This is a genomic window from Candidatus Binatia bacterium (assembly GCA_029243485.1).
Classification (GTDB): domain Bacteria; phylum Desulfobacterota; class Binatia; order UBA12015; family UBA12015; genus VGTG01.
On the sequence record JAQWRY010000086.1, the window covers coordinates 1 to 114,031 of the forward strand.

The window sequence follows — 114,031 nt, forward strand, 5'->3', positions numbered from 1 at the left end:
CAAAATGTTTAGTCGTCGTGCCAAGGTGGAGACCACTGGCGGCGCGACGACTAAACATTTTGGCCGAGACTAACCAACGTCCCCTATCTAACGCTATCTAACGATTGAAGCCGCTCATGATCATCGAGACTACTAGGGTCAGCACGATACTCCCGACGATGGAGATGTGCAGGCCGTAGTTCATCTCGCCGAGCAACCAGTTCAGCCCGAGAAGCACCAACACGAAGACGATCAAGCTCTGTAGGGAACGACCCATCGGAGCATTGTGCCGGGCTCGCGGCGCCGACGGAAGGACCTAGCCCCGAGGGGTGTATATCTCGCAGGCGGCCTGGTGCCGCCCTAGCATGACCAGGAGCCGGCCGAACGCGAGGTATTGGCCAATCATCATGCCGAGTTCGACGAACTCCGCCTCGGTGAAATGCTTCCGCAGTTCGGACCGGAAGTGGTCGTCCACGGTCCGGAAGTCCGTGGCGAGCTTCTCCGCCCAGCGCACCGCCAATGCCTCGCGCGGTTCCAGGCGACGATCGGCCTCGGGCTTTCGAATCTCTGCAATGATCTCTTCGGTCAGGCCATCACGCGCCGCCGGCGCGTAGCGAGCGAACAGTCAAGTGTCGCATTCGTTCAGTTCGGCGACCTTGAGGCGCGCGAGCTCCTTCAGGCGACACGGAACGACGCCTTCCTGGTGACCCGGGCGAAAGAACGAGAAGTACCGCTCGAAAAAGTCGGGAAGGAGTTCGAGGGGACTCGACGCGTCGGACATGCGTACGTTCTACCTCACCCAATCCACGAAAGGGAACATTTCAGAACGCCGCGCCCTCGGGCACAACGAGACTCAGACGGTGCGGTGCGCGAAGGCCGACGGCAGAGACTTGTCCGATCCGAGCGAGAACACCACCCGGTCCGGTCGGAGCAGCGCCACGTCGCCGGCGCCCAAGAGCCATTCGGCTCCAGGGTCATCGAGCTCGAGGAACGCCGCCCCGAGACTTTCCCAGGCGCGCTTCTGCCCTTGGGTCAGGATATCCCTCGGCGGGTCCTTGGAGAGAACGACCCACCGCGGACCGGCGAGATCATCGAGAGAACCGACCTTCGTACCGTCCTTGACCTTACACTGCGGCATCAACCGGCCGACCCAATCACTGCCGCCATCGGCGAGGAGACCGGTCGACAGGTTCGGAAGCTCCTTGCTGCCGCCGTACCCGTACCCGATCAAATCCGCGGGTGGCGGTTCCCCAGTCACCGTCATGTCGGCGTAGGCGTCGATCAGACGGCCCGTGTTAGTCGAGTGCAGCACCATCGCCACAGCCATCGGGTGCCGCTCTTCGGTGTAGGTGTCGAGTAGGGCGTCGGTCGCGTGCCCTCGCTTCACGGCGGCGAGCTTCCAGATCAGATTCTCGGCATCGCGCACGCCGGTGCACAGCCCCTGGCCCATGAAGGGCGGCGTCTGATGCGCGGCATCCCCGGCGAGAAACACGCGCCCGCGGCGGAACGTGTCGGCAACCGTTGCGTGGAACCGGTAGACGACCGCGCGCAGAATGCGCGCGTCTTCACGCGAAACCCACGGAGCGAGAAGCTCCCACACCCGGTCGCGGTCCTCCATCTCGGCCCGCGTCTCTCCGGCGCGCAGCTGGAACTCCCACCGATAGAGGCGACCCGGCATCGGGATGAGAGTCGTCGGCCGCGCCGGATCACAGATCTGCTGCGCGAGCCGCGGTAGCTCCGCCGACAGCTCGCGCTCCACATCGATCACCAACCATTCGCGATCATACCCCAGGCTGTCCCAGGAAATCCCGCAGCCCTTCCGGACGGCACTGCTTGCCCCGTCCGCTCCGATCACCCAACGGGCTCGGACCGGACGGCCCTCGCCGTGAGCGAGATCGTGCACCCGAAGCTCCACGTGATCGTCGTGCTCGGCGATCTCACGCACCTCGTGCGAGACGCACAGCTCGACGTCGTCATGGCGGGCGAGGCAACCACGCAACCCCTTCTCGATGATCGGCTGGGCGATCGAAAGAACGGGCGGGAAGCCGTTGAGCGTCTTCAGCCCCGGGAACTCGATCCCGATGAGGCGCTTGCCTTCGGGGTCGAGAAACTCGGCTCCTACGTGCTCCTGCGTCCCCGGAAGGATCGCTTCGAGGAGGCCCGCGTTCTGCAGGATCCGCTGGACGTCATCGTGCATCCCCGCAGCGCGCGGTAGATCGTAGACCTCGGGCTCGCGATCGAAAGCGACCGCGGACAGCCCGTATTGCCCACAGAGATTGGCGGCGACGACGCCGGCCGGGCCGGCACCGACGATGGCGACGTCGATCATTTATCCGTTCTTCGCGACGCAACGGTTGGTCATGCTGCCGAGGCCTTCGATCGTGGTCGTGAGAACATCGCCCGGCTTGAGGAACGTTCCTTCCATGAACCCGACGCCTGAGGGCGTCCCGGTGAAGATCAGATCGCCCGGCTCGAAGGTGCAGATTCCCGAGATGTACGACACGAGCTTCTCGATCCCGAAGATGAGATCGTCCGTCTGGGTCTCCTGCTTCCGAACGCCGTTTAGCTCGCAGCTGAGCGCCAGGTTGGAGCGGTCCGCCAGCTGATCGTGCGACACCACGCACGGGCCGATCGGCCCGAAGGTGTCGAAGGACTTCCCGAGATCGAAGTGGGGCGGCTTGCTCGCGAACTGCGTTCCGCGCTCCGACACGTCCTGGCCGATCGTGAGGCCGGCGATGTGATCCCACACCCGATCCTCGGGGATGTCCCGCGCACGGGAGCCCATGACCAGGACGAGCTCCGCCTCGTAGTCGGTCGTGGGCCCGAAGACGATGATGTCGGCCGTGCTCGAGGCGATGCAGTTGGTGAACTTCGCGAAGACGAGCGGGTTCGGCGGGATCTCCATCTTCGACTCTTCGGCGTGGGCCCGGTAGTTCAACCCGATCCCGAAGATCTTCTGCGGGCGCGGCACGCAGATGCCGAGCTCATTTTCGTCGAGGGGCGCATCGGGCGCGCTCCCGAGACTCTTCGCAACCTCGTGGAGATCGCCGTGGCGCGCGATCGCTTCCATCGGGTCAGACGTGAACTTGCCACCACTGTGCTTCTCGAGGTCGTAGACGCCGTTGTTGGCGACGAGTACCGCGCGGTCGTCCTTGGTCGCGAGTCGAAATGCCATGGTCTGTCTCCCTGTCTTCTATCGTCAGGCGGCGGCCGTGTCGGCCGGCAGTAGGGTCAATGGAATGTGAGCGATGCGCTTGGCCTCGGAACGTTCGACGCCAAACATGCGCAGGAGGTGCTCGACGGCATCGTCCAAGTCGTGGTCGTCGAACCGACCCTCGACCCGCGCCGTGATCGTAGCGATGAAGACACCAGGTAAGAGCTGCTGCATGACCTTCTTGTTTTCTACGTAAAAGCGGCCGGCGTCGGTCGCCCGCATCACATCGCGAAGCGCGCTCTCCCCAAATCCCTCGTGCAGTCGCTTGACCGGCAGCCCCGAGTGCAGGGCGAACCAGCAGCAGAGCGGGTCGGACGGAATCTGGCGGAGGCCGTGGCGCATCGCCGTAGCCATGCCCTCGGCGGGATCCTCGATCGTCTGAACGAGCCGGTCGAGCCGCCGGTTCAGCGCCTCGCTGCGCGCCCGCGCGATCGGAATCAGAACTTCGTGTTTGCTCTCGAAGTGGTGATAGAAGCTGCGCCGCGAGATGTTCGCCGCCTCCGTGATCGCCTCGATGGTGACGCCATCGACCCCACGCTCGAGCATGAGCTCCTCGGCCACTCGGAGGAGACGCTCTCGGACCTCCGCCCGCCGGCGAGCAACCCTGCCCTCGGGGGCCGTATCTGCGGTTACCGTCATGATCGAAGACGCCCCTACACTTAATTTGCACTAAGTGCAAGTGTGCGCTAGGTGCAATATATCAATCAAGGAGGCAGAAAATGCAGCTGCGCTGGTCCCATTGCGTGATGTACGTCCGCGACATCGAGAAGATGGTCGCTTTCTATTCAGAAGTCCTGGGCTTCCAGGTCTCCGACCGCGGCCCGATGGACCCAGGCAATCCCGAGGGCATCCAGGTCGTCTTCATGACCCAGGTCGGGTCGGACCACCATCAGATCGCGTTTGCGAACGTCCGCGGCGACGGCCCGTCGACGACGCTCGATCACATCGCGTTCCGGGTCGACAACCTGAGCGAGGTGAAGGAGATGGCCGAACGCCTCCGAGCAGACGGCCGCGCCACCGGAATCGGCGCGGTAAACCATGGCAACGCGTGGTCCTGCTACTTCCAGGACCCCGAGGAGAACCGCCTCGAAGTCTTCTGCGACTCGCCCTTCCACGTAAACCAGCCGCAGATCGACAGGTGGGACTTTGCCATGTCCGAGGGCGACCTCAAGAAGGCCACCAAAGAGCACTATGGCCCTCAGGCCGGCTTCCAGCCCATGGACGACTTCAAGGCCGCCCAGCGTCGCAAGCACGACGGCTGACCGTTCAGCGGGAATCCCGTAGCCCCGCCGTCTCCGCGGGGCTATTCTTCGCGGGATGAGGATTCTCGCCTGTCTGGCTCTCGCGTTCGCCCTCGGTTGCGGCTCTTCCACCACCGGCCCCGCCACTGATGATGGGGGCCCGGTTTCATACCCGGCAGCGCCAGCCACGGAAATCGGCGGAGATCGTCCCGCCGTGGTCTACAGTCCGAGCGATTACGATGCGGGGAACCCCTACCCGCTCGTGATCCTTCTGCACGGGTTCAACACCCCCGGATTCGTACAGAACGCCTACCTACAGACGTCGAACTCCGTAGACGAGAAACAGTTCGTCTTCCTCCTCCCCGAAGGCCTCACGAACCCCAACGGCGCGCAGTTCTGGAACGGGACCCCGGCGTGCTGCGACGGCTTCGGAAGCGGCGTCGACGACGTCGGGTACCTCCGCGGTCTCATCGCCGAGGCGAGCGAGCAGTACAACATCGACGCTCGGCGCGTGTACGTCATGGGCCACTCCAACGGCGGCTTCATGTCCTACCGAATGGCCTGCGAGGCCTCTGACGTCGTGACGGCAATCGCCTCGCTCGCCGGTGCAACGTTCGCCACCGAGGCGGAATGTACTCCCGACGAGCCCGTGAGCGTCCTGCAGATCCACGGCACCGACGACAGCACCATCCTGTACGACGGCGGCGCCAACGGTGGCGGCCGCTACCCGAGTGCCCTCGACAGCGTGCGACGTCATGCGCAGGTCGCCGGATGCAACCTCGATGCTCCGTCGCTCTTGCCGGGCCTCGACATCCTCCTCGCCGACGGGAACGACACCGAAGCCCTGCGATTCGAAGACGGTTGTGCGAACGGAATCGAGGCCGAGCTCTGGACCCTTCCCGGGGCACCTCACATTCCCGGGGTCAGCCCGGACTTCAGTCCGGCGATCCTCGATTGGCTCTTCCGCCAAAGCAAATGAGATTTCCGGCCCAAGGAGAAAAGCCATAAACAAGAACGCAGACAAACTCGCTTCGATCCTCGCCGCCCTGACTCTCGTCGGCGCGCTCGGCGCCTGCGGCAGCAGCAGCACCGACGGCAGTGGAGGCACGGGTGCACCCCAAGAGGTGGCCCTCCCCGCGACGCAGCCGGTTCCGCCTCCGGAGGCCGACAGCTGTATCAGGGACACCAGCGCGGGCCGGCAGTCGCTCGAGTGCGAGGGGCTCTCGTTCGAGCTCAGCGTTCCCGAGGCGTGCCAGGACACGGCCTGTGGCCTCATCGTCGATGTCCATGGCTTCGGAATGAACGGTCCGACCGAGGACCTCCACACGCAATTGAGCGAGATCGCCACGCGCGAGGGCTTCATCGTGATGCAGCCCTCGGCCCCGGTCGACGGAGACAGCGGCTTCGCTTCCTGGTCCTCGTCCGGTTCGAATGACGGTCAGGTGCTCGCAATCCTCAATCGCATCAAGAACGTCTTCCACGTGATGGACGAACGCGTGCACATGACCGGGTACTCGCAGGGCGGGTTCATGACGTGGCGCTTCCTCTGCGCCCAAACCGAGTTGTTCGGCTCAGTCGCGCCACTCTCGGCGGGATCCGGCAATTGCTTCGGTGACGATCTTCCCTCCGAAGAGGTCGACATCCTCTACGGCCACGGCACGTCCGACGGACTCGTTCCCTTCGCGGGCGCGACCACGACGATCGAGCGGATCAACGACCGCTGGAACATGACGTCCGGCGAGACGCTCTCACAGGACGCCGACCACGAGTGGACCCGCTACACCAACGACCGGGGGACCCGGTTCGAGTTCATTCAGTGGGAGTGGGAGACGAGCCTGGTTCTCGGGACGAGCCCACTTCTCGGCCACTGCTTCCCCGGAAGCGACGGGTTCGTCGGCTGCGGGCTCGACAATGCGTTCCACTGGGGCGAAGAGCTCACCAAATTCTTCCTCGAGCATCCCCGCGGCTGATCAGAGCAGAACCACCAACACGCCGAGCCCGGCCACTGCGACGTGGAGGCCGAGCCAGATCAAATTCGTGCGCGCCGTTTTCTCGCTCAAGACGGGGAAGCGGCGTGCGTGCTTCTGGTTCGCTTCCGCGTAGAGATCCAGCACGGGGAAGCTGCGAGAAATCTCGTCGCGCACGGCGTGCACCCGCTCCACATGAAGACGACCGCGCTCGTAGTGCCGCAGGCACGCGAGAAAGCCATGCCCGCCGAGGACGACCAGGAACAACCCGGCCGGGATTCTCGAAGCCGCATCCGGAGCGAGGGCCGCGAAGCCAAGAAGAATCGCGGCGGCGATCGCGACCGTGGTCGTCACCGTCTGCCGCTGCTGCTCGTAGCTGCGCGACTGAAGCGCGTTCTCTTTATAGAACGTGAGCAGGATCTCGCGTGCAGCCACCGGATCGTTTGCGGGTGATTCGTCCATGGGTCGTCCTCAGTGCTGGGGCGTGCAGACGTAGCACGGCGGCTCGGTGCCGGGTGCACAATTTGTCTGCTGACAGACGCCGATCGGACCGTCGCTGCGCTGGCACCGCGCACCGATCGACGTGCATTCGACGGAGACCGGAGCCCCCGCAACTCCACCGAGATCACAGCCGTACCAGCCGACGCACAACCCGCAGAGCACCAGCAAGCGAAGACGGCGCACGGCGCGCCCAGTGGGTTCAACATCGGTCATGGCTCCTCCAGGAGGGACGTTGGTTAGTCGTGCAAGAAAAGTTTAGTCGTGCAATCCCACTTGGGCCACCCCTTTCGTTGGGCTAGAGCATAGCGCTGTGAGCATGCTCCAAAACTTCGCGACCACAATTCTATGCATCACTCTCCTCGGCTGCACCGCCAGCACTCAGGACGGCATCATTCGAGACATGCTCTCTGAGCGGATAGCGAATTCGCCGACCTGGATCGATCAACCGGGCCTGCAAGTCCTCATCTGCGGATCCGGTGGGCCTCTCGTCGCGACGGATCGGGCGGCCGCCTGCGTCGCCGTCGTCGCCGGCGGAAAGATGTACATCGTCGACGTCGGCGCCGGCAGTGCGGAGAACCTCGGAGCGTGGCAAGCACCGATGGCGAAGATCGCCGGAGTGTTCCTCACGCACTTCCATTCCGACCACATCATGGAACTCGGGGAGTTCAATCTTCAGTCCTGGGCGGCCGGACGAGAGGCTCCGCTTCCGGTATACGGCCCCACGGGCGTCGAGCAGGTCGTCACTGGATTCAATACCGCCTACGCGCAGTCTCGTTCGTATCGCACCGCGCACCACGGGGCCGACTTCCTGAAACCTGAAACCGGGCTTCTGAAAGCGCATCCGTTCACAGTCGCGACCGGGGCCTCACCGAACGACACGACGGTCGTACTCGAGAGCGATGGGCTCGTCGTCCGCGCCTTCTCGGTCGCCCACCCGCCGGTGTCACCCGCCGTCGGGTACCGCTTCGACTACGCGGGCCGCTCGGTCGTGATCACCGGCGACACTGGACCGTCCGAGGCCGTCGTGAGCGCTGCTAAGGACGTCGACGTGTTGGTCCACGACGCAATGGCTCACCACATGATGAACATCGTCTCGGAGGTCGCGGCAGAGGCGGGGCTCGATCGCAACGCCAAGATCGCCCACGACGTCCCCGAGTACCACGCCTCCGTCACCGAAGCGGCCAAAGCCGCGAACGACGCGGGCGCGAAGCTCCTCGTGATGTACCACCTCGTACCCCCGCCTCAGAACTTTGTCTTGGAACGAATCTTCCTGCGCGGGGTCGACGACGTCCGGTCGGAAGATGTCGTCCTGGCGGAAGATGGGATGTGGATTGATCTACCGCCCGACTCGGATGAGATTCTTCAGGACAGCGTCCGCTGAGCCGTCAGAACCGATAGCTCAGTTCGCCGCCGAACGTACGTGGCGGCGCGTACGTCCGAAGCACGTGCCCGAACGTCGAGGCGAGCGGCTGACCGTTGATGAACACGATCTCGTGCGCGAGGTTCTTGCCCCACAACGCAACCTGCGCGTGGTCAGGTGCCCGGAAAGCCATTCCGGCACGACCAGGTTCGTCTGAAGCTCCAATGAGTTGTTGAAGGATTCTCGGGCTCGAACGGCGTGAGGGTACCCAGGCTCGGGTTCAGCACGGCGTTGAACCCACCGCCGCGAAACCCGCGTGAGAACGTAAAGTAGCCCATAAGGTGATCGAGCGGCGCACCGCTCATCATGTCTTCGGGCGGGGTGAGCGCGAGAGTGGCCATGGGCGTCCAGGCTGTGTGGATCGCGCTCGCCGGCTGGGTCATCGACTCGCCCTCGACGGGAAGGATCGCCTGCACCGAGAAATCGGCGCCCTTCTTCTCTTCGGTGTAGCCCAGACCCGCGATCAGGCTCAGCCACTCGAGGATGTCGACGGTCCCCTGCGAGTAGATCGCCCAGTCCCAGTTCCGGGTGCCATTCGTTGTGAGGTTCGCCTGAGTAACGTCGCCACCGAGGCGCAGAGTCGTCGTGATCGGTGTCGTGGCGCGTTCCCAGCATCCTAGTTCCCGACGCCCCAGACCCCATGGCTCTCCTGCCCGACGATCTGAAGAACGTCCGATTGATAGTCCAACGGCCCAGAGCGGGTACACGCGTCCCGCCATTCGGTTCCCGGGGGTGCGAGCGGCCCTTGCTGCACTGAGAAGCAACTACTCCCCGGGCCGTGCGTGTCGTACCGGTTCCAACTACCGCTCACATCGATCGTGAGATCCTCGATCGGAATCCAGCGCACCGAGCCGATGGTCGCGACCGACTGACGGCCGGAGGTCTACTCGTCCGTCGTCGTATTGAACGTGAAGCCGTCGAAGTTGTTCGTCGAGATCGAGAAACGAGTGAGCAGCTTGTCCAGAATCGGAAGGTTCACCATCGCGCGCGTATCGACCGACCCTAAATTTCCAGGGCGCACCTGCGCGAGACTCTCGAGTTCCTCGTGCGGCTTCACCGTCGTCAGACTGATCGCGCCCCCAATAGAGTTCTTACCGAAGAGAGTTCCCTGCAGACCGCGAAGAACCTCGATCCGTTGGATGTCGATGACGCTCGTGACCGCGCGGACGGAACGCGAAAAGTAGACACCATCTACGTAGACACCGACGCCCGGATCGAACGCCGCCGCGATGCGCGTGGTTCCGATTCCCCGAATGCGAAACTGGGCGGACTGATTCAGCCCTACCGGGGTCTGCTGCCAATTCAGGTTTGGAACGAGATTCTTGATCTCGTTGAGCCGCGTGATGTCGTGATCGCGGAGTGCCTCGACGCCGATGGCCGTCACCGCGAGTGGCGTGTCCTCCAGCATCTCCGCCCGCTTCCTCCTGAACCACCTCGAGCTCGCCTGCCGTATCCGCCGGCGGCCCGTAGGCGACCGGCACCGAAAGTCACCCCAGAAGAACGGTGGCAAGAATCCCAAGCATCCAATGCACGAGCTGTATTCATTTTATTGGCATAGCTACTGCAAAAAGGGCAACTCGGACCCGCGCGTCAGTCTCCCGAAATAGGCCGGTACGGCTTCTTCAGCCGAGGCTCGACCCCCGCGTCGAGGTAGGCCTCCAGCCAGCCATGCCCAGCATCGGGCCACGAATCGACCATCGGGAGATAGGGCTTGATGTCGAGGATCGGGGTCTCGTCGAGAAGATCGATGCCCTGCACCCGCAGAAGACCCTCCGCCACGGCGACGGACTTCACCACGACGTTCGTGAGGCCGATGCCCGAAGGTCGATCGGGGGCCCTCGTCGCGAAGATGCCGCGCTTCGGACCGCCACGAGGCGGCTTCACCTTCGAAGTCCAGCCGCGGTTCCGGTCGAACACGAACACCAGCCAAATGCGCTCGAAACTCGCGACATCCGCGAGCGCGGGCGCGAACTGCGGCTCGACCTCGATCGTTCCTTCGGTCTCCGGAGAAGCGACTGGCTGATGAGGCGTATCCTCACGTCGCCGCCACGGCGTACGTGCTCGGCCGATCACCGGGATCTCGATGCACTTGCTCATCTCCGCTCACCGCGGAGTCCCCGGAGAAGCCAGACGGCGACGAACACTCCGATGCCGAGCAACGGGAGCCCACTCGCACCCTCCGCGCCGGTCGCGAACGACCAGAACTCGAACCCAATCACAGAGAGCGCCGTCGCGAGGTAGAGCAGCGGAAGCCACGGGTAGGCGCTCGCCCGATACGGTCGCTCTGTACCCGGCTCGCGGCGGCGCAGTACGAACAACGCGCCCACCGTGAGGGACCCCAACAGGAACATCGCGACGCTCGTCAGCTGCACCAACTCTTCGAAGGTCCCACTCGCGACGAGAAACACCGAGAAGGCGGCCTGGGCCCACAGTGCCCGCGCCGGCACCTGACCATGCTCCGAGAGGGCCCCGAACGAGCGCGGCAACGCGCCATCCCGACCCATCGCGTATCCGATCCGCGCGCCGCCGAGCACCGTCGCATTGATCGACCCCACGAGCGCGAGCGCGATGATGACGGCGACGACGCCCTCCGCACTCTCACCCAGAAGAACACGGGCCGCCGCCGTGCCCGACTCAAACGCTTCGGCGATGCCGCCCATTCCCAGAACCGAGATCCATGCGGCACACAGGAGCAGGTACAATCCGGTCACCAGCGTCGTGCCGAGCAGCAGCGCCCGCGGAATCGTGCGCCCCGGATCGGCGACCTCACCCCCCACGTAGGCCACCGCGTTCCAACCGGCGTAGGCAAAGTAGACGTTCAGAACAGCCGCGCTGATCGAACCGACCCCGCCCGCGGACGCCGCCGCGGGCACCGCCGAGGCATGCGGAGCAGTCGCCAACGCCCCTGCGGCGAAGACCGTCAGGAGACCGACCGGAACGAGCGTAAGAAGGGTCTGCGTCAACGAAGAGAGCCGAACGCCCGCGATGTTCAAGACGGTCAACAGGAGAATGAGGAGGATCGCGACGAGCTCGCCGCCACTCAGCTGGAGGCCCACCACGGAAAGATCAATCCAGGATGCCGAGAGATCCACGCCCACGAGCGCGGCGAGCAAGCTCAGTTGGTACTGGCTCACGGCCGCCGACATGCTCGCGATCGAGCCCGCAAACACCCCCGCGAAGAGTACGACGCCCGCCGCGAAGCCCAGGGTCGGTCCGAAGGCCCGCCGCAGATATACGTAATCGCCGCCCGCGTCGGGTATCATCGCGCCGAGCTCGGCGTACGTGACGGCTCCGGCGATCGCGATCACCCCGCCGAGCGCCCAGAGCAGAAGGAACGGTCCGGGCGACGTGACGCTCTGCGCCACGAGATGCGGCGTCAAGAAGATGCCGACACCCACCATCGAACCGGCGACGATCGTCGTGGCGCCGAGCATTCCGATCGCCCGCGGGGCACTGGACCTCGTCACGAGATCCCCCGAACATCGAGACACGACACTGCTTCAGCCATCGACCCGAGTCCCGTTGGTCCGCCTCTCCAACCATTGTAGACTCGACGCGTGCCTCTGCACTTCGTGATCGACGAGACAATCAGCCTCGTCTCGACCACGGCCGTCGGAGACGTGGCGGAAGCGGACTTGCTCGCGCACGCGATGAAGCTCGCTGCGGTGCCCGATCGCCCGCGCCGCGAGTTCGTCGACTTCACGGACCGAACGGGCGCCACGCGGAATTGGGTAGGAGCGAACGACGCGGCGACAAGGCAAGGGCAGAGTTCCTCATAGGCGCACTGGTACCACGGCCGGTTCTGGACGAGGAACCCACAGCGGACGACCCTCTCCACGCCACATGGATCCCCCCGCTGCGCCACGTTAGACCTAAGGCATGGGCATCACTTCTCGGACCCTCCCGTTCTTACTGGGCCTTTTGATTCTGCCGAGCCTCGCGGGCGCCGACGATGCACGTCCCAACGTGGTCATCTTTCTCGCAGACGACCTCGGCTGGTCCGACGTCGGCTTCCACGGCGAAGAGGTCATCGAGACGCCGGCCATCGACCGGATCGCCCGCGAGGGTGTGGAACTCCACCGCTTCTACTCGACGCCCATCTGTTCACCGACCCGCGCCGCGCTCATGACCGGCCGGGACCCGATGCGACTCGGCGTCGCGTACGGCGTGATCATGCCCTGGATGACCAACGGCGTTCATCCCTCCGAACACTTCATGCCCCAGAGCTTCCATGCAGCCGGGTACCAGACCGCCATGGTCGGCAAGTGGCACCTCGGACACGCGCAAGAGACGTATCACCCCAACAAGCGCGGCTTCGATCATTTCTACGGGCACCTGCACACCGAGGTCGGCTACTTCCCGCCCTTCGCCAACCAAGGCGGGCGCGACTTCCAGGTCAACGGCCGTTCCACCGAGGGCGAGGGCTACGAAACGTTCGTGCTCGCCGACGAAGCCACTCGCTGGATCAAAGACCGGGACCCGGACCGACCGTTCTTTCTTTATATGCCGTTCATCGCGCCCCACACTCCGCTCGAGGCGCCCGACGACCTCCTCGCCAAGTACGCCGACATGGACGACGATCGCGAGAAGGCCCGCAGCCCGCAGACCGATCAGTCGCGCTTGATAAGCAAACTGATGCTGCGACCGAGCGCACGACCGGTGTACGCCGCCGTCGTCGACGCGATGGACCAGGCCATCGGCCGCGTGCTCGACACGCTCGACGAACAAGGGATCGCCGACAACACGATCGTCTTGTTCTTCAGTGACAACGGCGGCGCCGCGTACGCAACGGGTGGCGCGGACAACGTGCCTCTCCGAGGCGGCAAGGGCGACGTGTTCGAGGGCGGCATCCGCGTGGTCTCGGTCATGCGCTACCCGGCGAAGATCGAGGCCGGCACTCGTTTCGACAGCATCATGTCGGCGATGGACGTCTTCCCGACGATTGCCGCCGGGGCCGGAGTTCCCAGGCGCAACACGGCCGATCTCGATGGGCGCAACCTCTGGAACGCCATCCAGGAGAAGCGACACGTGCCGCGCGACGAGTACATGTTCTTCGCCTCTGAGACGCCCATCAGCGGCTGGTTCAACTTGACGGCCTTCAACGACGAGTGGAAGTTGGTCCAGCAGGTCCAGCAGGGTCTTCTCTCCGCCGATGTCACCGACTACCTGTTCCACACGACCGAGGATCCGTACGAGTACGAGAACCTCGCCGAGGCGCACCCCGACGTCGTCGCGAAGATGGCCAAGGCGATTCACGTGTGGCGACAGCGCTACCCGATCTCCGGAACGCGGCATCAGCTGGTGCCGCCGCCCGGCTGGCGCGCACCCAAGGACTGGGCCGGGTACCCGATCCCGCTGGATCAACTCCAGGACGAGCCCGCCATCGGCATGCCGCCGCCGTTCGCAATCCCCGCCCTCGATTGGCAGCACGGCGAGGTCGGCCGACTGATCTACGATTGCGAACCGTACGAGTTCCTCGGCGGCGGACTCTGCAAGTAGCTGGAGCTACTCTTCGAGAAGCGCGAGAATCTCGTCGCGTGTGACGCCGCCCGCCACGAGTGCCTCACCGGAGAGTGCGGTCTCGGCGATCTGCTTCTTGCGCTTCTGAAGATCCAAGACCCGCTCTTCCACGGTGTCCTTCGCGACGAGTCGGTACACCATGACGGGGCGATCCTGCCCGATCCGGTGCGCGCGATCGGCAGCCTGCTCCTCTACCGCCGGGTTCCACCACGGGTCGAGGAGAAAGACGTGGTCGGCGGCCGTGAGGTTCAACCCCGTGCCCCCCGCGGTCAGCGAGATGAGCAGTACCGGCGGGCCGTCCGGATCCTGGAACCCGTCGACGACGGCTCCGCGGTCCCGCGTCGATCCGTCGAGCCGAGCGTGCGGAATCGAACGTGAGGCGAGATGCGGTTCGACGAGGTCGAGCATGCTCGTCCACTGGGAGAACACGAGAGCCTTGTGTCCATCGGCCACCGCATCCTCGAGCGCTTCACACAGTGCTTCGACTTTCGAGGAGGTCGCGGCCTCGCGACCCGGGAGCAACCCGCGATGACATGCCGCTTGTCTCAACCGCAGAAGCGCTTCGAGCGCCGCCATCACGTTCGATCCCTCGCCGAGCTTCTTCACGACATCCGCGCGCGAAGAGAGGCGCACACTGTCGTAGAGGGTCCGCTCTTCGTCATCGAGCTCGCAATACAGAACGGACTCCGTGCGTGGCGGCAACTCCGTCGCAACCTCACGCTTCAGCCGACGCAGCAGGAAAGGTCGGAGTCGCGAACGCAGGCGCTTCGTCACCGCACCGTCGCCGGCCAAGATCGGTTTCTCGTACCGCTCGGCGAAATCGCGACGACCACCGAGAAGGCCGCGATTCACGAAGTGCATCTGGCTCCAGAGCTCGTCGAGTCGATTCTCGATGGGCGTGCCCGACAGTGACAGCCGGAAGCCTGCCCGGAGATCGAACGCCGCTCGCGCAGACTGACTGTCGGGATTCTTGATCGCTTGCGCTTCGTCGAGCACGACTACGTTCCAGTCGACCTCACCGAGAACATCGATGTCGTTCCGAAGCGTCGCGTAAGTCGTGAGCGTCACATCGGCGTCGGTGAGGGCACGGGTCGGGCCATGATAGAGCGCAACGGAGAGTTCGGGACGAAAGCGATCGGTCTCCTTAGTCCAGTTGTGGATCACGCTGCGCGGGCACACGACCAGCGTGCGCCCCTCGATCGCGCACAACGCCTGCACCGTCTTCCCGAGACCCATGTCGTCCGCAAGGATCGCACCGAGGCCCGCATCGCGCAGCCGGGTGAGCCACGCCACGCCGTCCGCCTGATACCCCCGGAGATCTCCGCGAAAGTCGTGGGGCAACTTCACGGCTCCGGCCGGCGCGTCGTCGAGAAGAGGGCGAAGGCGCTCGAGTTCGAACGGCGCCGGCGCGTCCATTGCGGCACACAGTTCCCCGAGAACCGGCAGAGCGGCCGCAGGGGTACTTCCCCCATTCGACTCGCGCGCAGCAAGAAGGTCCGTGACGAGAAGACCGTGCTTTTCGAGCCAGCCCTCGGGAACATTCGCGAAGCCGCCGCCAGACAACGGTACGAGGCCGAGGCCCTGGCGCCATGCTGCGACGACGGCACTCGCCGACACCGAACCGATGTCCTTCGCTCCACCACCGACCGCGTCGAAGACCAGATCGATCCCAGCCGCCCCTTCGGTGAGACGTGGCGTCAGCTCCGCGCGCTCGTCCACCTCGCGTCGCCCGCGTGCGCCCTTGGGTCGTCCGTCGGCGAACGAGCGAATATCCGAAAGAAAACGTGCCGCGTCCTGCGACGCGAAGCGAACCCGGCGGTCGAGAGCGAGATTCAGCTCGTCACGAAGACGAAGCGTGAGCTTCTTCTCTTCCCCGACGTCCCGCTTCGGAACCGCTCCGCCGAGATGAACGAGCCGATCCCCCTCGATACGCGCGACCGGCGGATCCCCGTAGACGAGCTTTGCGAGGACGTCGACGCCGTCTTCCGCGGTATCGATCTCGAAATCGAGCCAGGGAGCCACGCGAGCCTGCCGCGCTTGGCGACCGGGGAGACGCGTCGATTGCACATCCACCGAGATTGACCGCTCCAACTCCGGGATGAGAGTGCCGACGAGCTCTCCCACGTCATCAGGACGGAAGGTGCGACGAAACGGGAGACGTTCCCAGGCGCGACCAAAATGCGCACCCGCGCCGAAGGGATGCAATCGATCCCCCGCGCGCAGCACGCCCGGTGCCACGACTTCCGACACCGACGGATCCGCTTCGATCACCAACTCGACGCCTCCCCCCTTCGCGTCGAGGACCCGCGCACACGGGAAGAGCGGCTGCGCCGAAGCCCGCACCTCCATCTCTTCGAGCCGAAGGTCCTTCACGCCCACGAGAGCGGACAGGACCGTCTTCGCGCGCTCGAATTCGATCGGTACCTCCCTCCGCGCAAGCAGCAGATCGACGTCGAGATCCTCGACGCTCGGCTCGAAGTTCAACTCGGCCCCCTCACTCTCGATGAGGTCGTAGAGGGACTGCTCGAGCCGCCGCGGTTCGTCGTCGCCGCAGAGCAGGAACCGGTCGACGATGAGTCCCCCGTCGGTTCGCCGGAGCACGTACCGGATCGTGCCGATCCGGCCTGCCCCGTGAAAGAGCGCCTCGAGTTCGCCTCCCATCTGCACCGCGGCGATCGCGCAGGCCGCGACGTGCTCGCAGGGGTCACACGGCCCCTCGCAATCGCAATCCCACTCTTGATCGCCCGGGAAGAGAATGACGGTCGGTGCGACCTCGTCGCCAGAGAGCCGCACCCGAAAGGTCCATTCGTCCGCGGTGTGCGAATCCCCTGCCACCGAATCGGTGCGCCCGAGTGCCACCCCTTTGGACCACAGGCCGGGGAGGCAATCCTCCTTCACTGCGTCGAGCATCAGCTTCCAGTTCGGCACTGCTAGTGAGGCGTAACGGCGGAACCGGGCTCTTTCTACTCCGCCGCTTCGTGACGGTCAGCGGAGCTCGAAGTCGTCGAGGTCCGGCTCGCGGGTCCAGCCCCAATAGTCGACGAGCAGCCAGGGGGAGACGGTCGTCACGCGGCCGGCTTCGTTCTTGTACCAGCTCCGAGTTCCCGTGTGCGCCCACACGGTGCGCTGTGTCGCCCCGAGATGCCGTTGCTCGTAGGCGGCAGCCACGTCCTCACGACACTCGATCGTACGATGGCCTCCCTTCAGCAACGCTGAAAGGCACCCCATAATGTAGCGGACCTGGCACTCGGAGTGAAAAATGATGCTCCCGGCGTGCGCGAGATTCGTGCCCGGACCGTAGAGACAAAACAGATTTGGAAAGCTTGGCACGGTGATCCCCAGATACGCGCTCGGCTCCTCGCCCCATCTCTCGCGCAGAGTCGAGCCTTTCTTCCCCGTGATCTCCATCGGCCAGAGGAACTTGTTCGCGTGAAAGCCGGTCGCGAACACGATGACGTCGACCTCGATCTCCGTACCGCTCTCGAGCTCCAAACCCGTAGGCGTGATCTTCGCGATCCGATCTGTCACGAGGTCCACGTCGTCCTGCTGCAACGTGCTGAGCCAGGACCCATTGTCCTGCAGCATGCGCTTCACGAAGGGCGGATACTTTGGGACGACCTTCTCCAGCAACGCAGCATCTTCGCCCACCTGGAACTTCACGTACTCCGTGAAGCCGATGCGCGTCTGCTCGTTCAGCTCGTTCACGGACCGCTCCTGGTGCGGCCAGTCCGGGTCGACGATCAGCGACGGCATGAGGCCGTCGGATGCGGGCCAGAAGAGCAGGAACCGGTACCAGCGCGCATAGTAGGGCACGTGCCGCAGGAGCCACTTCTTTCCTGCCGGAACGGTGCGGTGGTAGGCGGGATTCGGGCTCATCCAAGCGGCCGAACGCTGCATCACGTAGAGATGCTCCGCCTCTTTCGCGACCTCGGGGACGAGCTGCAGAGCGCTCGCGCCGGTTCCAACGACCGCGACTCGCTTGCCTCGCAGATCGACATCGTGATCCCAGCGGGCCGAATGAAACGCCGGTCCCCGGAAGGAGTCGCGTCCCGCGATGTCTGGGACGCGCGGACGATTCAGCTGCCCTACGCCGCTGATGATCGCGTCGTATCGATCGCTCGACTCCGTACCGTCGGCCGAGCGAGTGACCACATCCCAGGAGGCGGATCCCTCGTCCCACCGCGCGGAGACAACTTCCGTGCGAAAGCGAATCTGCGGGCGCACGCCGTACTTGATCGCACAGGTTTCGAAGTACTCGCGCAACTCGGGCCGCTTGGAGAAGTACTCACTCCAATCCGGATTGGGTTCGAACGAGTAGCAGTAGAAGTGGTTCGCGACGTCGACCCGACAGCCGGGGTAGCTGTTCTCGAGCCAGGTGCCTCCGACACCGTCGTTCTTCTCGACGATCTCGTACGGCACGCCGTACTCCTGCAGGCGGATCGCCGCGAGAAGGCCGGACATGCCCGCGCCGATCACCAGTACGCGCAGGTTCGCCCTTGTGTCTGCGGGAACGTCGTCCCACGAGACGTCGCGAGCATCGCGGCCGTCGAGGGCCATCTCCTCCTGCATCATCGGGACGTACGATTCCGGAACAGGCTCCCCCGTGGCGAAACTCATCATCTCCCGAATCGTCTCTGCCGTCGGGGGCGGCGGCAGGGTGCATCCGCGATCGCGGTAGTCCGCAAGCGCACGCAGAACCTGCGCACGGACCGCAGCCTTCTCCTCCTTCGCCAGCCCCTTCCCGATTCGCCCCACGACCTTGGGAGGTCGAATCGGCCCGCGCAGCACGTCGGTTCGTCCCGTGAGATGGACGAGACTCATCAGGAGCGCCGGAATGTTCGCGCTCTCGAGCGCTTCAGCGATCGTCTCGTCGTCGTCCTCGAAGGGCTCCCCGGAGGGGCGAAGTGTGTCCGTCATCGCATCGACTGATGTCGCACAACGCCGGCCCGTGCAACGTCGGGCCCGCTGGACCCCTCCCGGCAACAAGCTATGCATTACGTGCGATCTCTCGAGCACTCGCGGAGGCTTCTTGATGCCCGTATTCCAATCCAGCATCGCCCCGTCCTCGGAGGCGTTCCAAAAGAACCGCACGGACATGCTGTCTAAGATCGACGAGCTGCGCGCACTCGAGGCGCGTGCCGTCACGGCATCCAACAAGCGGCGGCCGGTTTTCGAGAAACGCGGACAGATCGTACCGCACGAGCGTATTGCCCGACTACTCGATCCAGGGATGCCCTTTCTGCGTCTCCACACTCTTGCGAACTACCTCGTCGATGATCCGAATCCCGAGACGAGTGTTCCGGGAGCAAGCCTCTTGTGTGGCATCGGATTCGTGCGCGGCGTGCGTTGCATGATCTGGGCGGACGATAGTGGGATCCGCGCCGGGTCGGTGACCCGGAACACGCTACCGACGGTCTTGAGCCTCGAGGATATCGCGCTCCGCCAAAAGCTCCCTCTCATCCATCTCGTCGAGAGCGCCGGCGCCGACCTCATGAGCTTTCTCGTGGAGAGCTGGGCGGGCTTCGGGGCCGCATTTCGAAATCTCGCGCTGCTCAGCTCCGCCGGGATCCCGACGACGGTCGTCTTGCATGGCCCGTCGACGGCGGGCGGTGCTTACATGCCCGGCATGTCGGACTATGTAATTGGGGTGAAAGAGAACGGCCTCGCGGCACTCGGTGGCGCCGCACTCGTCCGCGCCGCCACCGGCGAGATCGCGGACGAACGCGAGCTCGGCGGCAGTGAGATGCACGCGACGGTCTCGGGCCTCGTCGAGTACCTCGCCGACGACGATGCGCAGGGCCTCGCGATGGCTCGCGACGTGATGGGACGGCTCGATTGGAACAAGACCACGGATCTCCCGAAGCGCCGAGAGTACGCACCGCCCCTCTGCGACGCCGACGAACTCGCCGGCGTCGTCCCGGTCGATTACCGAACCCCCTACGACGTTCGTGAAGTGCTCGCACGGATCGTCGACGGCTCGGACTTCGAGGAGTTCAAGCCGCGCTACGGCGTCTCCACCTTCTGCGCGCAGACGAGCATCATGGGGTACGCCTGCGCGATAATCGGGAACAATGGCCCGATCGACCCCGACGGCGCGACCAAGGCGGCCCAGTTCATCCAGCTCTGCGATTCGTCCGGAACCCCGCTCATCTTTCTGCAGAACACGACCGGCTACATGGTGGGCACGGAGTACGAGCAGGCCGGCATGATCAAGCACGGCTCCAAGATGATCCAGGCAGTGAGCACCGTCCGGGTGCCGAAGATCACGATGTACATCGGCGCCAGCTACGGTGCCGGCAACTACGGGATGTGCGGCTACGCCTACAAGCCCGACTTCCTCTTCTCTTGGCCGAACTCGTCGAGCAACGTGATGGGCGGCGAGCAGGCCGCGAAGACGATGCGGCAGGTGATCGAGTCGGCCGCCGAGCGTCGCGGAACCGAAGTAGACCCCGCGCAACTCCAGGGCCAGGAAGACGCCATCATCGCGCACTTCTCCAAGCAGGAGAGCGCCTTCTACACGTCGGGACGAGTTCTGGACCACGGCGTGATTGATCCTCGCGACACCCGTCGCGTTCTGGGCTTCACGTTGGAAACCTGCCTGGAGGCTCGCGCCCGAACGTGCAACCCGAACACGTTCGGCGTAGCGCGGATGTAGAGGAACCATGCCGAGCTTTTCGACACTGCTGGTCGCCAACCGTGGGGAGATCGCTCTTCGGATCATGCGTACCGCGCACGCCCAGGGCCTCCGCACCGTCGCCGTGTATTCGGACGCCGACGCGGATGCCCCCCACGTGAAGTACGCCGACGACGCCGTACACATCGGCCCGTCACCGGTCGGCGAGTCCTACCTCGTCGCCGAGAAGATCCTCAACGCCGCCAAGGCGAGTGGCGCCGAAGCGATCCACCCCGGGTACGGATTCTTGTCAGAGAACGCAGCGTTCGCCCGAGCCGTCGAGGCGGCGGGACTGACATTCGTCGGGCCGCCGGCAAACGCCATCGACGTCATGGGGGACAAGGCGCGTGCGAAGCGCGCGATGATCGAGGCCGGGGTCCCCTGCGTCCCAGGTTACCAGGGCGAGGATCAGTCCGACGAACGCCTGATTGTCGAGGCAGACGGGATCGGCTTTCCCGTCATGGTCAAAGCCGCGGCCGGCGGTGGCGGACGCGGCATGCGGCTCGTTCCGAGTGCCGACAGGCTCGGCTCCGCTCTCAAGCGCGCGCGCTCCGAAGCCGAGCGCGCCTTCGGTTCCGGCGAGCTGATCCTCGAGAAGGCGATCGTCCGGCCCCGCCACGTCGAGGTTCAAGTGTTCGCCGACGGCCACGGGAACACGATCCACCTCGGCGAACGCGACTGCTCTGTCCAACGACGCCACCAGAAGGTCATCGAAGAAGCCCCGTGTCCGGTAATGACGCCCGCACTGCGCGACGCCATGGGCTCGGCGGCCACCCACGCGGCGCGTGCCGTCGACTACCGCGGCGCCGGCACCGTCGAGTTCCTCCTTGACGAGGGCGGTGGGTTCTACTTCCTGGAGATGAATACGAGGCTCCAAGTGGAGCACCCGGTGACCGAGATGGTGACCGGGCTCGATCTGGTCGCAATGCAGCTTCAGGTCGCGCGAGGCGCAGCGCTGGACGTCACCCAAGAGGAGGTCCGTCTCGACGGGCACGCAATCGAGGTCCGGTTCTACACCGAGGACCCCGAGGCAAGCTTCCTCCCGAGCACGGGGCCGATCCTCCTGTGGCACCCGCCCGGCGGCGACGGCATCCGCGTCGATGGAGGCATCAAAACCGGCGGAGAGGTTTCTCCGTTCTACGATGCCATGGTCGCAAAGATCGTCGCCCACGGCGCGACGCGCGAAGATGCGCGCCGGCGGCTCATTCGCGCATTGGAACGAACTAGTTTGTTCGGCCCGAAGACCAACCGAGACTTCTTGATCGATGCGCTCGGCCAACCTGCATTCGCCGCGGGCGACGCGACGACGGCCTTCATCGAAGAGACCTACGGCAAGAGCGGCTTCGAGAGCGGAGAGATCCCCGCGTCGGCACACGCCGCCGCCGCCGCGATCCAGCGGAACCTCGCGCGCGAACGCGCACGGGCGGAAGCACTGGCCATCAGCCCGGAGCTTCTCGAGTGGTCGAGCGCCGGTGTCCTCGAATCCGTCGTGCAGTACGAGATCGGCGAGAACCGCGTGACGATCCCAGTCGAATCGTACGCCGACGGCGCCTACGACGTCCGCGTAGCCGATTCCGCCTTCCGGATCGCGATCACCACGCTGCGGTCGGAGACCGCCCACGTCATCATCGACGGCCGTGGCGTCGACGCGATCTTCCACGAGGACCGACAGCGAACCCTGCACGTCTCGTTCGGTCCCCGAAGCTACGTATTCACAGACCTCTCGGCCGCCACCAGCACCGGCGAGGATACCGCCGCGAGTGGACGGGTAGTCGCCCCGATGCATGGGCGTCTCCTGCAGATCCTCGTGTCGGAGGGCCAAGCGGTGAAGAAGGGCGATCGCCTCGCGATCCTCGAAGCAATGAAGATGCAGCACGAGATTCTTGCAGAGGTGGACGGGAGCGTGACGACCATTTCCGCCAAGGCGGAGACACAGATCGGTGCGGGGGACCTCCTCCTGGAGATCGAGCCCGCCTGATTGGCAATGTCGGGACCTTCGCGTAGCGTCGAGCCATGCTGAGATCGATCGCCTCGACCTTCACTGTCCTACTCCTCCTGGCTGCACCCGCGACCGCACGCGCTGCGGACCCCGAGCACGTCGACGTCGCCGGGGCCGAGGCGCTTCTGGGGACAAAGACCGAGATCGTCGTCCTCGATGTCCGCACGCCGGGCGAGTTCGAGGCAATCCACCTGGCCGGCGCGAAGAACATCGACATCGACGGCGCTTCCTTCCGCGAAGACGCGGCCAAGCTCGACCGGGACCAAGCCTATCTCGTGCACTGTGCCGCCGGAATCCCCGGCGGCCGCAGCGCCCGCTCCGTCGAGATTCTCGAAGAACTCGGGTTCACGAGAGTCTACCACCTCGACGGCGGGATCAACGCGTGGAAAGCCGCGGGGAAGGGCGTCGAAGGAACAGCGGCCGGCTCCGTCGCGAGCGACTAGTTCCGCCGATCACGACTTCGGCATGGCACCACGTAACGCCATGTCGCGAGACGGCAAGCGGCGACTCGGCGACCGTCAGCGCGTCTCCAAGACCTCACGCATCTTCGGCGCGAGAGCCGCTGCGAGCAACGCCGAACCCTCGTGTGTGTAGTGGCCGGACTCGTCGCGATAGTGCTCCTTCTTGAGAACGCGGTGCCCGTCGAAGAAGTGGCCTCCGTTCTCCTCGACCACCTGACGGAGCACGTCGATCGTCTGCGGCTCGTACCAACCTTGCGCTTCGAGCTTCTCGTAGGGAATCGGGCTCACGACGACCAGAACTTCTGCGCCGCTGCGGCGCGCCATCCCGACGGTCGCGCCCATCATCTCGACGACGGGATGATCCGCTGCGAGATCGAGGCCGTAGGACCGGAGATACTCCAGCGCGGGCCGACGGCCACCCTTTGCCAGCGTCTCGAAGTACGTCGGGCTACGCGCGACGAGCCCCGTCGGGTCCTTGTCCTGGATCAGACGCTGGGTTCCCTCGTAGGCCAGGAAAGCCGACTCCGCGCCCGGCAGGCGCAGGAGTTGGTAGCCCAGCAAGTCGAGAGGGCCGACGTCGCGCTCGCGGAACGGGAGCATCACCGCCCGCGGCAGCTCCCCCGGCGGAATGAAGCTGCAGAGGTCCATGAACTCAGGCGCGCCGTCTACGAACATCCGTAGATGCGCGACCAGCACGACGAAGTCCGGCTTCTCTTCGAGGATTCGGCCGAGCATGCAGTAGTAGTGGAAGAAATCGAGACCGACCATGGCCACGGTCCCGTGCGGAGGGATGATGCCGCCCTCCGCACGAATCTCGTCGGCGAGCAGGTCCGCGTACGAGGGGATCTTGATCGAATCGAGAAGGGTCGAATCCCCGAGCCACATCACCTTCGGGTCCTTCGGCGCAAGCCTTGCCATCGTCTTCTCGAATTCGACGCGATTCGGCCGAATGAAGACACCGGTTTCCATCACCTCGTCGCCGGCACGCCAGAACAGGACGCCGACGAACACCACGAGGCAAGCAACGAACACGACGGCGATGAGAACGAGACGATTCACGGGTTCACGTTTCAGAACTGGAAATAGATGAACTGACTGGTCGTGGGAGAAAAGAGATACACGAGGATCGCCACGACCGCGTACGCGGCCCCTTGCGCAACGGGGCTCCTTCGAGCCAGGCCCTGCTGCCACTGCTGCGGCAGCCCGATGCCATGGATGAGAGCCGCGACCACCAGAACCACCAGGGTGCGCAGCATGTCGGGAGTGAACTCGAACGACATCCGGCCGAGCCCACTGAGGATCTCGCCCGCACTCGCGAGATCCGGCGAACGGAAGAAGACCCAGCCGAGCACGACGAGATGGAACGTGATGCCGATCCGCACCCAGGCCGGGAGCGCAGCCAGCGCGGGGAAGCGGGGAGTCGCCCACCGCTGCACGACGAGGAGGACCCCGTGGAAACCGCCCCAGAAGACGAACGACCACCCCGCTCCGTGCCAAAGGCCGCCGAGAAGCATCGTGAGGAAGAGGTTGAACCGCGTTCGCCCCTCGGACGCGCGGTTGCCGCCGAGCGAAATGTAGAGATAGTCGCGCAGCCACGTGGAAAGGGTGATGTGCCAGCGCCGCCAGAACTCCCGGGGGCTGGTCGACAGATACGGACGCAGGAAGTTCTCCGGGAGCCGGAATCCGAACAGCCGCGCGAGGCCGATCGCCATGTCCGAGTACCCGGAGAAATCGAAGTAAATCTGGAAGGCAAAGGCGTACGCCGCGAGTAGGAGAGCGGGGCCGCCGAAGTCGCCTGGTGCGTCCCAAACCCGGTCGACATAGAGCGCGAGCGTATCGGCGAACACGACCTTCTTGATGAGGCCACCCGCGATGCGTGCAAGGCTCTCTTCGATGTCCGCCCCGTCGACGGTTCGATCGCCATCGAGCTGCGGCAGGAATTCGCGTGCTCGAACGATCGGTCCGGCAACGAGCTGCGGGAAGAACGAGACGTACAACGCCAGATCCCAGAAGCTCCGAACCGGCTGCAACCGCCCGCGATAGACATCCATGGAGTAGCTGAGGCTCTGGAACGTATAGAACGAGATCCCCACCGGAAGGATCACATCGATCACCGGCCCACCCTCTGCCGCCGGCCCCAGTCCTGCGAGCGTCAAGTACGTGTCCGCGAAGAAGTTCCCGTATTTGAAGAACGCGAGTACGCCAAGATTGCCGAAAAGGCTGACCGCAAGCAGCGCTCGCCGTGCCGCCTGCCCGGTCGTGCGAACCAGCCGAAGGGCGACGACATAGTCCAGACAGGTCGAGTACAGGAGAAGAAGAACGAACGGTGCGTTCCAGGAGCCGTAGAACAGGTAGCTCGCTCCGAGCAGGAAGAGACGTCGCGCCCTCTCCTGCTTGGCCGGGATCACCCAGTAGTGAACGGTCAGAACAAGGAGGAGAAAGGCAACGAACTGGAGGCTGTTGAAGAGCATGGCGGAGCGGCCCGGATCGCCGAATCCTACCGCTTGTCTGCGATCGAGGACAGCAGACGCTGGAACTCGGGCGAGGAACGCAGGACCTCCCGACTCGTCTCGAGCAACGTGTCTACTTCCTCGCCACTCAGGTCGAAGTTGGTTCCGATCTCGTTGAGCATGGCTCGCCTCTGGTCATCGGCCACGCGGTCGAAGCTGACCTCGACGAAGACGAACTCCACTGGCCGGCCCGGCTTCGAGCGCTCCCGGGTCCATTCCCCGAGCCGCGCCTGAACGAGCTCGATCGTCTCGAAATTGTAGTGATCGATCTGCGCCGACGCGACGCTCCCGACGAGTTCCGCCATGGTCGGCGAAGCGGCGGTCAGCGCGAACGTCGGCTCTGGGTGCGTCTCCGCGTCCACCAGGAGGACGACGATCCAGCCCGGGTTCGGGTGCCCCATCTCGGCGAGGCCCGCCTCGGCACTCCCTGCAAGGGTCATCAACTCCAGGGCGCCCCGGAGGCCCAGGTTGTCCGAGATCCCTCCGTCGACCAGGTGGACGTACCGGCGCAGCTTCGAGTCGAGGTACGAAGCACGCACTTTCGCCTCTGCGCGACGCCGCGCGTTCGTATTGTCTTGCAGTGCCGCCGTCATCCACGTCGGCTCTTTGTAACCGCAGGCCGGCTCGTAGTTCTTGAGGGTGATGGGCGACAGAAGAATCGGAACGGCCGAGGAAGCGGCGACCGCTTCTGCAACCGAGTACGCCGGGAGATCGGAACAAAGCGCGTCGAAGAATTCACGCGTGAACCCGAATCGACTGCCCGTCGCGAGATCCGTCACGTTGATCAAGATGAACGGCGTGCCGGGACGCTCAAGATCGGCGAAGGTGGCCTCGTGGAAAAGCTCCTCGTCGTAATACCGCGCCGCGAGGTCACTTTGACCGTAGGCACCCGAACCGAGCCGAAACCAGTTCGGCGGCCAGAAGAGGCTCGCGATGAGGGAGCCTTCGACGTTCTTGCGAAGGAACTTCTCCTCGTACCCGTCAAAGATTTCGTCGCCGTACAGGCCATAGTACGCCGAGGTGAAACTGCCGCCAGAGACCGACGAAATCACGTCGACCTCGTCCAGGAAACGTCGCTCCCGGCCGTCCACTTCGACCTTCGTCTCCGCCAATTCTTGGAGAACGCCGCACGCGAACGCCGAGGCGCGCGTCCCGCCGCCCGAAAAAGCGAGCATGACGAGGAGCTCCTCCGAGCCGCCCGACATCTCCTTCGTCAACGCGGCCTCGTCAGCTGGGCTCCATTTGGGAAGCCCCTTGTTCAGCACGGCCCACGCGCAGCCCTGGAGCAGAACAAGGGCTAGTAGGAGAACGCAGGAGAGCCGCTGCATCGTGACGGAGCGTAGCCAGCAGAGAGCGAGTGGGGAAGAGCCTCGGCCGGCTCTATGGTAGGAGTCGGCCGTGCTTCTGGAGAACAAAGTCGTCCTCGTATCGGGCATCGGGCCCGGTCTCGGTCGGGCCACGGCACTCGCCGCCGCTCGTCACGGGGCCGATGTCGTACTGGCCGCCCGGACCGAGTCCCGCCTGACCCAGGTCGCCACCGAAGTGGAAGCGGTCGGACGCCGCGCCCTTCCCGTGGTCACGGACATCAGCTTGCAGGAAGACTGCACGGCTCTCGTCGCGCGCACAATGGAGGAGTTCGGCCGCATCGATGTCCTCGTGAACAACGCGTTCAAGATGCCACCGTTCGAGCCGCTGACCGAACAGGCCGTCGCGACCATCCAGGACACGTTCGAAGTGAACGTCTTCGCTCCGATGCGACTCTCACAGGCCGTGGTGCCCCACATGAGCGCCGCAGGAGGCGGGTCAATTGTCATGATCAACTCCGTCATCCTTCGACAGCAGAAGCCGGCCTACGGCGCATACAAGATGGCGAAGCACTCCCTCCTCGGTCTCGCGCGCAGCCTCGCGGTCGAGGTCGGGCCGATGAACATCCGCGTGAACTCGGTCGCACCCGGCTTCATCGGAGCGGCGGTCGTCGACCTCGTCGCGCAGATCGAGGCGACCGAGCGAGGCGTCTCACCCGAGAAGGCGAAAGAGCAGATCCTCGAGTCGCTTATGCTCCGGCGCGCACCCGAACCGGGAGAGATCGCGGAAGCCGTTGTGTTCTTCGCGTCTGACATGTCCCGATCGATCACGGGACAGTGCTTGGATGTGAACTCCGGCCAGTTCACGCACTGAGGACCTCACGTCCGCCCCGGTCATTCTCATCGCCGGCGGGAGTCCCGGCATCGGCGCAGCGACCGCGCGACTCGCGGCCGAGACCGGCTGAAGTCGGGCATCCCGATGCAACGAGGCGGCAAGCCCGAGGAAGTCGCGCGAGCCATTCTGTGGCTCGTCGGGTCCGAGTCGAGCTACACGACCGGAAGCTTCGTCGACGTGTCCGGCGGCCGCTAACGTCCAACCTACTCGGACCGAATCGACAACTCCTTCGGGCCGATGACCTGGACAACGATCTTGGTGCCGACCGTAGCCGTGCGATACGACGAAGGTCTCGAGCACGCCTCCACGCGGCGCTCGCCCGGCGTCCGCCAGATGCCAGCGCCGATCGAGAAAAGGGCGGCCGTCGCTTCCTCCGCGGAGGTGAGCGACGGCCGGCCGGCCGAAAACTCTACGAGAACCCCGCTCACGAGATCCCTATTTCAGATCCTCACGCGTGTAATCGAACAGACCGCGAGCGATGATGAGCCGCTGGATCTGGCCCGTTCCCTCGTAAATATCGATGATGCGCGAATCCCGCATCCACTTCTCGACGAGGTTGTCGCGAGACACACCGAGCGGCCCGAGGATGTCGATGCAGCCCTGGGTGATCGCCCGGACGGCCGTGCCCGCGTGCGCCTTGCAGACGGACGACTCCATGTTGTTCGGCTGGCCTTGATCGGCGAGCCACGCGGCCCGAAGGACTGTGAGCTTGCTCGCCTCGTGCAGGGTCTCGAGCTTCATGAACTTCTCGGCCACGGCCGAGCGGCTACCGATGCCCGTGCCGTAGTCGAATTCGACGCCGGCCTTCTCGAGCTCGTCGCGGGTGAAATCGAGGGCCGCTTCGGAGATACCGATTCCGAAGGCCGCCACCGCCGGCCGGGTCATGTTGAAGGTCTTCATGACGCCGCGGAAGCCGCCCGAGCCCTTCTTGCTCACCTCTTCGTTTCCACCGAGGAGCTGATCACGGGGGATCCGGCAATCGCTGAAAACGTACGTCGCCGTGTCCTCGCCGCGGATTCCGAGCTTCCGCTCCTTGTGCGCCACCTCGAAACCGGGAGCGCCCTTCATCACGATGAACGACTTGATACCGGCGCGACCGGCCGACTTGTCGAGCGTGGCCCACATGACGACACCGCTCGCGCGCACGCCACCGGTGACGAAGATCTTCTCACCGTTCAGGACCCACTCATTGGTCTTCTCGTCGAGCACCGCGGACGCGGTCACACGCGACGGATCCGAGCCGCAACCCGGCTCCGTGATCGCCATCGAGAGGAAATTGTTCATCCATTGCCGCTTCTGCTCGTCGGTTCCCGCGGCCATGAGCGCCGCGTTGCCGAGACCACCCATCTTCGGCTGCCGCAACTTCACCGCGTAATCGCCCCAGCAGCGGTAGATCGTGTAGAGCATCGCCATCACGGAAGGACCGCTGTCCTCTTCGCTCTGGGTCGACGCCAGATTCGGCGTGGGCTTGAAGTCCTTCGCCTCGGGAAGTTCGTCGGGCGGGATTTCGCTGTCTTCGTTTTCGTCGTAGTACCGCGCGTACTTGCGGCAGATGAGGCCCTCTTCCTTGATGACGTCGATCTTAGCCCGGTCGTACTCGCTCAGTTCGAAATTGATCATGGCAATCTCCCTTAGATGGACACGGTGCCTTCGAGCACGCCCAGGGTCCGCGCATTGCGGAACCACAATTCGACCGGATGCTCACGAATGAACCCGTGGCCGCCGAGCACCTGGATACCGTTGTCGGCAACCCAGAGTCCCTTCTCACCGGCATAGCTCCAGGCCTGAAAGCTAGCCTTGGTCGCGTCGAGCCCTTTTTCGAGCTTCGACGCCCCCTGCCACACGAGCCATCGCATCGCCTCGACCTCCGTGTGGGACTCGGAGAGCATGAAGGCGATCGCCTGCTTCTTTGCGATCTCCTCGCCGAAAGCGACGCGCTCCTTCGCATAGGGAACGCAGTAGTCGACCATCGCCTTACCGATGCCGACGAGGCACGCCGCGATGCCGACCCGGCTCGCGTCGAGCAGAGCACGCACGTTACATCCGCTCGGCCCGCCGAGACGATCGCCTTCGGCTACTTCCACCCCATCGAGTTCGAGGACGTGAACCGGGACGGCGCGCAGGCCGAGGTTTTTCTCGGCCTCCTCGCTGATCGTGAGGCCGGCGGCATCCCTCGCAACGAGGAAGGCGCCGAGGCCACCATCGGCTGCAGCGACGACCAGGAAGTGCGAGGCACGATCCCCGAACGGCACGAAGCGCTTGGTTCCGCTCAGCACGTACCCGCCGCTCTTGGCGGTCGCGCTCGTCTTGGGCTCGGCCGCGTTCATCATGGCGCCCGGCTCGACGACGGCGAGGGATCCCAGCGCGAAGCTGGTACCGCAGAGTCCGGGCAGCAAACGCTGCTTCTGCTCTTCGGTGCCGTGATCGAGAAGCGCGTTCACGAAGAGTGACGGGGCGAGCGCGGCGACCGCGAGGCCCGCATCTCCCCACGCCAGTTCTTCGAGCGCGATGGCATTCGTGGTGTGCGCCCGATCGGCGCCCATACCCCCGAACGTTTCGGGAACCTGCGTCGTCGTGAGGCCCAACTCCCAGACCTGCTGAAGGAAGTCGTCGGAGACCGTCGACTCCTCATCACATATGCGCGCAAGGGGTCGTACGACTCCTTCGGCGAACTCGTGAATCGCGCCGCGAATGGCGTCTTGCTCTTCGGTAAGACCGAACGAGATCATGATGGTTTCCTCCTGTCGGGTCCGACTTGCTGTTCGCGGCCCGGGCCACCACTGCCGAGTGTCGACACGCGGTGAAAGTAATGGTCGAGAGCCTGCGAGCCCCCGTCCTTCGTCATGAGACCTCGCCTCACGACGTCTCGTGCATCGAGAAGACCGAGTGCGACGCCACACCAGGCGCTCGTGTCGGCGGTGTATCGAACGTCGGCGTGCTCAGCGAAACCGCGAGCGACTTCACAACGTCCGTCGTGAATGGAAATGCACCAAACCCCGCCGCCCTCGCCTTCGAGTCGAATCTCGAACACGACGTTCTCGCCGTGAGCGCGCTCTTCGCGCAGCAAGAAAGGAAGGGCCTCGAGGATCGACTGCGGGGACGTCTCGTTGAAATCAGCGACGTTGATCGAGAGTTCCTGGATCCCGTGGTGAATCCACCACTGGGCGAGCGACGATATGATCGGCTCGAGAGAACGACCTCGGTCTGTCGCGGCGTACGCCGAGCGGGTTCCGTTCTCGACTTGCTCGACGAACCCGTCCGCCGCCAGTTGGCGAAGGCGACTCGAGAGAACGCGCGGTGCGATTCCCGTGCGCTGCCGCAGCTCCGTGAAGCCCTTGAGGCCGACGATCAGTTGGCGAACCAGGACGAGGGTCCAGCGATCGCCAATGACGTCGAGAGCGCGCGCGACCGGATCGAAGATCTGACCCGGCCGCGGCACCCCGGCGGTCTTGGCTGCCTGAGAAGGTCTCGGTGCCATGCCTGAATATCTACATGAATCCGCACCTAGTATTCAATAGATACCACCTATGGACTTTTACATATAGTGAGAGGTCGGAATCAGCGGCTCTTGAGCGCGTCCCGGATCTCGCCCAGCAGCACTTCTTCCTTGCTGGGCTCCGGTGGGGCCGAAGGCTCCTCCTCTTCCTTGCGCTTCATCGAGTTCAGCCCCTTCACGACCATGAAGATGCAGAACGCGATGATCACGAAGTTGATGATGTTGTTGATGAAGAGGCCGTAGTTGATCGCGACGGCCTCGACTCCCTCCGTCGCGGGCACCAACACCACGGCCAGCTCCGAAAAGTCGACCTTCCCGAGCAGCATCCCGATCGGCGGCATGATCACGTCGTTCACCAGCGACGTGGTGATCTTTCCGAAGGCCGCACCGACCACGACGCCGACCGCCATGTCGACGACGTTTCCGCGCATCGCGAACTCTTTGAACTCCTGCCCCATGCTCATTCTCGTTCTCCTTGTTCAGACAACTATTGGCTTTTCATGCGGATAGTCCCGTGCCGCGCACACCCGACGCGAGAGTGGATTTCCCCGTAGCGCTCCCCGGAAAATCCCTATCCTCCGCGTCTCTCCATTTCCGAGGATACCCACGCCCGCCGCTCTGCGGTTAGGCCGATGCAACGCTTCACGAATGACGGACCATAACGGAGGGGTACGCATGAAAACCAACGGGAGAACGGCTCTGGCGGCACGGGTTGCAGCATGCGTTCTGGCCTCGTGGATGGTACCGACCCTCGCCGACCGGCGAAGCCGATCTCGCCACGGCACAGCGCCCCCTCGGCACGCGAGTTCGGAACACGGGTACCATCGTGTTTCTGGATGCGGTTCCCCCGAGCCGCATCGGTACAAACTTCGTCGAACACGTGATCCCGCTTCCGAGTGAGGTCCCGGTCGTCGATCCGTCGACGCTCGACTGCGTCCCCGACGGTGATCGTGATCGACGATACGGTGCGCTTCTCGCATCCGGACGATCCGCTGTAGACGGGGCCATGTCCGACCGCGGCGTCGTCAAGCTCCCGACGCTCGACGCGCGTCGATCGCGACCGCGTCGTGGTCCGCGGCTCCTTTGACAAGCCCGGCGTGTCCCGCGGGGAATACGCTGCGAGTGGGCCGGGAGAGTAGAGAGCCGGACCGTCGGCTCGCTCACGTACCCGTGCCGACCTGTCCTTGACACTCCAGCCGGTTCCGCCAAGCTATTCGAGTACGTTCGCGCAGAATCCGAACGCACACGCGGGCAACCGCGCAAGACCGAGGAGGGGTGGGGCCATGAGGAGAGGGGTAGGAATCCTGGTTGTGTGTTCGTTGGCGCTGGGCGTCGCGACCGATGCAAGCGCCGATGGCTTCGAGTTCGGCGTCGAAACTGGTGCGACGTTCCCGCTTTCGAAAACCAAGCGTAGCATGGGTGACGTCGGCGGCTCGATCGGCCTGCCCGGAGGCTACCGATTCAACATGGGCCAGAACTTCGCGCTGTCGATCATCGGACAGCCGAACTTCTTCGCCTTCCCGACGGAGACGGGGTTCCCCGGCAGCAACATGTCGAGCAACTTCTCCTACACGGTCGGCCCCAAGTTCACCCTCCTCACGAAGTGGGTCACGGCCCACGCCGGGGCTCAGGGCGGCTACTACCAAGATCTGACCGGACCGATGGACGACGGTGGCGCCGGCTTCAACGGCAATGCCGGGGTCAGCTACCGGTTAGACCAGTATCAGAGCCTCGGGGTGTTCGGTCGCTACGACTACTCGACCCAGGACGCCGCGCCGAGTTCCACCGACTCACGGCAGATGGTCACCGGCGGCCTGCAATACCTTTACTCCTGGGCCCAACCCGAACCGCCGCCGCCCGCGCCGGAGCCGCCGCCACCGGCCGCGCCCGCGAAGCGCAAGATCATCCTTCGCGGTGTGAATTTCGACTTCGACAAGTCGAACATCCGAGCCGACGCACAGCCGATTCTGAACGCGGCCATCGACGTGCTGAAGGCTGAGCCCGGCATCAACGTCTCGGTCCAGGGCTACACTGACAGCATCGGGAGCGATGCCTACAACCTGAAGCTGTCCCAGCGACGCGCTGAGTCCGTGACCCGCTACATGGTCACCGGCGGCGTTTCGGCGACTCGACTCACGGCCGTCGGTTTCGGCGAATCGGACCCCGTTGCGACCAACGAGACCGAGGACGGACGCGCGCAGAATCGCCGTGTCGAACTCCGCGTTCTCGGTGAGTAGACCAGATGCCACGGCCCGCCGGGCGGCACGCCGCACTCCGTGACAAGATACCCGCCTTCGCCGAGGATCGCGCCGACCCGAAAGCGACTCCCACTCCCGGCCGAAATCGTTAGAAGCCCTCGTACCCACCTGAGATCAGGACGAACCACTGAAGGCCCCCCCGCGGGCCGGACCGGACTTCCGAGGTTAAGCTGGCCGGACGGAGGAAGGACGACCCATGCGGAATTTCAAAGGTAAGGTCGCGGTGGTCACCGGCGCGGGTTCGGGAATCGGACGCGCGCTGGCTCTCGCGCTGGCCCGCAACGGCGCCGAGCTCGCGCTTTCCGACATCGACGAAGCGAGTCTGGAAGAAACCCGAGCGCAGGCCGCTCCCACCTCGCCGCGGGTGACCACCCGACGGATCGACGTCTCCGACCGGGGCGCCATCGAGGCCTGGGCGACGGACGTCGCCGCGGAGCACGGCCGGGTGAACCTCGTGTTCAACAATGCAGGCGTCGCCCTCTCCTCCGCGATCGTCGACATGTCCCACGAAGATCTCGAGTGGCTCATGGGCATCAACTTTTGGGGCGTCGTGTACGGAACCAAGTCGTTTCTTCCGCACCTCCTCGAATCGGGCGACGGCCACGTGATCAACATCTCGAGCGTCTTCGGAATGATCGCGGTCCCCGGCCAGAGCGCGTACAACGCCGCCAAGTTCGCCGTTCGCGGGTACACCGAGTGCCTGCGGGAAGAACTCGACATCATGGAAGCTGGCGTCTCGGCGACCTGCGTTCACCCGGGCGGGATCAAGACGAACATCGCACGGAGCGCCCGCATGTCCGGCACGACTCTCGGCGACTTCCCTCCCGATGCCTCCATCCAACGGTTTGACGAGCTCGCCCGCACCACCCCGGCGAATGCCGCAGAGACGATCCTGAAAGGCGTGCAGAAAGACGCTCGGCGTGTCCTCATCGGCTTCGATGCCCGCATCATCGACACGGTACAGCGCCTCCTCCCGACGACGTACCAACGCATCCTCGTGAACCGATCCAAGGCGGAGCGAGCGAAGCTTCTCTAGGAAGCCCTTGAACGGCTCCGGGCCGAGCCATTTGCGTCGATCAAGTCTCCCAGGTGAACAGCCTGCACTCGAGATCACCGTTGTAGAGCGTGTGCTCGCGGGTCGCCTTGGCCCCGACATGTTCGGGAAGGCTCCGGTCCGGGGTGATGGCGACGACCGTACTCCCCTGCAGGCGCGCGAGGGCATCCCGGAAATCGTCCAGCCACTCCTGGTCGCGTTCGAGCCGTACGCCGTAAGGCGGATTGGTCAAGACGAGGGTGCCCTTCGGGGGCACTGTCATGCCTGCAAGGTCTTCCCGATCGAACCGAACATCGACACCGGCGCGCTTCGCATTCCCGCGCGCGGACTTGAGAGCCCGCGGATCGCGATCACTGCCACGGATCTCCGTCTCGATGGGTTCAGCAAAGTCTACGGCCCGCTGCCGTTCGAGCGCCCAATCGCTCTGTGCCGCATCGTCGAAACAGCGCCAACGCTCGAACCCGAAAGGCCGAAGGCCCCCGGCCGGTCGCCCCTCTGCCCACACGGCCGCCTCGATCGGTAAAGTTCCCGAGCCGCACATCGGATCGAAGAGCGGCGTGCCCGGGCGGAAACCCCCGAGACGCAGCATCGCCGCAGCAAGATGCTCGCGCAGCGGCGCTTCACCGCTCTGCGTCCGATAGCCGCGCTTGGAAAGAGGGGTTCCGGCGAGGTCGACGAAGATCTGCGCGCGATTCCGTTCGACGTGCGCGACGATTCGCACATCGGGATCACCAGGGGCAACGTCGGGCCGCTCACCGTCGCGCTCACGAAGCTGATCGACGACGGCATCCTTGATCTTCTGCGCGACGAAGCCCGTATGCGTGAGCGTGCTGTTCTTCACGGTCGCGTAGACGGCGAGAGTACGATCCTGATCGAGCCAACGAGACCAGTCGATTCCCCGCGTGCCTTCGTACAACGCTTCGGGATCACGCGCCTGAAACTCGGCTTGTCGCCAGAGGATCCGGAGTCCGATGCGACTGCGCAGGCAGGCACGCATCGCGTGCGCGAACCCGCCTCCGAAGTGAACCCCGCCCCGATCAGCGCGGACCTTCGGCAGGCGCAGTTCGCGAAGCTCGTCACGCAACGCACCTTCCGTCCCGCGGGCCGCCGTCGCAAAAAAGGAGCGCTCTTCGTCGGTGCTCACGATACGCCCGCTCTACTCGGCTTCTTGCAAGAGCAAGCGACCCGACCAGATCGCGGTTGCGAACTCGAAGACAAGGGCGAGGCTCGTGTACGCGCCCATCCCCCCGTCGAGCCCCAGCCCAATCACTCGGGCCGTACCGATTCCGCTGGTTAGCAGGAACAGCATCCAGACGGCGCTCCGCTCCAGATCCTCGGAGACCGCTCCCCAGATGCACCCGGCGCCAATTGCGAACTGGAGCCCGCCGTACATGGCTCGCAGTTCCGTAACCCCGGTCGCGCTCGTCGCAGTGACAGTGGCACCGTCGGCCAGAACCCCCGGGACCAGCAGGCAATAGATCCCGTAGGGAACCCAAAGCAGTGCTTCGAGCAGTAAGAAGATCTGGATTCCGCTCATCACATGCTCCCTCTCATCCCACCGGACGCTGAAGCTCTTCGGGCGAGATCTCGAACTTCGTAAGGCAGAACTCACACGTGGTCTCGATCGGCGTGCCCTCCTCAACCATCTCTCTCACCTCATTCTCCGGCAGTCCCTTCAGAACGGCGACGAGGCGCTCGCGCGAACAGCGGCACACGAACGAAACGTCTTCACGCGCGGACTGGTCCCACTTGTACCCCTCGAAAAGACGATCACCGAAGGCGCGCGCGTCGGGATCCGCATCCGTCATCAGATCCGCCAGCGGCGGCACCTCCTCGAGGTTCTCAAGCAGCCGCTCGATGTCCTCGCGGCCGCCTTCCGGCGTGATCTGAACGAGAAAGCCACAGGCCTGAATGAGGTCGTCACCGGCGTACCGAACATCGAGCTGAAGAACAGCGCGAATCTGGTCACTGTCGAGCAAGTGCGCCATGAACGCGTCCGACAACGACTCGGTATCGAGAACCCGCGCGGATCGATGCGGGGTCCCACCGGCCCGGCTACGGAGCAAATCGAACTCGCCGCCCAGGAACAGCGGGGCTTCGGCGCTTTCGCGGACTTCCGGGTGCTGCATCGACGCGCGAAACCCGGCACCCGAAGCCCACACGTCGAGGTACAGGCTACCCGCGGCACCCGGGTTGCGAATCGTGAGCTGTACCTGTGCATCGGGATCCATCGCGGAACGCACGAGCAGCCCACCCGCGGTCAACTCCGCGACGAGCCGCCCGGTGTCACCGTTTGTCGCGAGCGTTTGGGAGACCTCGCGCACCGAGGCGGTCGCGCGCACGACGAGAAGACGGAGCTCTCCGCCACGCGTCATCCCACGCCACAACGTATCCTCAGCGAGCGGCGGCGCGAATGGAAGATGGACCGAGTCCGCTTCCTTCCGCGCCAGCTTGCGAGCGAAATAGCGTGCTTTCGCCTGGCTCATGGCCGCCCTTTAGCCAGCAATCCCGAGGGGGTCCAGCCGGCATTGGATCCGGCGCTTCTTATATGTAACTATCCTGTTACTCATTGAACCTTCGACCAGGAGACGAGTGATGGGCATCCAACTCAGCCACCTGAAAGTTTCCCGGAATCTTCTTATCCGCGCGACGCCGGAGAAGGTCTCCGAAGAGTTCGAGCGCTTCGCCGCCTGGTTCAGGCGAGCCCACACCTTCGAGAAGTTCGAACCCCGGATCGGAGCGAGGGTGAAGCTCAGCATCGAGATGGACGGAGGGCCAATCGTGGTGCTCGAGCCCGCGCGCGCGATCACGTGGGAGAACAACTGGGAGGAGGCCAACCTCCAGGGCTACGAGGAGGGCTGGGACGTGAAGCACCTGAGTGCGCTTTGAGAGATCATTGAAGCGTAGAGACACCTTCACCGCCCTCGCGGACCCCACGCGACGAAGGATCCTCGAACTCCTACGCGACCGCGGACCGCTCCCGGCCGGGCAGATTGCGTCGCGCTTCCGCGGCGCGGCGCGCCCCGGGATCTCCCGTCATCTTCGCGTCCTGCGGGAGTCCGGTCTCGTCCGGGTCGAAAGTCTCGGCCGCTCGCGACGTTACGAGTTGAACGCGAAGCCACTCGTCGACCTCCACCGAGGATGGCTCGAGAGCTTCGCCAAGTCCCATACCAACAGCCTGGCCGAGCTCAGGCGACACGTGGAAAAACCTTAGGACTGCGCGTACTTCGCAGGGTCGAGCGAGAACGCCATCCCCCGCATCGGCTCGCCACGGCTTCGACGCTCCGCATTGGCGCGGCACGTCGCGCGATAGCACTCGTACGCGGCCCGGTCCTCCAAACGCGCGGTATTGACGTCCAAGTGCTCCTCCAGCAGGGCGCATCGCAAAGCCCGCACCGTCGGGGCGTGCCAGACCGATGCGTTCAACTCGGTGTCGCCGTAGAACGAGCGATTGGCGATGTTCGTCGACCCAATTGTGCACCAAACGTCGTCGATCAGACAGATCTTCGCGTGCACGTAGACGTGCTGGTACACCCCGGACCCTGCCGGGGAGGCGATCCCGGCGAGCGTAAAACGCTCGTACGTTCCGAGGCGGGCCAGGGCTTCCCAAAATCGGCTGTGTCCATCATCTTTGCGCCCCTCCACCATGTCGGTGTTCGCATCCGCGGGGACCAGGAAGACGACTTCGACGTCGCGATCGAGTGCCGTGAGAAGATGCTCGACCACCTCCGGAGATCCAATCGCCTGATCCTCGAGGTAGATCGTGCGATGCGCGGCGTCGATCGCGCGGAGGTACTGGTCGGCGATACTGTAGTCCCCGTCTTCGATGCAGAAGGACTCTCCGCCCGGCGTCGCGACGGCATTGCGGTACGTGCCTCGACGCACCGTCCTTTGGATCTGCACGACCGCGTCGCCGGTCGGCGCAGAGGCCACTTCGGGGAACTCGAGATCATCGCCGGCCGACTCCGAGAACCAGGTGCCATCGGCGGCATTCCGCTCGCTCGCTTCGTTCCAGCGCTGAACGAAGTTGTGGTGAACGTCGGTCGCGGACGGACCGCGGATCTCGGAGTACACGTCGTGCACATTTGCGTAGTGGGCGTCTACCTCGGGCCCCGTCCGGACGGGGTGTCCGCAGGGCACGACGGAGCCGTGATCGAGATTGATGCCGCCGACGAACGCGACCTCGCTCGGCTCGCCGGCATCGACCAGCCAACTCTTCTGGTGGTGACAGTAGAGCTTTGTAGCCCTGTCCCACCGCGCGAAGAAGGTCGAACCACCTGCGCGCAGCCCGTCGCGCTGCTCATCCGTCCCCATGAAGTGAGTGGACGGTCGGACCTCCTCCAGTTCAGGGCAGCGCCAGAAGATCACCCGGACGTCGAGGCCGCGGGCCCGCGCGCGATCCAGCACATCGAAGAACGTCCCGCGGTCGTCCGGCATCTGCACGCCCGGCTCGAGGAACGCGACTGTGACCCACACACTTTTGCGCGCCTGCTCCGTCGCCTCGCAAATTCGGCGAAACGCAGGCTCGCCGTCGATTAGCGGGTCGAGCGTGTTGCCCGCTCGAATCGGATACGCGCCCGAACTCACGAAGGGGATGTGCTCTCCGTCACGTTCCATGTCGATCAACCTCCGTTGCGTCTCAACCGTCGCACGCCAGCGCGAGTCGTCCGTCGAGGGCGACAGGCAACTCGAACTCCACCGAGCGGTCCTTGGTCTGCACCGTTCCGCGCAAGGTCAAGGTCGCGTCGGCCGACGCGCGATCGTCCGCGCAGGTCGGCACGTCACACTGTCGATCAAGAGACGCATTCTCCAAGTTCGGCTCGACGGCGAGGTCGAGCACCTGCTCTCCGCCGCGAGAGACTCCAATGCGCCGCGCGACTCCGAAGATCTTCGCGCGCGGCTCGTCCCGGAACCGGCAACACCGCCGGATGTCGGGCTTCGGACCTCCACCGGCATTACACTGAACGGATTCACCGTCCGCTACCAGGCAGATCCGACTCACCCCGCGCAGGGCCTCGCCGAGGTCCTCACGCACGTCCTCCGACAACAGGTCGAGCGGGTACTCGCCGAGCAGATCCGCAATCCGGGCGCCCGAGAGAGGCGCGCAATGCCCGGGCAACGCCGCGTCGGGCGCGGACGACGAGCTACAGGCCACCATCATCGTGAGGACCAGCCCCAACGCGCCCAGCGTCGCGATCGAGCGCGTCATCGAACCGGCGCCGCCTGGGGGCCGCGCAAGAGACGTCCCGGCTGCGCGCCCGTCGGTTCACCGTTTGCCATGACTACCTCTCCCGAGACGATGTTGGCCTCGTACCCTTCCGACCGTTGCAGCAGACGACGACCTCCACCCGGGAGATCGTGTGCCATCCGCGGAGGACAGAGGCGCACGTTCTCGAGGTCGATCAGATTCAGATCCGCCTTGTAACCCGGCGCGAGAACACCCCGATCGAGCAATCCATAGAGCCGAGCCGTGTCCTGAGTCATCCGATGGATGACCCGCTCGAGCGGCACCGTAGCGCCCCGGGTTCGATCGCGAACCCAATGCGTCAGCATGAACGTCGGAATGCTCGCGTCACAGATCAGCCCGCAGTGGGCCCCGCCGTCCCCGAGACCGAGAACGACCCGGTCGTGATCCATCATCTCGCGCAGGGGTTCGCAGTCCCCGCTCGCGTAGTTGAGGATCGGCAGGAGGAGCAGCTCCCGAGCATCGTCTCCAAGGAGCAGCTCGTACGCGAACTCGTGTACGTCACGCCCTTCCCGCCTTGCGATCGCGGCGACGCTCTCCTCAGGCGCCGGCTCGTAGTTCGGGGGATCTCCCAGTGGGAACATCGTCTCGAAGATCTTCGCGCTCCCGAAGAAGTTCGCTCCGTCCGCCGGGCGCTCAGCGAGAATCTTCCGGCGCACCTCGGCGTCTCGTAGGCGGGCTGCCCGTTGCGCGAGCGGCAGTTGCGCGATCGCGTCGTACGTCGGCCTTCCCAGAAATGGATTCGCGATGGTCTGGTGGCCGGCGAGAATCCCGAACGGTCGCCCTGCCATCTGCGGCCGGACGTCGGCACCGTTCGCCACTGCGCGCTCCGCGATATCGATCAGCTGCCGCCACATCTCGGGACGCGACGTGTACGTGAGCATGGCGAAGCTGACCGGGCGACGAATCTCCGCCGACAGGCGACACATCCAATCGATCTCTTCGAGAATGGCGTCGGGCGGATCACCCGGGGCGTCCCCGCCCGCGCCCAGCGGCGCGAGTTCGAAGACGCCGAGGCCGGTGTCCGCGAGTGCCTTGCCGATTCCGAACAGCTCATCTTCCGCAGCGTACGTCCCGGGAACCGGCTCGCCGTCGACGGCGCGGTGCCCGAGGGTGCGCGACGTCGAGAAGCCAAGCGCACCGGCGAGGAGACCCTCCTTCACGATCTTCGCCATCCCGATGATGTCGTCTGCCGTCGCGGCCTCGTTCTTCGCACCTCGATCGCCCATGACGTACCCGCGCACGGCGCCATGCGGCACCTGTGTGCCGAAGTCCAGAGCGCGGGGCGCACGCTCGAGAGCGTCGAGATACTCGGGAAAGCTCTCCCAATCCCACTTGATGCCCTCGGACAGCGCCGCACCCGGGATGTCCTCGACCCCTTCCATCAGGCCGATCAACCACTCATGGCGGTCCGGTCGAGCCGGGGCGAAACCGACGCCGCAGTTTCCGCACACGGCCGTCGTGACGCCGTGCCAACACGAAGGTGTGAGAAGGGGATCCCAGGTCGCCTGGGCATCGTAATGCGTGTGGATGTCGACGAACCCGGGCGTCACCACCAGACCATCGGCATCGATCGTTCGGCGTGCGTCGCCCTCGACCTTGCCTACGGCGGTGATGCGACCGCCCTGAATGGCGACGTCGCCGTTTCGGGGCTCGGCACCCGTCCCGTCGACGACCTGCCCCCCGCGAATCACGAGATCATGCATTCACAAAGCCTATCAGAGGAATCAGGCGGCGTGGTAGCTCGTCTTCCCCTCGCAGGGTTTTGAACGCTACGCTTCGTAGATGCACGCGCGCACCGCACAGGCAGCAGCCCACGGAGCTGGTTCGTGATCGTTCTGGTCTACGGATACGGGGGCTCCGGCGAAGGCCATTGGCAGCGACTCCTCCACGAGGAACTCTCGGCTCGAGAGATTCCCTGCCTGTTTCCCGAGCTGCCCCACCCCCTCGAACCAGACAAGGATCGCTGGGTCGCGGAGTTGGCCGAGTGCGTGGCGCACGCCAACGGGCAGGCCGTCACCTTCGTCGGACACTCGCTGGGGTGCTGGGCGATCGATCACTATCTGACCGAGAAGGGAGCGGGCGGCATCCACGGCGTCCTCCTGGTGGCGCCCCCTTCCCCGTATCTGCTCTTCGAAGCCGTCCAGAGCTTCATGCCGCCCCCCATGTCCAAGGAGGCCTGGGCGCCCGTCGCCGACCGATCCGTCCTCATGGCGGCGGACGACGACGACTACGCCTCGAGCGATGAACACGCCGAAATGGCCCGGACGCTGGGGGTCGAGCACCGCGTCGTGCGCGGCGGCCGGCATCTCAACACCGATGCAGGCTACGGGAAGTGGCTCCTGCCACTCGAATGGCTGGGTTCGGTGGGGGCGATTCCAAGGCCCTGAATGGATGAGATGCTCCGTTGAGCGGCCGTCCCGGGCCGTGAGACGGTGGACCGGAGACGAAAGACCGCGCTTCTCCCCTTCGGATACGTCGCGTGCGGCGTCGACGTGACCGGGATCCGCCTCGCCGGGGCAGCCCACGCGAAAGACCAGAACCGACTGGCACATTCGCTCCCTCACGCTACCCGCAGCCCCGAACAAGGACGAACGCGAAACGCCGAGCGAACGACGAACGACGACTCTGCTTAACGAACGAGCAGCTCAGGCCGTCGCGCGGCCTTCGGTCGACCGCACCACCCTTCAAGCCACGCACAGCCGTCGAGAACTCCGCGAACGCCGTGATCAAAATGGTCGGCACCAACCGGTTCTCACGTTGAAGCTTCTCAACCAACTCGAGACCGCTCACCCCGCGCAGCCGTACGTCCAGCAGCAGGCACGCGACCTAGCTCGAGTCGTAGGCCTCGAGATGTTCGGCCGCAGACGAGTAGAATCGCGTCTCCAAGCCAATGGACTCGACGAGCCACCCCACCGCCTTACGCACTGACGCGTCATCATCGACGACATACACGGCGCCATCGGAGGACATTGCCTCACGCTAGACGGGGGGGGGGGCCGTGGCAGACAACTCCCGGACTCGAATAGAGTCCGGCATCACGCCCTTGTGATCAGATGGCCCCAAATGCCAAGGGAAGCCATGACGGAATTCGGAGTCTTCGGAGATGTGCGCGTGGAACTCGGGGAGAACTACGTGGCCACGGTCGAGCTACGGCGAGGCCCCAACAACTTCTTCGACATCACCCTGATCACCTCGATTGGGGATGCCTTCGAGGCGCTCGACGGCGAGCCCGGATGCCGTGCGATCGTTCTGTGCTCTGATGGAAAGCACTTCTGTGCCGGGGCGAATTTCGGAAATGACGACCAGGGATTGGAAGACCCCTCCGGTCGGCACCTCTACGACGAAGCCGTCCGGCTCTTTTCCACAAAGACCCCCGCCGTCGCTGCGGTCCAAGGTGCCGCCATAGGTGGTGGCCTGGGCCTCGCTCTAATGCCCGACTTTCGCGTCGCCTCGCCCGAATCGAGGTTCAGCGCCAACTTCGCCCGACTGGGATTTCACCAGGGCTTCGGGCTCTCCGTCACCCTTCCCGATCTCGTCGGGCAGCAGCGCGCGATGGAGCTCCTCTATGTAGGTCGCCGTGTCCCGGGCAAGGAGGCCTTCGCGATGGGCCTCTGCGACCGGCTCGTGCCCGCCGACCAGATCCGCTCCGAAGCGACCGCGCTCGCGGCGGAGATCGCGACGTCCGGCCCTCTTGCGATCGAATCGATTCGACAGACACTCCGAGGAAGCCTCGCGCAGCGCATTCGCGTCGTCACCGATCGCGAGAAGGCCGAGCAGAATCGCCTTCAGTCGACCGAGGACTTCCGGGAGGGCATCCGAGCGATGGCCGACCGCCGGAAGCCCGACTTCAAGGGACGCTGATCGCCGTCGCTTGACTCGTCTTGCGCGGTGGCGTTCGTTCGCGGTGTGGTCACCCCGCAACCGCGCATCGGCTGGGCCGAAACGGCCCGTCTGATCGAACTCGATCTCGAGATCTACGACGTCTGGTTTCCGGGCGTCGGGAGTGACCGCCCGACGTGGTTACGCTCCGGCTTGGCCGTGTTCCGCACGGAGATGTTCGGCGCGAACCTTCTCTTTCGGCTGCAGACGTTCCTGCACGGCGCCGGTCATCCCGGGCTCGCGACGACCCTGACGCGCCTCAGCCGAATCTTCTTCGCCGTGACCATCGGACGCGACGTCCGCATCGGCGGAGGGCTCTACATCGCGCACGGGAACATCGTCGTGGAAGGCACCACCACCATCGGCAGCCGGGCGAGCATTGCCCCGTTCGTGACGGTCGGACTCGCGACGTCCGCGGGGGCCGCGTTCGACGTTCGGGGCCCGGACATGGGCGACGAGGTCATGCTGGGGACCGGCGCGAAGGTGCTGGGCGGCGTGACGATAGGGGACGGGGCGCGCATCGGAGCTAACGCGGTTGTCCTCTCGGACGTCCCCGCCGACTACACTGCCGTAGGGATCCCTGCGCGCGCCCTCGCCCCCAAGAGAAAACGGTCCGACCTCCGCGTCTTCACCGGCGGCGATCGCTCCTGACGCGCCCAACCGACGGGCGACACCGCGCTAGACGCCGGTGTACCCGAGGATCACGACGTAATGAGCCGCACTGCCGGCCATCACGAACAGGTGCCAGATCCCGTGTCCGTGGGGGATCTTCGTGTCGAAGATGAAAAAGAAGACCCCGACCGTGTAGAAGATGCCGCCCGCGAGGAGCCAGGCGAATCCGCCCGCCGGAAACGCAGCGAGAAGTGCCTCGATGCCGAACATGCACGTCCAACCCATGGCGAGGCAGATCACGACCTGCAGCCCAGTTCCGCCACCATCCGGCCGCAGGGCCGAGTGTGTGATCCCAATCGCCGCGAGCGTCCACACGGCGGCGAAGAGCTGCCCGCCGAGCTCGCCCCCGAGGAGAACGAGCGTCAGCGGCGTGTAGGTTCCGGCTATCAAGAGATAGACCGCCATGTGGTCGAAGCGTCGGAACAGCGCTTTACGCCGCCCCACGAACGAGTGGTAAAGGGTCGACATCACGTATAGCAGGAGAAGCGTGACGCCGTAGACCGTGAAGGCCGCGATCTCCCACGCGTCTCCCCGGCCGGCGGAGACCACGATCAACGGGACGAGCCCTACTAGAGCAAAGGCTGCACCCACCAGATGGGTGATGCTGTTCATCTTCTCTCCGTGACTCATCGCTAAGCCCACTGTACCCTTTCATGCTCGCGGAAGCACCCGCCTCAATCGGCCTTCGCCTTGAAGAGGCCGTTCTCGTTGTTGATGTTCGTGGAGTACTCGGCACCCCAGCAGAAGCCGAGATCGTTGATGATCTGAACGGTGGTCGTGGCGTCCTGCGAGAACGGGACGGCTGGCGTCGTGAGCCCGGCGCACGTCCCCGTCCGGCGGGATCACCGACTGCACCAGGAGCGTGGTCGGCGCTCCACCGGTGGACTCGTCCCACGCGCAGAACGTGAAGGTCGTAGAACCGGTGAGAGGGTCGCCGAAATCGGCCGGGTCGGTGTCGGTCTGCAGCGGGTTCGCCAGGTCGAGGCAGTTGTCACAGGCGTCGCCCACGAAGTCGCCGTCGAAGGCCAGCGCATCGATCACACCGCCTGTGACGAGACCGTTCGCGGCCGCCGGGACGAAGACGGCGGACGGTCCGCCTGCGCGCCCGGAACGAGGATCGCGAGCCCTGCGAAAAGGACGAAGGCGAAGGTGTAGGTCCTAACGAGAGTCCGGATCGAGGGGGGCCGTCGTCGATAAATGGAACTCTCCTGGTCGGCCTAACGCCACAAACGTTATTCCGCCGAGGCCGCGTGCGCGACAATCCATTTTGCTGCGGTGCACCGTCGCTGGCTGGCCCCCAGCCAGGCCGGGCATGGTAGTATCGCCGAAGGCGCCCGCCCAAGCGGGTTTCCGCCCAATCGCCGAATGTCGCCCCTTGCGAAAACCAGGTTCCTCAGCCTCGCCCTGGCGGCCCTTCTCCTCGGGCCCGCCGCCTCGGGAAGCGCCGCGGACGCTCCGCCATCCGACGAGGCCGTCTCCCAGGCGATCCGGGACGGCATCGCCTACCTACAGCGCGAGATCGTCGAGGAACCGTATGGACTCGCATTCGCCTACTTCGTCCACCGCCGATTCGGTCTCGACGAGTTCGCGTACGCGCCCACGAGATACCAGGAACTGCTGAAGGCCACTCCCACCGAGGAGGAGAAGTCGGACGGGGGCCGTCGCAAGAAGCGGCGCTATCGCAAAGGCGAGCTGCGCCTCTTTCAACGTCTCCTCACACCCGACAGCCAATTTACCCGCGAAGATCTCGAGGTCGCCCGGGCCGACTTCGACCAGATGACGGCACGGGCGCTCTACTGCGACCGCCACCCGCTGCCCGCCGACTTTGCCGAGACCATGGACGCCATGGCTGCAAAAGGCCGGTACCGCCTCACGCACGTCGGGCTCGCGTTGATGTGGCTCGCCGACAACGGGTGTGAATGGCCCGTAGGTGAGAAGCGCGTGAGCGAGTGGGCCGACGCGTGGGCGCAGCAACTGCGCGACCAGCCGAAGGACGATCTCTCGTACGAAGCAGCCGGCATCCTCGCCTATCTCGGCTACGCAGACCGAATTCCGCAGGACTACATCGCCACCGTCGTCGACGCGCAGGAGGCCGATGGAGGCTGGCGTCGGGATCTCGGGCGGACGAACAGCCATTGGCACCCGACGGTCCTCGCCGTCTGGTTCCTGCTCGAAACGCAGCAATCGAGGAAGAACGACACGTTTGTTCCCCAGGGCACCGCCGAGGATCATGCACGATCCCAGAAAGAGCGACGCATCGAGAACGAGTCGATGTGGAAGTCGATGGTCGCAAGTGAAGAGCGATTGCTCGCCCTCACGCCCGACCTCACTCGACTTGCAAGAGCGATCCGAAACCTGCACCTCCCGTCCGAGCGCGTGCGAAACCTGTTCGCGGAAAAGGTCGACGTTCGAGACATCGGCGCTCCCGGAACGACATTGCCGTGGCCGGGCAGCCCGGGCGCGCAGCGACTCGAGTTCACGCTCGGCTCAGATCGCACGACCGACCGAGCCGCGCTGGACCTCTGGAGGCCGCTGCTGGAATCGGTCGAGTCGTTCGACCGCGTCGATCTCCGAATGGTCCGCGGCGCCCACGAGAAGGACGGAGAGGAGTACGAAGCCACGGTCGCTCTCGACGCGACCGCCCGCCTGTCGTCCAACGAGCGCGCCTGGGTTCGCGGGAAGCTGACCCTTCGATGGCGACTGACCTCGGACGCCGAGTCGGCGCCGTGGCGAATTGTCTCCTGGCGCACGGATGCGCTCGAACTCGTAGAGGCCCCGGCGGCCCTCTTCCAGGAGGTTCTCCCCGAGGCCCTGCGCGACGACGGCCAGATCGAGGCGGCGCGGCGTTCCGGCCACGACGAGCTCGTGCGCAGTTGGCTCGCCAACCCATCGCAGAAGCCGCATCCGCACTTCTTCGCCCCCGCGATGGACCGGCATCCGGGCGTCGCCGTCGTCGACCTCGACGCCGACGGCTTCGACGACATCTATCTGCTCCCCCATTGGGGCAAGAACCTCTTCTATCGAAATCGCGGCGACGGAACGTTCGAGGAGATCGGCGCCGACCTGGGGCTCGACGTGGACGGGGATGCTTCTTCCGCCGTCTTTGCCGACTTCGACAACGACGGCGACCCCGATGTGTTCATCGGGCGAACCCTCTCGCCGAGCCTCTACCTCGAGAACCAGGACGGTAAGTTCGCGGACGCCTCCGGAGACGTCGACGGCGAACTCCCCCGACTCGTGTCCTCGGTCACCGCGGTCGACGTCGATCAGGACGGTCTTCTCGACGTCTACGCTTCCACGTACGCAGTCCGGATGCTCACACGAGAGGGCCGTGCCCGCGGCCCCCGGTTGAAGGGCTTCCTACCCGAGGAAGATGGGTTGGAACTCGCGGAACGTCTCCGCACGAAGCTCGAAGTCTACGATCTCGCCGGGCCACCCAACGTCCTCCTTCGAAACGCGGGCGACGGCAAGCTCGTCGTCGATCGCAGCTCCGACCTGCGGGTGTTCACCAATACCTACCAGTCGACCTGGGCCGACTACGACGGCGACGGCGACTCCGACGTGTACCTCGCGAACGACTTCGGACCGAACCACCTCCTACGCAACGACGGCGCGGGAGACTTCGCCGACGTCACCCAGGAGACCGGCACGGCCGACGTCGGATTCGGCATGGGCGCCACCTGGGGCGACTACGACGGGGACGGATTCGAAGACCTCTACGTTTCGAACATGTACAGCAAGGCCGGACGACGCATCACCGAACGGATGGGTGCACTCGACCCGAGATTCCCGAAGATGGCCCGCGGGAACACGCTCTTCCGACGCGAGGACAACAGATTCACCGACATCACCGCCGGACACAGCGACAAGGGCGGGAAGGCCGGCTGGTCGTGGGGCGGCCAGTTCGCGGATGTCGACAACGATGGCCACCTCGACCTGCACGTCTTGTCCGGCTACTACAGCGCGCCGCCGGAGTACGCGCTCCCCGTCGACACTTGAAGCACCTATTGGCGCGCGGTCGTGCGCCAGGACAAAGGACTCGAGTTCCGACCGGAGTTCCGACCACGCGGGAGCGGCGGGATCGGCGGGAGTGGGTTCTCCGAAGGTGCGTCGCTCAGCGGGCACGAACGAAACCATCTCTTCGTGAACGACGGGCGAGGCAATCTCGTGGACGCGTCGGGCGTTTCCGGGCTCGATGCACCCGCGGACGGCCGGGCGCTCGCCTGGACCGACCTCGACCGAGACGGCTGGCTCGACTTCGTGGTCGTCAACGCGAACGCGCCGACCCTACAACTGTTCCGAAACCAGATGGGCGACTCGCGGCCGGAGAACGGAGTCGTCGCAATCCGGCTGGTCGGCGGAAACACCTCGGCGAAGCCGAGTGAGAAGTGGAGCAACCGAGACGGAATCGGCGCCAGCCTCGAGCTGCACGTGGGCGATCGCCGGCTCGTCCGTGAGCAGCGAGCGGGCGAAGGATTCGCCGCACAGAACGGATCCACGATCGTCGTGGGGATCGGCGCCGCCGAGAAGGCGGACGGAATCTTCGTCCGCTGGCCCTCCGGCCAGACCCAGGCGACCGAGGCCGTCCCGCGCGGGAGTCTCGTAACGTTCTACGAAAACCCCACGAGAGCCGGCTCCGACAGCCCGGCGAAGATCGAACCGTACGCCGTTCCCAGCGACCGGGAAGGGACCCTCCGGACCGCGTACCAACCGAGCCGCACACCGATCGGAATCGCCGGGACGGCAGACCGAAGCGGCCGGATTCGAATCTACACGACCACCGCGACCTGGTGTGAGGTGTGTCGCTCCGAGCTCGCGGACATCGCACTCCTTCGCTCGACGTTCCCGCCCGAAGAACTGGGCCTGTACGCCGTCCCCGTCGACGAGAACGACACCCGTGAGAAACTCGAGGCCTACCTCGAAGCGAACGCGCCGGCGTACGAAATGCTCCTCGAAGTGACGCCGCCCGAAGTCGCCGACGTGAAGACTCGTATCATCGCGGCGTTGCGACAGGACGCGCTTCCCGCTTCGATCGTCACGAACGAACGGGACGAGGTGATCGACGTGTCATGGGGCGTTCCCACCGTCTCCGATGTCCGCAGCTGGCTTCGCAACGCTCGCTGATCCGAGATCGTTCTCCGCGAGCTTCTCGATCAAGTCCGGCGTGAGCTCCATGTCGGTCGCGAAGTCTCCCGCGGGGTGGTCCAGGAACCAGACGTGGAGCATCTCGGGGCTCCGCGGGGCCGCGAACCCCTTCCAGCATTCTCCGTTCTCGCTCGGCTCCCCGATCGGGAGTCCGTTCTCCCAACAGGACGGGCGCGGCCACTGGTGGTAGTGCCAGAGCGTGAGCGGTCCCCCGATCTGCTCGCCGTGGCCCTCCTGGGTATCCGCGAGATACATGATCCCCGCCAACTTCTTTCCCTTCGGCGTGTCGTAGAACATCAGGAACTCCGGACGCTCTGGATTGAGTTCCTCGTCGTCGGCGAGGAACTCGTCGTTCGCGTAGTGCAGCCGGTCGAGTTCCTGCCTGCGGCTGAAGCCGTCGGCGAGCGCCTTCTGGTAGTCGAACCAACCCTTCGCCTTCGCCGCCTCGAGCGAGCGCTTGGCGAATGCCTGCGCGGCCGCCTTCTGTTCCGTGGTCGGCTTCGCGTCGGGAAAGCGTGTGACCTCATAGATCCCCGGAGCGAGCCCACTGGAGCCCTTCGCCTTGTGGCCGGCATGCGGGTCCGCCGCCTTCGTATCCTTGGAGCTCTTGGCGTCCTTCTTCGCGCCCTTGTCTTTCGACCCCTTCGCCCCGCCGTGACCATCGTGGTCATGCATCGGAACGTAGCGGACCGACGTACCGTCCGAGTCGGGCGACACCTGCCACGGGGTCGGCTCCGCCGCGACCGGGTCGGGATCCTTCGCCAGCGCAGGCCCGATAGACAAGAGGATCCCAGCGCCCACTGCCAAGGAAACGATCGAGAGGTGCGGGTGTCGAAGAGCTTTCATGGGGTCGCACTCTGCCACCGCCCCCCGATCGAATCCAGATGAGAACCGGGCAGGTTTCGATCCTCGACCGGCTTCGGCGCAGATGATAGCAACCGCGCCTTGACCACCTTTCAGAGACGATTCCCGCGCGCGCTGGCCGCTGCAGTAGTTCTCGGGTTCGGCGCGATTGCGTGTGAGCCTGCAGCACCGCCGAAGGTGGACTTCGAGAAGATCACCGCGCAGCCCCAATTCTACGCGCAGTCGATCACCCTGGCGGAAGACCCTGCGGCCGGCGTCTGCGTCACGCAGGAACGCCCGGGCGTTCCCCTGGCGAAGGCCGGTGCGACTCCCAAACTCCACGTGATTGCAGGCGAGGCCAGCGCCATCGACGCGCAGTACGCGTCAGCCCGGTTCCTGAACTACCACCCGGGCTCGGGGAAAGATGAGAAGTACCGCCAAGAGTGGTCGCCGGAAGCGGCCGCGCTACCGACCGATCCCGGAACGTACGAGATCTCGATCGCGCCCTGTGCAGCAGCGAGCGGAAGCGAGATGAACGGCGCACAACGCCTGTGGCAGGAAAGCCTGGACGCCGCGGTTCGCAACGGCTGGTTCGACTACGACAAGGCCAAGGCCGACGGCTTCCACCTCGGCCACCCCCAAGAGGAAGTACACTACGTTCACACCGACTTCGTGGGAGACGACGACGTACTGAACCCCGACAAGCCCGAGTTCCTGATGTACTACGACTACGAGGGCACGCCGCTCCTCGCCGGCTACATGTACATGATGCCGAACGTCGAGGACCGCGGCCCGCAGGTCGGGGGCCCGCACACGCTCTGGCATTATCACGTCATGCCGGAGTTCTGTTACCGCGACGGCCTCGTGGTCGGGGCTCCGAACGACGACGGCACGTGCACCAAGGGGGATCTCACGACACGAACCCCCGAGATGCTGCACGTGTGGTTCTTCGAACGCGACGACGGGCCGTTCGCCTCATCGATGTCGCCGGCGACGGCCTCGGGCACCAAGGGCGATCAGTTCAAATCCGTAGAACACCATCACTGAGACTCGCAGGCCGCCCCGCCCGCCGGCTTCGCCGCGCACTCGAATCGGATCGCGGTGGCCGACCTCATTCCCTGCGCGTCGAGCCCGTACTTCTCGAGCGTGAATCGCACGCGGTCCGCCGGCACCGCGGATAGGAGGGCCGCCGCCTCGCCCTCGAGCGGCGCCAGGTCTCCGTAAGCCTGCCGACTACGCATCGTCGCGCCGACCGCCGCACGCGCGGCCGCCGGATCCGCCGCAGCCCGGAGCTGCAGCCGGCGAAGCGGCCCACCCGCGGAACCGACTTCGACGTTTGCCACCCGAACAGCCGGTCTCTCGATCGCGTACATCGCGAGCCCGAAGAACCGCCACGGATCGACGTCGTAACCGGCCACGAGCGCTCGATGGACGAACGGCCACAGCGTGATCAGCACGAGCACGACGAAGACGAGACTCTCTTTGCGTTGAAATCGCATCGGTTCACATGAAATCGAAGCCGCTCAAGTAGCCGAGCTTGAACGGGACCAGGACGAGGACGATGCCACCGAGAACCGCAGCGCCGATCCGCTGCGATCGGACGGGTAGCGAGCAAAAGAGAAGGTTCGCCGTGACCAGGCCGAACGTCACCTCCCGCATCAACGCCTCGATCACCAAGAGCAGGCCGAGACCGGCGATCGCGCCGTACAAACGCGTTGCAGGAATCAGCAGCAGTACGCCGATCGCGATCTCCGCGACCCAAGACGCATTGGCGACGGCGGGCAGAATCGACGATGTCGGGAGGAACGGCCCGGCGCCGATCCGCCGAGGGTCGAGTGCGGCGATGTGCCCCCACTCGTCCGCAGAAAGGATCTGAGCGAACGGTGCCGCAAAGCTCTCTCGACCCGAGGCCAGCAGAACGAACAGCCGGCCATCGAAGTACGCGCCGTACCAGATCTTGTTCAGCCCGGCCCACACGAACACCAACACCGTGAGCCAACGGACCCCCTGAAGTGCGAGCGCCCCCTCCTCCTTCCGTCGCTCATCGCCGAGAGAGAGAAGCAAGAGGAGAACGGACTCCAGATACGAGTGGTTGGAGACGTCAGGAAACGTGGAGACATGCCGGCCCGCGAGCAGGACGAACCCTACGAGACACGCCCAGCGGCCGGCTCCCGGCACGAGCGACAGAGCTGCCGCGCCGAAGAATGCGACGCCGATCATCGGAAAGCTGTTCAGCTGATGCAGGGCGATCGCGAGGAGCAGCGCGACGCGCAGAGGCTGAAGACGCATGGTGTCCTGCGCGGCGTCGCCGATCTGAAAGAAGGCGAGAGTCCCGTGCACGAGCGACGGCGCGGGCGGGCTCACCGGCGCCGGACGTCTCTCCTTCTTCTTTTGGCGGCGGCTCTTCGCCATTCTTCGGTCTCGAACCGAGTCAGCGCCCGAGCTGCTGTCGGAGCCGATCGATCTTCTGTCTTCTGGACTGTCCGGGCGGCGCGTACTGCTCGGCTTCGATGTATGACGCGAGCGCCTCTTCGGGAAGACCACGCCGGCCGAAATCCCCTCCGCTGGCACGATAGAAGTCCCAACGAAGATTCGTACTGGAGACCGCAAGCAGCATGACGACCGAGCCGACGGCCGCTGCCCCGAGCACCGCGCGGACGTGCGCGCCGTCGCCTCGTGCCGCAGAGGCGACGCTCGCCGCGACGAGGAAGACCGCAGCCGCACCGCCGAGCCACGCGGAGCCTGGAAGGTTGATGGTGTAGAAGGCGCCCCAGACGACGCCACCCGCAGCGACCGCGACGGCGGTAGTCGCGCCGACACTCGGCGACCCACCCTTCTCCTGCAGCGCCTGCCCACGCGCGACGACCCATCGGGCGGGCCACGTGACGAAGGTTGCGCCGGCAATCAGGACACGCTCCGGGAGGAAATATACCGTCGCGATGAGCAGCATGTAGTAGCTGAACCAACCGATCTGCAGCGTGAGCATCTCGGCGCCGAGATGGACCACCATCGCCGCGAACCACGCGGCCCCGCAGACCGTCGTAGGCCAACGCGCCGGGCCACGGTCGCGGAGCGGCGCGACGGCATATCCGGCCGCGATCAGAAGCTCCAGTGGAACGACCGCGCAGGCCATCAGCGGCCAGAACGTCTGCTCACTGACGCCGACCGCCGCAAAGAGCGCCTGCAGAGGCCTGGCCGCGACCTCGACGTTTCCAAGCTGCCGAAATGCGAATCCCGAGACCCACTGCGGATTCATCTTCGCGATCGCTGTGTAGAGGTACACCACGGCACAGCTCGCACCGATCAACGCGAAGCCCCACGCGGGGACCCGCGGGCCCTCCTCGACACGACTCAACCGCAGCGCAGTAGAGGCCGCGACGGCGACGGCCACGATGGCCCAGGCCATGCCTCCGGTCGGCGTACCCGGGCCCGTCCAGTAGGCGAGTGCCGCAACGACCCCAGCCACGACGATCCCGACCGAACGCCATCCCGCGCGCTCACGTTCCTGAAGCTCTTCCCGTCTGCGCTGCTTCTTTCGCTTATCGCCCGCCGGCGCCTCTTCGAGCGGATGGATGTCGGTCACGCGCACCACCGGAATGAAGACGAGCCCGACCAGGAGGATCGAGATGAAGTAGTGGTGCTGAAAGCTGTCCAGCATCGACATCAGCCAGGACCACGAGTACGCCCCGCAAAGGAGCGCGAGCAGGGTCCTGTTCGTTCCCGCCAGAACGATCACGAGCGAGAGGAGTCCGCTCGTGAGAAGCAGGCCGACATAGAGCCCCCGCGTCGGCGTCGGCTGAATCAAATCCAACAGAGGCAACTGCGCGACGTTGAAATCTGCGGAACTGAACCGCGTTCCACCGATCAACATCTGCATGCAGATGTCGAGGGCGAACAGGGTGAGGAACGCCTTCACCAGCAGGAACGGCCGCACCGCCGCAACGCCACCGAAGAGGTAGGCGTCCCATCCCTTCATGAGGCCGGCAACTCCTCGACCTGAGCGCTCCCGCAAGCGAGACGAAGCCGCTTCGGTGGACGCACGGAACCGTCGGCCTGCTGACAAGTCCGGGTGTAACGCACCTCGGCGATGCCCGGCTCCTCACATCGCCAGTGCAGGAACGAATCCACGACCGTCGGTCGGAATCGGGCGAGGATGTTGACCCACGGAGCGGGGAGCAGTTCCCACAGCGGCACCTTCCGGTCCGCGCCCTCCACCTGCTCTACGACGTCGATGGAACAGCGCTCGAGGTGGACCGGCGAGAACATCCGCCAACTGAACCGCTCATCGTACGCCTGGTCACCGAAGTAGTACGCGAGCGGCATCGCGAACTGGAACAGAAGGAACAGCCCCGCGAATACGCCGAACCAGCGGCGACCAGAGGTCACCCCCTCCGCATCCAGACGACCGCTCCGACCAGCACGACGAACCCGAGCACGATGAGCCCCCAGGGGACGGAGGAAGAGGAGTCGGTCTGCGTCGCGGGCCCTGTCGCCGTGGCGGCCTCACGTGCCTCGTTCGCCGCGATGTCCGCAGCAGCGCGCACCAGGGGCTCCAGTTGGACCTCTGTCTTCGCGGCCTCCAGATCGATCCGGGGCGCGGCGATCCGACTGCGACCCGCCTCGATCACTTCGTCGACGTTCTCGAGCGTCGCCGCCGCGAGTGAACATCCGCCGAGCGAGAGAACGTTGGAGAGCGACTCCTGATCGAACCAACCCGCCTGACCGTACTGGCCGACCCACGCGGTAAGAACGGCACGCGGCTCCATCTCCCGCGCACGGAGCGAGGGCGATGAGGACCCGCCTTCTTCGGGCGGACACTCCTCGACGAGCGCCGAAAGAGCGGCGATGCCTTCTTCTCGTTCGCCGGCGTACAACCGTGCCAACGCCGCCGCATAGCGCGCATCCGCACCGCCCGCCCCCGTTGCCATGCCGTCGTAGAGTTCAGCAGCCTCCACGTATTTTCCTTCCGCCATCAGCGCGTTGCCGAGGACAGCCTCCGCCATCAGCTGTACCGACGGCGGTAGGTGGTCGAGTTCGACGAGTTTGGAAACGGCTACGGAGGCCTCCGCCGGCGCACCCGACGCGATTGCAATCTGTGCGTCTGCAAGTCTCGCGAACTGCCCGAGCTCGGTCGGCGCTTCGGTCGCTCGCCCGAACGCGACACGAGCCTCTTCGAGTTGGCCACTAGCGGCGTGCGCCATGCCGAGGCCGAAGTAGACGTAATCGTTTAGATTCGAGTCCCCCGGTGCTGGACCTTCCGCGCCGGGAGCTTCCAGTGCTCTCTCGAACATCTTCCGAGCACTCGCGTAGTCTCCGCGCCGAAGGTGCACGTCTCCGACGAGAGCGATCGGCGGGGCGGGGAGCCCGGTCAATCCCTGTCGCGAGAGCTCGATCACGGCATCCGCGCCCGCGTCCGGATCCTTCAGGTAGTCCTGCATCGCCGTCCGCCATTCCTCGTACAGCGGGTGCTGCTCCTGCCCGAGGGCCTCCGGAGCGATCGCAACGAGAGACAGGACGACCAAGAGCGCGGCACCGGGGATCAGCCTCATGCAGCGGAAATATCGAACGACCATTGACGCAGAGTCAAATTCCATCTTTGGGGGCTCCCGGCCCCAATCATCTCGCCTGCTGAGAGGACGCCGCTACAGCCCCTCCCATGCGGCGCACCCTACTCAAACACATGTTGACCTCCCCTTCACCATGTCTGTATACATTTCGGTATCAGAATCCGTACCAAACTCTCTTCTTAACACCTCTTACTTACAGGGGATCTTCTTGGTCCGACTCCAGCCCAACTCTGACAACACACTCGGGGCTTCCACAGCCCCGACCCCGGCGACTTCCGTCGTCTCGACCCTAGCCCCGGTGCGCGTGCTCGCGGGGCCGCTACCCGCGAGAGCAAGGAGAATGCGGATGACCCTCTCGACCCTCAGGCGGGAGCCTGACCACTTTTCCTGGAAAGCAAATCTAGGCCTCACACTCCTAGGAGCGGCTATAATGCTGTTCGCTCCGTCGTATGCCGATGCGCAGTGTAACGGCGACTTCGGGACGACCTGCAATGCCAGCATCGCGAGCGCAAACAACGATGGCACGAATCACAGCCCGTCCTGCGGCAACCAGTGCGGCGGTGCCGGCCCCAGTGACGATCGTGGTTACGGCTTCACCGCTCCGGTGACGGGCGTGTACAACTTCTCGTTGGCGAACAACTACGACGCCGTTCTCCAGGTCCGTAACGGCTTCTGCTCGACGGGCGGCGGGAACCTCGGCTGCGCCGACAGCGCCGGCAGCGGCGGCACCGAGCAGCTCAACGTGGCTCTGGCCGCCGGACAAGCGGTCACGGTCTGGGCGGACGGCTTTGACGACTTCGTCTCGGGGTTCTTCGGCTTTGACGAGTGTAACCAGAGCCAGGGTAACTTCACGCTGACGATCACCGGACCGGGCACCTGCTTCGTGTGCGGCAACGGCACGATCGAAGGCCCTGAGCAGTGCGAGGGCGGTGCTTGCTGTACCGGCTCCAGCTGTCTGTTCCGGCCGTCGTCGTTCACATGCCGCAGCGGCTCGGGCGACTCCTGCGATCCGTCCGAATCCTGCTCGGGCGGAAGCGCGAGCTGCCCCAGTGACACCGTCCTAGGCGCTGGCACCCTGTGCAGGTCTGGTTCGGGCGACTCCTGTGACCCGGACGAGGCCTGCACGGGCGCCCCCGCCCAGGCGTGTCCCACCGACATCGTGCAGCCGAACACCGCGGTCTGCCGCAACGGCTCCGGCGACTCCTGTGACCCCGACGAGCTCTGCACTGGCAGCGCCGGCGTCGCCTGCCCGGGTGACACGATCACCTCGGCGGGAACGGTCTGCAACGCCGGTTCCGGAGATCTCTGCGATACCGATGAAACCTGCTCCGGCTCCGCCGGCGCCGCCTGCCCGGCCGACTCGTTCGAGCCGACTACGACACTCTGCAACCCGGGCTCCGGCGACCTCTGTGACGTCGACGAGTTCTGCCCCGGCGCCGCGGATGGCGCCTGTCCTTCCGACACCGTCGCCAGCTCGGGCACGACCTGCCGCGCCGGCTCCGGTGACATTTGTGATCCCGATGAGACCTGCAGCGGCCTCGCGGACGATCCCTGCACGGCCGACATCGTTCTGTCGGCGGGCACCGTCTGTAACGCCGGCTCCGGTGATCTCTGCGATCGCGACGAGACCTGCTCCGGCAGCGCCGGCGTCGCCTGCCCGGCCGATTCGGTCGAGCCTGCGACGACCGTCTGCCGCGCGGGTTCGGGTACGCCGAACGGCGGCCTCGAGTGTGATCCCGCCGAGCTCTGCACCGGCGTCGCCGATGCGGCTTGCCCAGGCGACGCTGTTCTGAGTTCTGGGACGGTCTGCAACGCTGGTGGCGGCGACCCGAACGGATCGGGCTTCACCTGTGACACCGACGAAGTTTGCTCGGGCACGCTCCTCGATGCCTGCCCGGTCGACTCCATTTCGGGCGCCGGCACGGTCTGTAACGCCGGTGGCGGCGATCCGAACTCCTCGGGCTTCACCTGTGATCCGGATGAAGTCTGTGACGGCGCGGCCGACACGGCCTGCCCGGCCGATTCGTTCTCTCCGGCCGCGACCGTTTGTAACGCCGGCTCCGGCGATCCGAACAGCTCCGGCTTCACCTGTGACACCGACGAGGTCTGCGACGGCTCTGCCGACACGGCCTGTCCGGCGGATGCCCTCTCGGGCGCCGGCACCCTCTGCAACGAGGGCTCGGGCGATCCGAACTTCTCCGGTGTGGTCTGTGACCCCGACGAGAGCTGCTCGGGTGTCCCCGACGATCCGTGCGCGGCGGACAACATCCTGCCCGCCGGATCGCTGTGCCGCGCCGGTTTCAGCGAGTGTGACGCCAGCGAATCTTGCAGCGGCGTCGCGGACGACCCGTGTGCTCTGACGGGTGACTACCCTGACGGCACCTCTTGCTACAGCGGCTCGGGAATCGTCGACCCGCACAACCCTCCGCCCACGACGGTGCCCCTGCCGTGTAACGACGGCGAGTGCATCTGCTTCGGCGGACGCTGCATCGGACCTGGTCAGAACGACCTGGTCATCGACAAGGCCAAGGCGAAGGTTTCCAAGTCCGGCAAGAGCACCGGCCTGGTCAAGATCGAAGGCCTGATCATGGACGAAGAGACCGAGCCCGCCGTCTTCGGTGGCGACTTCCGCTTGCAGTTGCTGGCCGGAAACGTCGACGTCTTCATCTCGGACGCTGCCGGCCTTTCGCTAACGACGACCATCGACGGCTGCACCGAGACCAGAACCGGCCAGATCATCAGGTGTAAGGACGGTGATCTCAAAGCAACGTTCCGGCTCACCAATGCCGGTCCCGTGGCCTACGACATGAAGCTGAACATCAAAGGACTCACGTCTGGTCAAACGGGCATTGGTCCTCTCACCCCGCCTGTGACCGCCAGCCTGTTCCAAGGCTCTGATCCCTTCTACCGGGTCGAGCGCGCTGGCAACATCGGAATCGTCGCCGGCGTCTGCACAGTCAGCGGTTCGGGCCAGAGCATGAAATGCAAAGAACCCAAACAGCTAAACTAGGCTGGAAGGATAACACCATGAGAATCCAGATTCTTTCCGTACTCTCCGCAGGCCTGGCCGTCGGAGCCCTGCTTCTTACGGGCGCCCCGGCGCAGGCTGAACCTCAGGGCCTCGACATCGGTAAGGTGTCGCTGAACCTCGCGTTCCAGCCGGGCCCGCGCCAACCCGGCCAGGTCAAGATCAAGGGCATCGTCGACGACAATGACACCGAGAACTTGGTGGCGGACCTCCTGACCAACACCGTCACGGTGCGGATCGTGGATGGGGACGCCTTCGACGTCACGGCGACCTTGACGAATTGCACCTTGGGGGCAACCAGCGTCGTGTGCAACGACGACAGCACCGGCTACCGGGTGAGGGCGCACGTGAAGCGCTGGAAGAACTTCAAGGACGTATGGCGCGCGAACTTTCGCGTCAAAGACCTCACCGAGGCCGACACCGGATTCGGCCCGCTCACCGAGCCGGTCACGGTCACCCTCACCCACGGCGCAAAGACGCGCGTCGACGTGGTCGCCCAGGCGGGTGGCAACGAGGGTGACTGCAAGGTCAAGAAGCGCGGAGCTCGGCTCCGCTGCAAATCCAAGTAAAGCGGTTCTGCCCGCGCGCCAGCGCTGGCAACCGACATAGCAACACGCAGCGAGCGCGGCTCGGGATTCCCGGGTCGTGCTCGCTGCGTTTTACCCCCTTGTGAGATCCCTTTTTTGTACGACGCCCCACCCCCACCCCATGATAGGATCTCGGGGATGATCCGTTTTCTCGCTGGGTCGAACCCCGCATCTGCCGCAGGCCTATGCGGCGCACTGGCCCTGCTCTTCACCGCAGCCCCCGCGGCCGCGCAGTGGATGTTCACCGACGTCACCGCGACAGCGCAGATCACGCATGTCCACGACGGGTACACCGGCGGCTCCGACATCATGGAGATGGCGTTCTGCGGCGGCGTGGCCTCGGGCGACTACGACAACGACGGCTGGATCGACCTCTACGTGATCGGGGGCTCGACGGTTCCGAACCTGCTGTACCGCAACAAGGGCGACGGCACGTTCGAAGACAAGGCGACGTTTGCCGGAGTCGACCTCACGATGGACGGCTGCGGCGCTGCGTTCGGCGACTACGACGGCGACGGGTGGTTGGATCTAATCGTCACGGGCTTCGACGGAGAGTCCAACTACCTATTGCGCAACAAGGGCGACGGCACGTTCGAAGACAAAAGCGTGAACCTACCCATGAATCGCCTCAACAACTTGAGCGCGTCCTTCGTGGATTACGACCGCGACGGCGACATCGACATCTTCGTCACCCACTGGGAAGAGGGCGAGATCACCCCGCCGCCGGCGGACGAGCATCTCTGGCAGAACAATGGGACCGGCGTGTTCACCGACGTGACGACCGCCGCCGAGATTTTAGTGGATCACGAACCCCTGAACCACGTCGATCGATCCTTTACCCCGATCTTCGCCGACTCGAACAGCGACGGATGGCTCGACATGCTGCTCGCTTCCGACTTTGGAAGAAGCCGGGTCTTCGAGAGCGACGGTGATGCGACCTTTACCGACGTCACCGACCCCGCCGTCATCACCGATGAGAACGGCATGGGGGCCGCCGTCTGCGACTACGACAACGACGGCGACCTCGATTGGTTCGTCACCAGCATCCACAACACCCTTACCGGCAAGAGTGGCAATCGCCTGTACCGCAACATCTCCGGCGCCAGCACCGCCTTCGAAGAAGTCAGCGCGGCCGCGGGCGTCCGAGTCGGCCACTGGGGCTGGGGCGCGACCTGCCAGGACATGAACCTCGACGGCTGGCCAGACCTCCTGCACGTGAACGGCTGGTTTGGCACCGTACCACACAACGTCCAGTACGAGACGGATCCGGCGCTCCTCTACGTCTCCAATGGCGACGGCACGTTCACCGACGAGGCCGCCACGCGAAACATCGACGACACCGGCCGCGGCCTTGGCGTCGTCGCGTTCGACTACGACCGAGATGGCGACCTCGACGTCTTCATAGCCAACAACGATGCTGCGCCGACACTGTACCGCAACGATGGCCTCACCGAGAACTACCTCACGGTAAAACTCGATGGGCTCGCGCCCAACACACAGAGCATCGGTTCTCGCGTTCTCGTCACCGTGAACGGGTCGACCCAGATGCGCGAGATCCGAGCCGGCAGCAACTACCTCTCCCAAGACCCGGCGGAAGCGCACTTCGGCCTCGCCGGATCCACGCAGGCCGACACGGTCGAGATCCAGTGGTTCCTCGGCGGTACGACGACGATGACCAGCGTCGCCGGCAACCAGGTTCTGACCATCACCGAGCCGGCCAACACGTGCGGCGACGGCGTCGTCGACGCGGGCGAACAGTGCGACCTCGGCGCCGCGAACGGCGCTGTCTCCTGCTGCCAGGTGAACTGCCGAAGGAGCCCTTCCGGACACACCTGCCGCGACGAGGCGGGCCTCTGTGACACGGCAGAGACGTGCGACGGCATCGCCGACACGTGTCCGGCCGACGGCGTCGTGGCCGGCGGGACCGAGTGCCGCGCCGTCGCGGACGTGTGCGACGTCGCGGAAGTGTGCGACGGCATCGCCACTACCTGTCCGACCGACGCATTCGAGCCTGTGACGACCGAGTGCCGAGGTATGGCCGGTGTCTGCGATGTCGCGGAAATGTGCACCGGCACCGAGGCCGCCTGCCCGGCGGATTTCAAGAGCACCGCCGAATGCCGCGGCCCGGCGGATGTTTGCGACGTTGCCGAGACCTGTAACGGCCTCGCCAACGATTGCCCCACCGACGGCGTGGCGCCGAACACGACCGAATGCCGGGGCACTGCCGGCGTCTGCGACATCGCGGAAACCTGCGACGGCGTCGGCATCGCGTGCCCGGCGGATTCCAAGAGCACCGCCGAATGCCGAGCCGTCGCCGACGTTTGTGACGTCGCCGAGAGCTGTGACGGCGCAGGCGATATCTGCCCGGCCGATGGCTTCTCGACCCCCGGCCTCGAGTGCCGCGCGAGTGCCGACGTTTGCGACATCGCCGAAACCTGCACCGGGTCCAGCAGCAGCTGCCCCAACGATGGATTTGCGTCGGCCGGCCTCGAATGCCGAGCGTCGGTCGCCAACTGCGACGTCGCGGAAGTCTGCACCGGAACCGGCGCGAGCTGCCCGGCCAACGGGTTCGAGACAGCCGGTACCGAGTGCCGCGCCGGTGCAGGTCTCTGCGACATCGCAGAGACCTGCACCGGATCAGCGCCGAGCTGCCCTGGGGACGCGCACAGGGCCGCCGGAATCGAGTGCCGCGCGGAAGCGGACGTTTGTGACGTCGGCGAAGCCTGTACCGGGCTCAGCCCGATGTGCCCAGCCGACGGATTCGAGAGTGCCGCGACGGAATGCCGCGGTGCTGCCGGCGCCTGCGACATGGCCGAGGTCTGCACCGGAACGGGTGTCACCTGTCCGAGCGATTCGAAGAGCACCTCAGAATGCCGCGCAGCGAGCGACCTGTGCGACGACGCCGAGGTCTGCGACGGCATCGTCGACGGCTGCCCCGTGGATGCGGTGACCGTGGTCGGAGCGGAGTGCCGCGCAGCGAGCGACGTCTGCGACGTCGCGGAAGCCTGCGACGGCGTCGCGAAGGCGTGCCCCTCCGATGGTTTCGCAAGCGGTACCTTGTGCCGCGCAGCCGCCGACGTCTGCGACGCAAATGAATTCTGCGACGGCCTCGGAACCGCCTGCCCGAGTGACGCGCTCGAGCCGGCCGGTCTCGAGTGCCGCGCCTCCATCGACCCGTGCGACATTCTCGAGGCGTGCACCGGAATGGACATCGCCTGTCCGAACGACACCGGGCTGCCCGATGGCGATAGCGATGGCACGTGCGACGCCCTCGACATCTGTCCGGAAACCAGTGACCCGCTCCAACTCGACGGGGATTCCGACGGCCTCGGCGACGAGTGCGACGCGTGCACCTCGACGCAGGCCTCTCTCGTCACCCAACCGCTCCTGAAGCTCGCCGGGCTCGCGCGGCCCGCCGGGGAGCACAAGCTCAAGATCAACGGCTACGTGGAGCTCCCGGATCCGCTGACTCCCGCTCTGGACCCTCTCGCACACGGACTCCGCCTGCTTGTCTCTCGCGTAGGCGACCCGCGCAATCCGATCATCGACGTCACGGTGCCACCCGGTCCGTACGATCCCGAGACGCGTGAGGGCTGGCTCGGCAACTCGAGCGCAACGACGTTCAAGTACAAGAGCAAGACGGGCGTGAACGGGATCCAGAAGGTGACCCTCAAGTCGCGACCGAAGGATGAAGGCAAGATCAAGGTCACGATCTCCGGGAAGGACGGCGACTATCCCGCCAGCGTGCTCGACGTCCCCCTCGCCCTCACGATCGTGATTAACGATGCCGGCGGTCAGTGCGGCGAGTACGACTTCACTGTCGACCCCGACCCGACCTGCGACGCGAACTCCAAGGGCGACAAGATCACCTGCAAGTGACCCGGGCCGAAGCGCTAGAGCTTCAGCGCCCGGCAGAGATCGACGAGTTCGAGATCTCTGCCGGGACGACCACAGACCAGCGTGCTGAGGGGTAGCCCTTCTGCGCTGACGGCGCCGGGGACGCTCACGATCGGGCTTCCAAGCGCCGTCCACGGCGCGATGAACCGGAAATCCCCTGTCGACTCGAGCCCCCTCGGCGCGGGCGCAGGCGTCGCCGGCCATACGAACGCGTCGGCGTGCCCCACCTCGTCGAAAAACGTCGCCCGCAGACCGTCGAGGTCGCGCCGTGCTGCGAGATAGCGGTCCGTTTCGATCGCGCGGCCGTGGTGGAGCGTCTCGCGGAGCCGTTCCCCCACATCCCTCTCGGGCAGCGCGAGCAGGTGCGCGAGTGCCCTCGATGCCTCGTAGGTCATGGTGAACTCGAGCAGCTGCAGGACGCGCTCGAGCGATACGGGTGCGCGACGTTCGATCAGCCGGGCCCCGGCTTGCGACGCGCGATCACAAACGGCCTCGCGCGCGGCGACCGCATCTTTCGTTGCCCACTCCATCATGGGGTCGTGAAGAACCGCGACGACCAGATCTTCGTGCTTCACCGGGTCCGCCGTCGTGCGCGAGCCAAAAGCACACGACGCGACCGACTCGAAGGCCAGCACCACGTCATCGACTCTAGACCCGAAGAACCCGGTCGTGTCGTACGAAGGAGCGAGAGGACTGATCCCGAAGCCGCTCATCGAGCCCGTCGTCGGCTTGAAACTCGCCACCCCGCAGTACGCGGCCGGCCGATTGACCGATGCCATCGTCTGAGTCCCAATCGCGAGCGGAACCGTGCCCGAAGCGACCGCTGCCGCGGACCCACTACTAGAGCCGCCCGGCGTGTGCTCGAGGTGATGCGGGTTTCGCGTCGGAGCCGGGTCGAGAAACGCGAACTCGGTAGTGTGAACCTTTCCGAGAACGATCGCCCCGACCGACCGAAGCGCCGCTACGACTTCCGCATCAGCCGCCGCCGGCGCCACACCGGCTCGGGTCGGGCTCTGGCACTGCGTCGTCAATCCTTCGACGTCGATGATGTCCTTCACACCGACCGGGATGCCGTGCAGAGGCCCTCGGAGCTCGCCCCGCGCGGCTTCCCGTTCGCGCTCGGCCGCCGTCGCGAGCGCCCGGTCCGTATCCACGTACCGCCAGGCTTCGACATCGCGGTCCACCGCCTCGATCCGCTCGAGGCATCTCTTCACGAGGTCAACCGGTGAGAGGGAGCGCTCGGAGATGGACCTCGCCATCTCCGAGACGCAGCCCGGATCGGCCACGTATCCGCTCTCGTCGCCGATCGGCTCAGACCTTCTGTCGGAGCGGGGGCAGGCCCTCGCCCTCGGCCACGAATGCGAGCGCGATGCCGTTGTTGCAGTACCGAAGCCCCGTGGGCTTGGGGCCGTCGTCGAACACGTGTCCCTGATGTCCGCCGCAACGTGCGCAATGATACTCGGTACGCGGGAAAACGAGCTCGAAGTCACGACGGGTCCCCAGGCGCCCCTCGATCGGCTCGTAGAAGCTCGGCCAGCCCGTGCCGCTATCGAACTTCGCGTTCGAACTGAAGAGCGGGAGCTTGCACGCCGCACACACGTACGTCCCGGCTTTCTTCTCGTCGTTCAGCGGGCTCGAGAACGCACGCTCGGTGCCCTCCTCGAACAAGACGTCGTACGCCTTGGCGGAAACGAGCTTCTTCCACTCGTCCTTGGAGAGAGTGAGTGGCCTCCAGTCCAGAGGATGAGCCGGCTTGGAGCCGGCCGGAGCCTCACCCTCCGCCGCGGCCGACCCCGCCGAGCCGAAGAGCCGCCACCCCGCCACGCCGGCAAAGAGGCCGCCCATGGCTCGAAGCACATTCCGTCGCGTCTGCCGTATCGTCATCTCGTAATTTTCCATCTCATCTGAGAATACCCGCCGGAGGCCCCAACGTTACCGACTGGTCGCACGAGGCCAGTCTGCGCTAGGGTTCCCTACGAATAGGGAGATCACGAAATGAGCCTTCACAACAGAGTCTGCGACATCCTGGGCATCGAGGTGCCCATCGTTCTGGCGGGAATGGGCGGCGCGAGCACTCCGCGCCTTGCCGCTGCCGTCTCCAATGCCGGTGGCCTCGGCGTCCTCGGCGCGGCGGCCTGCGGCCCCAAGGAACTCCGGTCCTGGATCGAAGAGACCCGGAGCCTCACCGACAAACCATTCGGCGTGGACACCCTCCTCCCGGCGTCAGTCCGGCGGGGGAAATCGACGAAGGCAGCCCCCGGGGGCCCGTCCCCGATGGAACAGGTGCCCACTCACCAGGAGTTCGCGAAGAAATTCCTGGAGGCCGAAGGGCTCGAGGAGCCGCCGCCGCGCGTGGTGGATCCGGGCTCCGACGAAGCGGCGATGTTCACCAAGGGCTTCTTCGAGTCCCAGATGGAAGTTGTCGTCGAAGAGAAAGTACCCGTCTACGCCGCCGGGTTGGGCAACCCTGCACCGTGGCTCGACCGGATGCGCGCGAACGGAACGAAGGTGATGGCTGTCGTGGGTGCCGTGCGACACGCGCGGCAGGTTGCCGAGACCGGGCTCGACGTCATCGTCGCGCAGGGCCACGACGCCGGCGGTCACAACTCGCCGATCGGAACGATGGCGCTCGTACCGCAAGTCGTCGATGCGGTCGGGGACATTCCAGTCCTTGCCGCCGGCGGAATCTCCGACGGTCGCGGGATCGCCGCGAGCTTCATGCTCGGAGCCGAGGGGGCCTGGATCGGAAGCGCCTTCCTCGCCACGGAGGAAGCAACGCTCTTCCCGTTCCAGAAGCAAGCGATCGTCGACGCAACCGACGAGGGAACCATGGTGTCGCGGTCCATCACCGGCAAGCCCGCCCGCCAGATCAAGAACCGCTGGGCGCAGGCGTACACGAGCGCCGAAATCGATCCTCTGCCGATGCCGTTTCAATCCTTCATCGCGAGCCCCATCATGCAAGCGGCGATGGAGTCCAAGCGCGCCGACATCTGGCCGGGCTTCGCCGGACAGGGCATCGGAATGATCAAGAAGATTGTTCCCGCCGGGCAACTGCTGAAGCGACTCGTCGAAGAGACCGAAGCCGTTCTCGCGAAACGGTAGCCGCCGACCGATGGTATGCGCCCTCCCCGAGAACGAGGCCGGACGTGCCGCGCGAACACCCGGCACTGCCATTCGCTGTCGGATCCCCGATGGTCTCGGAGTCACCGCATCCGATGGCGAAGACCGCCAATGCGCCAGGATCCGGATTCTCATGATGGAAAGCTCCAGGGAGTCTAGAGCTCGTGGCGGTAGGTCAGGGTGACGCCGGGAAACGCCTCCGCGACACCATCTCCGAGACCTACAGGTTCAGCATCGATGCCGAAGGCGGCGCGCACGGTCGCCACCGTGAAATGCGTCATGACGTTCCAGAAAGTCGCGGGCTCGAGGTTCTCGGGAAGGCACCCGTCGATCGCGAGAGCGAGCAGGTTCTCCGGAATCGGGAAGCCGGACTCGACCAACGCGTCGAGGAAGTTGTTCCCGCCGTGAATGATGGCGCACTGATCGGTGAAGCTGTTGTGACCGGCGGCATCGACGGACACGAAGCGCTTGATCGGCGAGAGGGCCTCGTAGGCCTCCTCGAGGCGAGTCGCGCCGCCATCTTCCGAACCGACGAACAGGAGGATCGACTTGTCCGTCTGAAGCCCCCCGGCACTCCCGGTTGCGTAACCGATCATCGCCTTGATCTCGGGCCGACCGGGAAGCGCGAAGGCCGCCCGACCACCGGCCGAGTGTCCGGCCGTCACGATGCGAGTGACGTCGACGCCACCGCTCAGCACCGAGGAAGCCGCGCCGCCCTCCTCACCGAGGCGTGAGATCGTCTCCAGGAGCACGTCTTCCGCCGTACGATCGACATCGTCCGCAGAGCGAAGGCCGACCTGTGCGAGGAGTCCCCACTCGAGATGATCGATCGAAACGGCGATCAGCCCGTGCGAGGCCAGCAGAGTCATGAAGCCGGAGTACGCGTGCCGGAATCCACCCGCCCCGTGACTGAATATGAAGAGCGGGAATTTCTGGCCTCCACTCACGCGCACGTCTTGATACGCGTCCAGCGGGATGACGAGGTTCAGGGCCGGCGGAAGAATCGCGACGATCGCCTCCGGCAGCACCTCAAAGGAGGCGTAGCTCGCTTTCTCTCGACCCAAGACCGCGCCCGCGTCGGCCGGGTAGTAGACCTCGACCTCGCGGTCTGCGAGCGCGACGGTGGTCACCCCGACCTCGTAGGGGCCGCGTCCGGCGTACTTCGGATCGTTTGGGTCCACCGGAGCAGGCCCGCCCGAACCGGACGTGGCCGAGTCTCCGCAGCCCGCAACGAAGGCAACTGCGAGAACCGCACAGCACAGCGAAAACCGGAATGCATGTCTCTCAAGGCTCAGCATTCTCAGGAATTATCATCCCCCACCGAAGCGGCCAACCCTGCTCTTTGAGCCATCTTGGGTCGGGCTCTTAGCGACCTCTCCCGGCCCCCTTCGATGCTCTTCCCGGCGTTGCCAGGGCCTCCTCCAAGGAGGCGATGAGCCGGGGTCGCATCTCTCGAACGGGCAAGATCTGTTGCAGCGAGCCGACGTCACGCGCGCGCTCCACCGTGTGGACGGCGTCGAACTCCGCGGCGACTTCCGCCTGGGCCGCTAGCCTCGCTTCGGACAGCGCGTCCTCGAACGCGGCACGCGACGCGACCGTGCGCGACCGTCCGACCTGGTCGCGAAGCTCTTGCACCCGAGGGTCCGCGAGCGCGCGGGATTCGACCTCACGAGAGAAGACCACCTTCGCCGCAGGCCCGCCGCCGATGACCGAGGCATAGGAACCCTCGAGCGCCAGCGCACGCAGCCCCGGATTCAACGCCTGCGAAAAGACGACGTAGGCTCCACCGTGGTAACGCGACACGACGAGGAAGAGCAGCGGCCCGTCGAAGTTCACGACGGCCCGCGCGATCTCGGCGCCATGCTCGAGTTGGAGCCGCCGCAACGACTCGGGCGAACCGTCGAAGCCCGAGAGGTTTGCGAGAATCACCGCCGGGCGATTCCCACTCGCCGCGTTGAGCGCTCTCGCGATCTTTCGCGAGGACAGCGGGTAGAGAGTTCCCCCGCTCCAGTCGGCGGGTCCATCAAACGAGCGATAGCCATGCCTCGCGAGAGTGCGACTCTCGATCCCGATCAGCGAGATCGGGAGGCCACCCAATTGCGCGTCCCACACGATCGCCGTCTCGGCACCCTGCCAGGCATGCCAGCGCTCCAGCGAACCGCCATCCTGGTCGATCAAGGACGACATGACGGGCCGCATCGCGAACGGCTTCTTGCGCCCGGGGTTGGTGTTCGGCGCGAAAATCTCCCCGACGGTCAAGAAACTCTTGTCGCCATTCGACTCGTAGCGGAACTCCGAGACATCTCGATCGAACGAATCCGACGTCACGCGACGACGTGGTGACGCCTCTCCGGCGACGACGTAGGTGTAGCGATAGTGCTGATCGAGGAGGGCACACGCCGAGGAGAGATCGTTCGCGAAAAACTGGGATTCTCCGTTTGGCCCCGCGATGCGCTCGAATCCACCGATCGCGATCTCGTCTTCGGCGGCCACCCCTCCGGAAGCCTCGAGCGCGTCACGCCCGGTGAGCACCATCGACCCGGTCGGCGTCATGACGAGCGCCCCGCGGGTATGCGGTAGCATCGTCGCGAGCGCATCCCAGTAGCTCTGCGCGCCGACGTTCACCCCGTAGACGATCACGTGAATCACGCCGCGATTCTGGGTGAACTCGACGATCCGTCGGGCGACCCGAGCGGTCGCGTCCAGGTTCTCGGTCCCGCTGTCCATGGCGATCCGCGCGCCGGCCGAGATCGGGATCCACTCCACGGGAAGACCGAGCCCTTCGGCAAGATCAATCGCGGCCACGATCCGGTCACACTCCGGCCCTGCGAGTGAGCCCATGCCGCGCGTCGGGTCGGAGAGAACGAGGACACGCTCCATCCCCTCGGGGATTCCCTCCATCGGGGTACGAATCATCCCGAACACGACGCCACTCTCGTTGTTGCCGTACGCCCGATCGGCCACGCTCACGGGGCGGCCGTCACGGATGTCGAACTCCTCGAACTCACCGCCGCGCATCCTGATGATCTCGTACGGGTACACCAGCCGCCGACGGCGCGCGTCCGCGACCTTCCGTTCGTACTCGGTGGCGGGTTGGACCGGTGCGCGATCGGGGTCGCGTACGAGGATGTTCATCCGGTTGCCGGTCACGTCCGCAACGACAACTTCCTTTTCCTGAGCCGGATCACCCGGCTTCTCCGGGTCGAGGAGATTCAGCCGCAGAACGACCTTCTCAAGTCCGAGGCGTCGGGTCGCCGGGGCGAGGCGCGTCGAGAGTTCACTCGCTAGGTCCGGCCCGATCATGATCGCCGGCTCAACAAAGAGCGTGATTCGATTCCACTGCAGTCGACGCTTCGGGTCGCGCTCAGTGAGGATCGTGCGCATCGCAGTCGTCGCGCGTTGGAACGCGATCTCGAATGCCGCGAGGTGCGCCGTCGTGAGCCGCCCCTTCGCCGCTGTCTCGCCCGGGATCTCGCCGAAGACGAATATTCGGTCGTCCCCCGCAACATCCCGGCTGCGGCCGAAGAAGCAACGCAGCCCCTCCCCGGCCTGGATCTCCTCGAGATCGAACTTCGCGAGCCGATCGATTCCGAGATCGGCCTTCTGCGGCAAGCTCTTGCGAGGGCCCACGCGCGCGAGTCGGCGTTCCAGCCGAGGCTCGTCGAACAAGGCGTGTCGCGCCTCGAGCGCCGCGTCGGCGAGAGCGTCGCTCACCAGGCCCCTCATCGAGCCGATTGTCGAAAGAGCATTGGCGAGCGCGCCTTCGCGCCGGATGCGCCGACTCGCGGCGCCGAGCGTACCCAGACGTCGGATCAGGCCCAACAGAAGGCGATGACGGAGCGCCGCGGTCTGCTGGGAGGCAAGTAGACGAAGCATGGCTCGCTCGAGCGGGTCGACGTCGGCGAAATCGGTGACGCCGTAGTGACCGAGGGCGGCCCGCATCCGGTCGAGAAAGGTCTCGTCGATGCCGGCCCCGCCCGCGTGCAGACGTCGAACGAAAGTCCGCAGACGCGAGTTGTTGGACGGACCGACTTCGCCGCCCTGGGCCGCCTGCGGCGTGCGAAGGAAGAGCTGTTCGATGTCCGAGAACTGGACGATCGCGCGACGGACGTCGCGAAGCTCGTCGCGACCCTCTCGTGACGTCCGGTCGGGGATCGGTGAGGACTGCAGGAAGCGCACGAGCTCCTCTCCACGCTCCTCATCCACGTCGTAGCCGAGCAGAACGCGGCCGATCTCTTCGCGTGCCGTCTTCTCCGGGGCGAGTTCGGTAGTATGCGGCAGGCGTACTGTGTTCGTGGCCGGGGCGCAGCTCTCGCCTTCCGCTGCGTCGAGCACGAGGAGAAGGTCTCCCGCCCCGACCTGCTGTCCTTGCTTGACGCAGACGTCGCGAACGAGGCCACTCGTCGGAGCACGGAAAGCGATCTCCATCTTCATCGCTTCGAGAACACCCAAGGTCTGGCCCGACTCGACCCGGTCCCCCACCTTCACCTGGAGCGCAACGAGCAGCGCCGGCGTCTCTGCCCGCACCTGCCCCGCGCTCTGCGTGCTGAACCGGAAGGGCCGTCCATCGATCTCGATGCGCAGCGAGCTCTCGCCCCAATCGTAAACCAAGCGCCGGGCCCGCCCACCGATATCGAGCCGCGCGGTGTGTTCATCGCGAACCCCCAGCCTCGCCTGCGCCGAATCTTCCCCCAGATGCACGCGGTAGCGCCACGCCCCGATGCCATACACCGCGAGCCGATAATCGGTGCCCGCATGGGTCAGATCGACCTGCTGGCCGACCGAAGACGGGATCCGGGACCGAACCACGTGCGTCGAGTCCGTATAAAACCGGCGACGCGCGATGTCGCGGCTCCGCTGATAGGCCAGGATCGACGCGGCGACGAGCGCGTGTTGTCGATCCTCCTCCGAGCCGGCGACGTCGGCCGAGCCGACGGCTTCCCGATCTAGCCAGGCCGTATCGACGATGCCCTTGCGGAACGGCTCGGCGGCGAGCAGGTCCAGAAGATAGCCCTTGTTGCTCGCACCGCCTTCGATGACGAGATCGAGATCCGCGAGGGCACCGGCCAATCGCGACCGCGCCTCCTCGCGCGTGCTGCCGCTCGCGATGATCTTCGCGATGAGCGAATCGAACGCGGCGGGAATCTCGCTCCCAACGACGACACCACTATCGACCCGCACAGACGGACCGAGAGCCGCATCGAACCGGCCGACCCGCCCTGGGGAGGGGAGAAAGCCGGCCGCGGGGTCTTCGGCGCACAGACGCGCTTCGATCGCGACGCCGCGCTCCACGACTTCCAGATGAGCGAGCGACTCTTCTCGAGCGATGCGGATCTGAAGCTCGACGAGATCCAGCCCGGTGATGGCCTCCGTGATCCCGTGCTCCACCTGCAGACGTGGATTGACCTCGAGGAAGTTGAACTCCTCCCCGAAGACGAGGAACTCGACGGTTCCGAGCCCGTGGTAGTCGACCGCGCGCGCGGCACGCAGCGCCGCTTCACACAGAGCATCACGCGTCGCGGAAGCGAGGTTCGGGGGCGGGGCTTCCTCCAGAACTTTCTGATGGCGACGCTGCACGGAGCAATCGCGACACCCGAGCACGATCAGATGCCCGTGAACGTCTCCCGCGATCTGCACTTCGATGTGACGTCCGCGCAAAATGCGACGCTCGAGAAACAGGCGATCATCACCGAAGGCCGTGAGCGCCTCCGCCTGCGCGCTCCGATACGCCTCCGCGAGCTGATCCGGGGCGTCAGCCGCGCGAATCCCGCGACCGCCCCCACCGGCCGACGCCTTGATCATGACCGGGTAACCGACCTGCTCGGCCGCGCGGAGAGCGGCCTGTTCGTTCGACAACTCACCGCCGCTCCACGGCGTCACGGGCACACCCGCGCCTTCAGCCAGCCGCTTGGCCGCGATCTTGTCACCCAACGCGCGCATCGTTTCGGCGGACGGACCGAGAAAACGAATCCCCTCGGCCGAAAGACGCTCTACGAAGGCAGGAGACTCGGAGACGAAACCCCAACCGGGCCACACCGCGTCGGCGTCGACCCGGCGGAGAACACGCAGCAAGAGATCCAGATCGAGATAGGACTGCACCGGCGTGTCGCGCTTGGCGAGATGCACCGCCTCGTCCGCGTGGCGCACGAAGGGGGCCTCTCGATCGACGTCGGTGTACAACGCGATCGCCGTTAGGTCCGACCCTTCACACAGGCGAAGGGACTTGACCGTGCGGATGCAACGCATCGCCGCCTCGCCACGGTTCACGATCGCAAGGCGACGGATCGGTCGCGGCGTGGAACCGCTCATGACGACCACCCTGCACCCGGAGGGAGCTCGCACGCAAACGCCACGAACCGTCCATGGTGCGACAACGAGAGGGCGCTATCGATCGGTTGATCCTTGTCGAAGAGGACCGGCGGCCGGCCCTGTTCTCGTTCGATCCGAAGCTCCTCCGGCGCTGCGCCCAAGTAGGGCGCGACGGCATCGATCGCAAGAGCTCGGACCGACCGACTCGGGTCGGCACCGTGATGCCGCGCAGTCGCCGAGACGATCCGCCGACGCCCTTCCGACCGGGCTACGGCGTGGACGGATCCGCGGCGGATCTCGAGATCGACCGAGAGGATCCGGTCGCCAAAGCGTACCGACGCGCGCGAGGGTCCCGCACGCGTGACCTCGAACCTTGGTGGCGAGAACACCGTCGTCGGGTCGGTGGCCCGCAGCAGCTTGTACGCGGCCTCCTTGGCGGCCCACAACACCCAACGCTCCCGAACCGAATCGCCACTCTGGAGAATCGCCTTCCGCTCGTCGTCCGAGAACGCGCGCTGATCGAAGCGTGGATGCGTCCCCGTAGGCTGCGCCTCGGGGTCTTCAAAGTCCACGATGTCGTTGCCGATCATGCTGCTTCCTGCAGGACCTGGCGCTCGAGCTCGGCCAGCTCACGAACGATCTGTTGAGACAGATCGAGCGAGCGACGAACGCCACGCTTCGCCGAGGTCGGTTGGAGAAGAGAGGTCTTCACGTGAAACTGTTCGCCCCGAGCCGGGATGTCGGTCATCTCGTCCTGACCTTCGCCGCGAACGTAGATACACAACACGCGGCAGCCGGGCAGCTCCCCGACCAGACGGCCGACGCCGTGAGCCGAGTTCTCGACCTCGACCCGACCGCTCCGCGCACGCCCCCCTTCGGGAAAAATCAGAACCACCTCACCCCGCTCCAGGAGGTAGTGCACCTTCCCGAGAACCTGCGCGACGTCCTGGCGATCGGAGCCGCGCACGACCGGCACGCACTTCATCAAGTAGACGAGGACGCGACGGATCGGCGAGTTCCCGAAGTTACGCCACTCCGGCATGTTCCACGGCAGCGACGAGTAGCTCGTCAAGTACCACCAGGGCGAACCCAACGCCCAGGCGATCACCCCCGAATCGAGCATCGTGAGGTGGTTCGCGCAGACGACCAGCGGAGCATCGCTTTCCGCGCGAACCTCACGGTACCTGCGTCGGACACAGGCCAACTCCACGATGCGCCAACGGAAACCGAAACGCATGAGCGCAACCGTGATGGGGACCCACACCGCGGCGAGAAGCCGGCCGATCTCCCTCTGAAGGGCGAGCGAGGCGCGCTCCCGCGGCGGGAGCGCTACTCGCTCCGCCATCGTCTCAGGAGATCTTGGCTTCGATAAGCCGGACTGCGTCGCCCACCGTGTTGACGCCGTCGATGTCCTCGTCGGCGATCTCGATGTCGAACTCATCCTCGAAGGACAGGACGGCATCGACGAGCCTTGCCGAGTTGACCTTCAGGTCGTCCAGAATCCCCGTCTCGGGATTTACGGAGGCAAGCGCCTCCTCGTTCTTCGCAAACGGTGCGAGAATCTTGACGACGCGATCTATCACCTGGGTCTCTGCTTCACTCATTGTTCTTTCCTCCTATGTGTTCGACGAGGCAGGATGCCTCGGATTCAGTCTTCCCAGCTTCCTAAGACGATGCAGGAATTAACGTCGCCGAAGCCGAAGCCGGCCTTAGCGATGATCTTCATGTCAGGCAGCGAGCGTGCAGTGTGCGGGATCGAATCGGCGTACGGCACGATCTCGTCGTGCACGTCCTCGCAATTGATCGACGGATGAATGAAGTGCTCACGCAACATAAGGATCGACGCGACACATTCGATCGCACCGGCCGCACCCAGACAGTGGCCCACCATGGACTTCGTCGACGTAATCAGGGGCAAGCCCCGACCATTGCACTCGAGCGCCTGAGCCCAGGCCTTCACCTCGCGGGGATCCGCTCCAGTTGCGGTGAGATGCCCGTTGATCGCGTCGACATCCTCGGGAGTGATGGCCGCGTCACGAAGCGCACCCTGGATACAGCGTCGAACCCCGTCCGGGTTCGGTGCCGTCATGCTGCCCCCGCCGCGATGACCACCGCAATTGAGCATGCCGCCGAGAACCTCGGCCTGGATGGTGGCGCCCCGTTCGAGTGCGCTCGGCAGGCTCTCCAGGACGAGGACGCCCGCTCCCGAACCGGGGATGAACCCACCCGCGCTCGCACTCATCGGACGCGAAGCCTTCGCCGGCGCCGCGTTCGAGCCCCGATTGAGAACGCGCATGGCATCGAACCCGGCCCAGACGTAGTGACTCGCGCCCTCGGTGCCGCCGCAGAGCATCCTCTGCGCCTGACCACTTCGAATCCGCTGCGCACCCTCGAGGATCGCTTCGGTACCGGTGCTACAGGCGCTCGAGTTCGTCGTGACCTGGTTTCCCAGAGCGAGAAGGCCCGAGACGCGCGCAGAGATCCCGCTCGCCATCACCTGCTCGACGGCTGTGCTGCCCAGTCGACGGACCTTGCCTGCGTCGGTGAACGGAACGACCTTGTCTCCGATCGTATCCATCCCTCCGATACCCGTGCCGATCACCGCGCCCGTGTCCCAATCGACTTCCGTGCTGTCGATCCCGGGGCGTTCCAGGCCCGCGTCCTCCCAGGCTTCGAGCGCAGCGAGGCAGCCGTACCGATGGCCCGTGTTCATCGCGAGCAATTCGTCTGATGCGAACTTCGTCTCGGCGAGTTCGTCGACTCCCTCCGGCACGCCGGCGACGTGGCAACCGAACTTCAGCTCTTCGAGTTTCGGAATCTTGCGAATCCCCGAGCGCCCCTCGCGAACGGCAGCGGCAAACGGCCGCGCGCCGATCGCGTTCGGTGCGACGACACCTACCCCGGTGACGACGACGCGCTCGTGGTCTGGTCGGTTTTTTCCGTATTCACTCACCTTGCGACTCCCATTCCGGAGAGCGTTCCGCGACAGACGACGGTGCCGTCCTCGCGTCGCATCTCGACCTCCGACCGCAGCTTCTTGTGGCGGAAGAAGACCTTTCGTCCTTCAATCAGGACTCGTTCGCCTGGCTGCACGACTCCGCTAAACTCAACTTCGGCGTCCGTGAAGAGCGTGAGCATGCCGTCCCCGCCGCCAGGCCCGGTTTGGTTCGCCAGCAGATAGATCCCGTGTGCGACGACGCCGGCCTGAGCCATGGCCTCGACGAGAATCACGCCCGGCGTGATCGGATTGCCGGGGAAATGCCCGCGGTAAAAGTCCGCGTCTTCCTTGAAGCGCACGGCCGCAGCGATGTGGTCCTCGTCGACTTCGAGGATCTCGTCGAGGAAGCGGAAGGGGTCTGCCTGCGGAACGCGCTCCAGGATCTCCGGCGCCGTCATCGTCTCAGCCACCGTACATCCCTCCGTTCACGTGCAGGACCGTGCCGTGCACGTAGCTCGCGCGGGTCGCGAGAAAGTCGACGACATCCGCGACATCCTGCGGTTCTCCCATTCGTCCGAGCGGAACCCGCGCGAGGATGCTCTGCTGAATCTCCTCGGGAAGCTCGCCCGTCATGTCCGTCTCTATGAATCCCGGAGCGACGGAGTTCACGAGAATCCCACGGCCCGCGAGTTCCTGGGAAAGCGACCGCGTCATCGCGTCGAGGCCCGCCTTCGCCATCGTGTACGGCACCTGCCCGGCATTTCCGGTGTGACCAACGACGCTCGAGATATTGACGATACGACCCGACTTCTGTCTCAGCATGAAGCGCCGCACGACGCACTTCGTGAGGTACCAGGTACCCCGCGAGAGCGACGCGACCGCGTCATAGTCGTCGATCTTCATCGACGGCATCGGCCCGTTGACGTTCACTCCGGCGTTGTTCACTAGAACGTCAATGCAGCCCGCCCTTTCCTTCAGCGTGGTGATGAGATCATCGATCTCTTCCGGCACCGAAAGGTCGGCACGAACGGTGAACGCGTCGTCGAGCTCCTCCGCCAACTGCTGGGCCGGTGCCTTGCTCGAGCGATAGTGGACCGCGACGCGGAACCCGCTCTCGGAGAGACGGCGACAGCACGCGGCACCAATTCCGGTGCCCGCACCCGTCACGAGAGCCACCTGCTTCTCGGCGCTCACCCCATCCTCCCACCGCGCGAAAGCTGGGAGGCCTCAGGGTAGTCCTTGTACTGGATGTTCTGGAACAACCCGACGCGGGCCTGCTTCACGGAGTAGATCGGATCCCCGTCAACCAGCACAGTCGCATCTCCGATCGCCAACGCGGCCTTCTTGGCCGGCAGATCCGCGAATCGACGAATGTCGATCTCGGTGCGAACGATGGAGTCGTGCGGCCGGATCTGCCCGCTGAACTCGACCTCGCCGCACCCGAGTGCACGCCCGGTGCCCATCGCTCCGGCCCATCCGCAGTAGAAGCCGATGAGCTGCCAGACGGCGTCCACGCCGAGACAACCGGGCTGCACGGGGTCCCCGAGGAAGTGACACTGGAAGAACCAGTCGTCCACGCGCACGTCCCGCTCTCCGACGATTCGCCCCTTCGACCCGCGGCTCGCGATCTCCACGATCCGGTCGAGCATCAGCATCGGCGGCGTCGGCAGCCGCGAGACGAACCCTTCCGGCGCGTCGCTCACGAGGCGCCCGTGGGCATGGGCAAGAAGGTCGGAGTGCGAGAAGGCGGAGCACTCGCGGAACTGCTCGTACGTCAACACGATACCGCTCCTTCCCCTGAACCGAAGCGCAGGAGGCACCCGGACCAGCTGAGTCCGGCGCCGACGCCGACCATCGCGATGTCATCCGTTTCCGACCACGACTCCCAGCTCTGAGAGACGACCGATGGCGCGCCGGCGGCGGCAGTGTTGCCGAACCACTCGACATTGCTGTGATGAAGGTCGGTGGGCATCTCGGCGAAACGGCAGACGGCTTCGAGCATCCGCAGGTTCGCCTGATGACCGACGAAGTGAATCGACCGAGCGTCGTTTGCGAACTCGTCGCGCAAGTCGCCGAGCAGGCGCGTGGTCTTCCGGATCGCGAAGGTCTGCACCGCGCGGCCGTCCTGCCGGAAATGACCCGTCCGCGGAACGACGACTTTCTCGGCACCGGCTGGGCTCGATTCGAAGGTGTTGTGAAGGATCTCACAGCGCCCGGGCACGTGCGTCGAGACGACGGCGGCGACGGCCGCATCTCCCCACAGAACGGCCGAAGACCGGTCCGTGTAGTCCACCGCTCGCGTGAACGCCTCGGGGCAGACGACCAAAACGTAGGGAGGCAGCTTTTCCGGCTGCATCAACGAGAGCATGTAGAGGTTCGCGAAGAAGCTCGTGCAGGCCGAGTTCACGTCGAGCGAGGGAACTTCCAGTTCGAGCGCGCGCGCAACGTTGCAGGCTTCCGCCGGCGCCGCGGTATCCATGACCGACGAGCCGGCCAGAACGAGTCCGATGTCCGCCTTGTCGATGCCGGCGCGCTCAATCGCCATCTCCGCGGCGCGGCGGCCCGACTCGGCGTTCGTATAGAGCGCCGCCTCGGCGGCCGCCCGTGGATCCTGGTTTTTCGTCGTGCGGATGTAGTCGAGCGGCAGCGTCGTCCGACGGGCTCGGATACCGACGCGCTCGAGGATCCACTGGTCGTTGGTCCCGATGTCGAGACCTTCGAGGAAGTCGTTCGTGATCTCGTTCTCGGGGTGGAAATGCCCGAGAGCGTGGAGGTGCAGGCTCATGAAGCCGCTCCCGAGATGTGCTCCCCGCCGTCCACCCGGATGACTTCGCCGTTGATCCAACTCGCCTCCTTCGTGGAGAGCAGACAGATGACGTTGGCCACGTCCTGGGGCGTGGTGAGCCGGTGGAACGGATTGCGCAGTCGGGCCTGCGCCTTCAAATGTCCCGATCCCGGAATCGCGCGAAGTGCGGGCGTCTCGGTGATTCCCGCCTGAATGACGTTGGACCGAATGCCGTAGGGCGCGAGCTCGACCGCCATGGTGCGCGAGACCGACTCGAGCGCGACCTTCGCAGCCGCGACGGCAGCGTACCCCTTCCAGGCGACGGTGTTGCCTTCACTCGTGAGGCCGAACACACGCGCATCCTCGGCGAACAGGCCTCGCGCGAGCACATCCTGCGTCCAGCTCAGGAGGCTTGTACCCATACTGTGGATCGTCCGTGCGAAGTCCTCGTCTTCGAGAAACGCGGAACTCGGATAGTCCGGCGGAGACGCGAGGGTATTGAACTCGTCGAGACCCCCTTCGAAGAGACGGTCGACGGCTTCGCTGAGCTTCTCGCCTTCGATTCCCAGCTCGCTCGCGAGCGCCGCGACGGCCTCGTGCGACGAACGGCGCTCGGGTGCGATGAGCTTAAGGTTGCCCAGAGCGACCGAGTGCAGCAGCACGCGAACCCTGCCGGCGGCCCCCATCTCGCCCGTGAGCTCCTGGAGGATCTCTGCACGAACAGCAGTGTCGAGGGCATCCGCGTTCTTAGTGACGAGCTTCGCGCCCGTCGCGCGAATTCCGTCGAACTCAGGCTCGATACGGGACATGGCTCCGCGCCGGTCCCGATGCACCACGCAGATGCTCATGCCGTGGCTCGCGAGCTTCTTGGCGGTCGCGAGGCCGAAGCCGCTGGACCCGCCGAGGATCAGTGCCCAATCGTCAGAAGAGAATTTCATCGTCGTTCCACCTCCGGGAGCGGGCTGGTTCTTCTGAGCTGTCGAAGCGGATAGGTAGGCTTCCAGCTCGTCGATTCCTGCTCCCACAAATAGTAGTACTGATGTATAGTTACCGTGCAACTATGGAAGATCTATCTCCTTGTAAATATAGTAAAATTAGATGTTTACCAAACTGACTAGAGTCTAAATCATGCCCAATAAGACAATCCCCAAGCCCAAGACACCCCGCGCCGAGCGCACCCGGGCCGCGATCCGCGATGCCGCCAACGAGCTGTTCCTGCGCGACGGCGTCGAGAACACGACGGTCGATGCGATCGTCGGCGCCGCCGGAATTTCGAAGGGGACCTTCTACGTGCACTTCCCCCGCAAGGAGGACCTGCTGCTCGAGTACGGCATGCGTCGACTCAGTCGCATCCGCGACATGCTGCCGGACCTGGTGCATCGCAAGACGTTTCGGGAAGCGATGAACGAGATCCTCGACGAGGTCGTGCGCGGGAAAGAGTGGGGACGCGAACTCACCGGTCGCGCCATCCTGGAGATGGGCACGAGCGCGGAGAAGCTCCCAGTCGCCAGCCTACCTAACCTGATCCTGCCGCTGGTCGAACTCGGGCAGGCTCGCGGACAGATCCGAACCGACATCCCTACCGACGCACTCGCCCACTTCATTCTGCGGTCGATCCTAGGAGCGCTGCGCGATTGGGGACTCGGCGCGGACACGCTCGATCGCGAGACTGCGCTCGACTACGCGCTCACGCTTATCTTCGACGCAATCCAACCACAGCGCGAAGCGTAGCCGGTTCGACGCCGAATCCGCCCTCGGGCTAGAGGCTACTCCAGCCCCGCGCTCTCACGATGCCGGCGGGCGAACTCCTCCTCCGGCGAGAGAATCAGTTGGTATCGCGCATGGAGCGCGAAGTACCCGAGCCCGAGCGTGTACCAGGCGGCGCAACCCCACACGCCCAATCGGTAGTCCGGATTCAGGAAGAGGAACACCAGCGTCACGAGCGCAATGACAAGCGCCGCCCACGCACCGGGCAGGCCGGTCGCGCTGACGTACGGCCGCTCCATGTTCGGAAGATCCCGGCGCAACAAGATGAACGAGACCATCTGCAGGGCGTACGCGATCATCGCTCCGAACACGGCCATGTTGAGGAGCACGCCACCGACCGGGACGTCACCGAAGATCGCATCGGAGAAGTGAATGAGAAGCGCCACCAGATAGCCGACGATGGCGCCTACGATGAGCGCGACGTGGGGGGTCTGGCGCGTACCGTGCGTCACCGAGAGAAAGGCCGGGAAGTACCCGGCCCGCGAGAGCGAATATATGTTGCGGCCGTATGCGAAAATGATCGTGTGGAAGCTTGCGACGAGCCCCGCGACCGCGATCAGCGCGAACACCTTCGAGCCGATGCCGTCACCGAAGATCGTCTGGAAGCCGAGGAAGAGCGGATCGTCCGATGTCCCGACCTCGGCGGCGCCGGGCGCAATCCCGGCGTTCAGGAACAAGGTGAGGAACGCTGCGATCACCAGGGTCAGGAGCCCGTAGAGCATCCCGCGGGGAATGTCGCGGACGGGATCGTGCGACTCCTCGGCGGCGAGAGGAAGCTCCTCGATCGCGAGGAAGAACCAGATCGCGAAAGGGAGTGCCCAGGCAATGCCCGCGACGCCCCGCGGCAACCACACGCTCCCTCCTGGATCGGGCGGGATGTTCAGCGCGTTGTCGAGCGAGAAGTGCGGCAGCGCTCCGACCCAGAAGACCACGAGAATCGAGAGGGCCACGATCGTGATCCCAACCGCGAAACGGAAGGTGACTTCCACGCCCCAAATGTTCAGACCGACGAATGCCGCGTAGGCGACGAACCACCAGACCGGTGCGAACGCGGCAGGCGTTTCGAAGATGTTCCCGAGATATCCACCGATGCCGACGACGATGACCGCCGGCGTGAGGACGTACTCGATGTTCTCCGCGAGCCCCGTCACGAAGCCGCCCCAGGGGCCCATCGCCGAGCGCGCGAAGGAGTAGGCACCGCCCGTGTGCGGCAGCGCTGGAGACATCTCGGCGATGCTGAAGCAGAGCCCGACGTACATCACGGTGATGATCAGAGTGGCGATCAGGAGACCGCCGAAGCCCCCGGCCTCGAGGCCGAAGTTCCACCCGAAGAAGTCGCCGGAGATCACGGCACCGACGCCCAGAGCCCACAGCGAGCCCACGCCGGCGTACCGGCGGAGACCGCGCTGGTCGAAAAACTCGTCGCCCGGCTTCCGATACCCCACCGAGCCCATTCCACCCCCGTCTCCCACGGCTCTCCTCTCTCACCCGCCCATGGACCGCACGCGTCCAAACAAGCGTGACGGGCGTACTTCCATCAGCTATCGATGTCTGGAACGATCCCTACAGAGATATGCTCCAACGACAACCAGACAACCGACCCGCCTCCCGAGTCCAGGAACAGGGCGCCCGCTCGCGGGAGCGGATCCTCGATGCGGCCGAAGCCCTAATGGCCGACCGCGGCTACGCCGGGGCCAGCATCTCCTCGATCTGCAAGGAGTCCGGGCTCCCCGCGAGCTCCGTGTACTGGCACTTCGAGAACAAGGAGGGGCTCCTCCAAGCCGTGATGGAGCGCGGCACGGGCCGGATGCTCGAGGAGATCTCGGCGGCCTACGAAGCCCCCGGACCCCCGCGGGAACGCCTCCACCGGATGCTCCGGCGGGCCGGGGCGGTATTCGAGGCGCAGCCGCGGGAGTTCCAGCGGCTCGAAATGATGATCACGCTCGAGCGCGGCCAATCCGACGACAGTTGGCGCGCGCCCAGCGAACGTCTGCAAACCCGGCTTCGGTCGCTTATCGAGGAGGCCCTCTTCGAGGTCTACCGCTCGATGGACGAAACATTGGCACGCAAGGTCGCCGAGGAGGGCGCCCTCCTCGCCGGAACCCTAGGAAACGGCGCCACCATCGAGGCGATCCGGAACCCCGAAGAGTTCGACCCCGCCGTGCTGATCGAGCAGCTGGAAATCGCGCTCATCGCCCTCGGTGAACATCGGCTGCGACAGAGCAAGAGAAAGAACGGCGCCACATGAATTTCCGGGCGCTCGTACTCGGCGTCGCGGCTTCCGCGACTCTCGGACTCATCACTTCGGCGTGCGACGGCAACGGCCCCGCGGGCGCCGCGCCGACCGGCCTCGGGCCCACTGCGGGCGCAGCACGAAATACACCTGCGATCCGGGTCCGCGTCGCGATGGCCGAGGTGAGGCCCCTGCAGCAAACGATCACGGTCCCGGGCGTCGTGCATCCGTTTCAAAAAGCCGCAATCGCCGCGAAGGTTCCGGGCCGTGTCGCCGAGCGACTCGCGGAACCCGGCGACACCGTGACACAGGGCGCCCCGCTGCTTCGACTCGACGAGGTCGATCTCAACCTGGCCGTCGACGAGGCGCGCATCGCGCTCCGCCTGGCGAAAGTCGATCTCGCCGATGCGAAACGCGAACTCGATCGTGGCGTCCGCTTGAGCCGTCAGAACACGATCTCCAAGAGCGAGATGGACGGCCGACAGACCGCCTTCGAGCGCGCCAAGGCGGCGGAGGCACGTGCTCAAGTCGCACTCGCGAGAGGCGAGCAGACGCTCGCGGACGCAACGATCAGAGCCCCGTTCGACGGCTCGGTCGAAGAGGTCGATGCGGACGTCGGCGAGTACCTCCAGCCCGGCGCGCCGGTGGCGACGATGGTCGACTTCTCCAAGGCCCGCGTTCGTGCCGGCGTCACCGCGACCGAAGCCGCACAACTGGCGGCCGGTCAGCCCGCCGACATCGGATTCGACACCCTCGGCGGCGCGCACGTCTCCGCCGCGATCCGAAGCGTCGCCCGGGTTTCGGACGCGGGCAGCGGAACCTACGCGGTCGAACTCTGGCTCGATCAGCCCGACTCTCGCCTGCGCGAGGGGATGATCGGAGAAGTCCATCTCCAGCGCGCGCCCGGCGAGCAGCATCCCGTCGTGCCCCGAGCGGCACTCTTGCGACGCGCGGGAAGGATGACGCTATTCGTCGTCGCCGAGTCGGACGGTGCCGCCCACGCCGAAGAGCGCGTCATTCGCAGTGGCCGCAACGACGGTGATCTCGTCGAGATCCTCGAGGGCGCCGTTGCCGGAGACCGAGTCGTCATCGATGGACACTTCGCGCTCAGCAACGGCGCCGCGGTCTCCATCGACGAAGACCAGAACTGAGGCCTGCCCGTGGAACGCCTGATTCGCTTCTTCGTTCAGCGCCACCTGTTGGTGCACGTCATCACCGCGGTCGTCGTGGTGGTCGGCTATCAGACCATGGCGAGCACGCCGCGGGAGACCTTCCCCGACGTCACGATGAACCAGTTGATCGTGAACGCGGTCCTCCCGGGCGCTTCGGTGCAGGACGTCGAGACCAAGCTCACGATTCCGATCGAAGAAGCGATCGACAAGATCGACGGCGTGAAGCGACACACGACGGTTATCACCGATCAGGTGTCGCTCACGGCGGTCGAGTTCCTCGACGACATCGACAAAGACGGGCTGGACGCCGTAGAGAGGGATCTCCGGACCGAGCTCGATGCCATCCGGGATTTCCCGCCGGAGATGGAAAACGACCCCGTCGTTCTGCGCTTCGAGGCTCAGAAGTTCCCGGTCGTCGAGATCGCCCTCTCGGGCCCCTCGGTCGCGGTCGCCGACACGGCCCGCATGCTGGAGCGAAAGCTGGAGCGCCTCGACGAGGTCTCGAGTGTCAGCCCGATCGGCCTGGAAGACTCCGAGCTGCGCGTCCTGGTCGACCCTGTCCGCGCGCGCGAGCTGGGTATCACCCTCCTCGACGTCGTCCGCGCCATCGAGGCGCGCAACGTGTCCAGCACGGGAGGCAGCCTGGAAAGCCAGGAGGAACGGCGCCAGGTCGTCCTCTGGAGCCGCTACGGCGACCCCTCCGAGGTCGGCGAGACAATCCTGCGGTTCTCCCCGGACAGCGGTGCGATCCGCGTCCGCGACGTGGCACGGCTCGAACTCGGGCGAGAAGATACCGGCCTCTTGGCCCACACCAACGGGCGTCCGGGTGTTTCACTCATCGTGCGAAAGCAAGGCAACGCCGACGTAATCCTCGCCGTCGACAGTGTCCGGGAGTTGGTGAACAGCACCCCTCTACCTGCGGGAGTCAGCGCCGTCCTCGTAAAGGACGAATCGTATTGGACCCGGAACCGAATCGACCTGATCATCACCAACGGGCTCGTCGGCGTATTCCTGATCACCGGCGCGCTGCTGTTGTTCCTCACGCCCCAGGTCGCCCTTTGGGTGATGGTCGGGATCCCGGTGGTCTTCATGTCGGTGCTCATGATGTTCCCGGTGATCGGGTTCTCCGTGAACATCGTGACGCTGACGGGACTCGTGGTCGTCCTGGGGATGGTGGTGGACGACGCCGTGGTCGTGGCCGAACGCATTGTCGCAAAGCGCCAGGAAGGTCTCGACGCGCAAGAGGCTGCCACGCAAGGCGCCCTCGAGATGGCGAGACCCGTCATTGCGTCGGCGATCACCACGATGCTCGCCTTTGCGCCACTCCTCGCCATCGGCGGCATGGCCGGGAAGATGACCCACTCGATGCCGTTTGTCGTGGTGCTGGCCCTGCTGGCATCGCTCCTCGAGTCGTTCCTGATCCTACCGGCGCACATGTCGATGGGCGGAGGCGCCAAGCCGACTCCGAAGCGCGCCTTCGTAATTCGAATGGAGGAACGCTACCGCCGGACGCTCGAAGCTACGCTCCATCACCGAACGTGGGTAATCGGGGCATTCGTCACCGGGCTCATCATCGTGATGGTGGTCCTTCTCCCGCAGCTCCGGGTGATGATCTTCCCCCAGGACGATGCGGAATCGGTCTTCGTGAAAGTCAGCACTCCTCTCGGCACGCCGATCGAACAGACCGAGGCCATCACCGCCTCGATTGAGCGCCAGATCCCCGCGATCGTCGGCGAGGACCTCAATGCGATCACGGCGCGCATCGGCCATCAGGAAGCCGGCGGAAAAGGCTTCGATCGTGAACAAGGATCGGCCGACAACGAAGCCGTCGTCGAGGTCCTGCTGCGGCGAGGCAGTATGCAGAATACACCTGCCGAGTGGATGGAGATCCTGGAGGCGAGCCTCGTCGTCGCCGACGACGTCACGCTCCTCTTCGAGCCCGCTCAGACAGGCCCCGTCATGGGCGCGCCGCTCACGATCCACGTTGCGGGCAATGACGACGCGCTGCGCCGAAGCACCGCGCTCGAGATCTCCGAGCGGCTCACGGGTGTCGACGGTGTCGTGAACATCGATATCGACGAGCGGCCGGGCACGCCGCAGGTCGAGCTAAACCTCAACTACGAGAAGCTCGCACTCCTCGGGCTCTCTCCGCAGGACGTCGCGACGACACTGAAAGGTGCGTTCCACGGAATCCCCGCGTCCGAGCATCGCGACCTCGATGAAACGACCGAGTTCCGGGTCCTGCTCGATCCCGGGGCGCGCGGATCTCTCGGATCCCTGCTCGAGCTTCCCATCCGATCCCGAAGCGGCGCCCTCGTTCGAATCCGCGACGTGGTCCGGCCCGTGGAGACCGCCTCGGTCTCGCGCATCTATCACCGAGACGGAATACGAGTCGCGACGGTCAGTGCGCACTTCGCCGTGGGCTCCGGACACACAGCGCTCTCGATGGCCGACCGACTCGACGTCGAACTCCTCCCCCTGTACGCGGGAAAGAAAGGCATCGAGGTCTACCAAGGCGGCGAAGCCGAGGAGAGCCGAAAGACCACCGCCGACGTCGGCACCGTCGCCCTCATGGCGTTCGGCGGCATTACGGTCGTCATCGCGCTGATGCTCGGGTCCTTCCTCGAAGCGTTCTTCGTGATCGCGATCATTCCGTTCTCGTTCGCAACGGTCGTGCTCACGTTCTTCATCCACCAGACCGCGTTCTCTCTGTTCGCGATGATGGGGGCGGTCGGGCTAGCCGGCGTAGTCGTGAACTCGTCGATCGTCATGGTCGATGCGATCCATCGCCGTCTCGCCGACATCCCTCCGTCCGAACGCCACCTCCACGAGTCCGACATGATCGACGCCGTCGTGGGCCGCCTCCGGCCCATCATCGTGACCTCGATCACGACCCTCGGTGGCGTCTTGCCCATGGCGTATGGCGTCGGCGGATACGACATGGTCGTCGCACCGATGTCGCTCGCTCTGGGTTGGGGACTCGCCTTCTCGACCGTGGTGACGCTCTTCCTCGTACCGGTGCTCTACTCCGTCGCCTCGGACCTCCGCCGAATCCAGGTCCTCGATCGAGCCCGCGAGCTCGTGGGGCACGCTTCGGCGAAGGCGGAGAACCCGGTCTCGGGCCCGATCGGCGAAAGCCGGCCGCTGCGCCGAAACTAACTCGGGACTTGCGCACCAGCCGCTTCATCCAGCAGAAGCACTAGATGAACGCGCTGGTCATCGGCGGCACCGGCCCCACCGGCCACTTCATCGTGAACGGCCTCCACCGGCGCGGGTTCGACGTCACGATTCTCCACACGGGGAACCACGAGCTGGCGGAGAACCCCAACGACATCGAGCACATCCACACGGACCCGTACTCGATCGACGCGCTGACGACGGCTCTCGAGGGCCGCGCGTTCGATGTCTGTATCGCCGCCTACGGGCGACTGCGTGCAACCGCCGAGCTTCTCGCAGGGCGCGTCGGGAAGTTCGTCTCGATCGGTGGGGTTCCCGCGTACCGCGGCTACATGCACCCTTCGCTGGACGCACCCGCCGGGCTCCCCGTACCGACCCGCGAAGACGCCGCGCTCGTCCGCGACCCCGAGCTCGACGACAAGGGGTTCCGGATCGTCCGCACCGAGGAGAGCCTCTTCGAGGCTCAGCCCGACGCGGCTCACTTCCGGTACCCCTACGTGTACGGCCCGTACCAACTCGTACCGCGCGAGTGGTGCATCGTGCGGCGCATTCGCGATGGCCGCGAAACGATCATCCTACCCGACGACGGCCTCACGCTGCAGAGCTTCGGCTACGCGGAGAACCTCGCGCACGCCGTCCTCCTGGGCGTAGACCACCCTGAGCGCTCCGCCGGGCAGATCTACAACTGCGCCGATGAAGAGACCCTAAGCCTGCGTCAGGTCGTCGAAATCACTGCCGCGGCGCTCGCGCATCCGCTCGAGATCATCTCGATGCCCTGGGCCCTCGCGGCCCCCGCGCGCCCCCTCGTCATGCAGCCCCTCCCGACGCACCGTGTGCTCGATATCTCGAAAGCACGTGAGCAGCTGGGCTACCGGGACGTCGTTCCCGCACGCGAAGCGATCGCCAGAACCGCCCGATGGTTGAACGAGCACCCTCCCGAGCCCGGCGCGCTCGAGGAAACCTGCCTGCAGGATCCCTTCGACTACGCGGCGGAAGACCGTCTGATTGCTTCGTGGCGCTCCGCGCTCGGCGGGTTGACCACCGTCGAGTTCAAGGAGCCGCCCGGCTACGGGCTCGCGTACAGCGGGCCCGGCGGCCGTTCCCCGTCAAAACAATTCGAATAGGAGACAAGCGTGATGAGTGGACCGATGGACGGAGTGAAGGTCGTCGACCTCTCGATTGCGCTGGCCGGGCCCTGGGCCGTGGGGATGCTCGCCGACCAGGGCGCCTCGGTCATCAAAGTCGAACCGCCCGGCCTCGGCGACATCGGTCGTTGGGTCGGTGTTGCCGTGAACGGGATCTCCGCGATGGCGGCTGTGGTGAACCGTGGCAAGCGCTCGATCGCGGTGAACCTACAAACCGAGGAAGGCCTCGCGATCGTACGAAAGCTCGCTGCAGGTGCTGATGTGTTCGTACAGAACTTTCGACCTGGTGTGATCGAGAAGCTGGGACTCTCCTACGACACGATTCGCAAGGGCAACCCAGATCTCATCTACTGTTCAATCAGTGGGTTCGGGCAGGAAGGTCCGTATGCGCGCAAGAGTGCGTACGACCCCGTCGTGCAGGCGTACGGCGGGCTCGCTTACGCGCAGGCGGGCGCCGACGGCGAGCCGCAGCTCATCCGGCATACCGCGGCCGACAAGATCACCGCCCTCACAGCCTCCCAGGCGATCTCGGCGGCCCTGTTCGCACGCGAACGCGGCCGGGGCGGGCAACACCTGCAGCTCTCTATGCTCGAGGCGGTGGTGAACTTTGTCTGGGCCGATGCGGCCGGGAACGAGGTGTTGCTCGATTCCGACGGCTCGCAACCCTCAGCCTTCTCCCGCGACCAGAAGCTCTGGCCCACGAAGGACGGGCACGTCATCGCCGCCCCGGTCTCCGACTCCGACGTGGCCGGCATCTGCCGCGGCGTCGGGGTCGACGGCTACGACGCTCCGGAAGTCGCGACGATCATGGCACGCCGGACGAACATGGAAGCGTTCAACGAGCTTCTCCGCCGCGTCCTCGATGCCGTCAGCAACCTCACCACCGAAGAGGCCATTCGTGGGATGGAAGCCGAGAAGGCGCCTTGCGGAGCCGTGCTGTCACCGGAGCAGCTACCCAACGACCCGCAGGTTCGCGCACTCGGGATGCTCGAGGACTCCACGCATCCCATCGCTGGGAGGATGCGTCAGCCGCGGCCGGCCGCGCGCTTCACGAAGACCCCGTCCGAGACAGGCGGTCCAGCGCCAGGGCTCGGCGAACACACGGATGCGATCCTCACCGAACTCGGAATGGGAGACCGCACACGGGAGTTGCGCGACGCCGGCGTGATCGCCTGACCAGGCCCGCGCCGCGAACGCTGCTCAGCTCGGCGCGGCAGCGCCCTGGAGCAAGCCGCCGATCGTATCGAGGTACGCACGATAGTCCGTGCTGATCTCCTGGGTGCTGCGCAGGATAAGCGCCTCGGGCCCACGCTTTTCGATGTGGTCCCAGTGGCGCCCCGTTGGGGTCCATCGCGGCCGACGAAGTCGCCGAGGCCCCAGCCACGGTCACCGGGAACGACGGGCAACTCGGCGGCCCACACGCCCTGATGCTTGCGGTCCTGGAGGACGCGATTCACTGCGCCGGCCTCCTCTGTCACCCCCGCCGGCCGGAGCAGGGGCGTCTGCGCCAACGCGCTCGAACCTGAATCCGCTCCACGGATCGAGCCTGGCGGTTCTCCTTCGAGAGCGTCTTCGAAGCCGAGCGGATGAGCGCCGGCGTCGGGCGCGTCTTCGGGGGAGAAATCCTTGAACAAGGCCACCGCAACCTCTGAACTTCGCGCGAACGCCTGCTAGATTGCCGCGCCATGCCACTGGATCAGCGCGCCGAAGTAACACGCACGCCACCCCGCTGGCTCATCCCCTGGATCACGACCACGCAGGTCTGGGTCTACGAGATCACGCGAGGCCGCCTCGGCGCCTCTGCGAAGAACATGCAGAACCTGCTCCTTCGCGGCATTCGAAGGAAATCGGGCAAGAAGTTCGCCGTGTGCCTTCCCTACTGGCTCGACGACGACGGCCGCCGGATCGTGGTCGCCTCCTACGCGGGGGCTCGGAAGAATCCGGCATGGTACCACAACGTGAAGGACACCCGCGCGAATCCGAAGGTGACCGTGCGCGACGGAGCGCGTGTCTTCGCAGCGCGGGTCGAGATCCTTGAGGGAGACGAGTACGAGCGGCTCTGGGAACGCATCTGCGCCGACCGACCGTTCTATGCACGCTATCAAGGAAGAACGTCGCGGCGAATCCCGTTGGTTCGGATCCTCGATACCACGGCGTAGAACGCCTCGATGAGGGCCGCATCGTTTCTCTCCGCGCACGGCCGCACCACTCGCGCAGATCGAGCGCGGAAAAGTCGTCTCGGTCGAAGCGGTCGGCTGCGCCAACGTGGAGGCGCGAAGGCGCATGACGGGAGACACGGTGCTGCAGATGGGCTCGGTCTCCGAGAGTGTCACCGCCTTTGCGGATTGACTCGGGACCCGCCCTACTTGTAGATACAAGCTTGATGGTGCCCCCTTCGATTCCGCGATCTGCCGCCCCCCCCAAGCCGCCCTCCTTGGGCGATTGTGTGTGCTTCAACGCGCGCAGCGCGGCCCGAGCGATCACCTACCTCTACGACGAGACGCTCGCCCCCTCGGGCCTGCGCATCAACCAGTTCGCCACCCTCGCCGCGATCCACCAGCGGCACGGCGGCTCGATGCAGACCATCGCCGCCGATCTCGGCCTCGATCCGAGCACCATGACGCGCGTCCTGCGCCCACTTGTCGAAGACGGCCTGGTGAGCGCCGAGCCCGGCGAGAACCGGCGCGCGAAACAACTCGCGCTCACGGACCTCGGCCAAGAGAAGCTACGCAGTACCCACGCGCTCTGGCAGCAGGCGCAAGACGATCTACGCGAAAAGCTCGATCCCGGAGTCTTCGAACGACTCGTGGGCGACCTCGCGAAACTGCACGAAGCCCTGCGACCCTGACCCATCACATACGGGTGCAACGCGGCCTTCCGCCTGCACCGGAGGTAGCGACATGAGTGCGACGCAAGAAGTCCATCCTTCCGTGTCTAAGACCCCGATCGCCGTTTCCGGATCGGACCTGCCGACCATCTGTGTTCTGTGCAGTCACAACTGCGGCGTCCGCGTCACGGTCGAAGACGGCAAGATCACGAAGGTCCGAGGAGACGCGTCGAACCCCATTACGCAGGGCTACATCTGCAACAAAGCCGTCACGATCGACAAGTACGCAAATCACAAGCAGCGCGTCGAGTACCCGATGCGCCGCCAAGCAGACGGAACGTTCGAGCGCATCTCCTGGGAGACCGCGACGACGGAGATCGGTGAGAAGCTGGCCGCGCTTCGCAACGAGCACGGACCTCGCTCGCTCGGTTTGGTGGGAATCGGCGGCCAGGGCAACCACCTCGACGCGCCGTACGCGTCTTCGTTCCTGCGCGCGACGGGTTCCCGCCGCTGGTACAACGCGTTCGCACAAGAGAAGACGCAGCACATGCTCGTCGATCAGTGGATGTTCGATGCGCCGCCGACCACGTTCTACCACCCCGATGTAGACCACGCGACGTACCTGATCGTGATGGGAACGAATCCCCGCATCTCGAACCGGGGCCACAACGCGACCGAGACGTTCCGAGACCTGAGCAAGCGCGAGAGCTGTACCGTTGTCGTTCTCGACCCGCGCGAAACGGAAACGACCCGCGGCGCCGATCAGCACGTCCGGGTGCAACCCGGCTCGGATGCCTACTTCCTCCTCGGGATGGCCGCCACACTCGTCCAGCGGGAGCTGTACGACGTGAACTTCGTCTCAGAACGCACGGCGGGCTTCAACGACATTCGCGACGAGCTCGCCCGAATCGACGTCGGCGAGATGGCCGAGCGCTGCGGCATCGCAAAGGACGAGATCACCACGATCGCGACCGACTTCGCGAAATCGGAGGCGTCGTCGATCATGTTCGATCTCGGAGTCGAACAGACGCCGTTCTCGACGCTGGTCTCGTACCTCATCCATCTCAACAGCGTGCTCACGGGACACATCGGCAAGAAGGGGACGAACGGCTTCATCGAGACGTTCCTCCCGCCAACCCTCAGCCCCGGCCGCCACAAGGAGCCAGAGCGTGCACTCGCGTCGGGCATTCAGGCCGTCCGCGCGCTCGGCAACGCTGGAATGTTCTCGCCAACACTCGTTCCCGAAGAAGTGATGATCGACCACCCGGAGCGAATCCGGGCTCTCATCGTCGAGGGATCCAACCCGATCCTCTCGTTCTCCGATGCGAACGCATGGCGCGAAGCCATCGATCGCCTCGACCTGCTCGTCGTCGTCGAGCCCGCATTCACCGAGACCTGCCGACTCGCCGACTACGTGCTCCCGACTCCGGTCGGGTACGAGAAATGGGAGACCGCACTGTTCCCGAAGCGGCATCCGGAGATCGACGTGCAGGTGCGGCCCCCGATCCTCGCGGGGCCGGTGGAAGCGCTTCCTGAAGCCGAGATCTACGCGCGAATCGGCGAAGCGATGGGCATCATCGCTCCCCTACCCGAGGAACTCGCCGAGATTGCAAAGCCCGAAACGCCCGAGGCGCGCGCGGCCTTCCTCGGTACCGCCATGGGTATGCTCGGTGACCTCGCCGCCAAGGGCCTCAACGGCGACTCCCATGTGCTGTTCTGGGGTTACCGCGCCATGGGGCACCACTTCCCCGCACCATCGCTCACCGCAATCTTCGCAAGCTCGATTGCCAACGCCATGGAACGACGGGACTCCGTCCTGCGCGCCGTAGGGCCCGAGTGGGCGGACAAGGACCCGTTCGCTCTCGGCGAAGAGATCTTCAAGAGAATCCTCGACCACCCCGAGGGCGTGACAATCGCGATCGCCGACGACACGAACAGCGTCGACCAATACATGGGGTTCGAAGACAAGAAAATCCGCGTCGCTCCGCCGGCGATGGTAAAGGAGATGAAGCGCGCGCTCGCGACGCACACCGATCACGCCGAGTACCCGTTCGTTCTGGCGAGCGGACTCCGAACCCGCTGGACTGCGAACACGATCCAGCGTGACCCGACCTGGCGCAAAGGCCAGGGCCCGCACTGTGCCCTCCATCTCCACCCCGACGACGCGGCGAAGCTGTCCGTCGAGGCGGGAGATTCGCTCCGGATCGAAACCGTACGGGGCGCGATCGTTCTTCCCGCTGCGTTCGACCCCAAGCTCCAGCCCGGGCACGTCTGGATGCCCAACGGCTTCGGCGTGGAATACTCCGAGACCATCGACGGCGAACGGGTGACTCAGGGTGCCAATTTGAACGAGATCACCGATGCAGCGGACCGCGATCCGATCACGGGGTGCCCACACCACCGCTACGTGCCTGTGAAACTGACCCGGGTCGCCCCAGAAACGAAAGCCGCATAGGATCGAATCCATGAAAACGCGTGAACTGATGCGCCTCCAGAACACGGGGCACCAGGGAATCAACTCGATCTTCAGCAAGGCCCACTCGGCTGACTGGGACATCGACCGCGACGTGGACTGGTCGACACCGGTCGAGCCGGGGGATTCCCTGGTCGACCACGAGTGGACCGCGTTCGGGCGTACCGACACGTTCAAGGCGCTGCCGGAGGAGGTCCGCAGTTACGTCACGCGCCGCGGGCTCGGGCGTGTTCTGAACATCCTGCAAGTCGGAGAGAGCGTCGCTCAGGACATCTGCGCGAAGCTCGCGCTGAAGCTGCGGCACGAAGACCACCGAAACGCCGCCGTCGCGCAGGCGATGGATGAGGCGCGCCATCACCTCGCCTATGTGCGCTTCCTCGAGAAAATGGGCGAAGAACCCGAAGACATCGATCCGTTCACAGAGGACATGTTCGACCAGCTGCTCGCGGCCGAAGACCCCCGGCGTATGATCGCGTTCGAGCAGTTCTTCCTCGAGAGCATGGCGATGAACATCTTCGAGGGCATCCACGACCACGCGACGAACCCTCTGCTGCGCGACATCCTTGCGTTCATCACGCGCGACGAAAGCCGTCACATGGGCTTCGGGGTCCTCTACCTCGCCGACTGGATGAAGGAAGCGACGCTGGACGAGCGCACCGCGTTCGCTCAGAGTTGGCTGCCGCGAATCCTGTTCACCGTGACGGACCGGCCCGGTCCTCTCATGGCGCGGCAGATCATCCGCCGGATCGAGGAAGCCGGGCACCCCGACGCGGCAAAGCTCGCTCCCGCGCTTCTGCGCGAACAAGAGCAGCTGAACGCTCAGGACCACGAGCTCCTGCTGAGCGGGCAGAAACCATCACATCTGCTCAAGAGCGCAAAGAACGTGGGCCTCCTAGCACCGGAGATCGTCGATGCCCTGGGCGTCGCCGACCACCCGCTCGTGCAGGCTGCCAACCGCAACGTGGAGCCACCCCCGCCCTCCTGATCCACACCCCGACGTTTCGAACGGTCGTTTCAAGCCCAGAAACCATCTTGCACGTCCCGAGGTGCGCGCTGAAGATTTTTTCACCGATTTCCGGCTTCGGACCTGAATCTTCTGGACCCCGCCCGACACGGAAGGACCACCCACCCATGCCCCGCGCCCTCCACAATGCTCTCTCTTGCCTGCGACTCGCCGCCATCGCACTTCCCGCGGCCACCATGCTCCTCGCGCCGATCGCTGCGAACGCGCAGTACGCGGCCCTGGCCGCGACCGTCTGAAGGGCGACGACGACGACGAGATCTACGGCGAGGAAGGCGCGACCGTCTCGTCGGCAAGGAGGGCAACGACCTGCTCGACGGCGGCATCGGCAACGACCGCCTCATGGGCCACAACGGCGACGACGACACCCAGGGCGGCGAACATCTCGGGCGGCGCCGGTTCCGACTTGTGTCAGGACAGCGACGGCGTCGGCCTCATGAAGCGCTGCGAGATCTTCTAGTCGGCCAAACCGTTCGCACCTAACCACTCCGCGATCGCAACACCGATCGCTTCGGGCTGATCTTCCTGCAGGTAGTGGAGCCCTGGGCCGACCCCTACGGCGGTGACATTCGGCATCACGCCGACGATCTCGCTCCCCTTCGACTCCGGCAGAAGCACGCCCGGCGTGCCGTAAAGCCAGAGCTTCGGCACGGCGTCGGTCCGCAGATACGCGGCATACGTCTCGAAGATCTCATGGTTGTCTGCGGGCTCGCCCGCGATCGGAATCTCGTTCGGCCAACGCCAGATGGGCTTGCGGCTGGCTGGATCGAGAAACGGCTTCCGGTAGACGTTCAGATCTTCCTCCGAGAGCCCGCTGAGCACCGACGTCGCCAGAATCTGTTCGATGAACAGGTTCTGCGTGATGAGCAGATCTCGACTGATCACCGGGTCCCGGAACTGCTCGAGTGACGGCGCGAACAACGGTGAGACGTCCGCGAGAGATTCGAACGGCCGAATCATCCCCTCCATGAAAGCGATGCCCTGCACGTTCTCTGGATGACGAGAAGCGTACGCGAAACCCAGTCCCGAGCCCCAGTCGTGGATCACGAGCACCAGGTCCTCGAGCCCGAGAACCCGGATGAACTCTTCGACGTAGGCCAGTTGGGTGGGAAAGCGATAGTCGATGTCCGGCTTGCCGGAGTCGCCGTGGCCTGGGAGATCCAACGCGATCGTTCGGCCGAGGGGACTCAAGTGCGGGGTGACGTTGCGCCAAAGGTAACTCGACGTCGGATTGCCGTGCAGGAACAAGATCGGGCGCCCCTCGCCTCGCTGAACGAAGTGCAGCTCGGTATCGAGGACCCGTACGAAGTTCGACCCTTCCCGGGTCTCCGGCGGCGTGGGCGCCGGCGCGGTCGATGCCCCATCCCCACACGCGGTGAGCAGAGCCAAGCAGAGAATGACGGCGGAGCGGCGGTAGAGCGACATCTGAGCCTCCTTCTTCACAACCCTCATTAGATCGATCCGGCGCCCCGATCGACCGACACATTCGCACGAGCAGCTTGCAAAAATGCGCACGGCACCTGTTAGGCTCACAAACCGTGAGTTGGAAGAAGGAAGTCGATCAGATCGAGCAACGACGCCGGCTGGCGAAGGAACTCGGGGGAACGGATGCCGTCGACCGTCAACACGAGCGCGGACGCCTGACCGTCCGCGAGCGCATCGACGGATTGATCGACCAGGAGTCGTTCCGCGAGGTCGGCCCTATCGCGGGCTACGCTGAGACCAACGAGGACGGGTCCCTCAAGTCCTTCCAACCCGGAAACTACGTCCTCGGAATCGCAAAAGTCGGCGGACGCCCCTGTGTAGTCGGCGGCGAGGACTTCACACAGCGCGGCGGCTCTCCCACTCCGGCCGGCCTTCGCAAGAGCGTCTACGCCGAAGAGCTCGCCTGTAAGCGCCGCCTCCCGCTCGTGCGCTTCCTCGAAGGTGGCGGCGGAAGTGTGCGCGGCTCCGGGAAACGAGGCCCGTCGCCCGACCCGGTCTATACGACCCATCGCTTCGTCTCGATCGCGCGCGTGCTCGAGACCGCGCCGGTCGTCTCCGCGGCCCTGGGCGCCGTCGCCGGCTTTCCCGCCGCGCGCCTGGTCGCTTCTCACTTCGCGATCATGACCCGCGACACGGCACAGGTTCTCATCGGCGGCCCTGCACTCGTCGAACGGGCACTCGGCGAGAAGAAGACCAAAGAAGAACTCGGCGGCGCGAAGGTGCACGAGCGCAGTAGTGTGGTCGATGCGGTCGCCGCGGATGAGAACGAAGTGTTCAATCTCATGCGTGGGTTCCTGTCCTACATGCCAACCAACGTGTCAGAACTGCCTCCCGTTCTGGATGCCGGGGACGACCCCGAGCGATGCGAGGAGGCTCTGCTGGCGATCATCCCTCGCAACCGGAGGCGGGTCTATGACGCACGCAAGCTCGTGCGCCTCGTCGTCGACAAGGACTCGTTCTTCGAGATGACGCCGCTGTTCGGCCGACCGCAGATCACCGCTCTCGCGCGCCTGAACGGGACGCCCGTCGGCGTCGTCGCGAACGACCCGTTCCATCTCGGTGGGTCGATGACGGCCCACGGGGCCCAGAAGTTCCGGCGTTTCGTGCGCCTCTGCGAGACGTTCCACCTCCCGATCCTCAGCTTCGTAGATCAGCCCGGGTTCATGATCGGATCGGAAGCCGAATCGACCGCGACGATCCGACTTGGCATGGAGGCGATCTCGGAGACGGTGCGATCGACGGTGCCGTGGGCGTCCGTGATCGTCCGGAAGTCGTACGGCGTCGCCGCAGCAGCCCACTACGGACCGGACGGAACGGTGTTCGCGTGGCCCTCCGCCGAGCGGGGCGCACTTCCGCTCGAAGGTGGCGTCGCCGTCGCGTTCCGGCGTGAGATCGCCGAAGCTCCGGATCCCGACGCGAAGCGCAAGGAACTCGAGGAGCTTCTATCGAAGGGGCGAACGCCGTTCCCTTCCGCCGATTTCTTCTCGGTGCACGATCTGATCGACCCGCGGCGCACTCGCCCGGCTCTCTGCGAGTGGCTGGAAAGCGTTCAGCCTTCGATGCGAGCGCGGGTGACGCGGCTCTAGCCGCCCCCTACCGCCCCTTCGAAAGATCGCGCAGGCTGAAGGCCCGCTCGGGAATTCCACGGTCGAACTCCAAGTCGCTTCGCACGAACGTCGTGACGCGCTTACTCGCGGGGTTCTCCACCGAGACCTTCACCGCCGCATTCCGGCCGTCCGCCTGCGCGTACGTCATCACGGTCACCCGGCGAGACACTGCGCCGCCAGGCTTGCGGGCCTCGATCTTTCGAATCAACTCGTCGTCGGTCGAGACCCAGACGCGAAACTTCTTTCCGAAGGGCCAGTCGCGGTCACCCACGTCGACGTCGATCACCGCCATGTTCATCCCGTCGACGGTCTCTTCGTCGACGACGGTAGCCTCGACGTCCTCCGCCATGCGTGGAAGGAGATCGAGGAGCTGGGCGTCGCGGTAGCTCGGCTCGTTCCCGTAGGCGGGAGCATCATCGCTCTGGCCGGTCGCGATCTTCTGGAAGCGGCGAGTACTCGGAGCCCAGACCCAGGCATCACCGCCCTCCTCGGCACCCCAGATGTCGAGGACGCGTAGCCCCAGGACGTCTGCCGGGCCGAGGAACTTCGATAGAGACGAGACCTTCAGGTCCTCCCCCAGAGACTCCTTCACTTCCGCCCGGCGCTCGCGGAACTTGTCGTCGTTGGCGAACGACTCGATGATCATCACCGATTTGCGATCGCTCCAACCGGCCGGCGCATTCATCTTCGCCGACGAGGCCAGCAGGGCTCCTCCGTCGAGCGCGAAGGTCGAGACGGGGACCAGAGCAAGGAGTGCGAAGAGACCGAGACCAGCCAGCATGGGAACCATCATTTTCGAATAGTCATCGAACGGGTACGCGCACAAGTCCCCAGATCGGGGCCCTCGGGCGTGGGAGGTGCCGTGCGATCCACATCCGCAGCGAGGAAACGTCCCCAAGAGGAAATTGTGCCTTCCCGGCGAGTCCGGGCATTGGCCCCGGAACCGCGAATCGACCCAGTGGAGGCTGGCGGCGCGGAACCGGCGCTGGGTGGTGACATTATAGTTCGCGGATGACCGACTGGGGGGGGGGGGGGGCGCGACGGAACCAGGAGGAAACTCGATGGTTCTCGGATTCCTCCGAGGCGTACGATGGCTCATGGCAGCCGCTGCAGCGGCTACCTTCACTGCACCTGCGAGTCCCAACCAAGCTCAACTCACAGACTCCACCCAGCATCCCCGGTGGCCAGATCGAGAAGTCTCTCGATGAACAGATTGGCGCCGGATACGGTGACACCTTCACCGCTGGATCCACGATCTACCTGATCAAGCGAGATCCAGCCCGTTCGATCCGGCGCGATCGACAGCTTTCCCAGCGCAAGTTCACCGCCGACCAGGGAGTCGGCCCTCGGGTGAGTGCGGACTCCTCCGGTGACATCATCGCCAATCGCGCTTTCGGTGCCGGGCTCTCCGATTCCCGTGCCGGCTGTCACGTGCAGAACGTAGAGATCGACCTCGATCGACGCGTTGCCGACGTGACCACGGAGTACGATTCCAAGCGCAGCATCTTCAACCGGCTCTTCACCGAAGCCGACACCCGGTTGTACCTGGCGGCGACCCGCAGACCGAACACGGAAACATCAATCTGGGAGCGCTCTTCCAGATCGAAGCGGAAGGAGCGGAATAGACTCAGTGGCGGCCCTGCCCACGGCTGGGCGGGGCCACTCGCCCGCGAAACTAGGTTCAGTACATCTATGCGCGCACCCTCTTCCTGGCACGGTTGCCCGAAATTCGACCATGCTGATACGCCTCGATGCATCGCATGGAAAACGTGTCATGTTCCGATTCCACATCTTAGGGCTTCTGAGAAAACGCGAACCGTTCCACGGCTACGCGCTCATGAAGGAATACAACCGGCGGACCGGGAGAAACTACGGCGCCGGATACTTCTACCGACAACTCGGTGAACTCATGACCGAGGGAATGGTGCGACAGGCCCCGAACCCACTCGGCGCCGACCCCAGACGCACGCCCTACCAGATTACCGAGGCCGGCCTCGACGCCTTCGGCGAGTGGTTCGAGGACATCCCTCGCGATCCGCTCGAAGCCAACGTCGACCAGGTTGCCCGCGCGATGTTCTTCTCCGACGTCGATCCCGACATCGGCGCTCGCGTGCTCGCCATGTGGCAACGCGACCTTCTGGAGAAGACCAAGGTTCTCGAACGGGAGCTTCAGTACGCCCACTCGAAGCGAAAAGACCTCGCCGACATGCGACCCATGCTGATCCGCCGTGACCTCTTCCGCGTCGCCGCCGACCTCGAGTTCCTCGAGGACATCGGCGAGACGCTCAACGGGCGCCGAAAGCAGTGCGAGGAAGTCGAAGCCTCGCCGGCCGTCGCCGCCAAACCACAGACCAAGCGGAAGCCGAAGGCACGCACCCGGGCGGTCGGCGGAACCTGAAGAAGCCCCTAGACCTCGAAGCTGCAGCGGGGAGACTCCGCTGCAGCGAGTCGGGTGCCTGCGCGACTCCGCGACCTAGCTGAGAGAGCATTCCTACGATGTCCGAGTCCGCAGGGAGTCGACTTCGAGCGCAATCCCTCGGATTCGTCGTTTAGAACTTCGACCTGTTGCCACGACTAAGCGTTCGCGAAAACGTGGCCGTCCGGCCGGGTCCGCTCCACCGATCGTGGCGGCCCTGCGGTACTAGTAGTCGCGCGAGCCGCCATCCCGTAGGCTCCCGGAAAGGGACCCGATTCCATGAACCTCGACAAGAAAGCTGCGCTCGTTACCGGCGGCGGCACCGGAGTTGGGCGTGCGACCTGCCTGGCTCTGGCGGACAGTGGCTGCTCCGTAATCTTCAACTACAGCCGCTCGGAGGACGCCGCAGGGACGGGGGACGACGGCGAGATCGTCAACATCTCGAGCGTCGCCGGCGGAGAGAGGGCTACGAAGTGTACTTGATCCGATTCGACATGCGCGCGCCCGAACACGGCGCACCGACGACAGAGCTCTACCCAGCTGCCCTCGAGATGTCGGCGTGGGGCGAAAAGAACGGCTGTGTGGTCGTCGTCGTTTCCGAACACCACTGCTCCCCCGACGGGTATCTCCCTTCGCCCCTGATCTTCGCAACGGCAGTCGCCGCAAAGACCGATAGCATCTTGATCAACGTAGCCGCACTCATCCTCCCCCTCTACGACCCGATTAAGGCCGCAGAGGACATGGCGGTGCTCGACATCTTGAGCAAGGGGCGCGTCTCCTACGTCCTCGGGATGGGATACCGCGACGAGGAGTACGCGATGTTCGGCGTAGACCGCCGGCGGCGCGCGAAGCAGTTGGAAGCCAATATCGAGGCACTTCAGAAGGCGTTCACCGGCGAGCCGTTCGAGTTCGAGGGGCGCCCGGTCCACGTGACGCCGAAGCCGGTGACCCCAGGTGGTCCGTCCCTGGCGCTCGGCGGCGGGAGCCTGATCGCTGCCCGACGGGCCGCGAGATTCGGGCTCGATCTCCTCGCAAGTGGTGCAACGCCGGGGCTCGAGGAGGCCTACCGAGAAGAGTCGGCTCGCGTCGGACGCGAGCCCGGCTACTGTCGAGTGCCCGACGGCGCGCCCACCACCGTCTTCGTCGCCGAAGATCTCGATCGCGCCTGGGAGCGGATCGGCCCGTATCTCCTCCACGATGCCAAGACCTACGGCGCGTGGCTGAAGGGCCAAGACACGACGACCAAGTCCGGTGCGCAGACCATCGACGACTTGCGCGCCGAGCAGGGCCCCTACCGGATCGTCACGGTCGCAGAGGCGGCCGAGTTGATCCGCAACCACGGGATCCTGAGTCTGCAACCGCTCTGCGGAGGAGCCCCGCCCGAGATCGGATGGGAGACGATGAAGCTGGTCGCGGGCAAAGTCTTGCCCTCCCTCACCTAGGAGCCTGAGTCAGCAGAGCGGCTTCAGGTACTTGCCAGTCTGCGACTTCTTCAGCCGGGCGACCTTCTCCGGGGTTCCCTCCCCAACGATCGTGCCTCCGCCGGGTCCACCATCCGGGCCGAGGTCGATGATCCAATCGGCCGTCTTGATGACATCGAGGTTGTGCTCGATCACGATGATCGTGTTGCCCGCATCCACGAGCCGATCGAGCACGCTGAGAAGCTTCTTCACGTCGTCGAAGTGCAGACCCGTCGTCGGCTCGTCCAAAAGGTAGATCGTACGACCCGTCGCGCGCTTCGAGAGTTCTCGTGCGAGCTTGATCCGTTGCGCTTCGCCGCCACTGAGCGTCGGCGAAGGCTGGCCGAGATGGAGGTAGTCGAGACCAACGTCAGCCAGCAGCCGGAGCTGAGCGCTCACCTTGGGGTGCGCCTCGAACACGTCGAGCGCTTCCGCCACCGTCAACTCGAGCACATCCGCGATCGAGTGGCCCTTGTACCGAACTTCGAGTGTCGCCTCGTTGAACCGACGGCCGGCACAATCCTCACACTTCACGTAGACATCGGACAAGAAGTGCATCTCGACCTTGAGCACGCCATCGCCCTGGCAGGCCTCACAACGACCGCCCTTCACGTTGAAACTGAACCGCCCCGGCTTGTATCCACGAACCTTCGAGCCCGGGAGCATCGCGAAGAAGCTCCGAATCTCATCGAAGACCTTGATGTACGTCACTGGGTTGGACCGCGGGGTTCGTCCGATCGGGCGCTGATCGATTCCGACCACCTTGTCGATCTGATCTACCCCTTCAATCCGAACGTGCTTTCCCGCCTTCTGCTGCGACTGATGCAGATGCCGCGACAACGCGGGGTAGAGCACGTCGTTCACGAGGGTCGACTTGCCTGCCCCTGAAACTCCCGTCACGGCGGTAAGTACGCCCAACGGGAACGAAGCGTCGACCTTCTTCAGGTTGTTCTCCGACGCGCCTACCACGCGAATCTCACCTGTAGGCTCTCGGCGCCTTTCGGGAACCGGAACCCTCTCGCGACCGGCCAGATACGCACCCGTGATCGACTTCCGGTTCTTCTCGAGGCTCTTCGGAGTTCCGGCGTGGATGATCTCTCCCCCACGCACGCCGGCCCCCGGGCCGAAGTCGATCACCCAGTCGGCTGCGCGGATCGTCTCCTCGTCATGCTCGACGACGACCACGGTGTTGCCGATGTCACGCATGCGCAGAAGCGTGGCCAACAGTTTCTTGTTGTCTCGCTGGTGCAGTCCGATACTCGGCTCGTCGAGAATGTAGATGACGCCGGTGAGTTCCGACCCAACCTGACTTGCAAGCCGAATGCGTTGCGACTCGCCGCCCGAGAGTGAAGGCCCCGCTCGATCCAGGCTCAAGTACGACAGCCCCACGGAGGATAGGAACTCGAGCCGATTCCGGATCTCCTTCAGGACTTCGCCGGAGATCTCTCCGGCGGCCCCGGTCAGTTTCAGACCGGTGAAGAAGTCACGCGCGTCGTCGATGGTCATCTGCGAGACCTCGACGATCGACTTCTTCCCGAGTTGGACAGCCGAACTCTCGCGCCGAAGGCGAGCGCCCGCGCACGTCGAGCACGCCGCGGTGGCCATGAACTGCCCGTACCAGCGCTTCATCCCATCCGAACGCGTTTGCACGAAGACGCGCGTCAAACGCGGGATACACCCCTCGAAGCGGACGCGCATGTTCCCGTTGTCCCACTTGAGCTCGAACCGACGCTCCCCCGCGCCGTAGAGCAAGATCTTCCGCTGCGCCGCCGTGAGCTTCTTCCAGGGCACATCGAGCGGGATCTTGTAGGCCGCGCAGACCTGCATCCGGACTCGGGTCCCCCAGCCCTTCTTGTCCGACGTCATCTTGCCCCAGGGCTTCACCACGCCGTCCGCGAGGGAAAGCTCTTCGTTCGGAACGAGAAGCTCCGGGTCCAACTCCATTCGCGTGCCAAGTCCGTTGCAATCCACGCACATTCCCTGCGGCGAATTGAAACTAAAGGCCTGCGGCGTCAGCTCCGGGAAGCCAATCTTGCAATTCGGGCACGAAAGGTTCTCCGAGAACACCCGGTCCGCCTTCCCGTCGATCGACGCCAGCATCGTGCCGCCGCCCATTTTGAGCGCGGTTTCCACCGACTCCGTCAGACGCGGCAAAATTCCAGCCTTCATTACGAGCCGATCCACGATCGCCTCGACGTGATGCTTCTTCTTCTTGTCGAGTGCTTCGACTTCTTCGCTGAGCACCGTCTCGCCGTCGACCCGTAGGCGCACGAAGCCCTGGGCCCGAGCATCCGCGAGGAGTTCTCGAAACTCCCCCTTTCGATTCACCAGCAGCGGCGCCATGAGGATGACCCGCGTTCCGGCCTTCTGGTCGGCGAGTTCGCGGGCAATGCGCTGCGCGGTCTGGCCTTTCACCTTCCGGCCGCATTGATGACAATGCTGCTCTCCGACGCGCGCGTAGAGAACGCGGAGATAGTCCGAGATCTCCGTAATGGTCCCGACGGTCGAGCGCGGATTCGTGCCGGTCGTCTTCTGCTCGATCGATACCGTCGGCGAAAGGCCGCGGATGTGGTCGTACTTCGGCTTCTCCATCTGGCCGAGAAACTGGCGGGCGTACGACGACAGACTCTCGACGTAACGCCGCTGCCCCTCGGCGTAGACGGTATCGAACGCGAGCGACGACTTGCCCGATCCGGATACCCCCGTGAGGACCACGAGCTTCTTCTTCGGAATGCGCAGTTCGACCGATTTCAGGTTGTGTTCACGCGCACCTTTGACCCAGATGTGATCGAGCTCGGTGGCCCCACCCTTCATGACGGCTGGTCCTCGTAGATCCTGGTTTGAAGTGAGATTCAGAAAGGGAAATCGAACACGATGTGCACGGCGTCGAGCTTCGGCACTCCCTGCCGCGCTGCCCCCTCCGGTGTCGGTGCGATCGCGGCAAACAGGGTGACCGCGGCGCGTGTCGACTTCCACATCCCGCGGAAAGGTTGCATAGTCCGAGCCGGTAGGCACGCCAGTTTCCGACCCGAAAGGACGACTTTGCGATGATTGCGGACAACCACGACCCGAGAAATCTCTTCGACATGAGCGGCAAGGTCGCTCTCGTCACCGGCGGGAGCCGGGGCCTGGGCCGCGAAATGGTGCTCGCATTCGCCCAGAACGGAGCCGACGTCGTGATCGCCAGCCGCAAGATCGAGAACTGCGAGGCGCTCGCCAAGGAAGTCGAAGAAAAGACGGGGCGCCGCGCGGTCCCGGTCGGCTGCCATGTCGGCGAGTGGCCCCAGTGCGACGCTCTCGTCGACGCGGCGTACGACGCGTTCGGGAAAGTCGACATTCTGGTCAACAACGCCGGCATGTCCCCCCTCTACCCCTCTCTGCCCGAGGTGACCGAGGATCTCTACGACAAAGTACTGGCGGTGAACTTGAAGGGGCCCTTTCGGCTGTCCTCCGTGATCGGCGCGCGAATGGCCGAAGGAGACGGCGGCTCGATCATCAACGTGAGCAGCGTTGCCGCGGTGCAGCCGTCACCGGTCGAGATTCCCTACGGAGCGGCGAAGGCCGGCCTCAACAACCTCACGCTCGGCCTGGCACGCGTCCTCGCGCCCAAGGTGAGAGTGAACTGTCTCATGCCCGGCCCCTTTCTGACCGACATCAGCAAGGCGTGGGATCTCGAGTCGTTCAAACGTGCCGCGGCGACCAGCATCCCGCTTCGGCGGGGCGGCGAGCCGGGCGAGATCGTAGGAGCGGCCCTCTACCTCGCATCCGACGCCTCGAGCTATACGACCGGCGCCGTCATCAAGATCGACGGGGGCGTCGCATACACGCCCGGGTGACCTCCGCCGGAGACGACCCTTCCCACGAGATCCAGCAGCGCGTCGATTCGAAACGGTTTCTGTAGGAAAGCTGCAAGCCCCTCGCGGCCGAGCGCACTGCGCGCTTGCTCTTCAGCTTAGCCGCTCAAGGGAATGTGCCGGGCCGGAGACTCGTGGCTCGAAAGTGTATCGAACAACTCGCCCGCGCCGATGTCGGGCATCCTCAGGTCGAGTAGTACGAGCCGAATTCAGTCTGCGTTCTTGGCGAACACCGCCTTTGCGCGTTCGTCGGTTCAGCCGACATTCTCTCGCCCCCGATGCGCGCAAAGTAGAGCTGTACTAAAGTCCTACGTCCGAGTTGGCTCTCGACCTGGATCGCACCACGATGTTGGCGAATGATCCCGATCACAGCGGCCATTCCGAGGCCGCGGCCCGTAACCTTGGTTGTAAAAAGCGGGTCGAACAACTGCTGACGCGCCGCCTCATCCATCCCCAACCCGGTATCGGACACCTCGAGATCGACCGTGAGTTGAGCCTTCTTCGAAAGAACGTTCAACGCCACCGCGCGGTCCGGGCACACGAGGACAGCGCGGCGCGGCTGACGTTGGCGGTCGGACGTCCCGCGAGGACAAAACACCCGTGCTACGTTTTTCCAATGTCCCGCGCGCGCCCCCAGCCAAACGAGCCGCCCGCGAGTACCCAGGGCACTCTCGAGGCATATCGCGAGATGTGGGGACTCGCGTGGCCCGTCAGCGTCTCAGCGTCCACGGTCATGCTTCTCATGGTCGCCAACCTGTTCTGGATCGGGCACCTCGGCACCGAAGCCGTAGCCGCGGTGTCGCTCACGAGTCAGATCCTGTTCATGGCTTACGGGCTCACGCAGATCGTCTTCAGCGGCGCAGTGGCCGTGGTCGCCCGCCGAACGGGAGAGCAGAACCATAGCGAAGCCTACGGGTCTTCGGTTCACGCAATCGTGCTCGGTGCCCTCCTTGGGATCATCGTGAGCGTCGCCGGTTACTTCGCGGCGTCGCCCCTCATCTCCTTCTTCGAGATCGAGCAGTCCGTATCCAGCATCGCGATTCCGTACCTCGAGATTACCTTCACCGGCCACGTGTTCTTCTTCGTCTCCATGGCCGTCAGCGCGAGCTATCAAGGTACGGGAAATACGCGAACGCCGATGATCCTGAACGCTGTGGTCGTTGGGCTGAATGCGGTGATCGATCCAGTCTTGATTTTCCGCCCGGGTGAGCTCGTTCTCGGCGGTCTGGACATCGGGGTCGCAGGCCTCGGCGCGGTGGGCGCCGCCGTTGCCGACGTGATCGCAAGCGCCATCGGCTGCTTCGTCTTCCTCGCGCTCTACGCTTCCAAGTACGGACCGTTCCCTGGCGAGGTGCGCAGTCGAGTCACGGTGCGAGCCAGCGGCCTGTGGCAGATCGCTCGAATCGGCATACCCGCGAGTGTCACGATGCTGGCTCGACCTCTGTCGACCTTCTTCCTTTTGAAGGTAATCGCATCCTTCGGCACGACCGCGCTAGCGGGATTCGGGATCGCGGTGCGTGCGTTCTCGCTGAACTTCATCCCCTTCGCAGGCCTGCACGCATCCGTTGCCACGCTGGTCGGACAACGCCTCGGGGCGGGCAATCCGCAGCGCGCAAGACTCGTCGTCCGGCACGGCCTCGTGATTGCGGTCCTTCTATCCATCGGCCTCTGCGTGCTCTACACGGGGATCGCGGAGCCGCTCATCGCGATCTTCGATTCGGACCCGGCGGTCATCGCCGTCGGGGTCCCGTTCCTCATGATCATCGCCTTCGGCCAGCTCTTCATCGGCCCGACGATACCGCTCGGCGCCGCGATGAACGGGGCCGGAGACACCCGGCCACCGATGTTCGTCGCCCTCGCCGCAAATTGGCCGGTCAAACTCCCGCTGGCTTACGCGCTCGCCATCCCGTTCGGGCTCGGGACGTCCGGCGTGTGGATCGGAATGTTCGTCTCGATGATTCTCGAAGCGACCCTGCTGGCGCTCTGGTTTCGACGCGGCCGCTGGATGACCAAGGCCGTCTAACAGGCTCTCACCGAACGGCTTCGACGCCGGACGCGCCCGGCGTCGAAGCCGAGGGAGAGCTCGAGGCTACCGTGGCTCGCGAGCGTCGCGCGCTGTTCGTCGTCGAAATCGACGAGTGCGAGGAGATCTTCCTGGCTGCAGCGGGTACCCGGGACCTCTTCGAGGTCCCGCTCCATGCGCATCCTCGCGCCCGTCTCCAACGAAGCTCGCGCAGGAACCGCGGGAGGCGGCGGCGGCATGGCCTCGCTCCGCCGGAGATCCATCGTCGCGCCGTCTTCGATCTAGACGGCGAAGCTCACCTCGGCGTCCTGGGCGAAGAGGAGATTCAGGAGGGCGTCGACACCGGCGATGCCACATCTTGGCAGGAGTTGAGGAGGAGTTGCCAGTTCACTCCGCGCCCAGAACCTCGGCCATGCCCTGCTCGAGGCACTCCAGGAAACGATCGGGATCGGGGACGGCCGCTCGATCTGTGTTTACGGCGATCCCGAGGTCGCGACGATAGCTGAACAACGTCATGTTCACGGCAGCCCCCGAGAGCGGCCCAAAGCCGTAGATCTGCTCGACCTTCGCACCACAGACATAGACGTCGAACGGCGGCCCTGGCACGTTGCTCGTGACGAAATCGACACCCTTCATCATAAATCCGAAAAGCGAGGTCGTCACAGCGGTCGGAAAGCGATTCAGGAGCGAGGCGAGCTCGTCGACGATCGGAAGCGCAGGCTCGTCCCGCTGCTGGTGCACGAGGTCGCGGATCGCCTTCATCCGCTCGGCCGCGTCCTTGATCTGGAGGGGCACGAGGAATCGTACCGGCACGAATTGGTTCCCGGCTTTGGTCGCGGTCTCTTTGGTCCGCATGTTGATCGGCATGCTCATGCGAAGCGCGTCGGCAGAAACACCGTGCGCCTCGTGATAGAGACGCAGGCCGCCGGTCATCGCCGCGACGAACGCATCGTTCAGACGACCGCCGGCCCGGTTGGCAGCTTCCTTTGCGGGCCGGAACGGGACTCGCAACGTGTCGAAGCGCCAACGCGAGGAGCGCCCCTGCATGAGCGGGCTCGCCGGTGCGGAAACCGGCTGGAGCAACCGGCCGACCGAGCTGACCGCACCCGATAGATCCTTCGCCGCGGTCACGGGATCACGAGCGACCTCCGCGAGGCTCTCGCCGAGCGCGTTCCACGTGCGGCGGACGCGGTTGGTCTGCTTGCGGCGCTCGTAATCGAGCGCGTCGAGAAACCGTTCGGCTTGGGTCATGAGATGGACGGGCGGCGGCTCCGGCATCGGCTCGATGTCGCCCGACTCGGGTTCGCAGCCACGTTCGATCATGCTCGTCGTAATGCGAACGAGCCCCACGCCATCGGAGACCGCGTGGTGGAGCTTCATCAAGAGCGCGGCACGCCCTCCGGACAAGCCATCCACGAGACGCATCTCCCACAGAGGGCGATCGCGATCGAAGGCCTGCATCGCGAAAAGCTGCGCGGTGTCCAGCAACTCCCGCATCGAGCCCTCACCGGCCAACCGTGTCCGGCGGATGTGATAGTCGAGTTCGAAATCCGGATCGACCTCCCAACGGGGCGGTGCCATCGAGAACTGGCTCGACGCGACTCGCTCGCGGAGTCGCGGCACGATCCGTGAAGCGCGCTCGATCTTCTCGTGAAGGCGAGCTTCATCCGGCATCCTGTCGAGAACCCAGAGCGTCGTGATCGTCGATCGAAGCTGCGGATCGCGCTCGATGTGCCACATGAGCGCATCGGCGTCGCTCATTCGATTTTCAAACTGAACTTCGTCGGCCATTCAGCAGGAGCATAGAGCGCCCGCGTGGGCGTTCCTAGGCTCGCTCTCGAAGGCGCTCTTCGATCCGGTCGCACGCGACCTTCACACCGTTGCCGCCCCGCAGGCTCTCCGCGAACTCTCGGCATCTGGGTCGCAACCCCACGTCCTCCTGGACATCGCGGAGCGCCGCCACGAGCCGACCCGCGCGGAGGCGGGCCCAGGGGACGGTACGCCCCAGCCCGAGCGCCTCGATCCGGGCTCCGTGGTACGCCTGATCGAACGCGCGCGGGACCACGACCGACGGGACTCCGGCCGTCACGACCTGCGCGACCGTCCCGAAGCCCCCCGGGTGGAGGGCCACGGCACTCCAACCCAGAACGCGAGAGAGCGGAACGTACGCGAAATGGGCGTGGCACGACGAGTGGCCGGTCGGGAGGTTCGACTCCTGTCCGACGAGGAAGAGCCCACGGAGACCGAGTTCGTCAAGGGCCGACTCGACAACAGCAACGAACGACCCGGCATCCATCGCGGCGCTCGTTCCAAGCGACACCAGAACCGGCGGCGGCCCATCGTCGAGAAACGCCTGCAGCTCGGGAGGATCTCTCCAATTTCGAGGGGTATCGAAGAGCGTATAGCCCGTACAGCGTACCGACGGCGCCCAATCGGCGGGCGGTTCGCAGTACTCGGGTGGACAAAGGACGAGCACCTGCTGCGCCGAGAGGCCGGAGAGCAGAAACAGATCGCGTCCGCGGGCGAGGCCGAACTCGTCGCGAACCCTGTTCAGATCCCGATCGAACGAGAAGCGCATCGCCGCACGCGCGGCCGCCCAGGCCACTCCGTTCGCGATCCTTCCGACGGCGCCACCCATCGCGGACAGAAGCGCCCCCTGCGGTACCGTACAACGGCTCGGGATGTTCCCCGGGAAGACGGAGAGGGTGCCCCAGCGGACTCCCGTCAGCTCTGCGACCATCGGGGCTGCGAGCTGCGCGGGGTGCGTCAGAAGAAGATCGGCTCCCTCCGCCGCCGTGCGCAGATCTCGCACGACGGTCGGCAAGTGGGGCAGGATGAAGTGCTTCATCAGCGCCTGGAGCGCCGGAAACCCTCCGCGGGTGGGCTCGAAGATCTCCGGGCGGATCGCGTACTCCTCGGGCCCCAAGTGCGGGCCCGTGGGATGGAATGGGAACGCCTCGCGCTCCACCGCGGAACGAAACCACGGGTTGGCGGCGAAGAGGACCTCGTGCCCTCGATCCCGCAGCTCTCGCCCGACCGGCAAGAGCGGAAAGAGATCCCCCGCGCTGCCGATCGTGGTGAAGACCAGTCTTGCCACGGAGCTCTACTCGGAGTCCGCCAGATACTCGTCGAGGAGCGCACGCACCTCGGGTGCCATCACATACAGGCCAACGACGTTCGGAAGCGCCACGACGAAAATCAGCGCGTCCGAGAGCCGCAGAACAGCGTCGAGTTCGAGCAAACAGCCGAGAACGATAAAGCCGCAGAAGACGAGCTGAAAGGCGCGGACGGCCCAGGGCCGCTCGCCCACGAGATAGGTCCATCCCTTCAGTCCGTAGTACGACCAGCTGATCATGGTCGTGAACGCGAACAACAGCGCCGCCAGCGCCACCAGGACCGGGGACCAAGGCAGCGTGCTCGCGAACGCCGCCGATGTGATCTCGACACCCTCGAGACCCTTCTCCGCCAGGCCCGGCTCGTAAATGGTCGTCAAGATCACCAAGGCCGTGACGGTGCAGATCACGACCGTGTCGATGAACGGTTCGAGCAACGCGACGAGGCCCTCCGTCGCCGGATGATGCGTGCGGACTGCAGAGTGGGCGATGGCAGCCGAGCCGAGCCCGGCCTCGTTCGAGAAAGCCGCCCGCTGGAACCCGAGGATCATCACACCGACGACGCCACCGGCAATGCCCTCCGGCGAGAACGCCCCCGCGAAGATCGCGACTACCGCGCCGGGCAGCGCGGAGAGATTCATCGCAATTACGAGCAAACCACCGAGGAGATAGAGCGCCGCCATGAGCGGGACGAGCCGCTCGGCCACCCGCGCGATCGACCGAATGCCACCGAGGATGACCAGCCCGACCGCCGACGCGAGCAACACGCCGAACAAGCCTGCATTGTTCTCGAAGAAGCTGCTGTCCCCTCCGGTCACCACTACGAACTGCTGGTAGGCCTGATTGGACTGGAACATGTTGCCGATGCCAAGGCAGCCGATCACCATCGCGAGCGCATAGAAGCCTCCCAATGCGCGCCCGAGACCGGCGAACCCTCGCGCACTGAATCCGCGGGCCAGCGTGTACATCGGCCCGCCGGAAACGCTCCCATCCTCGTGATGGGTACGGTACTTGACTCCCAGCGTGCACTCCGCACACTTAGTCGCCATCCCGAGGAAGCCGGCAGCGATCATCCAGAAAGTCGCTCCCGGCCCTCCGAGCGACAACGCGATGGCCACACCGCCTATGTTTCCGATCCCGACCGTTCCGGAGATGGCCGTCGACAAGGCGGCGTACGCGCTGATCTCGCCGCTCTCGGATTCCTGGGAGCCCTTCCCGGCGACGATCCGCACGGCCTCCCTGAACCCTCGAAAATTGATGGCCCGCAGGTAGACGGTGAAGAACACACCAGCCGCCACCAGCCAAAGCACGATGAGCGGGACAGCGGCTCCCCCCAACTCGAACGAAACGAAGACGGCAGCGGTCAACGCGTCCGCGACCGGCCCCAGCGCCTCATCGACCCACTCGTCCAATCCCACGGTCCCGCCTTATCGCCGATGGCGGCGCGAAGACCAAACCGCGGTCGGGGCTAGTGCGGGTCGATCATGCGGCGCGAGAAGAGCCGCGAACCCGGCGCGCGGATCGGCTGGACCCGGAAACTCCACAAGCTCGTCGGTTTTCTCCTCAATCTTTGTGGACAAGTTCGAACGTCTCAAATGTCTACTCGAGGAAGCGACCCTAAATCGACGGCTCCTGTCGCGGAACACATAGGGAACGAAACGCCAGATGCTTGGGTCTAAAGAGCGGGTACGAAAGTGCCGATGATCAGCCACGGGATGGAACCACTACCGGGACCAATTCGGGCACTCGTCGTCGACGACAACCAGATGAATCGGTTGATCGCTCAGCGGCTGCTCGAGCGGCTCGGCGTCGCCGTCGAGATCGCCTGCGATGGCCGAGAGGCGCTCGACGTCCTCGGTTCGCGGTCGTTTGACGTGGTCTTCATGGACCAACACATGCCGGAGATGGACGGCATCGAGGCCACCCGCGAGATCCGCAAGCGCGAGGGTGGGTTCTGTCACACGGTGATCGTCGCCTTCACCGCCTGCCATCTCGAAGAGGACCGCCAGCGCTGCTTCGCAGCGGGGATGGACGACTTCCTGGGCAAACCCGTCCGGGCGCAGCAGTTCTCACAGATGCTCGAGCGCTGGGTCCGGGAACCCGGCACGAGCTGATCACCGCTCGAGACGACGGCACCAAATGAGACGCCCCCCCAAGATCGAACTCGGGAGGGCGTGGACTGGCCCCCGCATCCTACAGCCGTCCGGCAAGCCGGCAGCTGTGGTCGGGGAGAGCGCTTCTAAGGCTCGTTCTTCGCCTCGGAGGCGTCTTCCGGCTCGTCTACCGTAGTTTCCCCCGGAATGACTGCGTCGACGGTATCGGCGAGAACCCCGTCCGCGGCATGGAAATCCAAACCTTCCGGCCCGTCGAGTCCTTCGTCATCCTCGGCGGCTTCCGGATCGACTTCTACTCCGTCCTTTTTGCCGGCCTTTTTCTCTTCCTTTATGCGACGCTTCTGCTGCCGCGCGAGTTCCTTCTGCCTCTTCAGGAATCCTTGCCTAGATCTCTTCAAAGCACCGTCCTAACTCCGACTTTTTGCAAAACTCTGCCGGTTCCCAGTGATCCCTACCATGCATTGGCCGCTGGTGCGCCCCCCAAAGCGGAATTCAGGCCGCCGCGGCGCACGCGCGCAGGCGACTCCGAAGGTCGTCATCCTCAAGTGAGTCGACCGCACGCTTGAGCAACGCCTCCTTTCGCGTGCCGTGCCGCTCGTGCTCCGCACGGTCGCCGCGACGAAGAGCGAGATCGGCCAGTGCGCCGTGCACCTGCCACGCGCCACGCGGATACGAAATCCTCTCGGCCAATCCGAGGCCGAGTCGGAGCGCCTCCTCGGCCTCGTCCAAGCGCTCCAGCTTCGCCAGCGCATCCAGGGGTCGCCCGTCCGACGGAGTTCGGCCTCCACAGGCTCCAGGTGGCCAATCGCGCGCTCGACATCGCCGAGTTCCAGATGGTTGCGCGACAGGTTCACGTCGTGTTCACGCGCAGGCGCCTTCGTCACGTCGATCGTGTGAATGCACGCCGCGTACTCGTGCGCCCACAAGTGCGCGAGACCGGCGAGACCGAGGACCGTGCCCCGCCCCTCGGGGAGGTCGACCGCGGCAGCCGCGGCGCCTTGGAAGGCGCGCGCAGAAATTGAAAACTCGCTCATGTAGAACGCGGTCGTTCCGAGGAGCTGGTACATCTGGATGACGGTTCCGATCGAGGCCAAGTCCCCGAGTCACTCGGCGATGCCCAGCGCCTTGCTCCACTCTGCCCTGCGGGCGAAGTGATGTGCGAGTACCTCGAAGTGTTCCGCGAGCCGATCCGCGTACAGTTCTTCGATCGCCGCCCCGATCGTTCGATGAAGCGATCGGCGACGTTCCGCGAGGAGACTCGCGGGAATCAACTCGGCAAGGAACTGGAGAAACTCCTCGGACGCGGGATCCACCCAGTGCAGGTCCTCGACGACGAAGATGAGGGGGCGCGTTTCGGCCGCACGAAGGAGAATCGCCCGGAGCGCGCGGAAGAGCTCGCTGCGCCGGAGCGCATCGCGGATCCGAGCGGGCCCCTCCGCGTCGGGCGCAGACGGAGGTTCCCACAATCAATCAACCACCCCGGCCCACCCGGAAAACGAAGGGGGAAGCACAATGGAAATCAACGAAGAGAAGGTTCACGAGTTCGGAGGCAAGGCGATGGGCGACCTGGGCGCGGCCCTGACCACGTCACTGGTTGTCATCGGCGGCAAGCTCGGCCTGTACCGGGCGATGGC

At 65.1% G+C, this 114,031-nt stretch carries 111 protein-coding genes and 2 pseudogenes (1 of these 113 cut by a window edge); 48 read left to right on the plus strand and 65 right to left on the minus strand.

The genetic code is table 11. The features are described 5' to 3' along the window. Window positions 1-97: 97 nt before the first annotated feature. The 6 genes from P8R42_24755 to P8R42_24780 form a co-directional block, all read right to left on the minus strand. The gene (locus P8R42_24755; protein ID MDG2307801.1) at window positions 98-256 is read right to left on the minus strand and encodes a hypothetical protein; all 159 of its coding nucleotides are present in this window, start codon (window positions 254-256) and stop codon (window positions 98-100) included. 39 nt (window positions 257-295) lie between these two features. Beyond that, window positions 296-493 carry a hypothetical protein gene (locus P8R42_24760; protein ID MDG2307802.1) on the minus strand — a complete coding sequence of 66 codons (198 nt, stop codon included), beginning with the start codon at window positions 491-493 and terminating at the stop codon, window positions 296-298. A gap of 111 nt (window positions 494-604) precedes the next feature. Next, a complete protein-coding gene (locus tag P8R42_24765) occupies window positions 605-760 on the minus strand; it encodes a hypothetical protein (GenBank protein ID MDG2307803.1) in 156 nt (51 codons plus the stop codon). A 72-nt stretch (window positions 761-832) separates the two neighbouring features. Then, window positions 833-2,308: a bifunctional 3-(3-hydroxy-phenyl)propionate/3-hydroxycinnamic acid hydroxylase gene (locus tag P8R42_24770; protein ID MDG2307804.1), complete on the minus strand. Its 1,476-nt coding sequence runs from the start codon at window positions 2,306-2,308 to the stop codon at window positions 833-835. Beyond that, window positions 2,309-3,154 carry a fumarylacetoacetate hydrolase family protein gene (locus P8R42_24775; GenBank protein MDG2307805.1) on the minus strand — a complete coding sequence of 282 codons (846 nt, stop codon included), beginning with the start codon at window positions 3,152-3,154 and terminating at the stop codon, window positions 2,309-2,311. A 24-nt stretch (window positions 3,155-3,178) separates the two neighbouring features. Next, the gene (locus tag P8R42_24780) at window positions 3,179-3,832 is read right to left on the minus strand and encodes a helix-turn-helix domain containing protein (protein MDG2307806.1); all 654 of its coding nucleotides are present in this window, start codon (window positions 3,830-3,832) and stop codon (window positions 3,179-3,181) included. Window positions 3,833-3,912: 80 nt separating this feature from the next. On the opposite strand from P8R42_24780, the gene P8R42_24785 reads away from it, so the two are divergent. From P8R42_24785 to P8R42_24795, 3 genes are all read left to right on the plus strand, one after another. Then, window positions 3,913-4,455 carry a VOC family protein gene (locus P8R42_24785; protein ID MDG2307807.1) on the plus strand — a complete coding sequence of 181 codons (543 nt, stop codon included), beginning with the start codon at window positions 3,913-3,915 and terminating at the stop codon, window positions 4,453-4,455. 55 nt (window positions 4,456-4,510) lie between these two features. Beyond that, complete coding sequence (locus P8R42_24790) at window positions 4,511-5,413, plus strand: PHB depolymerase family esterase (protein MDG2307808.1); 903 nt, start codon at window positions 4,511-4,513, stop codon at window positions 5,411-5,413. 145 nt (window positions 5,414-5,558) lie between these two features. Continuing rightward, window positions 5,559-6,404 carry a hypothetical protein gene (locus tag P8R42_24795; GenBank protein ID MDG2307809.1) on the plus strand — a complete coding sequence of 282 codons (846 nt, stop codon included), beginning with the start codon at window positions 5,559-5,561 and terminating at the stop codon, window positions 6,402-6,404. Here the strand turns inward: P8R42_24795 and P8R42_24800 are convergent, their stop codons facing one another. Together P8R42_24800 and P8R42_24805 are read right to left on the minus strand one after the other, a co-directional pair. Continuing rightward, window positions 6,405-6,863, minus strand: a complete 459-nt coding sequence (locus P8R42_24800; protein ID MDG2307810.1) for a hypothetical protein — start codon at window positions 6,861-6,863, stop codon at window positions 6,405-6,407. A gap of 9 nt (window positions 6,864-6,872) precedes the next feature. Next, the gene (locus tag P8R42_24805) at window positions 6,873-7,115 is read right to left on the minus strand and encodes a hypothetical protein (protein MDG2307811.1); all 243 of its coding nucleotides are present in this window, start codon (window positions 7,113-7,115) and stop codon (window positions 6,873-6,875) included. A gap of 103 nt (window positions 7,116-7,218) precedes the next feature. On the opposite strand from P8R42_24805, the gene P8R42_24810 reads away from it, so the two are divergent. Beyond that, a complete protein-coding gene (locus P8R42_24810) occupies window positions 7,219-8,283 on the plus strand; it encodes an MBL fold metallo-hydrolase (GenBank protein ID MDG2307812.1) in 1,065 nt (354 codons plus the stop codon). A 4-nt stretch (window positions 8,284-8,287) separates the two neighbouring features. Here P8R42_24810 and P8R42_24815 read toward each other — a convergent pair whose 3' ends face one another. The 5 genes from P8R42_24815 to P8R42_24835 form a co-directional block, all read right to left on the minus strand. Then, entirely contained in the window at window positions 8,288-8,455 is a 168-nt protein-coding gene (locus tag P8R42_24815; protein ID MDG2307813.1) for a hypothetical protein, read from the minus strand. Next, the gene (locus tag P8R42_24820; protein MDG2307814.1) at window positions 8,436-9,041 is read right to left on the minus strand and encodes a TonB-dependent receptor; all 606 of its coding nucleotides are present in this window, start codon (window positions 9,039-9,041) and stop codon (window positions 8,436-8,438) included. The genes P8R42_24815 and P8R42_24820 overlap by 20 nt, the downstream gene beginning before the upstream one ends. Before the next feature lie 164 nt (window positions 9,042-9,205). After that, a complete protein-coding gene (locus tag P8R42_24825; GenBank protein MDG2307815.1) occupies window positions 9,206-9,730 on the minus strand; it encodes a TonB-dependent receptor plug domain-containing protein in 525 nt (174 codons plus the stop codon). A gap of 182 nt (window positions 9,731-9,912) precedes the next feature. Further along, complete coding sequence (gene tsaA, locus P8R42_24830) at window positions 9,913-10,419, minus strand: tRNA (N6-threonylcarbamoyladenosine(37)-N6)-methyltransferase TrmO (protein ID MDG2307816.1); 507 nt, start codon at window positions 10,417-10,419, stop codon at window positions 9,913-9,915. After that, window positions 10,416-11,789 carry an amino acid permease gene (locus tag P8R42_24835; protein MDG2307817.1) on the minus strand — a complete coding sequence of 458 codons (1,374 nt, stop codon included), beginning with the start codon at window positions 11,787-11,789 and terminating at the stop codon, window positions 10,416-10,418. The genes tsaA and P8R42_24835 overlap by 4 nt, the downstream gene beginning before the upstream one ends. Window positions 11,790-11,879: 90 nt before the next feature. Here P8R42_24835 and P8R42_24840 point away from each other — a divergent pair, with 90 nt between their 5' ends. Both P8R42_24840 and P8R42_24845 read left to right on the plus strand, forming a co-directional pair. Further along, the gene (locus P8R42_24840) at window positions 11,880-12,101 is read left to right on the plus strand and encodes a hypothetical protein (GenBank protein ID MDG2307818.1); all 222 of its coding nucleotides are present in this window, start codon (window positions 11,880-11,882) and stop codon (window positions 12,099-12,101) included. A gap of 100 nt (window positions 12,102-12,201) precedes the next feature. Continuing rightward, entirely contained in the window at window positions 12,202-13,821 is a 1,620-nt protein-coding gene (locus P8R42_24845) for a sulfatase-like hydrolase/transferase (GenBank protein ID MDG2307819.1), read from the plus strand. 6 nt (window positions 13,822-13,827) lie between these two features. Here the strand turns inward: P8R42_24845 and P8R42_24850 are convergent, their stop codons facing one another. Together P8R42_24850 and P8R42_24855 are read right to left on the minus strand one after the other, a co-directional pair. Beyond that, window positions 13,828-16,752: a DEAD/DEAH box helicase gene (locus tag P8R42_24850; protein MDG2307820.1), complete on the minus strand. Its 2,925-nt coding sequence runs from the start codon at window positions 16,750-16,752 to the stop codon at window positions 13,828-13,830. A gap of 75 nt (window positions 16,753-16,827) precedes the next feature. Beyond that, the gene (locus P8R42_24855; protein ID MDG2307821.1) at window positions 16,828-18,759 is read right to left on the minus strand and encodes an NAD(P)/FAD-dependent oxidoreductase; all 1,932 of its coding nucleotides are present in this window, start codon (window positions 18,757-18,759) and stop codon (window positions 16,828-16,830) included. A gap of 115 nt (window positions 18,760-18,874) precedes the next feature. Between P8R42_24855 and P8R42_24860 the strand changes: the two genes are divergently transcribed. Genes P8R42_24860 through P8R42_24870 form a run of 3 tightly spaced genes read left to right on the plus strand, consistent with a single transcriptional unit; the run spans window position 18,875 to window position 22,957 of the window. After that, window positions 18,875-20,497, plus strand: a complete 1,623-nt coding sequence (locus P8R42_24860) for a carboxyl transferase domain-containing protein (GenBank protein ID MDG2307822.1) — start codon at window positions 18,875-18,877, stop codon at window positions 20,495-20,497. A gap of 7 nt (window positions 20,498-20,504) precedes the next feature. After that, entirely contained in the window at window positions 20,505-22,493 is a 1,989-nt protein-coding gene (locus tag P8R42_24865) for an acetyl-CoA carboxylase biotin carboxylase subunit (protein ID MDG2307823.1), read from the plus strand. 35 nt (window positions 22,494-22,528) lie between these two features. Then, the gene (locus P8R42_24870) at window positions 22,529-22,957 is read left to right on the plus strand and encodes a rhodanese-like domain-containing protein (protein MDG2307824.1); all 429 of its coding nucleotides are present in this window, start codon (window positions 22,529-22,531) and stop codon (window positions 22,955-22,957) included. Window positions 22,958-23,032: 75 nt separating this feature from the next. Here the strand turns inward: P8R42_24870 and P8R42_24875 are convergent, their stop codons facing one another. From P8R42_24875 to P8R42_24885, 3 genes are read right to left on the minus strand one after another with little or no spacing between them, the layout of a single operon-like run. Next, window positions 23,033-24,034 (minus strand): hypothetical protein, encoded by a 1,002-nt coding sequence (locus tag P8R42_24875; GenBank protein ID MDG2307825.1) that lies wholly within the window; start codon window positions 24,032-24,034, stop codon window positions 23,033-23,035. An 11-nt stretch (window positions 24,035-24,045) separates the two neighbouring features. Beyond that, a complete protein-coding gene (locus tag P8R42_24880; GenBank protein ID MDG2307826.1) occupies window positions 24,046-25,446 on the minus strand; it encodes an MBOAT family protein in 1,401 nt (466 codons plus the stop codon). A 26-nt stretch (window positions 25,447-25,472) separates the two neighbouring features. Continuing rightward, a complete protein-coding gene (locus tag P8R42_24885) occupies window positions 25,473-26,813 on the minus strand; it encodes a patatin-like phospholipase family protein (GenBank protein ID MDG2307827.1) in 1,341 nt (446 codons plus the stop codon). A 70-nt stretch (window positions 26,814-26,883) separates the two neighbouring features. On the opposite strand from P8R42_24885, the gene P8R42_24890 reads away from it, so the two are divergent. Continuing rightward, window positions 26,884-27,663, plus strand: coding sequence for an SDR family oxidoreductase (locus P8R42_24890; protein ID MDG2307828.1), 780 nt, complete (start codon window positions 26,884-26,886; stop codon window positions 27,661-27,663). Window positions 27,664-27,744: 81 nt separating this feature from the next. Further along, window positions 27,745-27,879 (plus strand): annotated as a pseudogene (locus P8R42_24895) (SDR family oxidoreductase). A gap of 8 nt (window positions 27,880-27,887) precedes the next feature. Here P8R42_24895 and P8R42_24900 read toward each other — a convergent pair. The 5 genes from P8R42_24900 to mscL form a co-directional block, all read right to left on the minus strand. Next, window positions 27,888-28,112 (minus strand): hypothetical protein, encoded by a 225-nt coding sequence (locus P8R42_24900; GenBank protein ID MDG2307829.1) that lies wholly within the window; start codon window positions 28,110-28,112, stop codon window positions 27,888-27,890. A gap of 7 nt (window positions 28,113-28,119) precedes the next feature. Then, window positions 28,120-29,304, minus strand: coding sequence for an acyl-CoA dehydrogenase (locus P8R42_24905; GenBank protein ID MDG2307830.1), 1,185 nt, complete (start codon window positions 29,302-29,304; stop codon window positions 28,120-28,122). A gap of 11 nt (window positions 29,305-29,315) precedes the next feature. Then, on the minus strand, window positions 29,316-30,413 hold the full coding sequence (locus P8R42_24910; protein MDG2307831.1) for an acyl-CoA dehydrogenase family protein: 1,098 nt from the start codon (window positions 30,411-30,413) through the stop codon (window positions 29,316-29,318). Further along, complete coding sequence (locus tag P8R42_24915; protein MDG2307832.1) at window positions 30,410-31,162, minus strand: winged helix-turn-helix transcriptional regulator; 753 nt, start codon at window positions 31,160-31,162, stop codon at window positions 30,410-30,412. The genes P8R42_24910 and P8R42_24915 overlap by 4 nt, the downstream gene beginning before the upstream one ends. A gap of 80 nt (window positions 31,163-31,242) precedes the next feature. Next, the gene (gene mscL / locus P8R42_24920) at window positions 31,243-31,644 is read right to left on the minus strand and encodes a large-conductance mechanosensitive channel protein MscL (protein ID MDG2307833.1); all 402 of its coding nucleotides are present in this window, start codon (window positions 31,642-31,644) and stop codon (window positions 31,243-31,245) included. Between the two features lie 362 nt (window positions 31,645-32,006). On the opposite strand from mscL, the gene P8R42_24925 reads away from it, so the two are divergent. The 3 genes from P8R42_24925 (at window position 32,007) to P8R42_24935 (ending at window position 34,474) form a co-directional block, all read left to right on the plus strand. After that, entirely contained in the window at window positions 32,007-32,267 is a 261-nt protein-coding gene (locus P8R42_24925; protein MDG2307834.1) for a hypothetical protein, read from the plus strand. A 196-nt stretch (window positions 32,268-32,463) separates the two neighbouring features. Beyond that, window positions 32,464-33,417 carry an OmpA family protein gene (locus P8R42_24930; GenBank protein MDG2307835.1) on the plus strand — a complete coding sequence of 318 codons (954 nt, stop codon included), beginning with the start codon at window positions 32,464-32,466 and terminating at the stop codon, window positions 33,415-33,417. Between the two features lie 217 nt (window positions 33,418-33,634). Further along, on the plus strand, window positions 33,635-34,474 hold the full coding sequence (locus tag P8R42_24935) for an SDR family NAD(P)-dependent oxidoreductase (GenBank protein ID MDG2307836.1): 840 nt from the start codon (window positions 33,635-33,637) through the stop codon (window positions 34,472-34,474). Between the two features lie 40 nt (window positions 34,475-34,514). On the opposite strand, the gene P8R42_24940 is transcribed toward P8R42_24935, so the two are convergent. The 3 genes from P8R42_24940 to P8R42_24950 are packed head-to-tail and all read right to left on the minus strand — an operon-like array spanning window position 34,515 to window position 36,978. Continuing rightward, window positions 34,515-35,636, minus strand: coding sequence for a THUMP domain-containing protein (locus P8R42_24940; protein MDG2307837.1), 1,122 nt, complete (start codon window positions 35,634-35,636; stop codon window positions 34,515-34,517). Window positions 35,637-35,648: 12 nt separating this feature from the next. Next, window positions 35,649-36,029, minus strand: a complete 381-nt coding sequence (locus tag P8R42_24945) for a DUF4345 family protein (GenBank protein ID MDG2307838.1) — start codon at window positions 36,027-36,029, stop codon at window positions 35,649-35,651. Between the two features lie 13 nt (window positions 36,030-36,042). Further along, window positions 36,043-36,978 carry an Hsp33 family molecular chaperone HslO gene (locus P8R42_24950; protein MDG2307839.1) on the minus strand — a complete coding sequence of 312 codons (936 nt, stop codon included), beginning with the start codon at window positions 36,976-36,978 and terminating at the stop codon, window positions 36,043-36,045. A 109-nt stretch (window positions 36,979-37,087) separates the two neighbouring features. Here P8R42_24950 and P8R42_24955 point away from each other — a divergent pair, with 109 nt between their 5' ends. Further along, on the plus strand, window positions 37,088-37,381 hold the full coding sequence (locus P8R42_24955) for a hypothetical protein (GenBank protein MDG2307840.1): 294 nt from the start codon (window positions 37,088-37,090) through the stop codon (window positions 37,379-37,381). Further along, on the plus strand, window positions 37,371-37,706 hold the full coding sequence (locus P8R42_24960) for a metalloregulator ArsR/SmtB family transcription factor (GenBank protein ID MDG2307841.1): 336 nt from the start codon (window positions 37,371-37,373) through the stop codon (window positions 37,704-37,706). The genes P8R42_24955 and P8R42_24960 overlap by 11 nt, the downstream gene beginning before the upstream one ends. On the opposite strand, the gene P8R42_24965 is transcribed toward P8R42_24960, so the two are convergent. The 3 genes from P8R42_24965 to P8R42_24975 are packed head-to-tail and all read right to left on the minus strand — an operon-like array spanning window position 37,703 to window position 41,443. Next, window positions 37,703-39,109, minus strand: coding sequence for a phospholipase D family protein (locus tag P8R42_24965; protein MDG2307842.1), 1,407 nt, complete (start codon window positions 39,107-39,109; stop codon window positions 37,703-37,705). The two genes, P8R42_24960 and P8R42_24965, sit on opposite strands and share 4 nt — an antisense overlap. Before the next feature lie 22 nt (window positions 39,110-39,131). Continuing rightward, window positions 39,132-39,701 carry a hypothetical protein gene (locus tag P8R42_24970; GenBank protein ID MDG2307843.1) on the minus strand — a complete coding sequence of 190 codons (570 nt, stop codon included), beginning with the start codon at window positions 39,699-39,701 and terminating at the stop codon, window positions 39,132-39,134. Further along, window positions 39,698-41,443 (minus strand): amidohydrolase family protein, encoded by a 1,746-nt coding sequence (locus P8R42_24975; GenBank protein ID MDG2307844.1) that lies wholly within the window; start codon window positions 41,441-41,443, stop codon window positions 39,698-39,700. Before P8R42_24975 ends, P8R42_24970 begins: the two co-directional genes overlap by 4 nt. Before the next feature lie 123 nt (window positions 41,444-41,566). On the opposite strand from P8R42_24975, the gene P8R42_24980 reads away from it, so the two are divergent. Continuing rightward, on the plus strand, window positions 41,567-42,127 hold the full coding sequence (locus tag P8R42_24980; protein MDG2307845.1) for an alpha/beta fold hydrolase: 561 nt from the start codon (window positions 41,567-41,569) through the stop codon (window positions 42,125-42,127). 439 nt (window positions 42,128-42,566) lie between these two features. Here P8R42_24980 and P8R42_24985 read toward each other — a convergent pair whose 3' ends face one another. Then, entirely contained in the window at window positions 42,567-42,710 is a 144-nt protein-coding gene (locus tag P8R42_24985) for a hypothetical protein (protein ID MDG2307846.1), read from the minus strand. Window positions 42,711-42,818: 108 nt separating this feature from the next. Here P8R42_24985 and P8R42_24990 point away from each other — a divergent pair, with 108 nt between their 5' ends. Next, window positions 42,819-43,601, plus strand: coding sequence for an enoyl-CoA hydratase-related protein (locus tag P8R42_24990; GenBank protein ID MDG2307847.1), 783 nt, complete (start codon window positions 42,819-42,821; stop codon window positions 43,599-43,601). A gap of 27 nt (window positions 43,602-43,628) precedes the next feature. Then, a complete protein-coding gene (locus P8R42_24995) occupies window positions 43,629-44,270 on the plus strand; it encodes a DapH/DapD/GlmU-related protein (protein MDG2307848.1) in 642 nt (213 codons plus the stop codon). A 27-nt stretch (window positions 44,271-44,297) separates the two neighbouring features. Here the strand turns inward: P8R42_24995 and P8R42_25000 are convergent, their stop codons facing one another. After that, window positions 44,298-44,921 (minus strand): hemolysin III family protein, encoded by a 624-nt coding sequence (locus P8R42_25000; protein ID MDG2307849.1) that lies wholly within the window; start codon window positions 44,919-44,921, stop codon window positions 44,298-44,300. Between the two features lie 180 nt (window positions 44,922-45,101). Here P8R42_25000 and P8R42_25005 point away from each other — a divergent pair, with 180 nt between their 5' ends. From P8R42_25005 to P8R42_25015, 3 genes are all read left to right on the plus strand, one after another. Beyond that, on the plus strand, window positions 45,102-45,446 hold the full coding sequence (locus tag P8R42_25005) for a hypothetical protein (protein ID MDG2307850.1): 345 nt from the start codon (window positions 45,102-45,104) through the stop codon (window positions 45,444-45,446). Between the two features lie 210 nt (window positions 45,447-45,656). Next, entirely contained in the window at window positions 45,657-48,290 is a 2,634-nt protein-coding gene (locus tag P8R42_25010; protein ID MDG2307851.1) for a VCBS repeat-containing protein, read from the plus strand. A 21-nt stretch (window positions 48,291-48,311) separates the two neighbouring features. After that, the gene (locus P8R42_25015) at window positions 48,312-49,415 is read left to right on the plus strand and encodes an ASPIC/UnbV domain-containing protein (GenBank protein MDG2307852.1); all 1,104 of its coding nucleotides are present in this window, start codon (window positions 48,312-48,314) and stop codon (window positions 49,413-49,415) included. Here P8R42_25015 and P8R42_25020 read toward each other — a convergent pair. After that, window positions 49,359-50,282 carry a hypothetical protein gene (locus P8R42_25020; protein ID MDG2307853.1) on the minus strand — a complete coding sequence of 308 codons (924 nt, stop codon included), beginning with the start codon at window positions 50,280-50,282 and terminating at the stop codon, window positions 49,359-49,361. The two genes, P8R42_25015 and P8R42_25020, sit on opposite strands and share 57 nt — an antisense overlap. Window positions 50,283-50,381: 99 nt before the next feature. On the opposite strand from P8R42_25020, the gene P8R42_25025 reads away from it, so the two are divergent. Then, entirely contained in the window at window positions 50,382-51,326 is a 945-nt protein-coding gene (locus P8R42_25025; GenBank protein MDG2307854.1) for a hypothetical protein, read from the plus strand. Here P8R42_25025 and P8R42_25030 read toward each other — a convergent pair. Genes P8R42_25030 through P8R42_25050 form a run of 5 tightly spaced genes read right to left on the minus strand, consistent with a single transcriptional unit; the run spans window position 51,320 to window position 55,828 of the window. Then, complete coding sequence (locus tag P8R42_25030; protein ID MDG2307855.1) at window positions 51,320-51,778, minus strand: hypothetical protein; 459 nt, start codon at window positions 51,776-51,778, stop codon at window positions 51,320-51,322. The genes P8R42_25025 and P8R42_25030 overlap by 7 nt on opposite strands. A 4-nt stretch (window positions 51,779-51,782) precedes the next feature. Further along, on the minus strand, window positions 51,783-52,691 hold the full coding sequence (locus tag P8R42_25035; GenBank protein ID MDG2307856.1) for a hypothetical protein: 909 nt from the start codon (window positions 52,689-52,691) through the stop codon (window positions 51,783-51,785). A gap of 19 nt (window positions 52,692-52,710) precedes the next feature. Further along, window positions 52,711-54,255 carry an HTTM domain-containing protein gene (locus P8R42_25040; GenBank protein MDG2307857.1) on the minus strand — a complete coding sequence of 515 codons (1,545 nt, stop codon included), beginning with the start codon at window positions 54,253-54,255 and terminating at the stop codon, window positions 52,711-52,713. Next, window positions 54,252-54,665, minus strand: coding sequence for a hypothetical protein (locus P8R42_25045; protein ID MDG2307858.1), 414 nt, complete (start codon window positions 54,663-54,665; stop codon window positions 54,252-54,254). The genes P8R42_25040 and P8R42_25045 overlap by 4 nt, the downstream gene beginning before the upstream one ends. Beyond that, on the minus strand, window positions 54,662-55,828 hold the full coding sequence (locus P8R42_25050; protein ID MDG2307859.1) for a tetratricopeptide repeat protein: 1,167 nt from the start codon (window positions 55,826-55,828) through the stop codon (window positions 54,662-54,664). The genes P8R42_25045 and P8R42_25050 overlap by 4 nt, the downstream gene beginning before the upstream one ends. A 448-nt stretch (window positions 55,829-56,276) precedes the next feature. Between P8R42_25050 and P8R42_25055 the strand changes: the two genes are divergently transcribed. The 3 genes from P8R42_25055 to P8R42_25065 all read left to right on the plus strand — a co-directional run bounded on the left by P8R42_25055 (window position 56,277) and on the right by P8R42_25065 (window position 63,340). Continuing rightward, the gene (locus tag P8R42_25055; protein ID MDG2307860.1) at window positions 56,277-58,856 is read left to right on the plus strand and encodes a hypothetical protein; all 2,580 of its coding nucleotides are present in this window, start codon (window positions 56,277-56,279) and stop codon (window positions 58,854-58,856) included. 17 nt (window positions 58,857-58,873) lie between these two features. Beyond that, complete coding sequence (locus P8R42_25060; protein MDG2307861.1) at window positions 58,874-59,443, plus strand: hypothetical protein; 570 nt, start codon at window positions 58,874-58,876, stop codon at window positions 59,441-59,443. 156 nt (window positions 59,444-59,599) lie between these two features. Further along, window positions 59,600-63,340 carry an FG-GAP-like repeat-containing protein gene (locus tag P8R42_25065; GenBank protein ID MDG2307862.1) on the plus strand — a complete coding sequence of 1,247 codons (3,741 nt, stop codon included), beginning with the start codon at window positions 59,600-59,602 and terminating at the stop codon, window positions 63,338-63,340. 14 nt (window positions 63,341-63,354) lie between these two features. Here the strand turns inward: P8R42_25065 and P8R42_25070 are convergent, their stop codons facing one another. After that, entirely contained in the window at window positions 63,355-64,572 is a 1,218-nt protein-coding gene (locus tag P8R42_25070) for an amidase (GenBank protein ID MDG2307863.1), read from the minus strand. A 97-nt stretch (window positions 64,573-64,669) separates the two neighbouring features. Next, a complete protein-coding gene (gene msrB, locus P8R42_25075; GenBank protein ID MDG2307864.1) occupies window positions 64,670-65,257 on the minus strand; it encodes a peptide-methionine (R)-S-oxide reductase MsrB in 588 nt (195 codons plus the stop codon). 96 nt (window positions 65,258-65,353) lie between these two features. Between msrB and P8R42_25080 the strand changes: the two genes are divergently transcribed. Then, entirely contained in the window at window positions 65,354-66,460 is a 1,107-nt protein-coding gene (locus tag P8R42_25080) for a nitronate monooxygenase (protein MDG2307865.1), read from the plus strand. A gap of 173 nt (window positions 66,461-66,633) precedes the next feature. On the opposite strand, the gene P8R42_25085 is transcribed toward P8R42_25080, so the two are convergent. The 11 genes from P8R42_25085 to P8R42_25135 all read right to left on the minus strand — a co-directional run bounded on the left by P8R42_25085 (window position 66,634) and on the right by P8R42_25135 (window position 79,448). Further along, window positions 66,634-67,608 (minus strand): hypothetical protein, encoded by a 975-nt coding sequence (locus tag P8R42_25085; protein ID MDG2307866.1) that lies wholly within the window; start codon window positions 67,606-67,608, stop codon window positions 66,634-66,636. A 235-nt stretch (window positions 67,609-67,843) separates the two neighbouring features. Continuing rightward, window positions 67,844-72,787, minus strand: a complete 4,944-nt coding sequence (locus P8R42_25090) for a biotin carboxylase N-terminal domain-containing protein (protein MDG2307867.1) — start codon at window positions 72,785-72,787, stop codon at window positions 67,844-67,846. Continuing rightward, window positions 72,784-73,377 carry a 4'-phosphopantetheinyl transferase superfamily protein gene (locus P8R42_25095; protein MDG2307868.1) on the minus strand — a complete coding sequence of 198 codons (594 nt, stop codon included), beginning with the start codon at window positions 73,375-73,377 and terminating at the stop codon, window positions 72,784-72,786. Before P8R42_25095 ends, P8R42_25090 begins: the two co-directional genes overlap by 4 nt. Continuing rightward, complete coding sequence (locus P8R42_25100) at window positions 73,374-74,132, minus strand: 1-acyl-sn-glycerol-3-phosphate acyltransferase (GenBank protein MDG2307869.1); 759 nt, start codon at window positions 74,130-74,132, stop codon at window positions 73,374-73,376. The genes P8R42_25095 and P8R42_25100 overlap by 4 nt, the downstream gene beginning before the upstream one ends. 4 nt (window positions 74,133-74,136) lie before the next feature. Further along, entirely contained in the window at window positions 74,137-74,391 is a 255-nt protein-coding gene (locus P8R42_25105) for a phosphopantetheine-binding protein (GenBank protein MDG2307870.1), read from the minus strand. A gap of 44 nt (window positions 74,392-74,435) precedes the next feature. Continuing rightward, window positions 74,436-75,740, minus strand: coding sequence for a beta-ketoacyl-[acyl-carrier-protein] synthase family protein (locus tag P8R42_25110; GenBank protein ID MDG2307871.1), 1,305 nt, complete (start codon window positions 75,738-75,740; stop codon window positions 74,436-74,438). Next, window positions 75,737-76,195: a beta-hydroxyacyl-ACP dehydratase gene (locus P8R42_25115; protein MDG2307872.1), complete on the minus strand. Its 459-nt coding sequence runs from the start codon at window positions 76,193-76,195 to the stop codon at window positions 75,737-75,739. The genes P8R42_25110 and P8R42_25115 overlap by 4 nt, the downstream gene beginning before the upstream one ends. After that, on the minus strand, window positions 76,188-76,919 hold the full coding sequence (locus P8R42_25120) for a 3-oxoacyl-ACP reductase FabG (protein MDG2307873.1): 732 nt from the start codon (window positions 76,917-76,919) through the stop codon (window positions 76,188-76,190). The genes P8R42_25115 and P8R42_25120 overlap by 8 nt, the downstream gene beginning before the upstream one ends. After that, entirely contained in the window at window positions 76,916-77,506 is a 591-nt protein-coding gene (gene fabA, locus P8R42_25125; protein MDG2307874.1) for a bifunctional 3-hydroxydecanoyl-ACP dehydratase/trans-2-decenoyl-ACP isomerase, read from the minus strand. Before fabA ends, P8R42_25120 begins: the two co-directional genes overlap by 4 nt. Continuing rightward, complete coding sequence (locus tag P8R42_25130; protein MDG2307875.1) at window positions 77,500-78,504, minus strand: ketoacyl-ACP synthase III; 1,005 nt, start codon at window positions 78,502-78,504, stop codon at window positions 77,500-77,502. Before P8R42_25130 ends, fabA begins: the two co-directional genes overlap by 7 nt. Before the next feature lie 2 nt (window positions 78,505-78,506). Continuing rightward, window positions 78,507-79,448, minus strand: a complete 942-nt coding sequence (locus tag P8R42_25135; GenBank protein ID MDG2307876.1) for an SDR family oxidoreductase — start codon at window positions 79,446-79,448, stop codon at window positions 78,507-78,509. Window positions 79,449-79,638: 190 nt separating this feature from the next. Between P8R42_25135 and P8R42_25140 the strand changes: the two genes are divergently transcribed. Continuing rightward, on the plus strand, window positions 79,639-80,241 hold the full coding sequence (locus tag P8R42_25140) for a TetR/AcrR family transcriptional regulator (protein MDG2307877.1): 603 nt from the start codon (window positions 79,639-79,641) through the stop codon (window positions 80,239-80,241). A gap of 35 nt (window positions 80,242-80,276) precedes the next feature. On the opposite strand, the gene P8R42_25145 is transcribed toward P8R42_25140, so the two are convergent. Beyond that, window positions 80,277-81,731, minus strand: coding sequence for an amino acid permease (locus P8R42_25145; protein MDG2307878.1), 1,455 nt, complete (start codon window positions 81,729-81,731; stop codon window positions 80,277-80,279). A 119-nt stretch (window positions 81,732-81,850) separates the two neighbouring features. Here P8R42_25145 and P8R42_25150 point away from each other — a divergent pair, with 119 nt between their 5' ends. The 11 genes from P8R42_25150 (at window position 81,851) to P8R42_25200 (ending at window position 94,564) form a co-directional block, all read left to right on the plus strand. Beyond that, window positions 81,851-82,525: a TetR/AcrR family transcriptional regulator gene (locus P8R42_25150; GenBank protein ID MDG2307879.1), complete on the plus strand. Its 675-nt coding sequence runs from the start codon at window positions 81,851-81,853 to the stop codon at window positions 82,523-82,525. After that, window positions 82,522-83,661: an efflux RND transporter periplasmic adaptor subunit gene (locus P8R42_25155; protein ID MDG2307880.1), complete on the plus strand. Its 1,140-nt coding sequence runs from the start codon at window positions 82,522-82,524 to the stop codon at window positions 83,659-83,661. The genes P8R42_25150 and P8R42_25155 overlap by 4 nt, the downstream gene beginning before the upstream one ends. Window positions 83,662-83,670: 9 nt before the next feature. Next, window positions 83,671-86,841: an efflux RND transporter permease subunit gene (locus P8R42_25160; protein ID MDG2307881.1), complete on the plus strand. Its 3,171-nt coding sequence runs from the start codon at window positions 83,671-83,673 to the stop codon at window positions 86,839-86,841. 44 nt (window positions 86,842-86,885) lie between these two features. Next, window positions 86,886-87,983 (plus strand): NAD-dependent epimerase/dehydratase family protein, encoded by a 1,098-nt coding sequence (locus P8R42_25165; GenBank protein ID MDG2307882.1) that lies wholly within the window; start codon window positions 86,886-86,888, stop codon window positions 87,981-87,983. A gap of 12 nt (window positions 87,984-87,995) precedes the next feature. Next, the gene (locus P8R42_25170) at window positions 87,996-89,180 is read left to right on the plus strand and encodes a CoA transferase (protein MDG2307883.1); all 1,185 of its coding nucleotides are present in this window, start codon (window positions 87,996-87,998) and stop codon (window positions 89,178-89,180) included. Between the two features lie 164 nt (window positions 89,181-89,344). Further along, window positions 89,345-89,530: a hypothetical protein gene (locus tag P8R42_25175; GenBank protein MDG2307884.1), complete on the plus strand. Its 186-nt coding sequence runs from the start codon at window positions 89,345-89,347 to the stop codon at window positions 89,528-89,530. 159 nt (window positions 89,531-89,689) lie between these two features. Next, entirely contained in the window at window positions 89,690-90,163 is a 474-nt protein-coding gene (locus P8R42_25180) for a nitroreductase/quinone reductase family protein (GenBank protein ID MDG2307885.1), read from the plus strand. Window positions 90,164-90,438: 275 nt separating this feature from the next. After that, complete coding sequence (locus P8R42_25185; protein MDG2307886.1) at window positions 90,439-90,852, plus strand: MarR family winged helix-turn-helix transcriptional regulator; 414 nt, start codon at window positions 90,439-90,441, stop codon at window positions 90,850-90,852. A gap of 52 nt (window positions 90,853-90,904) precedes the next feature. Next, window positions 90,905-93,286: a molybdopterin-dependent oxidoreductase gene (locus P8R42_25190; GenBank protein MDG2307887.1), complete on the plus strand. Its 2,382-nt coding sequence runs from the start codon at window positions 90,905-90,907 to the stop codon at window positions 93,284-93,286. Window positions 93,287-93,296: 10 nt separating this feature from the next. Beyond that, window positions 93,297-94,289, plus strand: coding sequence for a ferritin-like domain-containing protein (locus tag P8R42_25195; GenBank protein ID MDG2307888.1), 993 nt, complete (start codon window positions 93,297-93,299; stop codon window positions 94,287-94,289). 146 nt (window positions 94,290-94,435) lie between these two features. Further along, window positions 94,436-94,564 carry a hypothetical protein gene (locus P8R42_25200; GenBank protein ID MDG2307889.1) on the plus strand — a complete coding sequence of 43 codons (129 nt, stop codon included), beginning with the start codon at window positions 94,436-94,438 and terminating at the stop codon, window positions 94,562-94,564. 22 nt (window positions 94,565-94,586) lie between these two features. Here P8R42_25200 and P8R42_25205 read toward each other — a convergent pair whose 3' ends face one another. Both P8R42_25205 and P8R42_25210 read right to left on the minus strand, forming a co-directional pair. Further along, on the minus strand, window positions 94,587-94,709 hold the full coding sequence (locus P8R42_25205) for a hypothetical protein (GenBank protein MDG2307890.1): 123 nt from the start codon (window positions 94,707-94,709) through the stop codon (window positions 94,587-94,589). Between the two features lie 72 nt (window positions 94,710-94,781). Then, window positions 94,782-95,750 carry a haloalkane dehalogenase gene (locus P8R42_25210; GenBank protein ID MDG2307891.1) on the minus strand — a complete coding sequence of 323 codons (969 nt, stop codon included), beginning with the start codon at window positions 95,748-95,750 and terminating at the stop codon, window positions 94,782-94,784. 113 nt (window positions 95,751-95,863) lie between these two features. On the opposite strand from P8R42_25210, the gene P8R42_25215 reads away from it, so the two are divergent. Continuing rightward, entirely contained in the window at window positions 95,864-97,396 is a 1,533-nt protein-coding gene (locus P8R42_25215; protein ID MDG2307892.1) for a carboxyl transferase domain-containing protein, read from the plus strand. 7 nt (window positions 97,397-97,403) lie between these two features. Here the strand turns inward: P8R42_25215 and P8R42_25220 are convergent, their stop codons facing one another. Beyond that, window positions 97,404-98,198: an outer membrane lipoprotein-sorting protein gene (locus P8R42_25220; protein ID MDG2307893.1), complete on the minus strand. Its 795-nt coding sequence runs from the start codon at window positions 98,196-98,198 to the stop codon at window positions 97,404-97,406. 374 nt (window positions 98,199-98,572) lie between these two features. Next, a complete protein-coding gene (locus tag P8R42_25225) occupies window positions 98,573-98,848 on the minus strand; it encodes a hypothetical protein (protein MDG2307894.1) in 276 nt (91 codons plus the stop codon). A 343-nt stretch (window positions 98,849-99,191) separates the two neighbouring features. Between P8R42_25225 and P8R42_25230 the strand changes: the two genes are divergently transcribed. From P8R42_25230 to P8R42_25240, 3 genes and pseudogenes are all read left to right on the plus strand, one after another. Continuing rightward, window positions 99,192-99,815, plus strand: coding sequence for a PadR family transcriptional regulator (locus tag P8R42_25230; GenBank protein MDG2307895.1), 624 nt, complete (start codon window positions 99,192-99,194; stop codon window positions 99,813-99,815). A 297-nt stretch (window positions 99,816-100,112) separates the two neighbouring features. Then, window positions 100,113-100,232 (plus strand): annotated as a pseudogene (locus P8R42_25235) (SDR family NAD(P)-dependent oxidoreductase). A gap of 74 nt (window positions 100,233-100,306) precedes the next feature. Continuing rightward, window positions 100,307-101,275: an LLM class flavin-dependent oxidoreductase gene (locus P8R42_25240; protein ID MDG2307896.1), complete on the plus strand. Its 969-nt coding sequence runs from the start codon at window positions 100,307-100,309 to the stop codon at window positions 101,273-101,275. 9 nt (window positions 101,276-101,284) lie between these two features. Here the strand turns inward: P8R42_25240 and uvrA are convergent, their stop codons facing one another. Then, complete coding sequence (gene uvrA, locus P8R42_25245; GenBank protein ID MDG2307897.1) at window positions 101,285-104,107, minus strand: excinuclease ABC subunit UvrA; 2,823 nt, start codon at window positions 104,105-104,107, stop codon at window positions 101,285-101,287. A 38-nt stretch (window positions 104,108-104,145) separates the two neighbouring features. Continuing rightward, window positions 104,146-104,289 (minus strand): hypothetical protein, encoded by a 144-nt coding sequence (locus P8R42_25250; GenBank protein MDG2307898.1) that lies wholly within the window; start codon window positions 104,287-104,289, stop codon window positions 104,146-104,148. Between the two features lie 51 nt (window positions 104,290-104,340). Here P8R42_25250 and P8R42_25255 point away from each other — a divergent pair, with 51 nt between their 5' ends. Further along, the gene (locus P8R42_25255) at window positions 104,341-105,129 is read left to right on the plus strand and encodes a glucose 1-dehydrogenase (GenBank protein MDG2307899.1); all 789 of its coding nucleotides are present in this window, start codon (window positions 104,341-104,343) and stop codon (window positions 105,127-105,129) included. 202 nt (window positions 105,130-105,331) lie between these two features. On the opposite strand, the gene P8R42_25260 is transcribed toward P8R42_25255, so the two are convergent. After that, window positions 105,332-105,670 (minus strand): ATP-binding protein, encoded by a 339-nt coding sequence (locus P8R42_25260; GenBank protein MDG2307900.1) that lies wholly within the window; start codon window positions 105,668-105,670, stop codon window positions 105,332-105,334. A gap of 93 nt (window positions 105,671-105,763) precedes the next feature. Between P8R42_25260 and P8R42_25265 the strand changes: the two genes are divergently transcribed. Further along, the gene (locus tag P8R42_25265; protein ID MDG2307901.1) at window positions 105,764-107,170 is read left to right on the plus strand and encodes an MATE family efflux transporter; all 1,407 of its coding nucleotides are present in this window, start codon (window positions 105,764-105,766) and stop codon (window positions 107,168-107,170) included. Here the strand turns inward: P8R42_25265 and P8R42_25270 are convergent. The 4 genes from P8R42_25270 to P8R42_25285 form a co-directional block, all read right to left on the minus strand. After that, window positions 107,167-107,346 carry a hypothetical protein gene (locus tag P8R42_25270; protein MDG2307902.1) on the minus strand — a complete coding sequence of 60 codons (180 nt, stop codon included), beginning with the start codon at window positions 107,344-107,346 and terminating at the stop codon, window positions 107,167-107,169. The two genes, P8R42_25265 and P8R42_25270, sit on opposite strands and share 4 nt — an antisense overlap. 211 nt (window positions 107,347-107,557) lie before the next feature. Continuing rightward, a complete protein-coding gene (locus tag P8R42_25275; GenBank protein MDG2307903.1) occupies window positions 107,558-108,931 on the minus strand; it encodes a wax ester/triacylglycerol synthase family O-acyltransferase in 1,374 nt (457 codons plus the stop codon). Window positions 108,932-108,995: 64 nt separating this feature from the next. Further along, window positions 108,996-110,267 (minus strand): glycosyltransferase, encoded by a 1,272-nt coding sequence (locus tag P8R42_25280; protein MDG2307904.1) that lies wholly within the window; start codon window positions 110,265-110,267, stop codon window positions 108,996-108,998. A gap of 6 nt (window positions 110,268-110,273) precedes the next feature. Next, on the minus strand, window positions 110,274-111,701 hold the full coding sequence (locus tag P8R42_25285) for an alanine/glycine:cation symporter family protein (protein MDG2307905.1): 1,428 nt from the start codon (window positions 111,699-111,701) through the stop codon (window positions 110,274-110,276). 297 nt (window positions 111,702-111,998) lie between these two features. Here P8R42_25285 and P8R42_25290 point away from each other — a divergent pair, with 297 nt between their 5' ends. Continuing rightward, window positions 111,999-112,397 (plus strand): response regulator, encoded by a 399-nt coding sequence (locus tag P8R42_25290; protein MDG2307906.1) that lies wholly within the window; start codon window positions 111,999-112,001, stop codon window positions 112,395-112,397. Between the two features lie 125 nt (window positions 112,398-112,522). Here the strand turns inward: P8R42_25290 and P8R42_25295 are convergent, their stop codons facing one another. Further along, on the minus strand, window positions 112,523-112,795 hold the full coding sequence (locus P8R42_25295) for a hypothetical protein (GenBank protein ID MDG2307907.1): 273 nt from the start codon (window positions 112,793-112,795) through the stop codon (window positions 112,523-112,525). 94 nt (window positions 112,796-112,889) lie between these two features. Next, on the minus strand, window positions 112,890-113,126 hold the full coding sequence (locus P8R42_25300) for a hypothetical protein (GenBank protein ID MDG2307908.1): 237 nt from the start codon (window positions 113,124-113,126) through the stop codon (window positions 112,890-112,892). A gap of 68 nt (window positions 113,127-113,194) precedes the next feature. Between P8R42_25300 and P8R42_25305 the strand changes: the two genes are divergently transcribed. Then, complete coding sequence (locus tag P8R42_25305) at window positions 113,195-113,419, plus strand: hypothetical protein (GenBank protein ID MDG2307909.1); 225 nt, start codon at window positions 113,195-113,197, stop codon at window positions 113,417-113,419. Window positions 113,420-113,500: 81 nt separating this feature from the next. On the opposite strand, the gene P8R42_25310 is transcribed toward P8R42_25305, so the two are convergent. After that, window positions 113,501-113,863, minus strand: a complete 363-nt coding sequence (locus tag P8R42_25310; protein ID MDG2307910.1) for an AAA family ATPase — start codon at window positions 113,861-113,863, stop codon at window positions 113,501-113,503. A gap of 46 nt (window positions 113,864-113,909) precedes the next feature. On the opposite strand from P8R42_25310, the gene P8R42_25315 reads away from it, so the two are divergent. Beyond that, window positions 113,910-114,031, plus strand: the start of a protein-coding gene (locus P8R42_25315) for a hypothetical protein (protein MDG2307911.1). Its footprint extends 220 nt past the window's final position; 122 of the gene's 342 nt are visible here — the first part of the coding sequence; the start codon lies at window positions 113,910-113,912; the stop codon falls past the right edge of the window.

Bases quoted from the DNA above. Each gene is read 5' to 3' on its own strand.
- P8R42_24755 (MDG2307801.1), bottom strand. From the start codon at position 256: ATGGGTCGTTCCCTACAGAGCTTGATCGTCTTCGTGTTGGTGCTTCTC.
- P8R42_24765 (MDG2307803.1), bottom strand. From the start codon at position 760: ATGTCCGACGCGTCGAGTCCCCTCGAACTCCTTCCCGACTTTTTCGAG.
- P8R42_24770 (MDG2307804.1), bottom strand. From the start codon at position 2,308: ATGATCGACGTCGCCATCGTCGGTGCCGGCCCGGCCGGCGTCGTCGCC.
- P8R42_24775 (MDG2307805.1), bottom strand. From the start codon at position 3,154: ATGGCATTTCGACTCGCGACCAAGGACGACCGCGCGGTACTCGTCGCC.
- P8R42_24780 (MDG2307806.1), bottom strand. From the start codon at position 3,832: ATGACGGTAACCGCAGATACGGCCCCCGAGGGCAGGGTTGCTCGCCGG.
- P8R42_24785 (MDG2307807.1), top strand. From the start codon at position 3,913: ATGCAGCTGCGCTGGTCCCATTGCGTGATGTACGTCCGCGACATCGAG.
- P8R42_24790 (MDG2307808.1), top strand. From the start codon at position 4,511: ATGAGGATTCTCGCCTGTCTGGCTCTCGCGTTCGCCCTCGGTTGCGGC.
- P8R42_24800 (MDG2307810.1), bottom strand. From the start codon at position 6,863: ATGGACGAATCACCCGCAAACGATCCGGTGGCTGCACGCGAGATCCTG.
- P8R42_24805 (MDG2307811.1), bottom strand. From the start codon at position 7,115: ATGACCGATGTTGAACCCACTGGGCGCGCCGTGCGCCGTCTTCGCTTG.
- P8R42_24810 (MDG2307812.1), top strand. From the start codon at position 7,219: ATGCTCCAAAACTTCGCGACCACAATTCTATGCATCACTCTCCTCGGC.
- P8R42_24815 (MDG2307813.1), bottom strand. From the start codon at position 8,455: ATGGCTTTCCGGGCACCTGACCACGCGCAGGTTGCGTTGTGGGGCAAG.
- P8R42_24820 (MDG2307814.1), bottom strand. From the start codon at position 9,041: ATGGCGGGACGCGTGTACCCGCTCTGGGCCGTTGGACTATCAATCGGA.
- P8R42_24825 (MDG2307815.1), bottom strand. From the start codon at position 9,730: ATGCTGGAGGACACGCCACTCGCGGTGACGGCCATCGGCGTCGAGGCA.
- tsaA (MDG2307816.1), bottom strand. From the start codon at position 10,419: ATGAGCAAGTGCATCGAGATCCCGGTGATCGGCCGAGCACGTACGCCG.
- P8R42_24845 (MDG2307819.1), top strand. From the start codon at position 12,202: ATGGGCATCACTTCTCGGACCCTCCCGTTCTTACTGGGCCTTTTGATT.
- P8R42_24850 (MDG2307820.1), bottom strand. From the start codon at position 16,752: ATGCTCGACGCAGTGAAGGAGGATTGCCTCCCCGGCCTGTGGTCCAAA.
- P8R42_24855 (MDG2307821.1), bottom strand. From the start codon at position 18,759: ATGACGGACACACTTCGCCCCTCCGGGGAGCCCTTCGAGGACGACGAC.
- P8R42_24860 (MDG2307822.1), top strand. From the start codon at position 18,875: ATGCCCGTATTCCAATCCAGCATCGCCCCGTCCTCGGAGGCGTTCCAA.
- P8R42_24865 (MDG2307823.1), top strand. From the start codon at position 20,505: ATGCCGAGCTTTTCGACACTGCTGGTCGCCAACCGTGGGGAGATCGCT.
- P8R42_24870 (MDG2307824.1), top strand. From the start codon at position 22,529: ATGCTGAGATCGATCGCCTCGACCTTCACTGTCCTACTCCTCCTGGCT.
- P8R42_24880 (MDG2307826.1), bottom strand. From the start codon at position 25,446: ATGCTCTTCAACAGCCTCCAGTTCGTTGCCTTTCTCCTCCTTGTTCTG.
- P8R42_24885 (MDG2307827.1), bottom strand. From the start codon at position 26,813: ATGCAGCGGCTCTCCTGCGTTCTCCTACTAGCCCTTGTTCTGCTCCAG.
- P8R42_24905 (MDG2307830.1), bottom strand. From the start codon at position 29,304: ATGATCAATTTCGAACTGAGCGAGTACGACCGGGCTAAGATCGACGTC.
- P8R42_24910 (MDG2307831.1), bottom strand. From the start codon at position 30,413: ATGATCTCGTTCGGTCTTACCGAAGAGCAAGACGCCATTCGCGGCGCG.
- P8R42_24915 (MDG2307832.1), bottom strand. From the start codon at position 31,162: ATGGCACCGAGACCTTCTCAGGCAGCCAAGACCGCCGGGGTGCCGCGG.
- mscL (MDG2307833.1), bottom strand. From the start codon at position 31,644: ATGAGCATGGGGCAGGAGTTCAAAGAGTTCGCGATGCGCGGAAACGTC.
- P8R42_24930 (MDG2307835.1), top strand. From the start codon at position 32,464: ATGAGGAGAGGGGTAGGAATCCTGGTTGTGTGTTCGTTGGCGCTGGGC.
- P8R42_24935 (MDG2307836.1), top strand. From the start codon at position 33,635: ATGCGGAATTTCAAAGGTAAGGTCGCGGTGGTCACCGGCGCGGGTTCG.
- P8R42_24945 (MDG2307838.1), bottom strand. From the start codon at position 36,029: ATGAGCGGAATCCAGATCTTCTTACTGCTCGAAGCACTGCTTTGGGTT.
- P8R42_24950 (MDG2307839.1), bottom strand. From the start codon at position 36,978: ATGAGCCAGGCGAAAGCACGCTATTTCGCTCGCAAGCTGGCGCGGAAG.
- P8R42_24955 (MDG2307840.1), top strand. From the start codon at position 37,088: ATGGGCATCCAACTCAGCCACCTGAAAGTTTCCCGGAATCTTCTTATC.
- P8R42_24965 (MDG2307842.1), bottom strand. From the start codon at position 39,109: ATGGAACGTGACGGAGAGCACATCCCCTTCGTGAGTTCGGGCGCGTAT.
- P8R42_24970 (MDG2307843.1), bottom strand. From the start codon at position 39,701: ATGACGCGCTCGATCGCGACGCTGGGCGCGTTGGGGCTGGTCCTCACG.
- P8R42_24975 (MDG2307844.1), bottom strand. From the start codon at position 41,443: ATGCATGATCTCGTGATTCGCGGGGGGCAGGTCGTCGACGGGACGGGT.
- P8R42_24985 (MDG2307846.1), bottom strand. From the start codon at position 42,710: ATGTCCTCCGATGGCGCCGTGTATGTCGTCGATGATGACGCGTCAGTG.
- P8R42_24990 (MDG2307847.1), top strand. From the start codon at position 42,819: ATGACGGAATTCGGAGTCTTCGGAGATGTGCGCGTGGAACTCGGGGAG.
- P8R42_25000 (MDG2307849.1), bottom strand. From the start codon at position 44,921: ATGAGTCACGGAGAGAAGATGAACAGCATCACCCATCTGGTGGGTGCA.
- P8R42_25010 (MDG2307851.1), top strand. From the start codon at position 45,657: ATGTCGCCCCTTGCGAAAACCAGGTTCCTCAGCCTCGCCCTGGCGGCC.
- P8R42_25020 (MDG2307853.1), bottom strand. From the start codon at position 50,282: ATGAAAGCTCTTCGACACCCGCACCTCTCGATCGTTTCCTTGGCAGTG.
- P8R42_25030 (MDG2307855.1), bottom strand. From the start codon at position 51,778: ATGCGATTTCAACGCAAAGAGAGTCTCGTCTTCGTCGTGCTCGTGCTG.
- P8R42_25035 (MDG2307856.1), bottom strand. From the start codon at position 52,691: ATGGCGAAGAGCCGCCGCCAAAAGAAGAAGGAGAGACGTCCGGCGCCG.
- P8R42_25040 (MDG2307857.1), bottom strand. From the start codon at position 54,255: ATGAAGGGATGGGACGCCTACCTCTTCGGTGGCGTTGCGGCGGTGCGG.
- P8R42_25050 (MDG2307859.1), bottom strand. From the start codon at position 55,828: ATGAGGCTGATCCCCGGTGCCGCGCTCTTGGTCGTCCTGTCTCTCGTT.
- P8R42_25055 (MDG2307860.1), top strand. From the start codon at position 56,277: ATGCTGTTCGCTCCGTCGTATGCCGATGCGCAGTGTAACGGCGACTTC.
- P8R42_25060 (MDG2307861.1), top strand. From the start codon at position 58,874: ATGAGAATCCAGATTCTTTCCGTACTCTCCGCAGGCCTGGCCGTCGGA.
- P8R42_25065 (MDG2307862.1), top strand. From the start codon at position 59,600: ATGATCCGTTTTCTCGCTGGGTCGAACCCCGCATCTGCCGCAGGCCTA.
- msrB (MDG2307864.1), bottom strand. From the start codon at position 65,257: ATGGAAAATTACGAGATGACGATACGGCAGACGCGACGGAATGTGCTT.
- P8R42_25080 (MDG2307865.1), top strand. From the start codon at position 65,354: ATGAGCCTTCACAACAGAGTCTGCGACATCCTGGGCATCGAGGTGCCC.
- P8R42_25090 (MDG2307867.1), bottom strand. From the start codon at position 72,787: ATGAGCGGTTCCACGCCGCGACCGATCCGTCGCCTTGCGATCGTGAAC.
- P8R42_25095 (MDG2307868.1), bottom strand. From the start codon at position 73,377: ATGATCGGCAACGACATCGTGGACTTTGAAGACCCCGAGGCGCAGCCT.
- P8R42_25100 (MDG2307869.1), bottom strand. From the start codon at position 74,132: ATGGCGGAGCGAGTAGCGCTCCCGCCGCGGGAGCGCGCCTCGCTCGCC.
- P8R42_25105 (MDG2307870.1), bottom strand. From the start codon at position 74,391: ATGAGTGAAGCAGAGACCCAGGTGATAGATCGCGTCGTCAAGATTCTC.
- P8R42_25135 (MDG2307876.1), bottom strand. From the start codon at position 79,448: ATGAAATTCTCTTCTGACGATTGGGCACTGATCCTCGGCGGGTCCAGC.
- P8R42_25140 (MDG2307877.1), top strand. From the start codon at position 79,639: ATGCCCAATAAGACAATCCCCAAGCCCAAGACACCCCGCGCCGAGCGC.
- P8R42_25145 (MDG2307878.1), bottom strand. From the start codon at position 81,731: ATGGGCTCGGTGGGGTATCGGAAGCCGGGCGACGAGTTTTTCGACCAG.
- P8R42_25150 (MDG2307879.1), top strand. From the start codon at position 81,851: ATGCTCCAACGACAACCAGACAACCGACCCGCCTCCCGAGTCCAGGAA.
- P8R42_25155 (MDG2307880.1), top strand. From the start codon at position 82,522: ATGAATTTCCGGGCGCTCGTACTCGGCGTCGCGGCTTCCGCGACTCTC.
- P8R42_25165 (MDG2307882.1), top strand. From the start codon at position 86,886: ATGAACGCGCTGGTCATCGGCGGCACCGGCCCCACCGGCCACTTCATC.
- P8R42_25170 (MDG2307883.1), top strand. From the start codon at position 87,996: ATGAGTGGACCGATGGACGGAGTGAAGGTCGTCGACCTCTCGATTGCG.
- P8R42_25180 (MDG2307885.1), top strand. From the start codon at position 89,690: ATGCCACTGGATCAGCGCGCCGAAGTAACACGCACGCCACCCCGCTGG.
- P8R42_25190 (MDG2307887.1), top strand. From the start codon at position 90,905: ATGAGTGCGACGCAAGAAGTCCATCCTTCCGTGTCTAAGACCCCGATC.
- P8R42_25195 (MDG2307888.1), top strand. From the start codon at position 93,297: ATGAAAACGCGTGAACTGATGCGCCTCCAGAACACGGGGCACCAGGGA.
- P8R42_25200 (MDG2307889.1), top strand. From the start codon at position 94,436: ATGCCCCGCGCCCTCCACAATGCTCTCTCTTGCCTGCGACTCGCCGCC.
- P8R42_25205 (MDG2307890.1), bottom strand. From the start codon at position 94,709: ATGTTCGCCGCCCTGGGTGTCGTCGTCGCCGTTGTGGCCCATGAGGCG.
- P8R42_25210 (MDG2307891.1), bottom strand. From the start codon at position 95,750: ATGTCGCTCTACCGCCGCTCCGCCGTCATTCTCTGCTTGGCTCTGCTC.
- P8R42_25220 (MDG2307893.1), bottom strand. From the start codon at position 98,198: ATGCTGGCTGGTCTCGGTCTCTTCGCACTCCTTGCTCTGGTCCCCGTC.
- P8R42_25230 (MDG2307895.1), top strand. From the start codon at position 99,192: ATGTTCCGATTCCACATCTTAGGGCTTCTGAGAAAACGCGAACCGTTC.
- uvrA (MDG2307897.1), bottom strand. From the start codon at position 104,107: ATGAAGGGTGGGGCCACCGAGCTCGATCACATCTGGGTCAAAGGTGCG.
- P8R42_25250 (MDG2307898.1), bottom strand. From the start codon at position 104,289: ATGCAACCTTTCCGCGGGATGTGGAAGTCGACACGCGCCGCGGTCACC.
- P8R42_25255 (MDG2307899.1), top strand. From the start codon at position 104,341: ATGATTGCGGACAACCACGACCCGAGAAATCTCTTCGACATGAGCGGC.
- P8R42_25265 (MDG2307901.1), top strand. From the start codon at position 105,764: ATGTCCCGCGCGCGCCCCCAGCCAAACGAGCCGCCCGCGAGTACCCAG.
- P8R42_25270 (MDG2307902.1), bottom strand. From the start codon at position 107,346: ATGGAGCGGGACCTCGAAGAGGTCCCGGGTACCCGCTGCAGCCAGGAA.
- P8R42_25275 (MDG2307903.1), bottom strand. From the start codon at position 108,931: ATGAGCGACGCCGATGCGCTCATGTGGCACATCGAGCGCGATCCGCAG.
- P8R42_25290 (MDG2307906.1), top strand. From the start codon at position 111,999: ATGGAACCACTACCGGGACCAATTCGGGCACTCGTCGTCGACGACAAC.